Annotated in this window: 109 protein-coding genes and 2 pseudogenes (1 of these 111 running past the window's edge); 27 read left to right on the forward strand and 84 right to left on the reverse strand. The window is 59.7% G+C overall.

Annotated features, from left to right (window positions below; genetic code table 11):
• Positions 1-176: 176 nt before the first annotated feature.
• The 9 genes from HNQ81_RS08230 to HNQ81_RS08265 all read right to left on the reverse strand — a co-directional run bounded on the left by HNQ81_RS08230 (position 177) and on the right by HNQ81_RS08265 (position 10535).
• On the reverse strand, positions 177-872 hold the full coding sequence (locus HNQ81_RS08230) for a hypothetical protein (RefSeq protein WP_183350239.1): 696 nt from the start codon (positions 870-872) through the stop codon (positions 177-179).
• Between the two features lie 101 nt (positions 873-973).
• Positions 974-3058, reverse strand: a complete 2085-nt coding sequence (gene fusA / locus HNQ81_RS08235; protein ID WP_183350241.1) for an elongation factor G — start codon at positions 3056-3058, stop codon at positions 974-976.
• A gap of 578 nt (positions 3059-3636) precedes the next feature.
• The gene (locus tag HNQ81_RS08240; protein ID WP_183350242.1) at positions 3637-3894 is read right to left on the reverse strand and encodes a DUF8180 domain-containing protein; all 258 of its coding nucleotides are present in this window, start codon (positions 3892-3894) and stop codon (positions 3637-3639) included.
• Between the two features lie 53 nt (positions 3895-3947).
• Complete coding sequence (locus tag HNQ81_RS08245; RefSeq protein ID WP_183350244.1) at positions 3948-4139, reverse strand: CooT family nickel-binding protein; 192 nt, start codon at positions 4137-4139, stop codon at positions 3948-3950.
• 50 nt (positions 4140-4189) lie between these two features.
• Positions 4190-5122 (reverse strand): methylenetetrahydrofolate reductase, encoded by a 933-nt coding sequence (locus HNQ81_RS08250; protein ID WP_205240237.1) that lies wholly within the window; start codon positions 5120-5122, stop codon positions 4190-4192.
• A gap of 2 nt (positions 5123-5124) precedes the next feature.
• Positions 5125-5787, reverse strand: a complete 663-nt coding sequence (locus tag HNQ81_RS17310; protein WP_205240238.1) for a methylenetetrahydrofolate reductase C-terminal domain-containing protein — start codon at positions 5785-5787, stop codon at positions 5125-5127.
• A gap of 61 nt (positions 5788-5848) precedes the next feature.
• Positions 5849-6358, reverse strand: a complete 510-nt coding sequence (locus HNQ81_RS17560; protein ID WP_183350247.1) for a hydrogenase iron-sulfur subunit — start codon at positions 6356-6358, stop codon at positions 5849-5851.
• 23 nt (positions 6359-6381) lie between these two features.
• Complete coding sequence (locus HNQ81_RS08260) at positions 6382-9417, reverse strand: FAD-dependent oxidoreductase (protein WP_240191721.1); 3036 nt, start codon at positions 9415-9417, stop codon at positions 6382-6384.
• A gap of 308 nt (positions 9418-9725) precedes the next feature.
• The gene (locus HNQ81_RS08265; RefSeq protein WP_183350251.1) at positions 9726-10535 is read right to left on the reverse strand and encodes a DUF3786 domain-containing protein; all 810 of its coding nucleotides are present in this window, start codon (positions 10533-10535) and stop codon (positions 9726-9728) included.
• Positions 10536-10752: 217 nt separating this feature from the next.
• Here HNQ81_RS08265 and HNQ81_RS08270 point away from each other — a divergent pair, with 217 nt between their 5' ends.
• Positions 10753-10944 (forward strand): ferredoxin, encoded by a 192-nt coding sequence (locus HNQ81_RS08270; protein ID WP_183350253.1) that lies wholly within the window; start codon positions 10753-10755, stop codon positions 10942-10944.
• 21 nt (positions 10945-10965) lie between these two features.
• Positions 10966-11538 (forward strand): rubrerythrin, encoded by a 573-nt coding sequence (gene rbr, locus HNQ81_RS08275; RefSeq protein WP_183350255.1) that lies wholly within the window; start codon positions 10966-10968, stop codon positions 11536-11538.
• A gap of 30 nt (positions 11539-11568) precedes the next feature.
• Here rbr and dfsP read toward each other — a convergent pair whose 3' ends face one another.
• From dfsP to HNQ81_RS08300, 5 genes are all read right to left on the reverse strand, one after another.
• Positions 11569-12198: a DUF166 family (seleno)protein DfsP gene (gene dfsP, locus HNQ81_RS08280; RefSeq protein WP_267461795.1), complete on the reverse strand. Its 630-nt coding sequence runs from the start codon at positions 12196-12198 to the stop codon at positions 11569-11571.
• A 49-nt stretch (positions 12199-12247) separates the two neighbouring features.
• Positions 12248-12643 carry a hypothetical protein gene (locus tag HNQ81_RS08285; protein ID WP_183350257.1) on the reverse strand — a complete coding sequence of 132 codons (396 nt, stop codon included), beginning with the start codon at positions 12641-12643 and terminating at the stop codon, positions 12248-12250.
• Between the two features lie 165 nt (positions 12644-12808).
• A complete protein-coding gene (gene fdhF, locus HNQ81_RS08290) occupies positions 12809-15499 on the reverse strand; it encodes a formate dehydrogenase subunit alpha (protein WP_183350260.1) in 2691 nt (896 codons plus the stop codon).
• A gap of 3 nt (positions 15500-15502) precedes the next feature.
• A complete protein-coding gene (gene nuoF, locus HNQ81_RS08295; protein WP_337833434.1) occupies positions 15503-17284 on the reverse strand; it encodes an NADH-quinone oxidoreductase subunit NuoF in 1782 nt (593 codons plus the stop codon).
• 4 nt (positions 17285-17288) lie between these two features.
• Positions 17289-17756 carry an NADH-quinone oxidoreductase subunit NuoE family protein gene (locus HNQ81_RS08300; protein WP_205240240.1) on the reverse strand — a complete coding sequence of 156 codons (468 nt, stop codon included), beginning with the start codon at positions 17754-17756 and terminating at the stop codon, positions 17289-17291.
• A gap of 1175 nt (positions 17757-18931) precedes the next feature.
• Here HNQ81_RS08300 and HNQ81_RS08305 point away from each other — a divergent pair.
• The 4 genes from HNQ81_RS08305 (at position 18932) to HNQ81_RS08320 (ending at position 23448) form a co-directional block, all read left to right on the forward strand.
• Positions 18932-20656, forward strand: a complete 1725-nt coding sequence (locus HNQ81_RS08305; protein WP_183350262.1) for a 4Fe-4S dicluster domain-containing protein — start codon at positions 18932-18934, stop codon at positions 20654-20656.
• Positions 20653-21582, forward strand: a complete 930-nt coding sequence (locus HNQ81_RS08310; protein WP_183350263.1) for a CoB--CoM heterodisulfide reductase iron-sulfur subunit B family protein — start codon at positions 20653-20655, stop codon at positions 21580-21582. The genes HNQ81_RS08305 and HNQ81_RS08310 overlap by 4 nt, the downstream gene beginning before the upstream one ends.
• Positions 21583-21735: 153 nt before the next feature.
• Complete coding sequence (locus HNQ81_RS08315) at positions 21736-22494, forward strand: ATP-binding protein (protein WP_183350265.1); 759 nt, start codon at positions 21736-21738, stop codon at positions 22492-22494.
• 246 nt (positions 22495-22740) lie between these two features.
• Positions 22741-23448 carry an HD domain-containing protein gene (locus HNQ81_RS08320; protein WP_205240241.1) on the forward strand — a complete coding sequence of 236 codons (708 nt, stop codon included), beginning with the start codon at positions 22741-22743 and terminating at the stop codon, positions 23446-23448.
• Between the two features lie 102 nt (positions 23449-23550).
• Here HNQ81_RS08320 and HNQ81_RS08325 read toward each other — a convergent pair whose 3' ends face one another.
• The 40 genes and pseudogenes from HNQ81_RS08325 to HNQ81_RS08520 form a co-directional block, all read right to left on the reverse strand.
• Complete coding sequence (locus HNQ81_RS08325) at positions 23551-25635, reverse strand: molybdopterin-dependent oxidoreductase (protein ID WP_183350269.1); 2085 nt, start codon at positions 25633-25635, stop codon at positions 23551-23553.
• A 35-nt stretch (positions 25636-25670) separates the two neighbouring features.
• Complete coding sequence (locus tag HNQ81_RS08330; protein ID WP_183350271.1) at positions 25671-26456, reverse strand: 2Fe-2S iron-sulfur cluster-binding protein; 786 nt, start codon at positions 26454-26456, stop codon at positions 25671-25673.
• A gap of 9 nt (positions 26457-26465) precedes the next feature.
• Positions 26466-26912 (reverse strand): CBS domain-containing protein, encoded by a 447-nt coding sequence (locus tag HNQ81_RS08335; protein ID WP_183350273.1) that lies wholly within the window; start codon positions 26910-26912, stop codon positions 26466-26468.
• An 83-nt stretch (positions 26913-26995) separates the two neighbouring features.
• The gene (locus HNQ81_RS08340; protein WP_183350275.1) at positions 26996-27205 is read right to left on the reverse strand and encodes a hypothetical protein; all 210 of its coding nucleotides are present in this window, start codon (positions 27203-27205) and stop codon (positions 26996-26998) included.
• Between the two features lie 26 nt (positions 27206-27231).
• Entirely contained in the window at positions 27232-29397 is a 2166-nt protein-coding gene (locus tag HNQ81_RS08345; protein WP_183350277.1) for an FAD-dependent oxidoreductase, read from the reverse strand.
• A gap of 155 nt (positions 29398-29552) precedes the next feature.
• Complete coding sequence (locus HNQ81_RS08350; protein WP_183350279.1) at positions 29553-30068, reverse strand: 4Fe-4S dicluster domain-containing protein; 516 nt, start codon at positions 30066-30068, stop codon at positions 29553-29555.
• Between the two features lie 56 nt (positions 30069-30124).
• Positions 30125-30592, reverse strand: a complete 468-nt coding sequence (locus tag HNQ81_RS08355) for a ferritin-like domain-containing protein (protein ID WP_183350281.1) — start codon at positions 30590-30592, stop codon at positions 30125-30127.
• A 374-nt stretch (positions 30593-30966) separates the two neighbouring features.
• A complete protein-coding gene (locus HNQ81_RS17815; protein WP_183350283.1) occupies positions 30967-31356 on the reverse strand; it encodes a sulfite exporter TauE/SafE family protein in 390 nt (129 codons plus the stop codon).
• Between the two features lie 26 nt (positions 31357-31382).
• Positions 31383-32600 (reverse strand): sulfite exporter TauE/SafE family protein, encoded by a 1218-nt coding sequence (locus HNQ81_RS17820; RefSeq protein ID WP_275888831.1) that lies wholly within the window; start codon positions 32598-32600, stop codon positions 31383-31385.
• A 51-nt stretch (positions 32601-32651) separates the two neighbouring features.
• The gene (locus tag HNQ81_RS08370) at positions 32652-34304 is read right to left on the reverse strand and encodes a GAF domain-containing protein (protein WP_183350284.1); all 1653 of its coding nucleotides are present in this window, start codon (positions 34302-34304) and stop codon (positions 32652-32654) included.
• A gap of 128 nt (positions 34305-34432) precedes the next feature.
• Positions 34433-34798, reverse strand: coding sequence for a response regulator (locus HNQ81_RS08375; RefSeq protein WP_183350286.1), 366 nt, complete (start codon positions 34796-34798; stop codon positions 34433-34435).
• A 25-nt stretch (positions 34799-34823) separates the two neighbouring features.
• Positions 34824-36404: a two-component system sensor histidine kinase NtrB gene (locus HNQ81_RS08380; RefSeq protein WP_221270848.1), complete on the reverse strand. Its 1581-nt coding sequence runs from the start codon at positions 36402-36404 to the stop codon at positions 34824-34826.
• Positions 36401-36877: a hypothetical protein gene (locus HNQ81_RS08385; RefSeq protein WP_240191722.1), complete on the reverse strand. Its 477-nt coding sequence runs from the start codon at positions 36875-36877 to the stop codon at positions 36401-36403. Before HNQ81_RS08385 ends, HNQ81_RS08380 begins: the two co-directional genes overlap by 4 nt.
• A gap of 386 nt (positions 36878-37263) precedes the next feature.
• The gene (locus tag HNQ81_RS08390; RefSeq protein ID WP_183350288.1) at positions 37264-38697 is read right to left on the reverse strand and encodes a sigma-54-dependent transcriptional regulator; all 1434 of its coding nucleotides are present in this window, start codon (positions 38695-38697) and stop codon (positions 37264-37266) included.
• Between the two features lie 54 nt (positions 38698-38751).
• The gene (locus HNQ81_RS08395) at positions 38752-39357 is read right to left on the reverse strand and encodes a DUF3786 domain-containing protein (RefSeq protein ID WP_183350290.1); all 606 of its coding nucleotides are present in this window, start codon (positions 39355-39357) and stop codon (positions 38752-38754) included.
• Positions 39358-39359: 2 nt separating this feature from the next.
• Positions 39360-39539 carry a histidine kinase gene (locus HNQ81_RS08400; RefSeq protein WP_183350292.1) on the reverse strand — a complete coding sequence of 60 codons (180 nt, stop codon included), beginning with the start codon at positions 39537-39539 and terminating at the stop codon, positions 39360-39362.
• Between the two features lie 10 nt (positions 39540-39549).
• Complete coding sequence (locus HNQ81_RS08405) at positions 39550-39999, reverse strand: hypothetical protein (RefSeq protein WP_183350294.1); 450 nt, start codon at positions 39997-39999, stop codon at positions 39550-39552.
• 116 nt (positions 40000-40115) lie between these two features.
• Positions 40116-42077: an anaerobic carbon-monoxide dehydrogenase catalytic subunit gene (cooS, locus tag HNQ81_RS08410; RefSeq protein ID WP_183350296.1), complete on the reverse strand. Its 1962-nt coding sequence runs from the start codon at positions 42075-42077 to the stop codon at positions 40116-40118.
• A 285-nt stretch (positions 42078-42362) separates the two neighbouring features.
• Positions 42363-43142 carry an ATP-binding protein gene (locus tag HNQ81_RS08415; protein WP_183350298.1) on the reverse strand — a complete coding sequence of 260 codons (780 nt, stop codon included), beginning with the start codon at positions 43140-43142 and terminating at the stop codon, positions 42363-42365.
• A 60-nt stretch (positions 43143-43202) separates the two neighbouring features.
• The gene (locus HNQ81_RS08420) at positions 43203-43490 is read right to left on the reverse strand and encodes a DUF3110 domain-containing protein (RefSeq protein ID WP_183350300.1); all 288 of its coding nucleotides are present in this window, start codon (positions 43488-43490) and stop codon (positions 43203-43205) included.
• A 107-nt stretch (positions 43491-43597) separates the two neighbouring features.
• Entirely contained in the window at positions 43598-44488 is an 891-nt protein-coding gene (locus tag HNQ81_RS08425; RefSeq protein ID WP_183350301.1) for a dihydropteroate synthase, read from the reverse strand.
• Between the two features lie 145 nt (positions 44489-44633).
• A complete protein-coding gene (gene acsC / locus HNQ81_RS08430; RefSeq protein WP_183350303.1) occupies positions 44634-45977 on the reverse strand; it encodes an acetyl-CoA decarbonylase/synthase complex subunit gamma in 1344 nt (447 codons plus the stop codon).
• A gap of 84 nt (positions 45978-46061) precedes the next feature.
• Positions 46062-48275 carry an acetyl-CoA decarbonylase/synthase complex subunit alpha/beta gene (gene acsB, locus HNQ81_RS08435; RefSeq protein ID WP_183350305.1) on the reverse strand — a complete coding sequence of 738 codons (2214 nt, stop codon included), beginning with the start codon at positions 48273-48275 and terminating at the stop codon, positions 46062-46064.
• Positions 48276-48332: 57 nt separating this feature from the next.
• Positions 48333-50363 (reverse strand): anaerobic carbon-monoxide dehydrogenase catalytic subunit, encoded by a 2031-nt coding sequence (cooS, locus tag HNQ81_RS08440; RefSeq protein ID WP_183350307.1) that lies wholly within the window; start codon positions 50361-50363, stop codon positions 48333-48335.
• 68 nt (positions 50364-50431) lie between these two features.
• Positions 50432-51985, reverse strand: coding sequence for an acetyl-CoA decarbonylase/synthase complex subunit delta (locus tag HNQ81_RS08445; protein WP_183350309.1), 1554 nt, complete (start codon positions 51983-51985; stop codon positions 50432-50434).
• A 211-nt stretch (positions 51986-52196) separates the two neighbouring features.
• The gene (locus HNQ81_RS08450; RefSeq protein WP_183350311.1) at positions 52197-54140 is read right to left on the reverse strand and encodes an ASKHA domain-containing protein; all 1944 of its coding nucleotides are present in this window, start codon (positions 54138-54140) and stop codon (positions 52197-52199) included.
• 333 nt (positions 54141-54473) lie between these two features.
• Complete coding sequence (locus HNQ81_RS08455) at positions 54474-55268, reverse strand: cytidylate kinase-like family protein (protein WP_183350313.1); 795 nt, start codon at positions 55266-55268, stop codon at positions 54474-54476.
• Between the two features lie 46 nt (positions 55269-55314).
• The gene (locus HNQ81_RS08460) at positions 55315-55497 is read right to left on the reverse strand and encodes a hypothetical protein (RefSeq protein ID WP_183350315.1); all 183 of its coding nucleotides are present in this window, start codon (positions 55495-55497) and stop codon (positions 55315-55317) included.
• 308 nt (positions 55498-55805) lie between these two features.
• On the reverse strand, positions 55806-56696 hold the full coding sequence (folD, locus tag HNQ81_RS08465; protein ID WP_183350317.1) for a bifunctional methylenetetrahydrofolate dehydrogenase/methenyltetrahydrofolate cyclohydrolase FolD: 891 nt from the start codon (positions 56694-56696) through the stop codon (positions 55806-55808).
• 91 nt (positions 56697-56787) lie between these two features.
• A complete protein-coding gene (locus tag HNQ81_RS08470; RefSeq protein WP_183350319.1) occupies positions 56788-58560 on the reverse strand; it encodes a formate--tetrahydrofolate ligase in 1773 nt (590 codons plus the stop codon).
• A 797-nt stretch (positions 58561-59357) separates the two neighbouring features.
• Positions 59358-60863: an ATP-binding response regulator gene (locus HNQ81_RS08475; RefSeq protein WP_183350321.1), complete on the reverse strand. Its 1506-nt coding sequence runs from the start codon at positions 60861-60863 to the stop codon at positions 59358-59360.
• Positions 60864-60945: 82 nt separating this feature from the next.
• Entirely contained in the window at positions 60946-61332 is a 387-nt protein-coding gene (locus HNQ81_RS08480) for a response regulator (protein ID WP_183350323.1), read from the reverse strand.
• Positions 61333-61380: 48 nt separating this feature from the next.
• Positions 61381-62307, reverse strand: a complete 927-nt coding sequence (locus HNQ81_RS08485; protein ID WP_183350325.1) for a methylenetetrahydrofolate reductase — start codon at positions 62305-62307, stop codon at positions 61381-61383.
• A complete protein-coding gene (locus HNQ81_RS08490) occupies positions 62307-62972 on the reverse strand; it encodes a methylenetetrahydrofolate reductase C-terminal domain-containing protein (protein WP_183350327.1) in 666 nt (221 codons plus the stop codon). The genes HNQ81_RS08485 and HNQ81_RS08490 overlap by 1 nt, the downstream gene beginning before the upstream one ends.
• Positions 62973-62992: 20 nt before the next feature.
• Positions 62993-63361, reverse strand: a pseudogene (locus HNQ81_RS08495) (hydrogenase iron-sulfur subunit); the annotation flags it as partial.
• 157 nt (positions 63362-63518) lie between these two features.
• Positions 63519-67148 (reverse strand): annotated as a pseudogene (locus HNQ81_RS08500) (FAD-dependent oxidoreductase); the annotation flags it as partial.
• On the reverse strand, positions 67145-68011 hold the full coding sequence (locus HNQ81_RS08505) for a CoB--CoM heterodisulfide reductase iron-sulfur subunit B family protein (protein ID WP_183350331.1): 867 nt from the start codon (positions 68009-68011) through the stop codon (positions 67145-67147). The gene HNQ81_RS08505 and the pseudogene HNQ81_RS08500, both read right to left, overlap by 4 nt.
• A complete protein-coding gene (locus tag HNQ81_RS08510) occupies positions 68008-68571 on the reverse strand; it encodes a 4Fe-4S dicluster domain-containing protein (RefSeq protein WP_183350333.1) in 564 nt (187 codons plus the stop codon). Before HNQ81_RS08510 ends, HNQ81_RS08505 begins: the two co-directional genes overlap by 4 nt.
• Positions 68561-70108, reverse strand: a complete 1548-nt coding sequence (locus HNQ81_RS08515) for a PAS domain-containing sensor histidine kinase (RefSeq protein WP_183350335.1) — start codon at positions 70106-70108, stop codon at positions 68561-68563. The genes HNQ81_RS08510 and HNQ81_RS08515 overlap by 11 nt, the downstream gene beginning before the upstream one ends.
• 12 nt (positions 70109-70120) lie before the next feature.
• Positions 70121-71008, reverse strand: coding sequence for a methylenetetrahydrofolate reductase (locus HNQ81_RS08520; protein WP_183350337.1), 888 nt, complete (start codon positions 71006-71008; stop codon positions 70121-70123).
• A 430-nt stretch (positions 71009-71438) separates the two neighbouring features.
• Between HNQ81_RS08520 and HNQ81_RS08525 the strand changes: the two genes are divergently transcribed.
• The gene (locus HNQ81_RS08525) at positions 71439-71666 is read left to right on the forward strand and encodes a hypothetical protein (RefSeq protein WP_183350339.1); all 228 of its coding nucleotides are present in this window, start codon (positions 71439-71441) and stop codon (positions 71664-71666) included.
• Between the two features lie 15 nt (positions 71667-71681).
• Here the strand turns inward: HNQ81_RS08525 and HNQ81_RS08530 are convergent, their stop codons facing one another.
• The 13 genes from HNQ81_RS08530 to HNQ81_RS08590 all read right to left on the reverse strand — a co-directional run bounded on the left by HNQ81_RS08530 (position 71682) and on the right by HNQ81_RS08590 (position 84873).
• Positions 71682-73475: an NAD-dependent malic enzyme gene (locus tag HNQ81_RS08530; protein ID WP_183350341.1), complete on the reverse strand. Its 1794-nt coding sequence runs from the start codon at positions 73473-73475 to the stop codon at positions 71682-71684.
• 361 nt (positions 73476-73836) lie between these two features.
• The gene (locus tag HNQ81_RS08535; protein WP_183350343.1) at positions 73837-74946 is read right to left on the reverse strand and encodes a heterodisulfide reductase-related iron-sulfur binding cluster; all 1110 of its coding nucleotides are present in this window, start codon (positions 74944-74946) and stop codon (positions 73837-73839) included.
• Complete coding sequence (locus HNQ81_RS08540) at positions 74943-75485, reverse strand: rhodanese-like domain-containing protein (RefSeq protein ID WP_183350345.1); 543 nt, start codon at positions 75483-75485, stop codon at positions 74943-74945. Before HNQ81_RS08540 ends, HNQ81_RS08535 begins: the two co-directional genes overlap by 4 nt.
• A 17-nt stretch (positions 75486-75502) precedes the next feature.
• Positions 75503-75994: a MauE/DoxX family redox-associated membrane protein gene (locus tag HNQ81_RS08545; RefSeq protein ID WP_183350347.1), complete on the reverse strand. Its 492-nt coding sequence runs from the start codon at positions 75992-75994 to the stop codon at positions 75503-75505.
• Positions 75995-76351: 357 nt separating this feature from the next.
• A complete protein-coding gene (locus tag HNQ81_RS08550; protein ID WP_183350349.1) occupies positions 76352-77041 on the reverse strand; it encodes a TIGR04282 family arsenosugar biosynthesis glycosyltransferase in 690 nt (229 codons plus the stop codon).
• Entirely contained in the window at positions 77038-78156 is a 1119-nt protein-coding gene (locus HNQ81_RS08555) for a TIGR04283 family arsenosugar biosynthesis glycosyltransferase (protein WP_183350351.1), read from the reverse strand. Before HNQ81_RS08555 ends, HNQ81_RS08550 begins: the two co-directional genes overlap by 4 nt.
• Positions 78141-78926 carry an ABC transporter ATP-binding protein gene (locus HNQ81_RS08560; RefSeq protein WP_183350353.1) on the reverse strand — a complete coding sequence of 262 codons (786 nt, stop codon included), beginning with the start codon at positions 78924-78926 and terminating at the stop codon, positions 78141-78143. Before HNQ81_RS08560 ends, HNQ81_RS08555 begins: the two co-directional genes overlap by 16 nt.
• The gene (locus HNQ81_RS08565) at positions 78923-79726 is read right to left on the reverse strand and encodes an ABC transporter permease (protein ID WP_337833436.1); all 804 of its coding nucleotides are present in this window, start codon (positions 79724-79726) and stop codon (positions 78923-78925) included. Before HNQ81_RS08565 ends, HNQ81_RS08560 begins: the two co-directional genes overlap by 4 nt.
• A gap of 19 nt (positions 79727-79745) precedes the next feature.
• Complete coding sequence (locus HNQ81_RS08570; protein ID WP_183350355.1) at positions 79746-80729, reverse strand: ABC transporter substrate-binding protein; 984 nt, start codon at positions 80727-80729, stop codon at positions 79746-79748.
• A 4-nt stretch (positions 80730-80733) separates the two neighbouring features.
• The gene (locus HNQ81_RS08575; RefSeq protein ID WP_183350357.1) at positions 80734-81780 is read right to left on the reverse strand and encodes a biotin synthase BioB; all 1047 of its coding nucleotides are present in this window, start codon (positions 81778-81780) and stop codon (positions 80734-80736) included.
• 198 nt (positions 81781-81978) lie between these two features.
• Positions 81979-82791, reverse strand: coding sequence for a sterol desaturase family protein (locus HNQ81_RS08580; RefSeq protein WP_183350359.1), 813 nt, complete (start codon positions 82789-82791; stop codon positions 81979-81981).
• Entirely contained in the window at positions 82792-84315 is a 1524-nt protein-coding gene (locus HNQ81_RS08585) for a mercuric reductase (RefSeq protein ID WP_183350361.1), read from the reverse strand.
• A gap of 129 nt (positions 84316-84444) precedes the next feature.
• Entirely contained in the window at positions 84445-84873 is a 429-nt protein-coding gene (locus HNQ81_RS08590) for a PaaI family thioesterase (protein ID WP_183350363.1), read from the reverse strand.
• A 301-nt stretch (positions 84874-85174) separates the two neighbouring features.
• Between HNQ81_RS08590 and HNQ81_RS08595 the strand changes: the two genes are divergently transcribed.
• Together HNQ81_RS08595 and HNQ81_RS08600 are read left to right on the forward strand one after the other, a co-directional pair.
• Positions 85175-85981: a sugar phosphate isomerase/epimerase family protein gene (locus tag HNQ81_RS08595; protein ID WP_183350365.1), complete on the forward strand. Its 807-nt coding sequence runs from the start codon at positions 85175-85177 to the stop codon at positions 85979-85981.
• A 29-nt stretch (positions 85982-86010) separates the two neighbouring features.
• Positions 86011-86244, forward strand: coding sequence for an acyl carrier protein (locus HNQ81_RS08600; RefSeq protein WP_183350367.1), 234 nt, complete (start codon positions 86011-86013; stop codon positions 86242-86244).
• Positions 86245-86259: 15 nt separating this feature from the next.
• On the opposite strand, the gene HNQ81_RS08605 is transcribed toward HNQ81_RS08600, so the two are convergent.
• Positions 86260-88953 carry a bifunctional acetate--CoA ligase family protein/GNAT family N-acetyltransferase gene (locus HNQ81_RS08605; protein ID WP_183350369.1) on the reverse strand — a complete coding sequence of 898 codons (2694 nt, stop codon included), beginning with the start codon at positions 88951-88953 and terminating at the stop codon, positions 86260-86262.
• A 197-nt stretch (positions 88954-89150) separates the two neighbouring features.
• Here HNQ81_RS08605 and HNQ81_RS08610 point away from each other — a divergent pair, with 197 nt between their 5' ends.
• The 5 genes from HNQ81_RS08610 to HNQ81_RS08630 all read left to right on the forward strand — a co-directional run bounded on the left by HNQ81_RS08610 (position 89151) and on the right by HNQ81_RS08630 (position 94254).
• Positions 89151-89639 (forward strand): MlaD family protein, encoded by a 489-nt coding sequence (locus HNQ81_RS08610; RefSeq protein WP_183350371.1) that lies wholly within the window; start codon positions 89151-89153, stop codon positions 89637-89639.
• Between the two features lie 108 nt (positions 89640-89747).
• Positions 89748-90173, forward strand: coding sequence for a CAP domain-containing protein (locus HNQ81_RS08615; protein WP_183350373.1), 426 nt, complete (start codon positions 89748-89750; stop codon positions 90171-90173).
• A 23-nt stretch (positions 90174-90196) separates the two neighbouring features.
• On the forward strand, positions 90197-90661 hold the full coding sequence (locus tag HNQ81_RS08620) for a flavodoxin family protein (RefSeq protein WP_205240327.1): 465 nt from the start codon (positions 90197-90199) through the stop codon (positions 90659-90661).
• A gap of 4 nt (positions 90662-90665) precedes the next feature.
• Positions 90666-91622 carry an amidohydrolase family protein gene (locus tag HNQ81_RS08625; RefSeq protein WP_240191805.1) on the forward strand — a complete coding sequence of 319 codons (957 nt, stop codon included), beginning with the start codon at positions 90666-90668 and terminating at the stop codon, positions 91620-91622.
• Positions 91609-94254, forward strand: a complete 2646-nt coding sequence (locus tag HNQ81_RS08630; protein WP_183350375.1) for a sigma 54-interacting transcriptional regulator — start codon at positions 91609-91611, stop codon at positions 94252-94254. Before HNQ81_RS08625 ends, HNQ81_RS08630 begins: the two co-directional genes overlap by 14 nt.
• A 28-nt stretch (positions 94255-94282) precedes the next feature.
• On the opposite strand, the gene HNQ81_RS08635 is transcribed toward HNQ81_RS08630, so the two are convergent.
• From HNQ81_RS08635 to HNQ81_RS08650, 4 genes are all read right to left on the reverse strand, one after another.
• Positions 94283-94738, reverse strand: coding sequence for a YaiI/YqxD family protein (locus HNQ81_RS08635; RefSeq protein WP_183350377.1), 456 nt, complete (start codon positions 94736-94738; stop codon positions 94283-94285).
• Between the two features lie 90 nt (positions 94739-94828).
• Entirely contained in the window at positions 94829-95257 is a 429-nt protein-coding gene (rbp, locus tag HNQ81_RS08640; protein ID WP_183350379.1) for an RNA-binding regulator, read from the reverse strand.
• 272 nt (positions 95258-95529) lie between these two features.
• Positions 95530-95955, reverse strand: a complete 426-nt coding sequence (locus tag HNQ81_RS08645) for a universal stress protein (protein ID WP_183350381.1) — start codon at positions 95953-95955, stop codon at positions 95530-95532.
• A gap of 11 nt (positions 95956-95966) precedes the next feature.
• Positions 95967-96707, reverse strand: coding sequence for a TerC family protein (locus HNQ81_RS08650; protein WP_183350384.1), 741 nt, complete (start codon positions 96705-96707; stop codon positions 95967-95969).
• A gap of 279 nt (positions 96708-96986) precedes the next feature.
• Here HNQ81_RS08650 and HNQ81_RS08655 point away from each other — a divergent pair, with 279 nt between their 5' ends.
• Complete coding sequence (locus HNQ81_RS08655; RefSeq protein ID WP_183350386.1) at positions 96987-98108, forward strand: S1C family serine protease; 1122 nt, start codon at positions 96987-96989, stop codon at positions 98106-98108.
• A gap of 12 nt (positions 98109-98120) precedes the next feature.
• Here HNQ81_RS08655 and HNQ81_RS08660 read toward each other — a convergent pair whose 3' ends face one another.
• The 3 genes from HNQ81_RS08660 to HNQ81_RS08670 all read right to left on the reverse strand — a co-directional run bounded on the left by HNQ81_RS08660 (position 98121) and on the right by HNQ81_RS08670 (position 101144).
• Positions 98121-98630, reverse strand: coding sequence for a hypothetical protein (locus HNQ81_RS08660; protein ID WP_183350388.1), 510 nt, complete (start codon positions 98628-98630; stop codon positions 98121-98123).
• A gap of 300 nt (positions 98631-98930) precedes the next feature.
• Positions 98931-99962, reverse strand: a complete 1032-nt coding sequence (locus HNQ81_RS08665) for an NAD-dependent epimerase/dehydratase family protein (RefSeq protein ID WP_183350390.1) — start codon at positions 99960-99962, stop codon at positions 98931-98933.
• 126 nt (positions 99963-100088) lie between these two features.
• On the reverse strand, positions 100089-101144 hold the full coding sequence (locus tag HNQ81_RS08670) for a radical SAM protein (RefSeq protein ID WP_183350392.1): 1056 nt from the start codon (positions 101142-101144) through the stop codon (positions 100089-100091).
• 314 nt (positions 101145-101458) lie between these two features.
• On the opposite strand from HNQ81_RS08670, the gene HNQ81_RS08675 reads away from it, so the two are divergent.
• Both HNQ81_RS08675 and HNQ81_RS08680 read left to right on the forward strand, forming a co-directional pair.
• Positions 101459-101695 (forward strand): type II toxin-antitoxin system ParD family antitoxin, encoded by a 237-nt coding sequence (locus HNQ81_RS08675; RefSeq protein ID WP_183350395.1) that lies wholly within the window; start codon positions 101459-101461, stop codon positions 101693-101695.
• Between the two features lie 102 nt (positions 101696-101797).
• Positions 101798-102112 carry a type II toxin-antitoxin system RelE/ParE family toxin gene (locus HNQ81_RS08680; RefSeq protein ID WP_183350397.1) on the forward strand — a complete coding sequence of 105 codons (315 nt, stop codon included), beginning with the start codon at positions 101798-101800 and terminating at the stop codon, positions 102110-102112.
• 248 nt (positions 102113-102360) lie between these two features.
• Here HNQ81_RS08680 and HNQ81_RS08685 read toward each other — a convergent pair whose 3' ends face one another.
• The 4 genes from HNQ81_RS08685 to HNQ81_RS08700 are packed head-to-tail and all read right to left on the reverse strand — an operon-like array spanning position 102361 to position 103885.
• On the reverse strand, positions 102361-102579 hold the full coding sequence (locus tag HNQ81_RS08685) for a WbuC family cupin fold metalloprotein (RefSeq protein ID WP_183350399.1): 219 nt from the start codon (positions 102577-102579) through the stop codon (positions 102361-102363).
• Positions 102580-102588: 9 nt separating this feature from the next.
• Positions 102589-103050 carry a protein-export chaperone SecB gene (locus tag HNQ81_RS08690; protein ID WP_183350401.1) on the reverse strand — a complete coding sequence of 154 codons (462 nt, stop codon included), beginning with the start codon at positions 103048-103050 and terminating at the stop codon, positions 102589-102591.
• Complete coding sequence (locus HNQ81_RS08695; RefSeq protein WP_183350403.1) at positions 103047-103457, reverse strand: helix-turn-helix domain-containing protein; 411 nt, start codon at positions 103455-103457, stop codon at positions 103047-103049. Before HNQ81_RS08695 ends, HNQ81_RS08690 begins: the two co-directional genes overlap by 4 nt.
• Positions 103454-103885, reverse strand: coding sequence for a hypothetical protein (locus HNQ81_RS08700; RefSeq protein ID WP_183350405.1), 432 nt, complete (start codon positions 103883-103885; stop codon positions 103454-103456). The genes HNQ81_RS08695 and HNQ81_RS08700 overlap by 4 nt, the downstream gene beginning before the upstream one ends.
• Before the next feature lie 419 nt (positions 103886-104304).
• On the opposite strand from HNQ81_RS08700, the gene HNQ81_RS18110 reads away from it, so the two are divergent.
• A complete protein-coding gene (locus HNQ81_RS18110; RefSeq protein WP_183350408.1) occupies positions 104305-104598 on the forward strand; it encodes a BrnT family toxin in 294 nt (97 codons plus the stop codon).
• Complete coding sequence (locus HNQ81_RS08710; RefSeq protein ID WP_183350410.1) at positions 104570-104797, forward strand: CopG family transcriptional regulator; 228 nt, start codon at positions 104570-104572, stop codon at positions 104795-104797. The genes HNQ81_RS18110 and HNQ81_RS08710 overlap by 29 nt, the downstream gene beginning before the upstream one ends.
• Positions 104798-105045: 248 nt before the next feature.
• Here HNQ81_RS08710 and HNQ81_RS08715 read toward each other — a convergent pair whose 3' ends face one another.
• Positions 105046-106209: a Fic family protein gene (locus tag HNQ81_RS08715; protein ID WP_183350412.1), complete on the reverse strand. Its 1164-nt coding sequence runs from the start codon at positions 106207-106209 to the stop codon at positions 105046-105048.
• Positions 106210-106802: 593 nt separating this feature from the next.
• Between HNQ81_RS08715 and HNQ81_RS08720 the strand changes: the two genes are divergently transcribed.
• Together HNQ81_RS08720 and HNQ81_RS08725 are read left to right on the forward strand one after the other, a co-directional pair.
• Positions 106803-107204 (forward strand): PIN domain-containing protein, encoded by a 402-nt coding sequence (locus HNQ81_RS08720; protein ID WP_205240326.1) that lies wholly within the window; start codon positions 106803-106805, stop codon positions 107202-107204.
• Positions 107201-107407: a hypothetical protein gene (locus tag HNQ81_RS08725; RefSeq protein ID WP_183350413.1), complete on the forward strand. Its 207-nt coding sequence runs from the start codon at positions 107201-107203 to the stop codon at positions 107405-107407. Before HNQ81_RS08720 ends, HNQ81_RS08725 begins: the two co-directional genes overlap by 4 nt.
• Before the next feature lie 489 nt (positions 107408-107896).
• On the opposite strand, the gene HNQ81_RS08730 is transcribed toward HNQ81_RS08725, so the two are convergent.
• The 3 genes from HNQ81_RS08730 to HNQ81_RS08740 are packed head-to-tail and all read right to left on the reverse strand — an operon-like array spanning position 107897 to position 108846.
• Positions 107897-108217, reverse strand: coding sequence for a helix-turn-helix domain-containing protein (locus HNQ81_RS08730; protein WP_183350416.1), 321 nt, complete (start codon positions 108215-108217; stop codon positions 107897-107899).
• Positions 108218-108230: 13 nt separating this feature from the next.
• Positions 108231-108536 (reverse strand): HigA family addiction module antitoxin, encoded by a 306-nt coding sequence (locus tag HNQ81_RS08735; protein WP_183350418.1) that lies wholly within the window; start codon positions 108534-108536, stop codon positions 108231-108233.
• 13 nt (positions 108537-108549) lie between these two features.
• Entirely contained in the window at positions 108550-108846 is a 297-nt protein-coding gene (locus HNQ81_RS08740) for a type II toxin-antitoxin system RelE/ParE family toxin (RefSeq protein ID WP_183350496.1), read from the reverse strand.
• A 387-nt stretch (positions 108847-109233) separates the two neighbouring features.
• On the opposite strand from HNQ81_RS08740, the gene HNQ81_RS08745 reads away from it, so the two are divergent.
• From HNQ81_RS08745 to HNQ81_RS08770, 6 genes are all read left to right on the forward strand, one after another.
• Positions 109234-110286, forward strand: coding sequence for a type IV toxin-antitoxin system AbiEi family antitoxin (locus HNQ81_RS08745; protein ID WP_183350420.1), 1053 nt, complete (start codon positions 109234-109236; stop codon positions 110284-110286).
• A complete protein-coding gene (locus tag HNQ81_RS08750; protein WP_183350422.1) occupies positions 110249-111217 on the forward strand; it encodes a nucleotidyl transferase AbiEii/AbiGii toxin family protein in 969 nt (322 codons plus the stop codon). The genes HNQ81_RS08745 and HNQ81_RS08750 overlap by 38 nt, the downstream gene beginning before the upstream one ends.
• Before the next feature lie 215 nt (positions 111218-111432).
• A complete protein-coding gene (locus tag HNQ81_RS18270) occupies positions 111433-112251 on the forward strand; it encodes a hypothetical protein (RefSeq protein WP_244960476.1) in 819 nt (272 codons plus the stop codon).
• Between the two features lie 71 nt (positions 112252-112322).
• A complete protein-coding gene (locus tag HNQ81_RS08760; protein WP_183350424.1) occupies positions 112323-112913 on the forward strand; it encodes a type IV toxin-antitoxin system AbiEi family antitoxin domain-containing protein in 591 nt (196 codons plus the stop codon).
• Positions 112914-113054: 141 nt separating this feature from the next.
• Positions 113055-113315 (forward strand): toxin HicA, encoded by a 261-nt coding sequence (locus tag HNQ81_RS08765; RefSeq protein WP_183350426.1) that lies wholly within the window; start codon positions 113055-113057, stop codon positions 113313-113315.
• Positions 113299-113628 carry a type II toxin-antitoxin system HicB family antitoxin gene (locus HNQ81_RS08770; RefSeq protein ID WP_035233482.1) on the forward strand — a complete coding sequence of 110 codons (330 nt, stop codon included), beginning with the start codon at positions 113299-113301 and terminating at the stop codon, positions 113626-113628. Before HNQ81_RS08765 ends, HNQ81_RS08770 begins: the two co-directional genes overlap by 17 nt.
• Positions 113629-114092: 464 nt before the next feature.
• Here HNQ81_RS08770 and HNQ81_RS08775 read toward each other — a convergent pair whose 3' ends face one another.
• A protein-coding gene (locus HNQ81_RS08775; RefSeq protein ID WP_183350428.1) for a DegT/DnrJ/EryC1/StrS family aminotransferase crosses the window boundary here: on the reverse strand, positions 114093-114608 show its 3' portion. Its footprint extends 660 nt past the window's final position; 516 of the gene's 1176 nt are visible here — the last part of the coding sequence; its start codon lies beyond the right edge, outside the window; its stop codon occupies positions 114093-114095.

Genomic DNA, 114608 nt, shown 5'->3' on the forward strand with positions numbered 1-114608 from the left:
TACAATGGTTGATCGGTTAACCTATATAGCCTTACAAACTCAGCCGGTCCCGCAGCGCCTGCTCAAGCTGGCTGAAGTTCGATGGTAATCAGAAAAAAAAAAGCGGCTCACCGTGAAGGGTGGCCGCTTTTTTTGTCTTCATCGCATTCCGTCTGCAACCCGTCGGAGGTTGGAGATCAGTTTTTCTGAATCAGCATCGTCGCCGGATCGAGACCGAGGCTGGTGCCGGGATGGACCGCACAGTCGTCGCATTTGAGGATATCGAGCTTCATCGCCTCACCCTCCGGCTTGATGATGAGCACGATGTCGAAGAGATCGTCGACCTCATGGCAGGGCGCCGGGACACCGTTGGCGCTGACGCGTTTATCCTCACGGTGGCTTACCGCCGAAAACCAGATCATCTTCAGGCCATGCTGCCCCATGAACCCGCGGAGTTCGACCATCGAGGCATAATCGTTATGCTCGAAGTCATAGCCGTCGATAATCAGGCATTCCGGCTTGTAGATATCCTGCTTGACCAGATCGTCCAGCCGCTCCTGGAGCTTGGCCTTCGTAAACGCGCTCTCCTTGAAGGTCATGATCATCCGGTTGCGCATGATCTCGGGAATCGATTCGATCTTCTCCCCATCGGTCAGCATCGACAGGATATCGTCGTACCATTTCCTGGTCTTATCGACGCTCTGGCCGATGGAGACATGGAGCACCTTGTTGCCGAGCAGCATGCAGTCCAGAGCGAACTGGACCAGTATCGCGGTCTTGCCGAGACCGGCACGGGAAATGACCAGGCCCATGCTCTGCAGCCCCTCGCCGGCCTTGTTGTCCAGGCCGAGGGCCCGGATCGGATTGTTGACTTTCACAGAATTGTCACCCATACACTCACCTCTTTCCTCTTCATTGTTCGACTGCCGCCGCCAACCAGGATTCCGCCACACCATCGTCGATGATTTCTATGTAGAATCTCCGGCAGCACAGATCAACCGTTCTTTTTCTCTTCCTGGTATTTCTTTACCAGTTCCTCGCTGACACCCTTCGGCACAGGTTTGAAGGTCGCGAATTCCATCGTGAATTCCGCCTTGCCCTGCGTCAGGGAGCGCAGCGTCGTGCTGTAGCCGAACATCTCGGAAAGCGGCACCTCGGCCTCGACCACCGTATAATTGCCCTCTTCCATCGAACCTATAATCATACCCCGGCGCTGGTTGATGCTGCCCATGACCGCACCCTGGAATTCGGACGGTCCTTCAACCGCGACCTTCATGATCGGCTCCAGTATAACCGGTTTGGCCTTCATGTATGCTTCCTTGAAGGCGCCGATGGCGGCCAGCTGGAAGGCGATATCGGACGAGTCGACGGCATGGAAGGCGCCGTCGTTGATGACGCAGCGGACGCTGGTAATCGCCGCGCCGCAGAGCGACCCTTTTTCGACGCTCTTCTGGAAACCTTTGTCGCAGGAGGGGATGAACTCACGGGGGATGACGCCGCCGACGATCTTGTCGACAAATTCATACTCACCCTCTTCCAGGGGCTCGATATAGCCGGCGACCCGACCGAACTGCCCGGAACCGCCGGTCTGCTTTTTGTGGGTGTAGTTGAAATCGGCCCTGCCGGTGATCGTCTCGCGGTAGGCAACCTGGGGCGCGCCGACCTCGACCTCGGCCTTGTATTCCCGCTTCATCCGCTCGATATAGACCTCGAGATGGAGTTCGCCCATACCGGAGATGATCGTCTCGCCGGTCTCATGATCGACGAAGGTCTTGAAGGTCGGATCCTCCTTCGTGAAACGGTTGAGGGCCTTGGACATGTTGATCTGAGCCTTGTTGTCGACCGGAATGACTGCCAGCGAGATGACCGGCTCTGGAATGTGCATCGAACTCATCGAGCAGGAAATCTGGTCGTTTGTAAAGGTGTCGCCGGAAGCACAGTCGATGCCGAACAGGGCGACGATATCGCCGGAACCGCACTCCTCGATCTCCTCCATCTCGTCGGCGTGCATGCGGACAAGGCGACCGATCTTGACCTTCTTGCCGGTACGGCTGTTGTAAATGGTGTCGCCCTTTCGAACCTGGCCCTGATAGGTCCGGACATAGGTCAACTGCCCATAGCGGCCATCCTCAAGCTTGAAGGCCAGCATGACGAGGGGATCGGCGGGGTTATTGGTGACCTTGAACTCGGCCTCGTTGTTTTTCAGATCGAGGGCGGTATTCTCGACATCGGTGGGGCAGGGCAGGTAGGCCTCGACCGCGTCGAGAAGCAGCTGGATACCCTTGTTCTTATAAGCCGAGCCGACAAAGACCGGGGTGAACTCGAGATTGATGGTCCCCTTGCGTACGGCATCGTAGATCAGGGCGGGATCGATGTCGCCGCCTTCGAGAACGGCCTCCATCAACTCTTCGGAGAACATCGAGACCTCCTCGAGCAGCGCCTGACGCTTTTCTTCGGCCTCCTCCGCCATGGTGGCCGGAATGGCCTCGTAACGCATCTTCTCGCCGTTGTCGCCATCGAAGTAGATGGCCTGCATCTTCACCAGATCAACCATCCCGACCAGGTCGCCTTCCAGGCCGATCGGCAACTGCAGCATATGGGCGTTGAGGTTGAGTTTCTCCCGCAGCTGCCGGGTCACCCTCTCCGGATTGGCGCCGGTCCGGTCGCACTTGTTGACGAAGGCGATACGCGGGACCCGGTAACGGGTCATCTGGCGGTTGACCGTGATCGATTGCGACTGGACCCCGCCGACGGAGCACAGAACCAGGATCGCCCCGTCGAGAACCCGCAGGGCCCGTTCGACCTCAACGGTAAAATCGACATGGCCGGGGGTATCGATGATATTGATATCGATATCCTTCCAGGAACAGAAGGTGGCCGCAGACTGGATGGTGATACCCCGCTCTTTCTCCAGTTCCATCGAATCCATCTTCGCCCCGACGCCGTCCTTGCCGCGAACCTCGTGGATGGCATGTATCCTGTTGGTATAATAAAGGATACGTTCGGTCAAGGTCGTCTTTCCCGAATCGATATGGGCACTGATACCGATATTCCGCACTTTTGTTAAATCTTTATTCATGATTATTGTCCTCTACCGCTTGTCGCAACCGGATCGGGTTTGCCCCGCTGCAAAAGGCGGCGGGGATTAAAACAGAAAAGAGTTACAGTTTACTGCAACCCCTTCGTCAACTGACAATGAGACACAACCAGACTCAGGAATGAGGATACTTTCTTTGGCCCCAGCAGGGCTTCAGGGAGATCTGCAACCGGGGTGGCCCCCGCTCAGGCATTCCGCCAGAATCTGACGAAATTCTTGGATATCTACAAAAATGCCAGACGAACCGCGCTTCCAATCGGTTCAACAACCAAGAATAAACCTGTTATTATACCCAGAGAAACCATCAATTGCCAATAATTTTTACACTGATGTTGATTTTCTCTCCCTTCCCGTCTGGTTGGAGGGTGACGACCGGCCCACCGGCAACGCGATCAAGGGAAGAGTGTAGACCTGGTCGAAGAAGAGCAATTAGACGATATTCTGATCGATTCGGAAGGATAACTGCCCTGCCGGTACAATGAAACAGGGCCCTGACCGCCGCAGCGTTTGACTGCGGCAGCCAGGACCCTGTCGTTCCTGAATGACGGCGACGCGTCCTATCAGTGATGATGATGGTGGTGGTCGCCATGGTGGTGGTGACCGGAATTCTCCTCTCCACCTCCGGCCTCCTCAAGCGCTTTATGAAGAAACTCGTTGACCTTCTGCATCTCGCCCACCGCGGCGCTGATATAGCCGGCAATCGGCGCCAACCCGTCATCCACCAAGGTTTCCTGCCATTTCTCATACTCGGCGGCATGTTCCTTGTTGTGATCAATCCAGTGCTGCAGCAGAATTCGTATCTTTTCAGTATTTCCCACGTGATATCTCCAAACAGAATAGAATTTTATCAGGTCGAGTATTCCCCTGCCCCTCAACTGAGCGACAGATAGACCTTTCCTCCAAGGAAATCAATACGTCGGAGGGCCGCCCCGACAATTTCCCGCGATCCTTCAAACAGGGTGGCGACGGCAATTCCTTGCTCGATCACATCCAATCGGGTCACGTTTTCGAACATGACTTCTTCCTTCCCTTCCTTCTCAACGACAACACGCATCTGACACATATCTTCCCTCACCTGTGATGCCACCCCTTGTCAACAGGGCGACGAAACGATCAATCGATGACCGGCCGCGGGAACAACCCGGCCCGCTCGACAATCTCCGGCACCTTCTCTTCCCATTCGATGGCCATGACGTGGAAACCAGCCACCCCCTTGACCTCTTTGAGACGCTGGATGGTCTCGACGGCGATGGTTATGCCTTCGGCCGCCTGCTTCTCTTTTTCGACCCCCGACAACCTCTTGATCAACTCCTCCGGGACATCCATGCCCGGCACCGATTTGCGGAGATACTTGGCCATACCGACGGAACGCATCGGGGTGATGCCGGCGAGGATGAAGACCTTGTCGTGAAGGCCGCGGTCACGCACGCCCTGCATCCACAGTTCAAACTTTTCGACATTGTAGATACACTGGGTCTGGATGAACTCGGCCCCGGCCGCAATTTTCTTCGCCAGGCGCGGCACCCTGATCTTGAACGGGTCGGCGAAGGGGTTGGCCGCCGCCCCGACGAACATGTTCGGCGGCACCTTGATCTCATCGCCGCTGAGGAACCTGCCCTCGTCGCGCATCCGTCGCACCGTCTGCACCAGCTGCATCGAGTCGAGATCGAAGACATTCTGGGCCTGCGGGTTGTCGCCGAAGCTCTGGTGGTCGCCGGACAGACAGAGGACGTTGTTGATGCCGAAGGAGGCGGCGCCAAGAATGTCGCTCTGCAGGGCGATGCGGTTGCGGTCGCGTACCACCATCTGCAGGACCGGATCGAGCCCCTGCAACTTCAGGTGGACGCAGGCGGCAAGGCTGCACAGCCGGGTCACCGAAGTCTGGTTGTCGGTGATGTTGATGGCGTCGACATGATTCTTGATCAGGTTGCCCTTCTTGATGATCCCTTCCGGGGCACTCGACCGGGGCGGACCGCACTCACTGGTGACGGCCAGCTGACCACTCTTCAAAACCTTTTCCAGTCTGCTGTTGGTTTTCAGGTCCACGGTTACATGTCCTCCAGCTTGAATGACCGGGGTCCGCCGGCTCTGTCCTTCGACCAGTCCTTGAGAGGGGGGATCTTTTCGTAGTCGTCGAGGCGCCCCAGGGCCTCGAGACGGTCGACGATCAGCTGCCAGGCGCAGTCGATCTCTTTGGAAATCTCGCACTTGCCGTTCGACGACCCGCCGCACGGACCATTCATCAGACGCTTGCAGCAGCGGCTGACCGGACAGACGCCGCCGGTGAGCCCGAGGACGCAATCGCCGCAGGCCTGGCATTTCTCGGTAAAATGACCGACGGCGATGACGTCGCCGAGGAAGGTGGTGTTCAGGGCCGGATAGACCGGCAGTGTCTGATATTTCGTCGCCACAAACTGGACCCCGATGCCGCAGGCCAGGCTGAGTACCGCCTCCGATCTGTTCATCAGGTCACGGACCGATTCGAAGAATTCGTGCTCGCACTGGCGCTCGATGCCGCTGTCGACAATTTCGATATCGACCTCCTCCTGGGTGGCCTTCATCCGCAGCAGCGAGGCGAGGATTCCGGCCTCCTTGTTGCCTCCCTGATGGCACACCGCAACACAGGTGTTGCAGCCGAACACCGTCAGCTGCTTATGTACTTTGACCATCTCCCAGATTTCTTCGAGCGGTTTCTGTTCTCCAACTATCATGGTCGTATGACTCCTTGTTCGTTAGGCACGCAGGATCGGTGGGCTGTCGACGACGGCTCCGCTACTCGCCATGCTTGAGCGACTCCTTCTTTTTCTGTCGGGCCAGCCAGATGGGTGAGGGCCCCAACGCAATGATCTTTTCGGTAAATTCATTGCAGATTTCGGCCCAGCGCGGTCCCATGGCGGCCGAGAGATTGTAAAATTGCAATCTCTCGGGATTGATCCCGATTGTGCGCAGCAGCCCCTTCAGACGTTTCACCCGTTTGGCCGCATTGGTATTTCCTTCCAGGAAATGGCATTGGCCCTCGAGTCAGCCGGCGACAAAAACCCCGTCAATGCCGCGCTCGAAGGCGCGTAATACGTAGATGTGATCAAGCTTGCCGGTACAGGGCAGGCGGATGACCTTGGAGTTGGGGAGGTACGAAAGGCGCATTACCCCGGCCAGATCGGCGGCGGCGAAGGCGCAGTAATGACAGGCGAAAGCAATGATGTTCGCCTTCCAGTCCGGGGGAATCTCGCAAGGTTTTTCCGGACTCTGCCGTTCCTCGATCTTTTCACCATCAGCTGTCATTGGTTGATTCCTTCCTCTGTATGTTAGTCGGCGCCGGTTACCGAATCGATCATCGCCAGAATCTGGTTGTCACGGAAGCAGTTGACCTGGAAGGCCTTGGCCGGACAGATGCCGGCGCAGATCCCGCATCCGGTGCATTTCACCTCGTTGTGGCTTACCCGGCCGTCCTCGTCGATAAACGGCGACCCGAAGGGACAGGCCCGGAAACAGGCCAGGCAGGACATGCAGATATCACGATCATGCTTGGCGATAATCCCTGAAACCGTCAGGTTGTCACGGGACAGCAGGGTCCCCGCCCGCCCGGCGGCGGCCAGCGACTGGCTGATGGTCTCCTCGAGGTTCTTCGGGGCATGGGCCAGACCGGCAAGGAACAGTCCTTCACTGGGAAAATCGACCGGCCGCAGCTTGACGTGGGCCTCCATGAAATAGCCGTCGCCGTTGCGGGTCAGTTTATAGGTCTGCGACAGCTGCTGGGCATCCTCCTGGGGCCGCAGGCCGGTGGAAAGAATCAGATAGTCGGCATCGATCTCCATCTCGCCGCCGAGGACCCTGCCGTCGATCCGCACCTTGAAGCCATTGCCGTCGACGATGATCTCCGGTTTGCGCTCCGGCACATACAGGAAGAACAGGACGCCGAGATCACGTGCCTGACGATAATAATCCTCTTTCAAGCCGTAGGCCCGCAGATCGCGATAGAGCACGACGACCTGGGCCTCAGGTTGCCGCTCCTTGATGGCGATACTGTTCTTCAGCGCGTCCTGGCAGCAGATCCGCGAACAGTAGTTGGCCGGCTCCTCACGCGACCCGACGCACTGGATCATCACGAACCGATCGCTCACCTTCGGTTCGCTGGCGGCCAGCCACGACTCGAGTTCACGCTGGGTCATGATCCCCGGCGAACTGCCGTAGCCGTACTCCGTCGGCGCATACTCGGTGCCGCCGCTGGCGAGGACGATGGCTCCGTGCGAAAAAACAGTCCCATCGGTCAGGCGGGTGTTGAAATTGCCGACAAAGCCCTCGGTGTTGTCCACCGACACCCCGAGATGGACGGCAATCCGCTCATTCTGCGCAATTTTATTCCTGACATCAACAAGATAGGCCTGAACATCGTCGCCCTCGAGATTTCGTCGGACCTGGCTCAGCAAGCCGCCAAGGGTATTCTGCCGCTCCACCAGATGCACATCATAGCCCTGTTCGGCCAGGGACAGCGAGGCGGTCATGCCGGCGATGCCGCCACCGATGACCAGGGCCGCGTGGGTCACGCCGACGGCGTTGGACGTAACCTGTTCAAGCAGACGGGTCTTGGCCACGTTCATATTGACGATCTCGATCGCCTTGGCCGTCGCCTTCTCCTTGTCGTTCATATGGCACCAGGAACACTGTTCCCGGATATCGGCCAGTTCGAAAAGAAACCTGTTCAGCCCCTCCTCGCGGATGGTGTCCTGGAACAGCGGCGCATGGGTGCGCGGGGTGCAGGAGGCGACAACCACCCGGTTCAAACCTTTTTCCCTGATCAGATCGCGGATCTTCTGCTGACCGTCCGGAGCGCAGGCATAGATGATGGTTTCGGCATGGGTCACGCCGGGCTGGTGACTGGCGACCTCGGCGACCTTCGCGACATCGACGGTGCCGGCGATATTGACGCCGCAGTGGCAGACGATGACCCCGACCCGCGGCTCTTCCCCGACGATATCCCGCTCGGCCGGCAGCACGGTCTCCTCGATCTCACTGCCCCGACTCCCGCCGAGCAGGGCCATGGCCTGGGCCGCCGAACCGCTACCCTGGATGACGGTTTCCGGAATATCCTTCGGTCCCTGGTAGGTGCCGGCAACATAGATGCCGGGGCGGCTGGTGGCGACCGGCGCCAGTTTCGAAGTTTGGGCAAAACCGTACTGGTCGGTGGCAATACCGAAGATCTGCGCCAATTCGAGGGCATCCGGCCGGGGTTCGAAGCCGATGGAGAGGATGACCATGTCGAATTCTTCGTTGACGAGCCGCCCCTCTTCATCGACCGAGTGGATCAGCAGATTCTTCGTCTCCGGGACCTCAATGATCTCGGAGATCATCGCCCGCCGGTATTTGACCCCGCTGTCGAACTTGGCCTTGTCGATATACTTGTCGAAGTCCTTGCCGAAGGCCCTGAGTTCCATGTAGAAGACGGTGGCGTCAACCTCCGGATCGTGCTCCTTGGCGATGATCGACTGCTTGGCCGCATACATGCAGCAGACCGATGAGCACCAGGGGTTGGCATTGTGGGCGTTGCGGGAGCCGACACACTGGATCCAGGCCAGCCGTTTGGGATGGCCGCCGTCGGAGGGTCTGGCCACCACCCCGCCGCAGGGACCGGAGGCCGACAGCAGCCGCTCGAACTGGAGGGAGGTGACGACATTCTGCAGCCGTCCATACCCTAGTTCCTGCCGGATTGCCGGATCATAGGTCTTCAGGCCGGGGGTAAGGATGATCGAACCGACCTTCAGCTCATACTCTTTGTCAGAATCATCGAAATTGATGGCGTTGGCATCGCAGACCTTTTCACACTTGCGACAGACCCCACGGGTGAGAAAGAGGCAGTGCTCGGCATCGATCGCCCGGGTGTTCGGCACCGCCTGCGGAAACAGGGCATAGATGGCCTTGCGCCGGTCAAGCCCCAGATTGAAGATGTTGGCGACCCTGGACGGACATTCAGCCTCGCAGGCGCCGCATCCGGTGCACCTCTCGGCATCGACGTACCTGGCCTTCTCGGTTATCGTTACCGTGAAATTGCCTTCCCGGCCCTCGACCTTCGTGGCCCGGGCCAGGGTGTGCATCCGGATGTTGGGATGGCGGCTGCTCTCGACCATCCGCGGCGAGATCATGCACATCGCGCAGTCGCCGGTGGGGAAGGTCTTGTCCAGTCTGGACATCGTCCCGCCGATGGATGGCTCATCGTTGATCAGATGAACCATGAAACCGCTTCCCGCCAGATCAAGGGCTGCCTGCATGCCGCCAATTCCGGCGCCGACAACCAGTACTGATCCGATTCTGTTCCCTGCGTCCTGTTTATGGCTCTGTTCGGTCAAAACAAGATCCTCCTTCAGACCGGCCCTGACAGTTTCGCCACTGCCGCCATTGTGTACTCGACCTGCGAGCGAATTGTAAGGGACGTAATCAGAGTAAAACATTGAGAAAAACCATCGGTGAACGCTCTTCAGCTAACATTCATTATCATTGATCTCCCACGCAATGACAATCTTTTTTATTTCCATCGGCCACAAAATGTACGGTTGTTCAGTACGCCGAACATTTCACCAGCTTACCAGCCGGATCAGCCGGTGGGAGGGAGGAAACTCACCCATCAACCTGAAGACAAGAGAGATTTCGAACGGAATCATTCAGCCGGAAGGACAAAGCCATGACGCTGGGCCAGCACCTCGAACATCCGCGCCAATCCCGCCCCCAGATTGAAGACCGCTCCGGCATCAAGAAACCTTTCCACGGTGGCATCGAAAAAGACATTGAGCTCCGATGCCAGCCCTTCCGCCGGCTTCCAGTAGCAGATCATGACCGGCACTTTCGGCAACGGCCTGAGGACCACGGAGATATCGGCATCGAACTGCGCAGCCACCCGTTCACCACCGAACAGATGGACAATGTCATCAAAAAGGTCGGGCCAGGTATCCGCCACCTGTTTCATCACGTCCTCGCACCGCTTCTGAAACAACGGATAACGCTCCCTTCCCCCGGCGATCTCGCGGTACGCGATCCATGTTCCTGACGGCTGTTCCCCAGAACACTGCAGAAGATAGGTGAGAAAGGGCACGACGACCCAGTTGTTGACATGGATATCGGTAACAAAGTTGCCGGCGGCATCGATACCGAAATCCTTTCCCAGTACTTTGAGAACGATACTTCCTCTGGACAGCTTTCCCCCCGTGCGCGCCGCCGTTTCGACCGGATCAAGCCTGCGAACCTTGTCAATCAGGACGGAGAGGGCCTGCTCTTCCTTCTCCTGATCCAGCGAGACCCTGTCGCCGTAACGGGCACAGGTCTCCGCGTCGAGCTTCGGGCAGGCGGAAAGCGCTTTCATCCCCAGGAAGACCGCACCGGCAAAGGCCATACAGGTCTTTTCTCCGCATCGGCGGCAATTGCTCCGGTCGAGCAGACTGAACACTTCCATCGCATTGGCAAAACCAGACATATATATCCTCTCAGAAATCCCGCTTTTCGTCGGGTAACCGACAGACGCATCAAACCATATGTGTACATCCGGCGAGAGAACAGATATCCACAACAGGAAAATTTGATTTGACGGATGCCACCCGGACCGATAAGACTATTACAACAAGTGGTATTGTACAGGCAATGTTACCGGATTAACCGGAGCTATCACGATCAACCCGAACTAGGAGACGAACATGAAGGCTACGATCACCAAAGAATGCATGGGAGACAGAAACTGCAACAAACTCTGCCCCGAGATTTTCGAGTATGACGAGAACCAACTTCTTTCCATCGTCAAACTCGACACTATCCCCCCTCACCTCGAGGACATCGTCCGGCGGGCCGCTCGCGAATGCGGGGCCGAAGCCATAATTATAGAAGAATAATCACGATACCGGAAAAAGCCAATGCCTTTTCGTGACAGCAGAACGGCGAAAAACCTGCTTATTTCCTTTTCCGCCGAGGCCCAGGCCCGAACCCGCTATAATTTTTTCGCAGGCCGGGCCAGGGAGGAAAATTATATCCAGATCGCTCGGATTTTCGATGAGACAGCGGAACAGGAATACGAGCACGCGCTGCGGTTCTTCAAGTTCTTCAACGGCGGCGAACTGGAGATTTCCTGGCCATTTCCCGCCGGCGTCATCGAAGACACCCGTTCGAACCTGCTCTCCTCGGCCGAACTCGAGCTTTACGTCCACGGCACAATGTACCGGCTCTTTGCCGAGATCGCCAGGGAAGAAGGAATGACGCGGGCCGCCGAGACCTTCGATGCCATCAGTGTCGCCGAACGGCACCATGAGCGGATATTCCGCGAACTGGCGGAAAACATCAGCGTCGGAAGGATATTCTCCCGCCCGGAGGGGACGGTATGGAAATGCCTCGGTTGCGGGTACCTCCACACGGGGGCGGAACCCCCCACCAAGTGTCCCGCATGCGTCCGGCCACGGGGATATTTCGAACTGCTCGGTAAAAACTGGTAACCAAACGCTCCGCCCCTCCAGGGGCGGAGATCATATCCCGGCCAGTCGCGCCAGCGCGTCCTTCATCGCCTTGCTGTGGATCTTACCGGCGAAATGAACCGGACTCTGGCCGTAAATAGGGTCCCACCCCGCCGGGTTGGCGGAACAGAAATACTGGACCTCAAGGCCGATGATTCGTTCCGCCTCGTCCACCGGGGAACCAACCAGTTTTTTCGCGGCATCCCAGGTGGCCCCACAGGGGGCCCCCCGCACCACCGTCACCTCCACGATCCTCCCGCTCTCGACTTCGACCTCGAGTTCGGGTGCGCCGAACCGCTCACCATAGGGACCGAGACAATCCTGCCTCGGAAGACCGCATCAGGTGGGCGGAATCATCACCTGCCGGCCCGTTCGCTTCTTGCCCGAGGAAACCACCGGAATCCCCTGTTCGACGCACATCGCCACAAGGTCATGCGAGAGGTCCTGATGGCGCAGATAATCAAGAACGAGATCGGCGTCGATTTTGTCCGGAAGATAACCTCGAGCATCATCGATCACAGGCGGCAGGGCGCCATCGATCGCCACGGTCTCGATTCTGACGATATCGGAGCCATGCTCCCTGACCCCGGCGACCTTCCGTTCACCACTGCCATTTTGCTGAAAAACAACGACCTTTTGCACTGAGCCTCCACGGCTATATAATTAATCCGCCGGTCTTTTCACTTCATTGTCAGATATCCAACCGGATCCATCGGGTACAGAAGCGATAGGCCGCTTCAATCAATTTTTTGCCGTCCTGTCCATCGTGCATCAGGGCGTAAAACCGCCCCTCCGTATCCCGGTAGAGCGCCAGTCCGGCAACCAGTTCCTCAGCATCCCCTCGCCCTGAAACACGTAGACTGCCATCCAGCGGTGTAATCTCCAGTTCGCCATCCTGAAACTGGAAATACGCCATCTGGGCCATCGTATGAAACTCATGTTTAACATGGGCGGATTCTTTGACGGTCATCGTCCTGATATAGCCAGGCTCGGCGATGGCGATCTTCGGCACCAGAATGATGCTGCTACAATCCGTGATTGTCCTTGCTCCACACTTCAAAACAATGCTTTCGATTCCCGTACTCACACTTCCTTCCCGCTTTCTCGTTCGCCTGAGTTGATCATGTAACCAGTCATCTTCTCAAGAAGATCATACAGATTGAGCCGATTGTCCAGCATGTCGCCGAAAAAAAGGGGACCGGTTCAGAGCAGAACCAGTCCCCGGATTGTCAGCCTGTTGTTGCCTACCGGATCAGGCTGCCTGTTTTTCCACCCGTACCGCGCAGACCTTGGCTTCCATGATCTTGCTGATCGGGTCGAGGGCGTCGCTCGTCAGCATATTCGCCGCCGCCTCTTTATAATGGAACGGGATGAAGACCACCTTAGCCGGAACGATATCCGAAACCCGCGCCTTCACCTTGATACTGCCGCGCCGGGAACTGACCGACAGCAGCTCCGCATCACTGATCCCGAGTACCGCGGCATCGGCGGGATTGATCTCGATAAACGGTTCGGATGCTGCGGCGTTGAGCCCCTTCGATTTCCTCGTCATCGTTCCGGTATGATAATGGAACAACTCCCTGCCTGTCGTCAGCAGGAAAGGATATTCGCTGTCGGGCAGCTCGTCCGACACAACGTACGGCACATTGGAGAACAGGGCCTTGCCGCCCTCCCTGGGAAAGGTTTCCTGAAACAGGTACGAGGTCCCGGGATGATCGACCGTCGGGCAGGGCCACTGCAAGCCATCGCCTTCGAGACGATCATACTGCATCCCGGCAATTCCGGGCCACAGGGAGGCCGCCTCGGCGAACAGCTCGGCCGCGGCAACGTCGAAGGCCGCCGCTGCCGGGTCGATCCGCTTGTAGACCTCATGGATGATGGCAAGGTCGTTCTTCGCCTCGCCCGGTGAGGCGATGGCCGGCCGGACCCTCTGCACCCGGCGCTCCGAACTGGTAAAGGTACCATCCTTCTCGGCAAACGAGGCGCCGGGCAGGACGACGTCGGCCAGTTCCGCCGTCTCGGTCAGGAAGATATCCTGAACCACCAGGAAATCGAGGGCCTTGAAGGCCTTGATCGAATGCGACATGTTCGGATCGGACAAAGCCGGATTCTCTCCGAAAATGTACATTGCCCTGAGATCGCCGGAAAGCATCGCCCCGGTCATCTCGCTGGCGGTCAGTCCCGGCTTCGGCGACAGCGACTTGCCCCAGGCCTTCTCGAACTTGGCCTGTACCGCAGGATTGCTGACCTTCTGGTAGCCGGGGTAGTCGCCCGGCAGGCAGCCCATGTCGCAGGCGCCCTGGACATTGTTCTGGCCGCGCAGCGGGTTGACGCCGGCGGCGTCTTTGCCGAGGTTGCCGGTCAGCATCGCCAGGTTGCCAACGGCCATGACGTTGTTGGTCCCCATGGTGTGCTGGGTGATGCCCATGGCGTAGTAGATACCGGCATTGCCGGCGCCGGCGTAGATCCGTGCCGCCTTGCGGATATCGTCGGCGGCGACCCCGGTCACGCCCTCGGCGAACTCGGGGGTGAACGTTGCCAGGGACTCGACAAACTCGGCATAGCCTTCGGTCCGGTCGGCGATGAATTTCTTGTCCTCGAGCCCTTCGGCCAGGATAACGTTCATGATTGCATTCAACAGGACCGAATCGGTCCCCGGCCTGTGGCGCAGCCACAGCGTCGCGAACTTGACCAGCGGGATGCGGCGGGGATCGGCGACGATCAGCTGGGCGCCGCCCGCCACAGCCTCCTTCATCCTGAGGCCGATGATCGGGTGATTCTCGGTGGTGTTGGAACCGATGACGAAGAGGACATCGTTGCGGGAGATCCCCTCGACCGAATTGGTCATTGCGCCGGAACCGAACTTGGTGGCCAGACCGGCCACCGTCGCACTGTGTCAGTATCTGGCGCAGTGATCGACATTGTTGGTGCCGATTCCCGCCCGCAGCAGTTTCTGGAAGAGGTAGTTTTCCTCATTGGTGCAGCGGGCCGAGGCCAGACCGCCAATGGCGTCGGGACCGTACTGTTCCTTCACCGACTGCAGCCGGGAGGTGATCAGATCGAGGGCCTCGTCCCAGCCGGCCGGCTCGAGCGCGCCACCCTTCTGGCGGCGGATCAGCGGAGTCGTCAATCGCTCGGGGCTGTTGATGAAATCGTAACCGAAGCGGCCTTTGACGCACAGCCAGCCGCGGTTATGATTGTCGGAGCGGGACGAGACCCGGGCGACCTTGTTGCCGTGGGTGTGCAGGGTGACGTTGCAACCGCAGCCACAGTAGGTGCAGGTCGTCTCGGTGGGCTGGAGACCATCCAGACGGGGCTGGCCGACCCACATCTTGGCCGTCAGGGCCCCGGTCGGGCAGACGGAGACGCACTGACCGCAGAACTCGCAGTTGAGGTCCTTCTTGAACGGCGGGCATATATCCGACTCGAAACCGCGGTTGGCATAGCCGATCGCCCCGACGCCCTGGACCTCATCGCAGACCCTGACACAGAGACCGCAGAGGACGCACTTGTCTTGGTCGCGGAGGATGAAAGGGTTGTTGTCGACCCGCTTGTGCTGGCGGACTGCGCCGCTGAAGCGGTTGTCGCGGATGCCGTAGCGGTAGGCCAGATCCTGGAGACTGCAATCCCCGGCCTGGATACAGACCATGCAGTCGTTCGGGTGATCGGAGAGCAGCAATTCCACCGTGGTCTTGCGCAGACGCTCCAACCGGGGACTCGATGTCGTCACCACCATCCCTTCGGTTGCCGGGGTTGTACAGGAGGTGACCGGCCGCGGCAACCCGGCAATATCCACAATGCAGAGCCGGCAGGCTCCGAAGGGCTTCATCCGCGGGTCATGGCAGAGGGTCGGGATATCAATCTTGGCCAGACGGGCTGCTTCCAGGACGGTCGCACCGTGCGGCGCCTCAATTTTCTTATCGTCAATCGTCAGGCTGATCATAGGTTAATCCTTTACAACTGCGTTGAATTTACAGACATCATAGCATGATCCGCATTTGATGCAGAGGGCGTTATCGATACGGTGCGGCTGCTTCAGATCGCCGGAGATGGCCTTCACCGAACATGCCTTGGCGCACATGCCGCAGCCGACGCACTGGTCGGGGCGGATGAAGAAGGTCAGCAGCTTGTTGCAGACCTTGGCCGGGCATTTCTTGCGGTTGATATGGGCCTCGTACTCATGGCGGAAATACTTGATGGTGCTGATGACGGGGTTCGGTGCCGACATTCCGAGACCGCAGAGGCTCGAATCGCGGACGTCTTCGGCAAGTTCCTGGAGCAACTCGATATCCCCCTTCTTGCCCTTGCCTTCGGTGATCCGGGTCAGGATCTCAAGCAGACGCTTGGTGCCGATCCGGCAGGGAACGCACTTGCCGCAACTCTCCTCCTGGGTGAAGGTCAGGAAGAACTTGGCGATGTTGACCATGCAGTCGGTTTCGTCGAGCACGACCATACCGCCGGAACCCATCATCGAACCGACCGATTTCAGGCCCTCGTAATCGACCGGCAGGTCGATGAACTGCTGCGGGATACAGCCGCCGGATGGTCCGCCGGTCTGCACCGCCTTGAACAGCTTGTCGCCCTCGATGCCGCCGCCTATCTTGAAGATGATGTCTTTCAGCGGCATACCCATCGGGATCTCGATGAGGCCGGTGTTCCTGATCTTGCCGGTCAGGGCGATGACCTTCGTACCCTTGCTCTTTTCCGAACCGATCGAAGCGAACCACTCGGCCCCCTTGTTGATGATCGGCGGCAGATTGGCCAGCGTCTCGACGTTGTTGATGATCGTCGGCTTACCCCATAACCCCTTGTTGGCGGGGAACGGCGGCTTGGCCCGCGGCATGCCGCGTTCGCCCTCGATCGAGGCGATCAGGGCGGTCTCCTCGCCGCAGACGAAGGCCCCGGCGCCGAGTTTGATCTTGATGTCGAATTCGAACGAAGTCCCGAACAGCTTCTCGCCGAGAAAGCCCCGCTCACGGGCCTGATCAAGGGCAATGCGCAGTCGCTGGACGGCCAGCGGATATTCGGCCCGGATATAGACGTAGCCGCGGGTGGCACCGATCGCATAGGCGGTGATGATCATGCCCTCGATCACCGCGTGGGGATTGCCCTCCACCATCGAACGATCCATGAAGGCGCCGGGATCGCCCTCGTCGGCGTTGCAGATGACATAGCGCTGGTCCGCCTCGTTGGCGGCGCAGAGACTCCACTTGAGCCCGGTCGGAAAACCACCGCCGCCGCGGCCGCGCAGGCCGGAGTTCTTGACTTCGTTGACGACCTCCTCGGCGGTCATCGTCATAAGGGCCTTCTTCGCCGCGGTGTAGCCCTCGACGCCGATGTAGTCGTCGATCGATTCCGGATTGATCTTGCCGAGATCGTGGAGGATGACCTTGGTCTGGTTGTCGTGGAAGACATGGTAGTCGTCGCCGGCCATCCACTCTCTGATCGGCTTGCCGCCGACGACATGTTCCCTGACCAACCGTTTAACCATATCCTCCTGGATGAACTGGTAGGTCGAGACCTCGCCGTCGACGCTGATGTCGACCAGGACGTCCTTGGCGCAGAAGCCGCGGCAACCGACCTTGTGCAGTTTGCAGCGGTTCTGGACGGTGGCGTTTTCGAGCCCGGCAGCGGCAAATTCATCCTGGAACGCCTTCATCACCATCTCGGCACCCGCCGCGATGCCGCCGGTGCCCATGCACACATTGACTATTATTTCGCCATTCACGGTGTTATTCCTTATAGGTTTTGAGGGTTTTGGAGATCTTCTCCGGATTCATCTTACCGAAAACCTTCTCGTTGACGACGACAACCGGGGCGATGCTGCAGGCCCCGACACAGTTGACGTTTTCCAACGTAAACAGCATGTCCTTGGTGGTCGGCTTGTCCTCTGCGAGTTTCAGGTCGTCACGGATCCGCGAGATGATCCTGGAGGCCCCCTTGACGTGGCATACCGTCCCGGAGCAGACGGTGATGATGTTCTTACCGCGTGGGGTCATGTGAAACTGGGAATAAAAGGTAATGACGCCGTAGAACTTCGAGGCCGGGATGTTGGTCCTCGCCGAGAACCAGTTCACCGTTTCCTCCTGGACATATCCGAACGCATTCTGGATCTCCTGCAGCACGGTGATTATGTTATCACCGTGCGCCACCGTTTTCTGATAGATGCCTTCCAGCACTTCTTCCATCTGATTTTCCATATCCACATGCTCCAGCTGAAGATTGTTCAAAACCTGCTTGACCTCATCGAGGAAATCAACACATCACTTGAAATTTCCCTCAGACAGTGCTGTACCCCGCACCAGACAGAACCAGCAGACCCGGATGAGAGGGAACACGACAAAAGGACACCACGGGCCCCTGTCTCACAGACCTGCGACCACACAAAGACGGTCATCGAGAGACGGAAATCGCCCGATCCTGTAAACTGCAGACACCTCCCGGAAACAGGTATCGCTGACCAGCAACCCGTTACGGCTAACAAGGGAAAGGATTCACCTGCACATGCCACATCATTCCCCCGTGCCATGCATCATCCTTGAAGATGTACTGCCAAACGGCGCAATAACCTGCAGTTGACTATGATCAACCGAGCACCGGATGAAACGATTTTCTCAACCCGTCCCGGCCGTTCCCAGACAAACTGTATCCCGTTCCGGGGCAAAGGTCGAGAAAGAAAACCAGCGGGAACTGAAAAACCTGCCCCAATTCAAAGGTCGCGCCCGCAAGAGGGCCTGCCAATCATTTTTCCCCGGAGAAACCAGTCCGAAACACCCTCAGAGTTTCATTTGCAAAAATATCCCCCGGGTGTGCCGAGCACGTCTTTTATATTGTACAACCGCCTTTCTCCCGTTAGACTGGATATGATACTTCATCCCTTCATTCCTCCTCTCTTTCACCACAGGATTATGTCATGGAAATCACAGTGGACAGGAATCCGGTCGGATTGTCGCCGGAGAATGAAAAGAAGCGAACGACTTGAGCGCCTTCTGGAGAACCGTTGGCGATTGCGTCACATTCAACCGGGACATCGTCCCGGTCGGACAATGTCTACCGGGGGAATCGAAGGTCACCTGTTTCGCTATCAAAGGCTGACCTCCCGGCAACCAACACCGGCATAAACGGGGATTGCCTCCCCGGCTTCCGGGCCTTACCTTTCGACCGCTGGCCCGGCGGCGAAGCAGCAATGAAAATTTCTCCCGTTATCAATCTGTCGCCCGCCGGCGCTTTAAAGTCATCGGTATCGCAACGGCCGGTGCAACCAGCAACGTTCATGCGTCTCCGCATACATACCCGGTATGGCTCAAACATGGATTGGTTCCCTCCAGCCATGTTCCGTTAACCATCAACACGATTGAGGATATCGAGATTTGTCATGAATTTCACTCTGCTTCTGACGGTCGCCGTCTCTATCTGTCTCATCGGTATTGTTCTGCGCTTTTATGTCTGGTTTTCGCAAGGAATCCACCCGCCCGCAACATCCTCCTCCCTGCCGCAGCGCCTGGCAGCGGCGGGAAGGGCCATGGGGGGAGCGCTTTTCGGTCCCAGACTGGTAACGATCCTCAAATCCATATTCCTTGATCTGCTGTTCCAGCAACGGGTCTTCAACAAGAACACCCTCCGCTGGCTTGCCCACGGCCTGATCTTCACCGGTTTTCTGCTGCTGTTCTTCCTCCATGCCCTCGATTCTCTGATTACCGAAAAGCTCTTCAGCGGCTACGTCTCGACCCTCAACCCCTATCTCTTCCTCCGCAACCTGTTCGGCCTGATGGTCCTGGCCGGAGTCACGATCGCCGTCTACCGCCGGATCACCCTGCGACCGCAGCGGCTCAAGACCTACGCCGGCGACTGGGCGGCCCTGATCTTCGTCGGCGGCATCATTCTCTCGGGGATGCTGCTCGAAGGGGCGAAGATATCGTCGTACTCGACCTTCCAGCGGATGGTCGAGGACTACGGCGATGTCGCGGGCGACCAGGAGCAACAGGCGCTGGAGGCCTTCTGGGTCAAGGAGAACGGCCTCGTGATCGCCCACCGCAAGGTCGAGATGACGACCGCCCTGGTCGATCAGGGACGGGAGATCAGCGGCAGGAGCTGCATCGAGTGCCACGCCCCCAACACCTCGGCCTTCGTCAGTTACGGCCTGGCCAGAATCACCGGGCCGATCGCCGCCGCCGCAGGCGATGCCGGAGCGGTGAATTTTCTCTGGTACCTCCACATCCTGTTCTGTCTTTCGTTTCTCGCCTGGCTGCCCTTCTCGAAGATGTTCCATATCATCGCCGCCCCGGTCAGTCTGATCATCACCAGGATCATGGGCAAGGAGAACGGCGAACCGGCCAATGTCCTGACCCGGCAGATGATCGGTCTGTCGGCCTGCACCCACTGCGGCGCCTGCAGCCTGGAATGCTCGTCGAACATGTTTTTCGAGTCGTTTCAGAACGACTTCATCCTGCCCTCGGAAAAGGTCCAGTTCCTCAAGAATCTCGCCGCCGGCAGGGAACTCGATCCCGACACCCTGAAAAAGCTGCAACAGGGGCTGTACATCTGCACCAGCTGTGACCGCTGCACCGATATCTGCCCTTCCGGTATCAATCTGAAAGAGCTGTTCGTCAGCTCGCGCTACGCCCTGCTCGCCCACGGCATCCCCGAGACCTCGATGCTCAGCCATTTTTCGTTCCCGCTGGCCCTCGCCCAGTATCGCGTCGACGATCATCTCAAGGCCCTGAAGATCCTGGAACAGCTGTTCAAAAAGAGCTTCAGGGTCCTGGCGGACATGGTTCAGCCCCTCACCCTGACGCGGCCCGGAAAATTCAGCAACCCCTCGTACCGGAGCTGCTATTCCTGCCAGCGCTGCACCAACATCTGTCCGGTCGTCCGCAGCTTCGACAACCCCGGGGAGGCCCTGGGCCTTCTGCCCCATCAGATCATTTACAGCCTCGGCATCGGCAATGTCGATCTGGCCATGGGCTCGAAGATGATCTGGAGTTGCTCCACCTGCTACCTGTGCCAGGAACACTGCCCCAACCAGGTTGAGTTGTGCGATATCTTCTACGGCCTGAAAAACGCGGCCATTGCCAAGATCGAAGAGGGAGACAGGTCATGAAATTCGCATTTTTCCAGGGATGCAACATCCCTGTCCGGATAGAACAGTATGCCGACTCGACCGAGGCAGTCCTCCGGATCTTCGACATCGAACTGGTAAAGATCCCGGAATTCAACTGCTGCGGCTACCCGGTGCGCAACGTCGACGAGAAGGCCTACATCCTGCCTTCCATACGGAATATGGCAATTGCCGAAAAGGCGGGACTCGACATTCTCGTCATCTGCAACTGCTGTTTTGCCAGTCTGCAGAAGGCGAAAAATGTCCTCGAAAAAGACAGTGCCCTGAAGGACGAATTCAATACCCTGCTGGCTAAGGAAGGCCTCACCTATCATGGCGCCACCCGGATACGGCACTACCTCACCGTTCTTCACGAGGATGTCGGCATCGAAGCCATCAGGAACAAGCTGGTCAACACCTGCAAGGGCCTCAAACTCTCCGTCATCCATGGCTGCCATATCCTGCGGCCGCGTGAAATCACGCAGTTTGACGATTCCTTCGTGCCGCGGATAACCGAGGATCTCGTCGGGGTTACCGGGGCGACAAGCATCGACTGGCGCGGCAGCCTGGAGTGCTGCGGCGCCGCTCTGGCCGGTCTCAACGACGAGCTGTCCCGCAGGCTGCTGCAGGAAAAGATCACCGGCGCCAGGGAAGCGGGGGCCGATTACGTCACCCCGATCTGCTCATACTGCCACCTCCAGTTCGACACCACCCAGGTCAACATAGCCGCCCAGGCGGGGCCTGAGACCGATCTCCTGTCGGTGCTCCTCTATCCCCAGCTTCTCGGCCTCTGTCTCGGCATAAACGAACAACGGCTGGGAATCGCCAGAAACCGGACCATCGGGGTCGGCGACATCGATCACATCAAATCCCTCCTCGCCCCCCCGGTCGAGGAAAAAAAGAAGAAGGTCCGGCAACAGGCGGCCTAGAAGCCCTCCCCTGATTTCCTCCTCCGCACCCATCTCGAACCGGCCCGGACTTCGTCCCGGGCCGGCAAATTGTGCTGGCGAACGGACAAACAGTGCATATATTCATAAATCGTATCATATTACCCCCACATCAATACTTCAGAAGGAGCGTTTATGAGCAAGATCATTGCATTCGCCGGTAAGGGCGGCGTCGGCAAGACCACCGTCGCGGCCCTGGTCATCCGTTATCTCTCATCCACCGGCAAAACACCAATCCTCGCGGTCGATGCCGACCCCAACAGCAATCTCGGCGAGACTCTGGGGCTGGAGGTGCCGTCGACCATCGGCGACATCCGCGAAAATTACATGCGCGACCCCCAGGGAGTGCCTTCGGGCATGGACAAGGTCAATTACATCGAGACCCTGGTGGAACAGGCCCTGATCGAGAAGCCGGCATTCGATCTCCTCGTCATGGGCCGGCAGGAAGGCCAGGGCTGCTACTGCATGGTCAACAATATCCTCAACAAGTTCACCGACAAGCTGGCCGCAAGTTACAAGTATATGGTCGTCGATAACGAGGCCGGGATGGAGCACCTCAGCCGCCGCACCAGCGGCAAGGTCGACACGCTCTTTCTTGTCACCGATTATTCGTTGCGGGGACTCAGGGCGGTCCGCCGCATCCACGACATGCTGCCGGGGCTGAATCTCGAGGTCAAGCAGATCGGCCTGGTCGTGACCCGGGGGCCGCAGCAGCTGAACGAGGTCTTCCTGCGCGAGGTCGAAGAGATCGGCATACCGCTGGTGGGGATCATTCCCGACGACCAGGCTCTTCTCAACTTCGACATGGAGAAGCGCTCCCTGCTCGAACTCCCCGACGATTCCCCATCGGTCGTGGCGGTCAACAAGCTGATCGCCGACAACTGCGCCTTCTGATCACGACGATTAAGGCCTTCTCCCAAGCCGGGAATACCCCACTGTTCCCGGCCGTTTTTTTCCATTTCCTTGACCCATGTCAAGGTCCGCCCGGCGGATCCGGTCTATGCTGGACAAAATGCCAGAGGGCGTCGCTCCCATCACGCCCCGGTACGGATTCTTTTTCTCGCTTCCGGAAACGACCTTTCCGGAAGGTCACTGGATATATCACCAAGGAGTGCTGCCATGAAATGCCCGGGACAAGATATGCAATTCTGGAACGAATCGGCGATCTATGAGGAAAACTGCCCCAAATGCGGCCGGACGGTCGAGTTCTACAAGGATGACACCAATCGTAAATGCAGCGGTTGCGGCCACCGGATGGTCAACCCCCGCCTGGATTTCGGCTGCGCCGCCTATTGCCAGTTCGCCGAGCAGTGTCTCGGCACCCTGCCGGAGGAATTTGTCGGCCAGCAGGACAACCTGCTGAAGGACCGGGTGGCGGTCGAAGTCAAACGCTTCCTCAAGTCCGATTTCCGCCGGATCGGCCACATCATGCGGGTGGCCCAGCAGGCGGAGAAGATTGCCAGGGACGAGGGGGCCAACCTCGGGGTGACCCTGTGCGCCGCATATCTGCTGGAACTCGGCGAGATCGAGGCAGCCGGCAGACACGCCGACCCCACGGCGGACCAGATCATCGATGAAGGACAGCGGCTCGCCGCAGACATCCTCGGCCGGCTGTCGGCCAAGGAACCGATAGTCCAGGGAGTGTGCGCCCTGATAGAGGCCCGTCACCGCGATCAGGGTGATGATTCCCTGGAGGTCAGGGTTCTCGCCGACGCGGCGGAGCTGGCCCGGTTAGAAGAGATGCGGCGGAACGAGCCGAAGCAGGCACGCGAACTCGGCCGACTCATGGCGGAGCAACTGCTGACTGCGAGCGGTCGCCAGCTGGCACAGAAAATGAGCGGTCTATAACGTAAAAAAGCAGCAAGGCGGAACCCGAGGAGGGTCAGCCTTGCTGCCTGCAAACAGTATCAAAAATTCGGTGTACTGTAACCGCCGACCAACGTTACCGGATCAGGCCTTGCGCACCGAGACGAAATGCTCCTGGTAGGCGATGGCGCCGCCGGCCCGATCCCATTTGTCGAGGCCGCCGCGCATGAAGTTCTGATCGGCGAGGCCCCTGCCGAAGGCCCGGCTCTCGATCGGAATCTTATGGCCGAAACCGTGGATGATGAACACCGCCTCGGGGTGGATCAGGTCGGTGACCTTGGCCACCGTCGTTTCCGAATAATCCCGCTGCGACACCACGACCGTATCGCCATCGCTGATCCCCAGTTTGGCCGCGGCCTTGGAGTTGATCCACAGGGGATTGATCGACATCTGCTCGAACAGCAGCGGGTTGTTGACCGTATGCCCCTGGGTGTGGAGGGCGCAGCGGCCGAACGTCAGGCGGAACATCCCCTCCGGCGGTGTTTCCGGGGCCTCGAAAGGTTTGAGTGATTGCAGGCCGGCCTTTTCGAGCTTGGCCGAGACGATCTCGAGCTTGCCGCTCGGCGTCTTGAACTTCAGCCTGTCCATATCGCGGTAGATCGGCTTGTCGGCGAGGTTGACCATGCCGGTGGCGTTGAAATCAGCGATCGCCACGCCGGTGCCCTGCAGCTGGAAGTTCCAGACGTCCTCGGCGGAATCGAACACCAGTTCGGGCAGACCCAGGCGCTTGGCCAGGCCGCCGACGATCTCCCAGTCGGCCTTGGAGTCGTAACGCGGCTCGATCGCCCGGTGGCGCACGAAGAACTGGGGCTTCAGGGCGTTCTTCGTGGCGATGACGCTCTCCCGTTCGAGATAGGGGGAGAGCGGCAGGACGACGTCGGAGTACCAGGCGGTGTCGGACCAGCTGAAGGTCACCGCAACCAGGAGGTCAAGGTTGTCGAACTTCTTCTTGAGGCTGTCCGGGTCGGGGAAGCCCATCAGCGGATCATGACGGTAGGCGATATAGGCCTTGACCGGGTACGGGTCGCCGCTGCCGATCGCCTCGTACATCAGGTGGGCGAGCCCGGGTCCTTCCTCGAAGTGGGTGTAACGCCAGCCGAGGCCGTCGGCCCGCTTGTCCGCCGGTTTGGGGTAGAGATCGACAAAGGCCTTGAGATCGGCCCGGCCGACATCGCCCGGCTTGCTGACCAGCGGCATCCCGCCCTTGGCGCCGATGGAGCCGAGCAGAGCGTTGACGATGTAGGCGGTGCGGCAGACGTAGAACGAATCCTGATAGCGTGCCGCCATCCAGCCGGGATGCCAGATGACCGCCCCCTTGGCGGCGACCAGCTCGCGAACGAAGGCGCGCAGCTCCGCCGGGGCGATGCCGGTCTCCCCTTGCGCCCATTCCGGGGAGTAGGGCTCGATGAAGTCCTCGAGGTCCCGCAATCCTTCGATATAGCGGCTGGCGTACTTCTCGTCGTAGAGCCGTTTTTTCATCAGCTCATGGATCACCGCCAGGTTGAAGGCGTAATCAGAACCGGGCCGCACCTGGAAGTACCGGGTTGCCTTGGAGGCGGTGACCGTGGCGCGGATGTCGATGACCGTCAGCTTGCAGCCGTTTTCCATGGCATCCATGAGGTTGTTGACCTCCTGAACGTTGATCGCCTCGAAGATGTTGCGCAGCTGCAGCACGACATGCTTGGCATTCTTGAAATCATAGGCGACGCTCTTGCGCCCCATGCCGGTGATCGACAGACTGGCGTGCTGAACATTGCGGGCGCAGGAGGAGTCGTGGTTGCAGTAGTTGGGACTGCCGAGGCCGCGCAGAAAGGCGCGGTGCATATCGCGGAACGGGCCGCCGCGGTCGGTCAGGGCGATGCCTTTGGCTCCGTATTTGTCCTTGATTTCCTGCAACTTGTCGGCGACGTAGTCGAAGGCCTCGTCCCAGCTGACCTTGCGCCATTTGCCCTCGCCCCGGGCGCCGACCCGGATCATCGGGGTCTGGGGCCGTTCCGGGTCGGTAATGAGGGCATTGCCGGCGGCGCCGCGCGGGCAGACCGCCCCCTTCATCGCCGGGACATGGGGGTTTCCCTGAAGAAACGTGACCTGGCCGTCCTCGACCGTCACCTGGATCGGACACCGAACGGTACACATCCCGCATACACTGAATACTGATTTGGCAACCATGGGTATTTCTCCTCGCTCGAAGCTGTGCTTGCAGCCTACCGCTGCCGCTTGTTGGTGGTTTGTTGTCGTGGCGGTTGTTTTTCTAAGACCTGAAGCCGGTTGGACAGGAGCTTGGCGCAATTGGCGCAGTAGCTGTGATGCTCCTTGACCTGGGGATGGGGAGCGGTGCGCTTCTCCATCAGCCCTATCTGCTTTTCGGTGGCGTAATATTTGCCGCAGCCCTGGCAGCGCAGAAGCGGCTGGCGGCCGAAGACCTCGCCGCGGATGGAGATCGTACGCATCCCGCCGTCCTCCCGCACCGTAATCGCCTGGGTCGGGCAGATATTGGCGCAGGTGCCGCAGCCGATGCAGCGGTCGGGATCGGGGGTCACCAGCTGCCTGTCGTCCACCACCTCCATGCGCAGGGCCTCCTGGCCGACAATCTCCTTGCACACCCGGATACAGAGGCGGCAGCGGATACAACCGTCCGGTGCCGGCGGCAGCTCGATTCCTTCCTGGGCGGCGAGATGCCGGATCCGCTCCGACATCGGGGCCATGGCGTTCAATTTCAGCAGGGCCTTGGTCCGCGCCTGGCGCACTTCAGCCCCTTGCGTCCACAGCCTCATTCCCGGCTTGACCTTGAGCAGGCAGCTCAGCATGATCGTCTTCTCACCTGTGACCTTTTCGACCGCCACCGCGCAGATCCTGCACGAGCCGGAGGCCTTCAGGGCCGGATGGTGGCAGAGGGTCGGGACCACTATGCCGAGGCTCCGCGCCGCCTGGAGGACCGTCGTTTCCGGTTCGACACTGACCGGCTGGTCATTGATATGGATGGTGATCATCGTCCTTCCTCAATCGTTTGGCGCGTCATGCAACGCGTCGATATAGTTTTGCAGGTATTGCACCTCGCCGTGCAGGAGGGCATTTTCCGCCAGCACCAGGCGGCAGAGGGAAACGACAACAATTCCCTGCGCCGCCGCGACCGGCAGGTGATCGATGCCGGCCGCCGTCATCCTTTCTATCGCCCGGCCGACCGGTTCTTCATCGGCCACGGTTGTCACCTTGGCGCCCAAGGCCGCCGCCACCGGAGCCAACCAGGGATCGGCCGGGAAGGTTGGCTGGGCGAGGAAGCCCAGAATATCGGCGGCGGTCAAGACACCCAGGCATGAGCCGCCTTCCACAACAATCGCCGCCGCCCCGTCCCGGCGCATCGCCCGCGTCGCCTCGGCAAGAGTGACGTCCGGGGCGACGGTCACGATCTTCACCCGGCAGTCGTCGAGAACTTCCGCCAGTCGCATTCAGCCGCCGTTACGATATTGCTTGTTCATTGTCGGTCTATCGTGACGATTCCCGGTACCGTTTTCAAACTGTTTGTCCGAGCCTACTCCAGAACCTCGAGGCAATCCTGCGGCAACCGATAGGTTCCCTTGTCTTCGAGGCTGACCTCGATGAGAGAGTCCGGGTCGTTGATCTGGGAATCCGGATCGGTGACGATGCCCCGGCTGCCGACCAGCCCGTCCATATACTCTTCCCAGCTTTCGTCGTTGCTGCGGCGCAGAACCCGCACCATCTGGCCTTTATGGAATACCATCGTTGTTCTCCTCTATTCTCTGTTTTTCAAGGCGTAGGGATGACTGTGGAGCCGCCGTGATGTCCCTTTTTCCGGGCGCAGACATCGCATTGCAGGGCGTCGCCATTCTGGGGCGCCGGCGCCAACGCCCCCAGACGGCCACGGATGAAGGCCAGGTAGCGTTCGGTGCCGATGACCGCACCGCAGCTGGAGCAGAACAGCAGAGGTTGGCGGCTGAGTACGGTGCCGCACAGGGTGAGGATCCGCTCGGAGCCGCGATCCTCGATCCGCATCGCCCCGGTCGGACAGTTGGCAGCACAGGCACCACAGCTGATGCAGCGCTGCTCGGTGCGGCGGAAATCACTTTCATCGGGATGATCGAAGGAGAGGTAGCCGAGGGCCAGGGCGTCGACCCCCATCTTCTCCTTGCAGACCGTGACGCACTTGCCGCAGCGCCGGCAGATGTCGCACCGCAGACAGCGGCGGGCCTCTTCGCGGGCCTGGTTTTCGGTGTAACCCAGTTCCACCTGCTGGAAGGTCGTGCGGCGGCGGTCGAGGCCGAGCAGCGCCATCTCCGGCCGTTTCAACGCCATCTTGGTGTGGGCCGGGACATCGATGTAATCAATGCGCTGCTGCCGCACCGGCACCGGCGGCAGTTTTGGTTGCGGGATGCCGTCCAGATAGCGGTCGATGGCGATGGCCGCCCGTTTGCCGCCGCCGATGGCTTCGATGACCGTCGCCGGCCCGGTCACCGCGTCGCCGGCGGCAAAAATCCCAGGCAGGCTGGTTTCCATGGTGATGGTGTTGACGCGGATGGTATCGCGGTGGGTCCAGGAAAGCCCCGGCATACCCTCAAACCATTGCTGTTCGACCCGCTGGCCGATGGCGCTGATGATCGCATCAACGGGCATATCGAAGTCGCTGCCCTCGATCGGTTTGGGCGACTGGCGGTTGGAACCGGTCACTGTCACCAGTTTGGCCTTGAGGCAGCGCAGCGCCTGGACCCTGCCGCCTTCGCCGACTACCGCCATGGGCACGGTCAGCATTTCGAAACGCACCCCTTCCTCTTCCGCCTGCTCCACCTCTTCATGGTCGGCGGGCATTTCCTTGCGGGTACGGCGGTAGGCGATGGTGACCTGCTCGCAGCCGAGGCGCAGGCAGGTGCGGGCAGCATCGATGGCGACGTTGCCGCCGCCGATGACCACGACGTTTCTGCCGGGACGGCGGCGCTCACCGAGAGCCACCCGGCGAAGGAAATCGACCGCCCCATGGACCTGGGGAAAATCGTTTTCGCCGGTGATGCCGAGGTTGAACGAAGCATGAGCCCCGACGGCAAAGAAGAAGGCCTCGAACCCATCGGCGCGCAGCGACTCCAGGTCTACGTCTTTGCCGAATCGGGTGTTGAAGGAGAACTCGACCCCCAGTTCTTCGATCTTTGCGACCTCACGGTCGATGATGTCGTCCGGCAGGCGATAGCGCGGGATTCCGACCATGATCATGCCGCCGGCCCGGGGCAGGGCCTCGACGACCCGCACCGCATGACCGTGCAGGGCCAGGTAGTAGGCGGCGCTCAGGCCGCCCGGTCCGGCGCCGACAACGCAGACCTTGCGACCGGTGGCGGCGGCCTTCTGCGGATTGTGGTAGCGTCCCCAGGACATCGCCCGCTCGGCGGCGAAGGCCTTGAGAAACTTGATCGACACCGGAGTGTCGATCCGCGCCCGGACGCACATCATCTCGCAGGGCCGGGTGCAGACCAGGCCGCACACCCAGGGCAGAGGATTGTCGCGGCGAATGACCTCGATAGCCTCGTCGTCATGGCCGAGGGCAATGAGCGACACATAGGTCGGGACGTCGATGCCGGCCGGGCAGGCCATCTGGCATGGGGCCGGGGTGAGATGGTCGCAGACCGAGGCGGTACAGTTACGATCCAGGGCATGGCTGCGAAAGACCTCCTGGTACTCGGAGAGCCGTTCCTTGAGCCAGAGACCGGTCTCAACACCGGCCGGGTCGTCGGCAAAGGCACAGACTTCGGCTACCAGGGCATCGATGCTCGGGAGATGATCGGCGCCGGCCCGGGCGGCGACGATATCCTGGATCAGGGTGGCGATTTCCTCGAAGAGGCGGCGGCTGCGCGGATGGAGTATCCGACGGTTGACCGGGATCTTTTGCAATTCCAGCAAGGTCTCATGGACTGGGCACTGACTTGGGGTCATGGCAGGCTCTCACGGCAAACAAGGTGCAAGGTGGGCAAGGCGGCTGCAAACGGCAGACCTCGTCCAGCGGACAGATGTCCTGGCTCCCCACAGGGGGAGATACGTATCTTCACGAGCTTCTTTCTTCACCAACCGAATATGAATCTACCGGGGCACTAAAACGAGCTGTTTTCAAACGATGCTACCGATTCGGCATGGCGTTGTCGTTTCTTCTCGGTCATCGTCTGCCTTTCGCCGAACTCGAGACATTGGGTGGTGCAGGCGGTGACACAGGCCGGTTTCAGGCCCTGATCGATTCGATCCTTGCAGTAGTCGCATTTGACGACCTTGCCGAGTTCCGGATGCCACTGCGGTGCGCCCCAGGGACAGGCGGAAATGCAGGTTTTGCAGCCGACACAGAGATCATGGTCGACAAAGACAATGCCGTCGCTCGCCCGCTGCTGCATGGCGCCGGTGGGACAGGCGGCAACGCACCAGGGGTTCTCGCAGTGAAAGCAGAGCATGAAGACATAGGCGGTTCGCGGCAGACCGCCGATCAGTTTCGGCCCGACCTCGACGATCTGGCACAGACGCGGACCCGGCGGCAGACTTTTATTGGACTTGCACTGGATTTCACAGGCATGGCAGCCAATGCATTTGCGGGTATCCTGGGCGAGATGGTACCGGCTCATCAAAATTCTCCTTTAATCAATAGTTCAACGCAACATGGCACATGTTGCCGCAGTCCTCAGTCACCCATTTCAGCCATGTAGACGTCAAGGGTGCCCTCAAGGGCGAGTTTGTGCTTCGCCTCTTCCTGGCAAAGCATCTTGAAAACATTCCGCGCTCCCTCGTCTTCGGCCTTGGCGAGCAGGAGATTATAGAGCTCCAGCGCCTTTTCCTCCCGCTGGGCGGCGAGCATGAGGATGTCGCGGTACGACATGCCCGGCGTGTACACAAGGTCCGTCATGTAGTTGCTGCGCTTGATGTCGACGATCCAGGTGAACCGGTAATCGTCGAGAGCGCCGCCTCCACCGCCGCCTTTGAGATCTTCGAGAAGACGGCGGTGCTTGTCCTCTTCAGCGGCGAACTGAAAAAAGAGGTCCTTTGTCCCTCCCCGGGCTTCTTTTTCGCCGACCCGACGATAAAAGTCGGCGGACTCCTGCTCCTGGGTGATGGCGAAATCGATGATGGCGGTCAAGTCATTAAAGTCCATAGTTCGTCTTCAAAGTTCGTAAGCAATAATAGTGGGGGTGACCAGGCAGTTGCCTGCTGCGGATCTTCGTAACAGCCCAACCCAGCGCAAGATCATCCGTATTCAATGGGTTAAAAGTACTTTGTCAACGCTCGCTTGACAATCATTTCTACCCCGACCGGCAAACGCCCGGTTCCCCGGCATCGGCGGACGAGCCGACGATGCCGGGTTCGTTCGGATACAGGAACACGGCAGGCGGGAAGATGATCCCCATGGGTCGACACATGCGCCTGCCGTGTTTTTTCCGCCGCAACCTGCACACGGCACAGTACCAGAGACCGATGGCATGAAACCTGATTTCATGCCATCGGCGGAGTTTGTCCTCCAGGGATGTATCAATAGATCCCCAGCAGGTTGAGGGCCAGCAGCAGCAGACCGACACAGGCCACCCGCTTGACCACCAGCGGGCTGACCCGTTTGGCGATCTGCGGCCCGATATAGCCGCCGAGCAGGGCCGCCGGGAACATGGCGAGGAAGAAGATCAGGTCGAAGTTGCCGAACTGATAGTGGCGCATCGTGCTGATCGAGGTGTTGAAGAAGATCGCCAGCAGCGAGCTGCCGACGACCAGATACATCGGCAGCCGCAGGGCTACCGTCATCAGCGGCACCATGAAGGGGCCGCCGCCGAAACCGAACATCGACGACATGATGGCGATGAGGAAACCGCCGATGCAGCCGACTACCATGTTGACCTTAAATTCCTGGCCCCAGAATTCTACTTTCATATTTTATATCTCCTTGTATTGAAAGATTATTTTCCCTTGGTTGCTTCTTCGGCGCGTTTCTTGAACTCCTTGAGAATGGCCTGTTCCTTCTTGTTCTTGGCGAGATAGCCGGGCGTCGTCTGCCAGAACATCAGGGCGGCAAGAACGATCAGGATCCAGCCGAAGGCGAATTTGAACTGAGCCAGGGTGATCATCTCGGTCAGCTTGGGGCCGATAAAACCGCCGAGCAGCATGGCGCAGCCGATGCTGGCGCCGAGCTTCCAGTTGATAAATTTGATCTTCGAATAGTTCAAGATACCGCTGCCCTGGGAGAAGAGGACGGTCGGGGTGACGGTGCCGGCAACGATGGTGTGCGGCAGGGCCGGAAACAGGGTGACCAGCAGCGGGTTCAAGATAAAGCCGCCGCCGGCGCCCATCAGTACGCCGAAGATGGCGACAACCAGGGTCAGCACGAAGGGGTAGATCAGGTTCATGCTGGTGCCGGCGTTACCCATGTAGACGGTGGGGAAGGAAATCTTGTTGTCGAACACTGCCGGCTCGCTCTTGGCCTGGTTGTCGACCACGGCGACAATGTTATACTTGCCGGGCGCCAGACCGCTGCGGATATTGACGTCGGCAGTGTAGGAGCCATCCGGCTGGACGTCGATGACCGCGCCGAACACCTTGTCAATGCTGCGGAAGCGGGCCTTGACCAGTTGCATCGACCGCTTCTTGGTCTCCTTCTCGTCCATGGCCGGCAGCTGTTTGCCACGGCTGCCGACGATGCTGGCCATCAGGGTCGACTGGAAATGGTCGATCTTGATCCTGGGCGGCACCGAGTAGGCAACATCGGCGCCGAGATCCTTCAGCAGGGCCGAATAGCTCCACTTGTTGCCGGCTTTCTTGGCCTCGTCGATCGTCGGCTGCAGGTCTTTCTGCACAAAGATCTTGTAGTAGGCCGGCATCTCGCCGGACAGGTAGAAGATATACGGCCTCTTTCCGGTCTCCTTGTCCTTCTCGCTATCGAAGCGGCTGGCCCGCACATCATGATCCTCGGACCAGACCTCGAGATAGACCGCTTTGCCGGGCTCGGCCTGGCCGCTGACCTTGATCGTGCCGCCGTTTTTCAGCTCCGTCTTGTCGATCGCGATCGTCGGCGCCGCTGTTGCGTCGCCGCTCTCGACCGCATGTCCCGCCTGGGCGCCAAGCAACATCACCATCGCCAGGCCGAGCCATGGCAAGATTCTGAATCTGCTTTTCATCATTCCTTTCTCCTTGTTGAAAAATCGTTTGATTTGTCATGCGCTCATCGTCTCCTAGAGATCGACGATGCGCGTTTCCCCTACATAATCACGGCTCGAATAACCGGTCATGACCGTCATCTTGGCCGTCAGTTCGCTGATCGTTTTCAGGTTCCGCACCACGGTCCTGATATCCTCTTCCAGCTCGCTGCCGGCGAGATCGCCCTCCATCATCTGGGCGGTGCCGAGAGCGGCAAAGAGTGGCGAGTTGATCTCGTGGGCGACGGCGCCGGCCATCTCGATCACCCCCGCCAGCTTGCTCCGTTCGGCCTGCTCCGCCTCGAGACGGCGCTGGGCGGTGATATCGCGGATGATCTCGATGACGAACTCGATCGCCCCCGATTCACCGGTCATCGGCGTCGCCGTCCGTTCGTACCACCGGGTTCCGTCCTCCGCCTGCACCTGCTGGACGGAAATGGCCATCCGACCGGTGGTCATAACCTGTTGCATCGGACAGGGCGGATTTCCTTCGACCGCCTGGCACAGGCGACCGTACTCCATCCCCAGAAACTCGGACTCCTGCAGGCCGTTGATCTCGAGAAAGGCGCGATTGGCCATGACCGCCCGGCCCTGCCGGTCGACCACCAGCAACTGCGGCCGGATACAGTCGAGGATATTGGCCAGGAAGCGCTCATGCTCCTCGATCTGGTTGAACAGCAGGGTGATCTTGCGATAGGTCCGGGCGTTGGTGATCGCCGACCCTCCGGCCTCGGCCACGGCCAGGGAGAAATCGATCTCCGTCTGGCTGAAGGTCCTTCTTTCCCGGGCCAGGACCCTGATGATGCCGATGACCTCGTCCATGACCTTGATCGGCACCGCCAGCAGCGAGCGAATCCCCTCTTTCTCCATGTGCTCGTGGTACTGCACCCGATCGTCCCGAGCGACATCCTGGATCGCCACCGCCTCGCCCCGCAGGGCCTGAATGGTGTTCTTCTCGTCGACGACCTCGCCCCTGTCCAGATATTCCGGCGACAAGCCGGCGCTGGCGGCCAGGACCAGATCATTCGACTGCGGGGTCAGCAGACGGATGGTGCAGCCCTGGGCCCGCAGGCTCCTGGGCAGCAATTCAACGATGGTCTGCAGGACCCTGTCGAGATCAAGGGTCGAATTGACCAGCTGCGAGATCGACTGCAGCTCGTGCAGAAAATCGACCTGCTGTTCCAATTGTCTGAACATCCGGCCATTGGAGATGGCGATACCAATCTGCTCGGCCAGGGCCACCGAAAACAGAATCTCATCCTCGGCAAACTCACGCGGTGTCCGGGTGAGCAGGCGCATGATGCCGATCACCCGTTCCTGAAAGGCGATCGGCAGGGTCAGGACCGACTCGATGCCCTCCCGCAGCGCCGCCTCGCGGAACGAGCGATGGGGGCTGTCCGCCACCGCTCTCATCGCCACCGGGTGACCCGAAGCCGCGGTGGCGATGGTCTCCCGCGAATCGACGTCCGGCCGGGCCAGGTATTCCGGCGACAGGCCGGCGGCAGCACCGAGGACGAAGGCGCCGCTGGCCTGATCGAGCAACCTGATCGTGCAGGCGTCGATGGCGAGGAGTTCGGGCAGGCTGTGGACGATATTGGCCATGACCTGGTGGGAATCACGGACCATCGAGATCATCCGCGTCACCTGGTGGAAGACCTGCAGATATCGATATTCCCTGCTATTGTCCATCTCCGCCCATCCCCTTTCCGTCATCCGTCGCCGCATCGTTCATTGCCATCTCGAAACCGGCTGCCCATCATCCGATTGAAGCTGTGGCCAATCGCCGCCGGACGATGTGTGCCGCCACTGGAATTCTGTCATTTTTTACCTTTGAGGACCTTCTCGACCTTGTCTTCCAGCTCATCCTTGTCGATCGGCTTGACGCAGTATTCATCGGCGCCGAGCTGCATCGCCTCCCGCGCCGTCTCGACCGTCGGGTACCCGGTCAGCATGATTGCATGCATGGTCGGACAGGCCTGTTTCATCAGCCCCAGAACCTCTATGCCGCTCATCTTCTGCAGCTTGATATCGAGAATGGCGAGATCGACCGGGTGCGCCTTCACAAACTCCAGAGCCGCATCCTCCTCGGTAAAGGTATGAACCGTATGCCCCTTCCTCGTCAGGATCTTGCCGACCAGCACCGTTGCGTCGAAAACATCGTCAAGTACCAGTATTTCCGCCATTTGTTCCTCCATTGTCGTGACCATTTCAGGTCGTGGCGCCGTACATATCGGCGATCTGCCGGTGACCGCTGCCGCTGGCCGGCAACCGGACGCGGAAGAGGGTTCCGGGCAACATCCCCTGCTGCTGATCGTTCACCGGGCTTTCGACGCCAATCGTGCCGCCGTGTTCATGGATGATGCCATAGGAAACGGAAAGACCGAGTCCTGTCCCCTGGCCGACCGGTTTGGTGGTGAAAAAGGGTTCGAAGATCTTGGCCAGGTGCTTCTCCGGTATGCCCTGCCCGCTGTCGCGGATTTCCACCACCACATCGTCGTTTTCAATCCGGGTTCGCAGCAGCAACTCGCCACCCCCCTGCTCCAGCATCGCATGGTGGGCGTTGTTGACCAGATTGACGAAAACCTGCCGGAGTTTTTCCGGATCGCCGTCAATCCTCGGCAGGCTGTCCGCAAATTGACGATGGACAGCGATATGACTGAGCCCGAGGGTATGCTCGGTCACCGCCACGACGTCGGCCAGTATTTCGTTGAGATCGATCTCTTCCCGAGTGCTGCCGGACTGCCGCGAAAACTTCAGCAGGTCGGCGACAATCTTGCGGCTGGCCTTGGTCTGCCGTTCTATGACCTGCAGACTCTGGTAGGCATCGCTGCCCTCCTGGACATCGTCCATCAGCAGCTGGGAATAGCCGAGGATGATGCCGAGCGGGGTGTTGATTTCGTGAGCGACCCCGGCCGCCATCTGTCCGACCGAGGCCATTTTCTCGCTGGCCGCCAACTGCTCCATCATGATCTTGACCCTGGTCAGATCCTTGGCGATGACCTCGGAGCCCAGGATTTCCCCGCCTTCACCGATGATCGCCGTCGCCGACAGCAGCACGGAAACGACCTTCCCGTCCCGACGAGCCAGGTCGACATTGAGATCCTTGATATAGCCGTCCTGGAACAACCGTTTGGTAAAGGCATCCCTATCATCAGGATCTGATAATATATCGGCAAGTTGCAGGACGGATTCCTCCTCCCGGCAATACCCAAGCATCTCGAAGCCGGAATCGTTCATATCGACGATCCGGTTGTCGGCGTCGCTGAAAAAGACCATGTCCTTCGACGCCGAAAAGAGATGCCGGAACTTCTTTTCCGACTGCGACAGTTCCTCGGTCCGCTCCTCGACCTTCTGTTCCAGGGTCTGGTTGAGGTCGCGAAGCTGGGCCGCAACGGCGGCAAGATCACGGTTGGCATTTTTCAACTTGCCGGCCTCGTGTTCGAGGGCCTGGTAGGCCTGAACCCCTTTGTGATAGAAGATCATCACCGCCGCCACCGAGATCATGAACAACGTATTGAAACCGCCGGAGTACGGCGAGATCTCCGCCCAGATTTCGCCCTGGCCGGCGATCAGCAGGAACTGTTTGACCAGGTGGCCGACCGCCCGGGAAATGGTGAAGGCGGCGATGGCGAAGGTGACATAAAAAAGATAGCCCCAGACAAAGTTGCCGGGTTGCCGCCTGGACAACGACCGGGCGTAGCGCCAGGCCAGGAAGGCAAAGACGATATTGGCGGCGGAACCGATGATATCGAGGAGAATCACCGGCACCAGGGGAATGCCTGCAATCATCGACCTTCCTCCATCTTTTCGGAGACGGCGGCACGGGAAAATGAACGCATGGCGAGAAAAAGAACGAAAAGGGCCGGTGTGATAACCAGATGATCGAGGGCCGTGACATAGTAGACCCACCGGTCGAACGACACCGGTGGCAGCAGCAGGGCCGAGAGATAGCCGTCTTCGGTGGAGACGGCCTCTTCAGGCAGGTTCATCTGGGCGAGATGACCGATAAAGGCGAGGCCGTTCCAGATCATCATCAGCCAGCAGAACCGTTGGAGATAGAGCCAGCCGACCCCGGCAAAGCCGCTGCGGCGAATGTCCCACAGGAGATAGCCGAGGGCGCCGAGGTACTGGATATGGGCAACCTGATGAACGACTACGCCTTCTATGCCGCCATGGGTCTGCAGGGCCCAGGCATCCTGACAGAACAGCATGACGGTGACAAGCGGCGTCAAGGCGAGTATGCGCAGGCAGGCTGATATCATTCGTCCAGTTTCCAAGTGCAACATTCATGTTGCAGGCCGGAATACACAGGGCCGACCTGCGGAGATCATGGAGAACGGCTGTTCAGGCCGAGGAAGGCAGGGTCATGCCTCCAGCCAATGATGTACCCAGCCGGGCTCCATTGCCCCTCTCTTGCAGAATTGATACCAGAGAAACGACGAGGGCAAGAAAAACCAAAATTAACTATAAGCTATTGATATTCAATTATTATTTATGGCCGTGCCGCAATCCTCTCCGCCTCTGACGATGGCCGCTGGCCGCAACCGGATTATAGCAGTGCAACATTTTTGCTGCACCATGAACAACGGGCCGATAATCCCGGGAACCATATCTTGAAACAGTGGATTTTCAGCAGGGAGGGGAAAGGCTATGACCGGAAATCGCTGATCGCGATCTGGTAGCGCCGCAGCAGACGCTGCAGGGCCTGACGTTCCATGCCGCAGTTTCTGGCGGCAAGGGAAATATTGCCCTTGGTGCGGCCCAGGGCGGCTTGCAGGTAGCTGGCGGTAAATTCCTTCAGCACCTTCTCCTTGGCCCCGGCATAGTCGAGATGCTGGACCTGATCGAAACACAGACCGGAGTGCGCTTCGGGCGAACACTGGACCTCGACATCCAGCCTCAGATCCTTGCTGTCGATCGTCGCCCCGGAGCCGAGCAGCACCGCCCGGTTGATGGTATTCTGAAGTTCACGGACGTTGCCCCGCCAGGAACGGCGCAGCAGCATCTGGATCGCCTCTTCGGAAAACTCGAGTTCGGGCCGCTCATATTCAATCCGGTATTTTCGGAGAAAATGATGGATAAGCAGGGGAATGTCGGAACGGATCTCCTCGAGGCTCGGCATCCTCACGGTCACGACGTTGAGGCGGTAAAACAGGTCCTCACGGAATTCCCCCCGGGCGATCTTGGCCTCGATATCCTGGTTGGTCGATGCCACCACCCGCACGTCGACCGGGATAGTCCTGGTCTGGCCCAGGGGCTGGATCTCCTTTTCCTGGAGGACCCGCAGCAACTTGGTCTGGATCGATACCGGGATGTCGGCGATCTCATCGAGGAGGATGGTCGAACGGTGGGCCTCGACGAACAGGCCGACCTTGTCTCGATCGGCGCCGGTAAAGGCCCCCCGGCAATAACCGAACAGCTCGCTCTCGAGGATGTTTTCCGGCAGGGCCGGACAGTTGACGGTCACCATCCTCCGACCGGCCCGGCCCGACATCGCGTGCAGGGCCCTCGCCGCCACCTCCTTGCCGGTCCCCGACTCCCCGCGAATCAGCACGGTCATATCGCTGGGGGCGAGACGCTGAAGCAGATCCTCGACCTCCCTCAGCCGCGGCGCATTGCCGATAAATCCGAAAAAATCGCCGCGTTCGGGATTTTTCTGGAGTTCGTGAAAGCGCCTGTTTTCACGCAGCAGCCAGGTCCTCTCCATCGCCCTCGCCACTGCATGCAGAATCCGGTCATTGTCGAAGGGTTTCTGAAAGAAATCGTAGACCCCCGTCTTCAGCGCCTCCACCGCCATCTCCACCGTGCCGTAGCCGGTCATGATGATGGTGCTCATCGTCGGATCGATGTCCTGCAGGCGCCGAAAAAATTCGACTCCATCCATTCCCGGCATCTTGACGTCGGTGAGGACCACATCGGGCAGCCAATCCCTGGCGATCACCAGGCCGACGCCGCCCGAGTCGGCCTCCAGAACGTCGTATCCCCCTTTCTTGACCAGGAGTCTTGCCAGGAGTCTTCGCATATCGGGCTCATCGTCAACGACGAGAACCCGCCGGGACCCGTCGCCAGTCCATTCGTTCATGGCATATCAACCGGTTTGTCGTTCATCTGCCCCTCGACGGCAACCATCCCAGGATCATGGCCGGATCAATCTTCCGGCGAGCAACGTGCCGGTGATGGCCAGGCTTTCCATGTCGAGGAATACCTCGGCCGAGGCCCTGTAGAGGACGGAGGCGGAGGCGGCAAAGAGATCGTCCCGATCGTTGAAATTGAGCAGCACCGGTATCCGCGGCAGCGCCACGAAGCGCAGCGACAGGTCATGGGTGTCCGAAACGAGCCTCTTCCCCCCCAGTACCCCGGCCCGTTGCAGCAGCAGTGGTATCTGACCGGTGAAGGTCGTCTCGATGATCTTGTTGGTGTTGGTGGTGAAATAGGACACCAGCGGACCGGCATCCTTGAACTCGCGATAGGTCACCAGCCGCTCGGAGAGCGGCGGCAACTCGTCGGGACAGGTCAGCAGATAGCGGCACAGCACCACCCGTACCGCCGGCGTGGCCTCAGCCCCGGTCGGGTCGGTGATGCCGTCATACGAGACATGGTATTCACGGCCATAGAGCGGGACCCGCAGCAACCCCTCTTCTCTGCCGATGCCGAGGAGTTCGGCCCTGGCGAATATGTCGATTTCGCGGAGTTTGACAAGGTACCGCTGGTACGTTTCCTCAAAAACGGGGGCCTGTTGCATGCTCATGCTCCTCGCAGCCGTTCGAGCTGGTCAAGCACGAAATCGCGTTCATCCTCGAGGGCCAGCAGATCCATCATCACCGGCGGTTTGACGGAGTGGGCCGGGAGGCGCCGCTTCGTTTCCGTGATCTGTTCCTCGAGTTCCTGAAGCCGTTCCCGCAGCTGCCGTCTCTTCTCCGTCATCGAATCCACCTCATTCATCCCGTTTCACAACTGGCGGTTCCTTCCATCGCGCCAGAGCCGCCAGTTCCTTTTCGATCAACTGCACCTCACCGGCGGTGGCCTGCCGCTTTTCGACGCTGTAGAGAGGGGAATCGGCGAGGTGGCCACTCTTTTTGTAGACCACGATTTCATAGCGGTCCGGTTCTTGGAGCAGGTCCTCGACCCACAACACCTTGTCGATATCGAGGGAAAACCGGCGGCAGATTTCCCGGGCGAACTTTTCCGGGTGAGCCGAGATCGACAGCCCGTCACCCGTCCGCGCATAGACGCAGAGGAAGGGCTTGAGGTGGCGCACCCGTCCCCTGTCCCCATCAGGAAAGGCCACGATCTTCAGATCATAGGTCCCGGGAAACCAGGCGATGGGGTCATACTCGTCATGTTTTTTCCCATCCCAACTGTACTTGCCGTCAAAGATCTTCATGTTTTCAATATATTGCAGCCGTTCCGAGAAATCCAGAAGAAAAAAGGCCGTTCTCCGGCGTCTGGACGGGTGTCAACCCCAACGCGCCGGAGAACAGCCTCAAGCCACCCGATCGATCAGGCTGTGGCGTCGAGGATCCGCCTGTCGGCCATATCCATCAGGACCCGCTCCCTCGCCTTGTCGATCCCGAGGGCCTGACGTTTCTTATCGATGTGAGCGATCATCAGCCGGGCCATCTCCAGCGGGTCGTCGGCGAAGCCCCACTTGCCGAAGCCCTTGGTCTCAAGCTCCTCGAACAGGTGCTTCTCGAACTTGGTGCCTTTGGTCATCGGGAAGGTGTGGCCGAAGATGGTATATACCCCCGAGGCCACGAAATACTGGCCGATCGCGATGGCCTTTTCACTCATCCATTCCGGGGCGCATCCGGCCGCCGGCAGATCGGCGATCGTTTCGCCCAGACCGCCGGTCCGCACCATTTTCGAGGCGGCGATGAGAATCCGGCTATTGTCGACACAGGAGCCAAGCCCCAGAACAGGCGGCATTCCGACCGTTTCGCAGACCTCGGCCAGACCAGGACCGGCCATTGCCGCGGCCCCCGGCCCGGTGAGTCCGGCCTTGGCCAGGGCGAGCTGCGAACAACCGGTCTGCAATACCAGGACATCGTTTCGGATCAGTTCCTTGACCAGTTCAACGTGGGAGAAATCCTGCTTCGACCGGGGATTTGTGCAACCAACCACCCCGGCAACCCCGCGGATCCGGCCGTTGATAATATTTTCGTTGAGCGGTTTGTAGCTGCCCCTGAACGAACCGCCAAGCATATAGTTGATATACTCATAGCTGAAGCCGTGCACCCCGAGTCCGGTTTTGCGCGGGATCTCGATCGTTTTGCCGCGAGTCTTGAAACGGGTTATCGCCTTGATGACGATCTCTTCCGTGCACTTGAGCGGATCATGCTCGTCAAGCTGGATATGCAGGGCGCCTTCGATTTTCGCCCGATAATTCGTGGTGATGAAAGGCGTGTCGTAACATTCGGCAACCCGCTTGAGATCCTGTTTGATACACTGGACATCGACGCACATCGCATCGACGGCCCCTGTGACCAGGACGGCCTCGGTGGAGGAAAAGTTGCCGGCATGGGGCAAACCGTGACGGGAGAGGGCGTCAAGACCGGAGCAGCACATGCCGATCAGGTTGATCCCCTTGGCCCCGGCCTCGATCGCCATCTTTTTGAGTTCCGGATCAGCGGCGGAGATAATCATCGCCTCGAGAAGGATGGGCTCGTGCCCGTGGACGATGATATTGACCTTGTCCTCCTTGAGTACACCCATCCCCACCTCAACCTCCACCGGTGACGGTGTCCCGAACAGGATGTCGGTGATGTCGGTTGAAACCATCGAGCCTCCCCAGCCATCGGCCAGGGCCGTCCGCGAGATCTGTTTGGTCAGGTTTTCGTAATCCTGGTCGACGCCGATCGCGGTCCGGTGCATCATCTCCATGATCTCCCGCATCGCCCCGCGCGGCACGATCCCTTCCTTACGCCAGGACTCAAGGGTCTTCGGCGGCACCCTTTTCATCATCGGGATCTCGCCGTCGACCTGGGTATAGGTCTTCTCCAGTTCAGCATAGAGATCGAGGGCGATCTCCTTCAACTCCCGTCCCTCCGTGACGATGTCGAGCGCCTTGGCAACCTCCAGCAGTTTCATCGGATCCTGAATTTTGAAATCCGTGTTTTTACCGTTGATGACGTCGCGGAAAAGCTCCAGCATTCCCATGCCGTGATCGGTGTGGGCGGCGGTTCCGGCCGCTACCATCCTCCCGAAATTCCTGGCGACGATGGTATCGATGGTGGCGCCGCAGATACCGACCCGGTCATACGGAGAATTGACATTCATCCGGCACGGCCCCATGGAGCAATGCTTGCAGCAGGCCGACTCGGCACCGATCGGACAGGCCTTCATGTTGCTGGCCCGGTCAAAAAACAACTCCACCCCATCCTTCCGGGCCTTGGTGATCATCTGCGCTGTCGCCTCGCAGGTCGTAAGATCGGATACGTTTATGAGTTCCTGTAATTTGGCCATAGCACTTCTCCTGGTCTGATAAGAAAAGAGACACACGTGCGGACTCCCCTTCCGGCAGCGGGGTTATCACGACGGCGCGTTTCCGCCTTCTGCCCTTTTTACGCTGACTATCGGCGGTGACATTGAGAATGATTCCCAGGATAATGATACACCACATCGTGGTATTGTCAAGCCGACAGGAGAACAACACGCCCTGCCGGCACTGCAGGACAACGTGATAGGAGATATACGAGAAAAACGAGGGAAAAAGAGGCCGATAGTGACGGGAGGCGAGCTCCCGCCACGTTATCTTTTCAAGGCGATAAGTTTGTCGACGATGGTGGAAAGTTCGCTCGGCGCGGTTTTGAGGTCTTCATGCGGTCGCCGCCCTTCGCGATCGGCGGTGACGATCTCCTGATCCTCGGGAAGAAACCCCAGAATCTCGAACCCCGGCAGTGACTGACGGATGAGTTCCTCGTCCTCCGGCCCATTGACCCGATTGCCCAGGACGATGATCTTCTTGATGCCGATATCCCGACCAAGCTTGCGGATTTTCTCGGCGGCCGCTCGGCTCCTCGCCCCGGGATTGACGACGATGACCAGGGCATCGACGGAAGAGGAGGTGGCACGGCCGAGATGTTCGATTCCGGCCTCCATATCCATGATGACGATATCGTCGCGATAGAGGACCAGATGGGTCATCAGCGCCTTGAGGATCGTGCTCTCAGGGCAGATGCAGCCGGAACCGCCGGTCTGGACCGTGCCCATGACCAGCAGTTTGACGCCGTCGCGCTCCAGCGAGAACCGGTCGGGGATATCGTCGACTTTCGGGTTCAGGGTGAAAAAGCCGCCCATTGTCCCGGGTTTGGCCCCGGTTCTTTCGGCGATCAGCTCGGATAGTTCGGAGACAGGGCGGATCGGCTGGTCCTCGGGGATGCCGAGACCGGCCGCAAGATTGGCTACGGGGTCGGCATCGATGGCGATGACCGTGTTGCGGGTATCGGCGGCCAGCGAACGGGCGAGCAAGGCAGTGACGGTAGTCTTGCCGACTCCGCCCTTTCCACCGATGGCGATTTTCAGACTCATGGTTGAATTCCTCCTAATCCTGTATGGCAAACGAGGGTATACGGCAGGGCAGTCTGCACTTCATCTGATAATATGTCCATCCTTGTCGACCATCGCTACCATAAATCCGTTTTTTTCAGCAATTTCTTTCAATTCATCGACATGCACCGCCTGGACCTCGTACTTCCTACCCTTTTCCCGGGGCAGGGTCAGCAGACAATCAGCCGCATCATCTCTGGATGTGAAGGCTGGGATAAAATCCACGTCTCGTTCCTTGTCATGCAGGCCGAAGAAATGCTCGTTCGGTCCCGGATCGCAGACCACGGCATAGATCCAATCAGCCCGTTGCACCTTTTCTTCCATCTTCATTAATCCTCTCAGAGCTAGGCCATGACAGTCTGGTGTCTTGGCCGGTTGACGCAAAAAAGCCCCATTCGCACAGGAATGGGGCTTTCATTTTGCAACATGGAAATCGATCAGATTTCCAGATACGAATCGGAGAACAGGGTTTCACCCATGATGACCTTGACGGTCTTGACATAGTCTCCCAGTTCCTTCGACAAGGCGCTCGGATCTGGTGCAGCACCATCCATCGCCTGGTGGACGACCTCGACGATATCGGGCCGCTGGCCCTTGGCCACCGCAGTCAGATTGGTGTCGAGCGGATCGGAAATAACAGCTTTCATGCCATAGCGCTCGAGCATGATCATGTAGGTGGTATTGAGGATCGGCCGCAGATGCACCGGCGGACCGTTGGAGATGTTCGACAGACCGCAGGTGCTCAATGCCCCGGGAGCGATGTCCTCGAGCATCATCTGGAAATTGAGAAGACTCACGCTTTGGGCCTGCTGGATATTGACCGGCGTGACAATACCGTCAACCCAGATCTTCTCGTTCGGGATGCCGGCCTCGTTGGCGGCATAGAGCAGTTCAACACAGAGGGCGGCACGCTCGTTCTCGTCCCGCGGCAGACCGTCCGGTCCCCACATCAGGGCAACGATATCGGCCTCGTACTTGGCTGCGATCGGCAGCATGACCGTATACCGCTCGGGACGGGCCATGATCGAGTTGACGATATGCGGCTTGCTGGCCGGTTTGAGCACCTTCAAACCTTCCTCGATAGCGGCGATATTGGAGGTGTCGAGGAGCAGAGGGATTTCCGGCACCACCTCCTGGACCACCTGGCAGACCCACGGCATCAGTTCGTGGCCGTCTTTTTTCGACGGTCCGAGGTTGATGTCGATGTAGTCCATGCCCTTTTCCTTCTGCTCGAGAGCTTCGGCCTGAATGGGCTTGGGATCGCGTTCTTTATAGGCCTTGCCGATCACCTTGGAGATTACATTCAGGCTTTCGCCGAATAGGATCATAGTTTTCCTCCTTTACCAAATTAAATAAAAAAAATCGTTTTTCTGGAGCCAGAAACATTGCAGAGACCACCGGGATCGCAGATTACCAGTGGTCTCTGTATTATACTGAAAATACAACAAACCCCATTAAACAAGACTTGTCCGTCTACTGTCTCGCCTTGAGGAATCCGGCGATATGGGCTGCCTCACGCGGCCCAACGGTGACCGTCCAGCCGCTCAGTTCCTCCTCGACATCTCCGGCAATGGCTGCCGCATATCCGGGAATGATGATCTCGCGGGTCTTGACCTTGTCGGCGATGCCGCTCTTCTTGACAAAGGCGCCGACATCATCGCCGCCGAATTTTCCGGCAGCCCAGGCGGTCAGTACCGAAAGGCCTTCCGAATCCTTGACCAGCAGCCATGCCGGAACACGGCTGGCCTCGATCTCACCGGAAACGATGAAGTAGGTCAGGGCGAAATTAGTCGTCACCAGTACCGGCGAATTCTCACCCGGGTTGCCGATTTCAAAGATGCCCTCGGTAACCGTCATCGGCCGCTGCGGGTCGGTGAAAATATTGAGCCGCTCCAGGAGCAGTGGGAAGACAACCTCGGTGGCCAGATCGGACAGAACGACGATGCTGCCGTATTTGGCGACGAACATGCTTGCGATAAGGCCTTCCATATCAAGGTTCGAGGCCATCTCGCAGGGGAAGACGATGGTCGGGAAACCGACCGCTCGATTACCGTCTTTCAGAGCCGAACGTCGCATCCCGACCAGATCGGTCAGGGCCGGCTTCAGTTCCCTGGCGCCGCTGTCGATGACAAGATCCTTCAGTCCCATCGCCGTCAGTTTGTCGGTGAGGGCAATAACGCCGTCAATCGAATCAGCTTTGACCGCCAGGGGCAGGCCGTTATCCTTGGCAAGTTTACCCATGGCATCGGCATTGGCAGCAGTGGCGGCATAAAGCAGCGGCCGCTTGAATCCGCAGGCTTCGACCGCGGCAGCCATGACATCGGCATCCTCGGTCATCAGCACCAGGTTGAACTCCGAGGTCTCGGCAACCTGTTTGGCAAGAGTCGCAAAGGCGGCCTTATCGCCGTTGACATCCTTCAAGGCGACCAGTTCCGGCCGCAGGTTGAGGCCGACGCGCTCATACTGGATTGCATTCCAGACCTTCAGCTTGGCTTCGGTATCGGCGGCGGAAGTGTCCGAGGCCAAGAGGCCGGCGAAGGCGGTCGGGTTGAAAAAGGTCTTCTCGTGACGATACAGTACCGTCTCACCGCCGACCGTAACCTTACGCACGCCCTTGCCGATCACTACCGGTCGAATCGGCGGCGCCGAGGCCTCCGCCAGTTGCGCCCTGGCTTCATCCGATACGTACGGACAGGAGTCGAGTTCCGCCTTGCTCGAAGCAAGGTTCATCGCAAAGGCCAGACAGGTTGGGACACCGCATTCCTTGCAGTTGGTCTTGGGCAGAAGTTTAAATATCTGTATACCTGTTAACGCCATTTCTATAGTCTCCTTATATGTGTTCGGAGCAATCGCTATCGTGCCCGGCCGGATGCAGCACCCGGCCGGATCTTCTCTGCCTGTCTAGCCGATGAGAGGTTCCATGGTCAGTGCCGGATGTCCCTTCTCCTGGAGGAATGGCAGGATATCTTCCTCGGTGATGCCGACAGTCTCATCGGCAATCATATCGGCAAAATTCTCAACGCCCATCTCCTTGCCGCGGATATTGATCTTGTCATACAGTTCGTCCTTCAACATCTTCGGCATCCATACCATGCGCAGGAGACCGCCGTCACCAAGGATGAACTTCTTCTGGGTGACGTTGAACTTCGAATGGCCGACAAAGCCAGGTGAAGATGCGCCACCGCCCATGACGCCGGCGAGGGTGGTGAACTTCATGCCGGAAGGCGTATCACCGCTGTAATCGCGGCCGACGGTCATGATACCGTTGCACGAGGGCAACATGGCGGCGATACATTCGCAGCAGCCGCAGGTCGTCATCGGCGCATGGACCATCGAGTAGAAATTATAGGTTTCGACCGCGCCCTTCGACGCTTTCTTGATGAATTCATCGACACCTTCGAAACGACCGCGTTTCGGATCAAGGACCTTGCCCTTCAGTACCGGCTGGTTCGGCCCGGTGGGGTTGATCTCGAAGGAGGCCTTGCAGTCCATCCAGTTATAGGCGCCGCAGAGTCCGGTCCGCTCGGGACTGACCGTACAGACATGGCTCGGGGCAAACGACTGGCAGAGCGTACAGGAGTAGAAGGTATCGACATCCTCGTCGGTCATCTTGTCGACGCGCTCGTCACGGACCTTGTACTCGGACCGGGCCCAGGCGGTCAGTTTGTCGACATCTTCCTTGTTGGTGTACAGTGTTACCTGAACTTTATCTACGATCTTCTTGAAATCCTGATGGAATTTAGCATGCAGCACTACACCGATATCCTTCAAGGTGAACCCTTTCTCGATTGCCGCTTTGCTCACCCGGACCCAGGATATATCCCGCTGCCCGATGTGCATGATACCCTGGATATAGTTGATCAGATGGTGGATCTGCCGCTCCATGATCGGCTCGAAATCGGTCTGGAACTCACGGCCGGCGATCTGGATAAAGATGCCGAGCGGCAGGGTCTCCCCCTCCTTCATGTCACCGATATCCTTGCCGACAATGATGACCTTGCCGTCTTCGATCTCACTCATCTCCGCCATTTTGACAAGCTCGGTGCACTGCGTCTTGCCGCCGCCCATCTGGCAGTAGAGGTCACCGCCGCGAACACGCTCACCCTCGAAGGCCGGACCGAAGGCGCAGGGGATGTCGATCTCGGTGATATTGATCTTAAGGCCGCGCACCTCGACCGATTTCTGGCAGATCTCGGTGTGGGGAACGTTGGCGACGACGTGCTCGTAGGTGCAGATACCGGTCGGCAGGATCTCGGGGATATCGGTGTCGGCCAGGGTCGGGAAACCCCAGTTGACGGCGCCGGCGGCAGCAACGGCCCATTCGGTGCCGACATCGCCGAGGGCGTTGACGAAGGCGAAGATACGGTTCTTGTTGTACATCAGTATCTTGCGATAATCGCCCGGCTCGACGCCACCGAAGGCCATCGCGGCCCGGTTGGCAAAACCGAGGGCAAAAACGGCCGAGGAAATATCCGGACCGAACGGGACGATACGGGTGCTCCAACCGACCTGCATGCCCGCCTCGAGACACTGCTCGATAACGGTCTTGCCGTTGTGGTTGGCAGCACAGAAGATATAAAGGCTCTTTTTCTGATAATCCTCGACGATCATCTTGGCGGTGGCGGCATCCGGAGCGGCACCGACGATCGCGGCGAAACCAGGGGCCGAACCGTCGACGAACTCGACACCACGTTTACGCAGAATGGTGTCATCGGCCGGACCAACCCAGATCTTACCGGCCTCGATGTCCGGATCCTCGCCGACGACATAGAAATCGGGCTCACGCAGAATGCGCAGGGCCTCTTTGACTTCATAGGCGAAGATGCCGGCCATGCCGGCATCGAGCAGCGGACCGAGATACGGGAGATGGTTGGCCCCTTTGACATGCGGCGGCAACAGACCGCGGGCGAAGGCCATCGGTTTCTTGAGGTCCTCGAGGGTCTCGCACTTCATACCGGTCAGTGAATAGATGACCGGTAGATAATAGGCCGTGTTCGGAAAACCAATTTTGGTACTGGCATCGTAGGTCTGAAGGGCTTTTTCGAGTTCGCCTTCCACCTGGGAAACAACTTTATAGCCACCCTGTATCGCGGCGAATGCAACTAATTTTGACATGCTTTCCTCCTTCTTTGAGGATCGATCGAACAGTTACGGTAAGATTGCCTACCAGAATTATTCCATTCCAAGTTTCTGTCTGTCGGCCATATCCATCAGGACGCGGTCGCGGGCCTTGTCGATGCCCAGTGCCTTCCGCTTCTTGTCGATGTGGGCAATCATTTTGTGGGCGTGCTTGACCGGGTCGGCCTCACAGTCCCACATACCGCCATACATATCTTCCATCGTCTTATAGAGGTAGTCTTTGACGACAGGCGCACCCTCAAGCGGCAGCGAGTAGCCGAAGACGGTGTAGACACCGGAGGAGACGAAGTACTGGCCGATGGAGATTGCCTTTTCACTCATCCATTCCGGGGCGGAACCGGCCGCCGGCAGGTCGCAGATGTCGTTGCCTAGCCCACCGGCCTTGACGACCTCGGTCGCGGCCAGCAGAATGCGGCTGTTGTCGACGCAGGAACCGAGATGGAGGACCGGCGGGATGCCGACCGTCTCACAGACCTCGGCCAGACCAGGCCCGCAGTGAACCGCGGCGGCGCCAGGGGTCAGCAGACCGTGGATACCGGCGGCGATAGCGCTGCAACCGGTGGTAAGGACGATGACATCGTTCTTGATCAGTTCCTTGATGATCGTGATATGCTCTTCGTTATGCTTGGTGCGAGCGTTGTTGCAACCAACCACGCCGGCGATACCGCGGATCCGGCCATTGATGATATTGTCATTCAACGTGTAATAACTACCGCGGAAAGAACCACCAAGATGGTACTGGATCGATTCGACACCGAAGCCGGCAATCTGGGTGGTCTTATGCTGCGGAATCATTACCTCGGCGCCACGGTTCTGGAAGTTCTCGACAGCCATTTTGACGATACGCATCGCATCCTGCATCGCATAGTGCTCGTCGAACTCGATGTGGATGACATTTTCCTGCTCCATCCTGGCGATGGGGTGTGTCGTGATGAGTTTGGTGTGGAAGCATTTGGCGACATTGGCCAGATTCTGGAAGATGCACTGGACATCGACGACCATTGCATCGCAGGCCCCGGTGATGATCGCCAGTTCCTGCTGCAGGAAGGTTCCTGCCGGCGGAATGCCGTGCCGTTGAAGCAGTTCGTTGGCGGTGCAGCAGATACCGCTGAGCTGAATGCCCTTGGCCCCGTTCTGCTTGGCCAGATCAATCATCTCCTGGGACTGGGCGGCAGCGACGATCATCTCGGAGAGCAACGGCTCATGACCATGGACGATGATGTTGACATGATCGGCCTTCATGACGCCAAGATTGGCCTCAGCCTGCAGCGGCGCAGGAGTCCCGAACATGACATCCTGAAGGTCGGTACCGATCATCGAACCGCCCCAGCCGTCAGCGATGGACGCCCTCGCTCCTTGTTTCAACAGGTTCTTGTAATCCTGATCGACACCCATGTGGGTCCGGTGCATGATTTCAACAATTTCCCGATCAATATTACGAGGCTTTACTCCCTGTTTTTCCCATTTATCCTGCAATGGTTGCGGCGCTCTTTTCAGATAGCTGAGGAATCCGTCAGTTTTTCCCCATTCGGCCACCGCAGCCTCAGCGACCCCCAAGGCGATCTCGTCGATATCCCGATCCAGCTTCTTGCCATCGACCTCGACCGTCGTCGCGACACCAAAATACGGAGCGATCGAAATCAGCTTGGCCGGATCCTTGATGGTATAGTCCTTGGTCTCCTTGCGAGCGACGGAGAGAAAAGTCAAAGCGACGCCACGGCCGTGATCGGAGTGGGCGGCGGCACCGCCAGCTATCATCCTGATCCAGTTTCGAGCGGCGATGGTGTTCGGGGTGGCCCCGCACAATCCTTTCCTGGTGTCGTCGCCTTGCACTCCGCCCTTCGGCAGCGGCAGACGGCAGGGACCCATTGCGCAGTTCTTGCAGCAGATACCCTGCATGCCTATGGCGCAGGGTTTCATGGTTACGGCACGATCAAAAACGGTTTCTATCTGGAGCTTTTGGGCACGTCGTATCATCTCCTGGGTCGACACCTCGATGGAAGCCTCCATCGGGTCTGCCTGTTGCGGGGCTTTTACGGCACTCACTTTTGTTTCTTCTGCCATGAGAAGTTCCTCCTCGAATAATAATCAAATAACCAATGTATCTTTTGCCATAACGAACCGCAGTCGGATCACTGCACTCGTTTGTGGAACCTGTTGAGCATTGCCAGGATCTTCTCCTGCTCGGTCAACTGCAGCGTTGCCGCCGTCATGGTAACCGGGCCCGAAACGGCAACATGCGCAGCCGCGCTCTTGCGCTCTTTTGCCCTCTTCTCCTGCAGGGCCTTTTCTTCCGCATCCCGGGCCTGTCGTGCTGCGGCTACCGCATCCGCTTCCGCCTTGGCCTTGGCTTCCGCTTCAGCCTTGACTGCCGCCTCGGCATCAGCTTTCGCCTTGGCTGCTGCTGCCGCCTTGGCCGCTGCATCGGCCTCCGCCTTCGCCTTGGCATCGGCCTCAGCCTTGGCCTTGGCTTCCGCGTCGGCCTTGGCAGCGGCGGCTGCATCTACAGCCGGAGCGGCCGGGGCCGCCGCCTTGGCTTCAGCCTTCGGGGCCGGGGCAGCCGCTGCCGCCGGGGCGGCCTTTGGTGCTGCGGCCTTGGCGGCCGGGGCAGCCGGGGCAGCCGGCGCCGCTTTTTTCTTTTCTTCTTCGATGGTCAGATCAAGTTTCGGGGCCAGGGCCGCAAAATCGACTTTCACATCGCCCAGTTTCTTGGTGATGGGGGCCGTCTCCTTGGCTGAGCCGCCATCGGCGAGGATCTTGATGAAATCTTTGGCCAGCCGGATCGATTCCGGATGGCGCATGATGAGCATGCTCGAACCGGCCATCAGATAGGAAACGGCGCCGATAGCCTCCATCATGATACCGCGCTTCTCGGGATCACCGAGGAGAGGGGCATCGTCGACGCCCTGTTTCGCTTCCTTGCACTTCCATACCTCGTTGCCGAGATTGTTGATCATCGGAAACTGCAGTTTCTCATCGCCTTGGGCCATCGCTGCCAGTGTCAACCGCTCCATGACCGAATACGAGTACTCAAGTCCATAACCGAGTCCGCCGGTAGTGGGATCGACCAGCACTCTGTCCATCGGCATGCCGAAGTTCTCGAGCAGGATGTTGATCTGCTTGGCCAGGTTGACATCGATCGGCGAAGAGGCGATGACACTGTGGCCATATCCCATCGCTGCGGCGGCGATGCCTTTGTAGTTCTTCTCCTCAACCGGCCCAAGCATGAGGTTTCCATTCTGACAGACCTCGCAGACAACCTTGAAGACCTCTTCGTCCTTGGTCGGGTTGGCGCATCCCCACACGATCAACGGGACATTGATCGCATCCATGACCTTCTTGACCGTTGCCGCCGCCGCATCGGCCTTGGCATCTTTGTCGTTCGGATCGATACTTTTCAACTGCAGAACGATGGCTTCAGCGCCAAATTGTTCGACACATTTTTTAGCCCATGCTACCGGATCAGCCGTCACGTCCTTGAAATAGGCAAGAGCCGGTTCCGCCCAATCTTCCGGTTCCATGTCCCAAATTTCCATGGCAATAAGCGGCTTGTTAGGCATCTCGCCTTCGAACGTATAAAAGGGATAGCAACTCTGGCCGCCAACTTTCCTGGCTGCGTCGCCCTTGCCGATGGATATCTCCTTTATGCCTCCGGTATAGGATTCCTTCTTCATTTCAAATCCCACGACTACCTCCTTGCATCTGAGTGTTATACTCCTCAAGGTTCCTGTGCCATAGGTCAGCCTTGTCTGCTGTTATTCGGCTGCCTATAACGCCAACCTCCCCTTTTACTTCCAAATCAGCTACTCCAACTGCCAAACATCACTTCCAATATGTCGAAACGGTCTTCTGGGCGAAGTCCCCGGTACAGCGGGCAATCCCTCTCCAGATCGACAGTTATTGTCTTCCGCGCCCCTCGATACGTTGCTTTGTCCGCGGGAATTTCTCGATCTCCGTATGCGGCAGAAACATCGCCGCCACATAGTTGCTCATATAGGAAGGTGTTTCGGACAATTCAAAATTTGTCATTTTCTTCGTCACTTCCACCACATCCTTACGAATCCTTTTGGTCAGCGAACTCATTCGAGCACCCAAAAGCGACCCGTTGCCAATAAATGTCACCCGGTCTGCCTCGATCTCCGGCAGAAGACCTATGGTCATAGCCCGGTCGAGATCGATATAGCTGCCGAAGCCGCCGGCCAGGATGATGTGTTCTATCTTGTCCATCGTCAAACCGACCTCTTCCAGTAGCGTCATGCAGCCACTGTAAATCGCCCCCTTCGCCCTGATCAGATTATCGATATCCGGTTCGGACAGGGAGATATCACGGTCAATCAGCGTCTCCTCGCGCCAGGCAAGGACATATTCCCAAATACCATTGTTGCAGCGGATGCGAGGAGTGTTGAGATCGCGGTTGAAATGTCCCCGGTTGTTGATAACCCCCATCTCCAGCATCTCAGCGGTCATGTTGATCAGCCCTGAGCCGCAGATCCCTTTCGGCCGGATATTGCCGATGGTCAGAAGCATCGGTTCAAACGTCACCGGATCGAGCGAAAAGTCTTCGATCGCACCCTTTGAGGCCCGCATCCCGAATTCGATGCCGCCACCCTCGAATGCCGGGCCGGCTGAACAGGCGGTGCATGCCAGCCAGTCCCTGTTGCCGATAACTATTTCGGCATTGGTCCCTATGTCGAGATACAGAGTCAGCTTCTCGCTCCGGTACAACCCTGATCCCATGACCCCGGCGACAATATCGCCACCGACATAGCTCGACACCACCGGGTAGAGGAGAGCGATAACCTTGGGATTGATATCGATGCCGATAGTCACGGCGCTGAATGGGGGATAGAGCGATGAGGCCGGAACATAGGGGGCTCTTCTGAGGTAACGGGGTTCGATATCCACCAATAATTGGGTCATGGTGGTATTACCGGCCAGGGTGATGGTCGCAATGTTGTCACCATCGACCTTGGCCTGGCGGAGTATCTCCCCGATAACCTTGTTGATCGTGGCGACGACAACTTCCTGCAGCTTTTTACGCCCCTCAGGTTTTTCAGCATAGATGATACGGCTGATGACATCCTCGCCGTAACTGATCTGACCGTTAAATTCACCGTATTCACCAAGGCACTCACCACTGCTCAGATCGATCAGCTGACCGTAAACGGTCGTCGTACCGATATCCATCGCGACGGCGTAATTCGCTGCCGTGGTGTCACCAGGCTGGACATCGATAATCAGGGTTTTGCCATTGTCACGAACGGGTCGCACCAGGGTAATGGTGATCTTGAAGTCGTTTTGGCGGAGGACATCCGGTAATTTTCTGATGACCGCCAGAGTCAGTTCCAGCTTGTGCTCATCACTCTGCAACTTGAGATATTCAATCAATCTCGTGACATCCGGCATATTGTTCTGAACGTCCGGCGGCGACAACTGAAGGAATTTTTTTTCTACCGGTGGGATAAACAGCCCCTGCTCTTTCAGGCTGTTGAAATCAATATGCTTGATTGTGGCCTTACGTCGCGTTGACGCCTGCTTGTTGAGGACACTGACATCGATTGACGATTCGACCGGAATACGGACCACCACATCGGCAGTAACCTCGGAAAGACAGGCAAGGCGATAGCCTTTCGCGACATCTTCGGCACTGAGTCTCTCAGAGACCCCTTCGGCTACTTCGCCCTGTTCAATCAGGACCCGGCATTTACCGCAGACACCTTCACCCCCGCAGGAGGCATTGATATGAACCCCGGCATTGAGGGCGGCCCGGATCAGACTTTCCCCGGCAGGCACTTCTATCTCCCTTTGATGAGGAAGAAATGTCACCTTGTTCATTTGCATGTGTCGCTCCAACACGGGTCACCGGGCCGCTCGAAATTGAACAGAAAATCATCAAAGACAGGAGACCAAGAACATTCAGAGAGAAATATCATAGTAGAAATTTTTGGCATCATAGCAGGGAGGGAAAGCATTTGCTTAAATATACACGAGTTCCCAGATAAACAATCATTCTTTTTGTTCGGGTGTATCATCATTTGTCTTGATAAGAACCTTTCCTATTTCTTGATGACCAAAAATAAAACTCATGCTCGTTTTTTTCGACAAAAAGCGGCAATTAGCGGCCAAAATTTATCTAAATATCTGTCATTTCATTTAATTCAATTGAATAACCACTCAATAGTAGGGAGCTATCCTGATCTCCAGCGATCCCATGCCGTCCATGCCGGCAAGGACCTTTTCAATTCTGGTGACAATCGCCGGCGACTGTTCTTCGGGGGCCTTGACATGGACATGAACCCGACCTTCATCAACAAAGACCCCAGCTGTCGGATAATCGAACAGTGCCGCCCTGACCTCGGCGGTAAGCGCCAGATCTCGTATCCTCCGGACAGAGGCATCGGTCGGAAGGTAACACGGAAAGTCGACCGCTTTACTAATCAGCTCGACGGTGTTATCGACGCTCATTGCACTGATGTTGATCACCATATCATACAGTCCTGGATCGACGATATCGATACCGTAAAGCAACAATGCCCACTTACGGCGTTCTTCATCGTCGATCCCCAACTGCCTCCGCGCCTCATCACGGGATATCTTCGTTCGTTCAGCCTCAGCCGCGACCCGCTCCTCCATGTCGGCAATGATGCGCACCTTCAGGACGTGAGCGACATCCCGGAGAAAAAACTGGCCTGCAACCCCATGATAGACATGCTTGTCATTCTTGAGATGCTTCAAAATCGACGAGGAAATGAAATTGACAAAGCGCTCCCGCCCGAAGGATTGTCGCTCAAGGATCTGGACTGCATACTGGAAATTATGCATGATCTTCAGTTCAGGGATATCATACTCCATGCTCGACTCCAGAATCGTATCCCTCGAAATGCAAGCATATCCCAGGATTGCGGCCACTTTGAGCGCAACTTCCTTGCCCCGGTAATAGCTGCCCCGGGATATGCTGATGATCGGCATAGTCCTCCCCTTGTCTCAGGCGATTACGCACCCCGAGAAAAAACCGTTATTTCCCCTCTACCTTGCAGGTTTTTGGATCAAAGGACACCTTGCACTTGGGGCAGGTGACCTGTTTATCGATCTCATCGGAAAACAATTCCATCTCCGCCTTGCAGGCAGGACAGGCGACCTTGATCGCACTCAATGACTTGTTGCTTTCAAAACCTGGACAATGTTGCTGATCCGTCATGACGAGCCTCCTTCTTCTGACTGTTCATTCTCTGCATGACCCCTTTCCGATCCCCTTCCCCCCTCCTGGTGATAAGCGACAACGGTATCGTCAGGAACTCGTGCCGTTTTTTTTTCCTGCCGCCGCCTCTCCTTTTCTAAAAAATGAATAGCACAGGACGGGCGGTACTTGCAGTACAGTTCAGGATCACTGCAGGAAAGGCAGGCATCACAGAGATAATATTTATGCTTCAAACACATGTACGAAGCTTCTTTCTCCGGGTGATTCCTGCACTTTCCCATTTCAATTTTTTTCAGACTCGGCTCTGCCTACTCGAGACGCAGCCAGGCAGATTTTACCGTATTCTTCATCAGCATCGCTATCGTCATCGGGCCAACACCGCCGGGAACCGGGGTGATCTTGCCGGCAATCTTCTTCGCCTCTTCAAAATCGACGTCACCCTTAAGAATGGCCTTGCCGGTGGTTTCGTTGACGCCAACCCTGTTGACGCCGACATCGATAACCGTGGCACCGGGTTTGATCCACTCCGGCTTGACCAGATCGGGAACGCCGGCGGCAACGATGAGGATGTCGGCGCGCTTACAATGGGCGGCGAGGTCCTTGGTCCGGGTATGGACGATGGTCACCGTACTGTTGGCACCCGGTCCTTTCTGGGCCATCATCATCGCAATCGGCTTGCCAACGATGTTTGAGCGGCCGACCACCACAACCTCAGCCCCCGAAGTTTCGGTGCCGGAGCGGACAATCAGCTCCTGGATGCCGGCAGGGGTACAGGGCGGATACTTGACTTCGCTGCCGCCGATCATCAGACGACCGACGTTGACCGGGTGGAAGCCATCGACATCCTTGTCGGGATCGATGGCGTTGAGGACCTTCTTCTCGTCGATATGCTTGGGGATGGGTAGCTGAACAAGAATGCCGTCGATGGTCGGGTCGTTGTTGTATTTGTCGATCAGGGCAAGGAGGTCGGCCTCGGAGATATCCACTGGTTGACTGTCCTGCACCTCATGGAAACCGAGTTCCTCGGCTGTCTTGATCTTCAGGGTCACGTAACTGATCGATGCCGGATTTTCGCCGACGAGGATCGTAACGAGGCCGGGGCCCCGGCCATGTTTGGCCTTCATTTTCCTGACCTCTTCGGCCAACTCCGCAAGGATCTCCTTACGAATCTGGGTTCCACTGATAAGCTCTGCAGTCATGCTTGTTCTCCTTCAGGTTAAAAATACTGAAAACCTGCTATTGCCGACGGGCGGAAATACAACGGTCCTCCCGCCGGCTGGACCTGATAAATTAGAACACACCCTTGACCTTGCCGGTCTCAACATCGACATCGACCCGTTTGAAGGCCGGATTGGAGCTGGTTCCAGGCATCAGGCTGATGGCACCGGCCACCGGCACGATGAAACCGGCGCCGCCGTAAGTGAGGACCTCGCGAATGGTCAGGCGCCAATTCTGCGGCACACCCTTGAGCGACGGGTTGTCGGAAAGCGACAGGTGGGTCTTGACCATGCAGATACCCATCTTGGCCAGTTCCGGATCGGCCTGGAGTCGCTCGATGGACTTGTTTGCAGCCGGCGAATAGTCGACGCCGTCGGCACCGTAGACTTCCTTGGCAATCAGTTCGATACGCTCCTTGATCGGCATGTCGAGGTCATAGAGGAATTTGAAATCGCTCTTGTCCTCGCAGGCCTCGACAACGGTCTTGGCGAATTCGATGGCCCCATCGCCGCCTTTTTCCCAATGGCGGGAAAGGGCAACCCTGGCGCCTTCGGCCTCGCACAGCTCGCGGACCTTGGCGATCTCGGCGTCGGTATCGGTGTAGAAGGCGTTGATGCAGACGACCGGGGCAATGCCGGCCTTGCGGACGTTACGGATGTGGTGGAGAAGGTTGGCGCAGCCCTTGGCCACCCACTCGACGTTCTCCTCCTTGTACTCGACCGGCATCGCCTTGCCGGGGACCGGCACCGGAGCGCCGCCATGGCACTTGAGGGCGCGAATGGTGGCGACAACGACGGCGCAGTCAGGCTTGAGCCCGGAATAGCGGCACTTCAGGTTCCAGAATTTTTCGAAGCCGATATCGGCGCCGAAACCAGATTCGGTGACATGGTAATCGGCCAGCTTGAGGCCTATGCGGTCGGCGATGATGGAGCTCTGGCCGATGGCGATATTGGCAAAGGGGCCGGCGTGGACGATGACCGGTTGCCCTTCCAGAGTCTGCATCAGAGAGGGATTGAGGGCCTCGACCATCCAGGCGGTCATCGCACCGGCGACCCCCAGGTCTTCGGTGGTGACCGGTTTGCCGGTCTTGGAATAGGCGACAACGATTTTGCCCATCCTCTCCCGCATATCCTTCAGGTCGGTGGCCAACGACAGAATGGCCATGACCTCGGAGGAGACGGCGATGCCGAACTTCGATTTCATCATGAAGCCGTCGGACTTGCCGTTGACGCCGTCGATACCGATGATGATATTGCGCAGGGCCTGGCAGCAGAAATCCATGATAAAGCCCATCTCAACATTGGTCGGATCGATGTCGAGCCGCTTCATGCCGGACAGTCGTTCCAGCTGCTCGTCATTGTAGTTTCTTTCATGCTGGAGTCTGGAGGTCAGGGCGACCATGGCCAGGTTATGGGCGTTCATGATGGCGTTGATGTCACCGGTGAAGCCGAGGGAGAACGGAGTCAAGGGGATGCACTGAGCGAGGCCGCCGCCAGCTGCCGAACCCTTGATATTCATGGTCGGACCACCGGAAGGCTGACGGATGGCGGCGCAGACTTTCTTGCCGATCTTACCCAGACCCTGGACGAGGCCCATGGAGGAGGTGGACTTGCCCTCGCCGAGCGGCGTCGGGGTGATGGCGGTAACGTCTATGTACTTGCCGTTCGGTTTGTCTTTCAGCCGCTCGAGGACCTTGCGGAAATCGATCTTGGCAATGTAATGTCCATGAGGAAGCAACTCATCCTTGGTAAGACCCAGCTGTTCGCCGATCTCGTAGATCGTCTTCATTGTTTTTTCAGCGTCTTCAGCAATTTCCCAGTCCTGGTGTTTTGTTGGATCTAGCATATGGAATCCTTTTCACGTTGTTTCGACCCACGGGATGGTCAAAATTGATTGATGACGTTCTGCATCTGCAAGTTGGGCACAACTCGCCCAAGTTGCAACTTTCCCACACTGCTTTCCCCCGGAAAATCGCCATTCACGCCGCCAGAGGCCCCCGACCACCTCATAACAGCACTCATTCCGGAGACATACCCTTCCCTTATTGCCAGAATACAGCAAAAAAATGGGCAATCGCGTAATCCATCGAGTTGTAAAGTTTAATTGGATGAAGTTGTAGCTTAACGACAAGGTCAAAGCAACTCATTTCTTCACGCAATTTGCCATTCTTACTGATAAATAATTATGATATGTATATTAAGACGCATTAATTGACCGCACCCATTCTCCTTGGTATTTTTGACATATGCAAGTATTTTTTCGAGTAGGTTGAAAATGATTCACAGCATCCGGTTTCTTCCCGACAATGTCTCAATCGATGTGGAGACTGGTGAGAGTATCCTGACGGCGGCAGCCGACGGGATTTAGAAGTACACGCGGACTGCGGCGGCGAGGGCGTCAGGCTGGCCTGCACTTCCAGGGTCATTTCGGACCTTGTCGTCCGCATTCCGGCCACCGTCGGCGCGGATGGCAGGCCCCTCGCCTGTCGGCCGAAGACGACGCAGCCCCTCCGCACGATCGCTCGAGACACTCGTCGACACCCGGGAAACAGCGCCTCCGGTCCGCAAGATCGCCCTGCATCTGCCGCCGCCGGAAGCCGGACCTGACCCCGTCCACCGTCACCGGAATACATCGCGGGATTGTCACTCGACGGCGGCCAGCTTCTCCATTGCGGCGGCATCGACTTCGGCCAGCGGGAAATGGAGAGAGAAGGCGGTGCCGACTCCCGGTTCGGACTGGACGTCGATATAGCCGTTGTGGGCCTCGACCACGCTCTTGACGAGCGCCAGTCCCAGGCCGGAGCCGGTGATGTGGCGCGTCGCCTTGCCTTTGACCCGGAAGAAGCGGTCGAAGATGTGCGGCAGGTCGTCCTTGCCGATCCCGATCCCGGAATCCCGGACGACGAGACAGGCCTGCCCCCCGGCCAGGGAGGTGGCGATCTCTATCCGCCCCCCCTCCGGCGTGTATTTGACCGCATTGGAGATGATATTGAGAAAGGCGGTGCGCAGGTGGTCGTAATCGACATTGATCCACCAGTCATGCGGGCAGGGTTTGTAGTCCAGCTGCAGTCCCTTGCTCTGCGCCTGCGGGGTGACGATATCGATGATGTCGGCGAGAATTTCGTGTCCTCGCACCGGCTCCAATCTGAAGATCACGGTGCCGCTCTCGAGCTTGGACAGATTGAGGAGGTTTTCGATCAACTGCAGCAGATCGCGGGTCCGGACGATCATCCGTTTGTGGAGGGCATTGCAGGAGTGCAGCGCCTCATATGGGCAGTCGACCTGGAGGGCGTAGATCATCTGCTCGATCGAGGCGAGCGGCGCTTTCAGTTCGTGCGCCACCATCGCCACGAAATCCGATTTCATCCGATCGATTTCCTTATGGGTGCTGATATCTTCAAACACCGTCACCGACCCAAGGATGCCGCCGCCGCTTGACCGCACCGGCGAACAATGGGCCCGGAGGTAGCGACGGGAAATCGATCCGGGAGCGAATTCCCGGGTCACGACCTGCGTGCCGTCGATGGCCTCGAAGACCATCTCCACCGCCGCCCCGTCCTTGATCGAGGCCGCCAGCGGCTTGCCGACGACCGGATCGGTCTGGATCTCGAGTATATTGATGGCCGCCGGGTTGTGATGGACCACCACCCCTTCCCGGTCGGTGATGATGACCGCCTCGACCATGCAGCCGAAAACCGTCTTCAGCCGACTCTGCTCCTGGTTGATCGCCGCCAGGCTGAGGGTGCGCTCCTCGCGCAGCTGTTCCGCCTCGGCCTGCAGCCGCAGTTTGTCGACCGCCTTGCCGACGACGATTCGGATATAGTCGGGAGTAAAGGGTTTGCCGACGAAATCGAAGGCCCCCTGCTTCATTGCCGAGACTGCCTTCGAGACCGTGGCGAAGCCGGTGATGACGATGACCTCGATTGCCGGCCGGTTTTCCTTGACCCAGCTGAGGACGGCGAAGCCGTCGATCCCCGGCATCATCAGATCGAGCAGGAGGATGTCGCACCCCTCGGCGCTGATGATCTCGATGCCCCGTTCACCGCTTTCAGCCTTGGTGATGACATAGTCCCTTTCCGCCAGGGCCCGTTCGACCCCGTCGCGAATGACCTTCTCATCGTCTACGATCAGGATGCGGATTGCGTCCATAGTTGACTCCGGCCGGCGAATTACGTTCACCGAAGCGGCCCCGGCTCCCTCCCGGACCAGCGGAGGGAACCGGAAGTCCGGCTCACTTCAGCCAGTGTTTGATAAGATTGAGCAGTTCCATCGGTTCGACCGGTTTCGGCATATAATCCTCGGCCTGACTCTCCAGCATGTCCCGATGGGTATAGGTGCTGGTCGTGACCCGGTCGGCCACCGCCGTCAGCAGGATGATCGGAATCTTCGCCGTCTGCGGATCGGCCTTGAGCTTGGCGCAGGCCTCGTGTCCGTTCATCACCGGCATCATGACATCGAGGACAATCAGATCGGGTTTCTCCTCGGCGACGGCCTCGAGCCCTTCGGCGCCGTCATAGGCCACCCGGACAGCGTAGCCTCCGTTCTCGACTATGACCTTGATCGCCTCGACGAAATCGGGATCATCATCCACCAGCAGAACCTTCTTCTTGTCAGCCATATTTCTCCTCCATTGGTCGTACAACGTTATCTTCCAGCTTCTTGTCTCTCAGTCTACAACCGGCCGGGGCAGCAATCCAGCCCCACCGATGATTTCCTGCAATTTTTCCTCCCACTCGATCGCCATCACGTGGACCCCGGCGATTCCCTCCATCTCCTTCAGTTCCTGAATCTGCTCGATGCACATCTCGATGCCCTTGGCGGCCTGCTTCTCCTTCGGTTCATCGGCGATGCGCTTGATCACCGCGTCGGGGATGTCCATGCCGGCGACCATCTTCTTCATGAACTTGGCCATCCCCGCCGACTTGAGCGGGGTCACCCCGGCCAGGATCTTGACCTTCTCATGCAGCCCCTGGCGCTTGGCATCCTCCAGATAGGTCTTGAATTTGTCCATATTATAAATGCACTGGGTCTGGACGAAATCGGCGCCGGCCATCATCTTCATCTTCAACCGGGGCACCCTGATCTCGAACGGATCGGCGAAGGGATTGACGGCGCAGCCGATGAAGAACTTCGGCGCCCCCTCGAGCTTCTGCCCGGAGGGAAAGACCCCCTCGTCGCGCATCGTCCTGACCAGGTGGATCAGCTGCATCGAATCGATATCGAAGACGTTCTTGGCCTGGGGATCATCGCCGAATTTCTGGTGATCCCCGGACAGGCAGAGCATGTTCCGCACCCCCAGCGCCGAGGCCCCGAGCAGGTCGGACTGCAGGGCGATGCGGTTGCGGTCGCGCACCACCATCTGCAGCAGGGGCTCGATCCCCATCTCCTTGAGCAGTACGCAGCCGGCGACCGAGCTCATCCGCACCACCGAGGTCTGGTTGTCGGTGACGTTGCAGGCGTCGACGTTGCCCTTGACATAGGCCGCCTTCTTCCGCACGATCTCCGGATCGGCGCCGCGGGGCGGACCGCATTCGGCCGTCACGGCGAAATGGCCGGCGGCGAGGACCTTTTCCAGATTGCTTCCCGCTTTCATCAGATCATATCCTCCCTGACAATGCGGCGAGGGCCGCCATCTCTTGAGGTGTTCCATCCCTTGTAGGGTTTCAGCTTGGTGTAGTTATCCATCTGGTCGAGGGCCTTGAGCCGGTCGATGATCAGCTGCCAGCCGCAGGGGGTATCCTTGCCGACCTCGCAGTGCCCCTGTACCGAACCACCGCAGGGGCCGTGGAACAGCGATTTGGCACAGCGGGTGACCGGACAGATGCCGCCGGTCAGGTGCAGCACGCAGTCGCCGCAGCCCTGGCAACGCTCGGCCCATTCGCCCTGGCGCTCGGTGACGCCGAGAAAGCCGGTGTTGATCCCCGGCAGCAATGGGGTGGTGGTGTACTTCTCGGCCAGGAACTGGATGCCGGCGCCGCAGGCAATCGACAGCACGGCCTGGTAGTCATGGACGTAGGAGCGCATCTGCTCGATATACTCGGGATCGCACTGCCGTTCGAGACAGACCTCCTTGATCGTTATCTTCTTCCCCGCGGTCTCCCGCGCCAGGCGCAGGGTCGAGGACAGCACCTGAACCTCCTTCTCCCCTCCCACCCGGCACACCGTCACACAGCCATAGCAGCCGGCAACGACAATCCGGTCATAGGGATCGACCATCTCCAGAATCTCCTCGATGGGTTTCGGCGTTCCTGTGATCATTGTACTCCTCCTGAGGCCGGTCAGGCCGCGTTCTTCCGGGCGACATTGATGGAACTGGGGCCCAGTTCCCTGATCTGCCCGACGAATTCATTGACATAAGCGGCGAATTTCGCCCCCTCGCCGGCACTGAGATTGAACATCCGGATCCGGTCGCCGCCGATGCGGATGCTCTCGAGAATCCCGGCCACCCGGGCCACCCGGGCCCGGGCCCGGATATTGCCGGAGAGATAGTGGCAATCCCCCTCCAGGCAGCCGATGACCATCACCCCGTCGGCGCCGTTCTCGAAGGCCTCGAGCAGCAACGTCTCCTCGATCCTCCCGGTGCACGGCAGCATCACGATGCTGGTCGACGCCGGGTACCGCCTTCTTTCCGAACCTGCCAGGTCCGCGGCGGTGTACGCTCAATGACGACAGGCAAAGATGATGACGTTGGCGGTGAACTCATCCATCATGCGACTCCTCCACGGTTATGGCTTCCGGCATTGCCTGGGCATAGGACCGGATCTTGGCCTTGAGATTGACATCCTGGTAGCGGCCGAGCGTGATCGCCTTGGCCGGGCATTCGGCGACACAGATGCCGCAGCCCTGACACAGGGCCGGGTTGATCTCGGCGGTATGCTCGGCGTTGATGAACGGTACGCCGTAGGGGCAGGCCCGGACGCAGGTCAGGCAGACGGCACAGTGGGTCGGATCGACCCGCGAGACGACGCCGGACAGCCGCAGGTTCTTCTTCGACAGCAGGATCGCGGCCCGGGCCACCGCCGCCTGGGCCTGGGCGATGGTCTCCGACACGTCCTTCGGGGCGTGCACCGTTCCGGCCATGAACAGCCCTTCGCTCGGCAGATCGACCGGCCGCAGCTTGGCATGGGCCTCGATGAAGAATCCGTTGCCGTTGCGCGGCACCCGCAGCATCGAGGCCAATTCCTCGGTATCGCGCGGCTTCATGCCGGTGGAGAGCACCAGTAGATCCGGGGCCAGCGAGACCTTGCGACCGATCGACGGATCGCGGATTTCGATCCGAATCCCCCGCTCCGCCACCTCGATCTCCGGCGGGTTGTCGTGCGGGTCGAAGCGAATGAAATTGATCCCCAGCCGCCGCGCCTTCTGATACTGGAGTTCACCGAGACCATAGGTGCGCATGTCGCGGTAGAGGATGTCGATGCGCGCCGCCGGGTTGATCTCCTTCAGGTGCAGGGCGTTCTTGACCGCCTGGTTGCAGCAGACCCGCGAGCAGTACGGCAGGTGATCGGCAGCGCCGCCACCCGTTGCCGACGTATCGCAGGGCGTGCCGGTATCGGGCTCGCTGTAGGTGGCCGGCACCACGGTGGCCCGGGAACCGGCGCACTGCAGCATCACCACATGGCCGGGGACCGAGCGCCGTTCCCCGAGCAGGCGGGCCTCGAAATCGGTCTGGGTCATGACATGGTCGGCGGTGCCGAGACCATGGAGATCCGGCCGCGCCTCCTCGGCCCCGGTGGCGACGATGATCGCCCCGTGGGCGACCGTGCGCAACGCCCCGGTGGGGGTCATGATATCGGTCGAAAAGGCACCGACGAAACCGGAGTGTTCGACGACCTCGGAATTGAGAAAGACCCGGATCCGATCGTTGTTCTCGACCTGTTCCTGCAGTTCGAGGAGATAGCGCGAGAAATCCTGTCCGTCCCAGGACCGGCCGAGATGGACGACCTGGCCGCCGAGGGCCGGCTGCCGCTCGACCAGGTAAACACTGAAACCCTGTCGGGCAGCCTCGACCGCCGCGGTCATCCCCGCCACTCCGCCGCCGATGACCAGCAGGCTGGGATTGACATCGAACTCCAATTCGGCCAGAGGCTCGGCCTGGGTGGCGTTGGCAACTGCCATCCGCACCAGCCGCCGGGACTTCTCGGTGGCCAGCTGCGGGTCGTGCGGGTGCACCCAGCTGCACTGGTCGCGGATATTGGCCATGTCAAAGAAATACTTGTTGATCCCGGCCTGGCGCAGGGTCGACATGAACAGCGGTTCATGGGTGCTCGGCGAGCAGGCGGCAACGACCAGCCGGTTGAGCCGATGCTCGCTGATGATGGCGCGGATCGATTCCTGCGAATCCTGGGAACAGGTATAGAGCGGATGGCCGGCATAGACGACGCCGGGCAGGGTCCTGGCATATTCGGCCACGGCGGCGACATCGACGACCGAGGCGATGTTGGTGCCGCAGTGGCAGACGAAGACCCCGATCCGCAGTTCCTCGCCCGCCTCCGGCACCCGTTCTGCCGGCAGGGCCTCGACCGTCACCTCGGTCCCGCGCGCGAGCGCCAGGCCGGCCGAGGCCGCCTGGGCCGCACCCGAAGCCTCGATGACCGTTTCGGGAATATCCTTCGGCCCGTTGATCACGCCGCCGACGTAGATCCCGGGGCGCGACGAGGCCAGCGGAGTAAAGGCCTGCGAGACTGCAAAACCGTAGCGGTCGAGCTCGATGCCGAGCATCGTCGCCAGATCCCTGGTCCTGGCGGCGATCTGCACCCCGACCGACAGCACCACCATGTCGAAGTTCTCTGTCACTCGCCATCCGGAGTCGTCGACGTAGCGCAATTCGAGATCGCCGGTCTGGGGGTCTTCGAAGACCCGGCTGACCATGGCCCGGACGAAGCGGATGTTCCGCTCCTTGGCCCGTTCGACATAGGCGTCGAAGTTCTTGCCGAAGGAGCGCATGTCGATATAGAAGATCGTCGGTTCGATGGCGCTGTCGTGCTCGCGGGCGATGTAGGCCTCCTTGGTGGCGTACATGCAGCAGACCGAGGAACAGTAGTCGCGGTCGCAGCTGTGGTCGCGGGAACCGACGCACTGGATCCAGGCGATCTTTTTCGGGTGTTTGCCGTCCCCGGGGCGCTGCACCGTCCCCGAGGTCGGCCCGGAGGCCGACAGCAGGCGTTCGAACTCGATGCTGGTGACGACGTTTTTATAGAGGCCGTAACCGAATTCGCCGCGCCGCTTGGCATCGAAGACCTCGAAGCCGGGGGCGAAGACGATCGAGCCGACCCGGACCTCGCGCTCACTGCCCTTGAGGCCGTAATCGATGGCCCCCGGGCCGCAGACCGACTGGCAGATGCCGCAGGACCCGGTATTGAGGTGGACGCAACTGACCTCGTCGATCACCGGCACCCGCGGTACCGCCTGGGGATAAAGGATATTGACGGGATGGCGCAGGTTCAGCCCCTCGTTGAAGGTGTTGTAGAGCGGCTGCGGCGTCTTGTTGGTGACCTGATCGATCGCCAGAAAGGAGACCGGACAGACCGAGACGCAGGCGCCGCAGACCTGGCAGGTATCGAGGCTGGCCTCTATACCCTCCGTCACCATCTTCAGGGCCCCGATCCGCATGACCTTCTTGCAGGTCATGGCGCAGAGGCCGCAGCGGATGCAGTTGCGCTCGTCGCGTCCGGCCATTTCCTTCTTCAGCGCCGCGGAACGGGCGACGATGGCGGCGCCGAGGCTCTTGTCGATCTCCGGCGCCTCCGCGATCGTGACCGCCGAGAACTTCTCCGGGCAGGCGGTAAAGCAGGCGCCGCAACCGGTGCATTTGTCGGCGATAACGCTGGCGACACCGCCCTTCTCCCAGCTGATTGCCCCGTGCAGGCAGGCCCGGAAACAGTTGCCGCATTTGCTGCATTTGTCGGCGGCGACCTCAAAGGTCCAGGGGTGGAGGCGCTGCGGCAGCGGCGCTCCCGGCCCGCGGATAATCCGTTTTTCCCGCCCCCCCTTTTTCTTCTCCCCTTCCACCGGCTCCTGGGGAAAATACGAGATCTGGGTCACCGGGCAGGCCAGCTCACAGGCGCCGCAGCCGGTGCATTTGCTGATATCGACATAGCGGGCATGACTGCTGACGGTGGCGGTGAAATTACCGGCCTCGCCGGTCAGTCCGGTGACTTCACTCCAGGTCAGCAGCTCGATGTTGAGATGGCGGCCGACCTCGACCAGTTTCGGCGAGACGATGCACATCGAACAGTCGTTGGTCGGAAAGGTCTTGTCCAGCTGGGCCATCTTGCCGCCGATCGCCGGCGAGTTCTCCACGAGGTAGACCTTGAAGCCGGCATTGGCGAGATCGAGGGCCGACTGCATGCCGCTGATACCGCCGCCGATAACCATCACGGACCCCGACAGGGGCGACGTGGTCTGGGGTTGCTGCGAATGTTCGCTGTTCATCGTGGGCCCTCCCCGGCGGGTGCGGCCTGGCTGAAGAAACGGTTGAGGAGCGCCGGATCGATCAGATGGGCTTTCTGCTGGGCAGCCGGATAGCTGCCGGATATGGCCGCCACCACGAGCTCGGTGGCGAAAAAGACCGGCAGCCCAGGTTCCGTCTGGCCCAGATCGAGCTGCCGGCTCTCGACGTTGGCCTGGCACATCGGGCAGTCGGTGACGATTGCCTTCGCCCCCGCCCGGCGTGCCGCCCGGACGATATCGCCGACCAGCCGGACGGCGATGTCCGGCCGGGTCAGGGTCAGGCTGCCGGAGCAGCACTCGGTGCGGTGCGACCAGGAGACCGGTTCGGCGCCGACCGCCCCGACGATCCGCTCGAGGGTGGTGGGCGTTTCCCAATCCGCCGCTCCGGTGACCCGGGGATTGCGGAGCGAGAGGCAGCCGTAATAGCAGGCCAGCGTCAGGTCCTGCAGCGGCGCGGACACCTTCTCCCGGATGCGGGCCAGGATATCGTCTCGAGCCAGCAGGGAGCTGATGTGAACAATCGCCGGCGGCGAGGAATAGTCCTTGACGTCCCAGTATCCGGGATCGGCCCGCAGCGCCTGATCGGCGGCCTTGAGCCGCTGGAAGCAGGCGGCGCAGGGCACCAGGATATCGAGCCCGACCTGCTGCGCCAGCATGAGGTTGCGGATCGGCAGGCGCATGCCGATCTCGTGATCGGTCATATGGGCCGACGAGGCGCCGCAGCAGTTCCAGTCCGGGATCTCGACCAGCCAGATCCCCATATCCCGGCAGAGTTGCCGCACCGAGTGGTCGTAATCCCGCGCCGATCCTTCAAGAGAACATCCGGGGTAGTATGCAAGTTTCATCGGTCATACTCCTTTCCCTTGCCGGAGAAGATCTGCCGCACCTCGGCCTTACCCTTGATCCCCTGCGGCACCAGTTTGAGTTTGCCCTTGGTAAACATCTGCAGGCCGAGTTTCATGTCGCCGACGAGATCGCCCGAGCGCAGCTTGTAACCGGCGAGCATGCCGATCTCGTAGGTCCGCCCCCAATGTTTGACCGAGTCGAGAAAGGAGCGGTGCAGCATCGGCACCCGCGGCTCGGCCGGAGTGATCCTCTTCTTCAGGGCCAGCGACCGGAGCACATCCATCAGGCCGGCGATCTCGATCTCGTTGGGGCAGCGGGTGGCGCAGGTCTCGCAGGCGGCGCAGAGCCAGATGGTCTTGCTCTGCAGCAGGATATCCTCGGCGCCGTAGGAGGCCAGACGCACGACCTCCATGACCTGAAGGTCGAAAAAATCACCGATCGGGCATCCGGACGAGCAGCGTCCGCACTGGAAACAGGCATGGACATCGATTCCCATCACCTGAAGCTTCTGAAGAAATTTCTGGTTGCCTGTTTCCGTTGGGATCAATTCACTGTTCATGATTTCCTCCAGAGAGGTTTTCCATTACCGCCGGGAACCTGAGAGAGAAGACGGCGCCACCTCCAGGTTGCGAGGTGACCCTGATAATCCCCTTGTGTTCCTTGACGATCGCATACGACACCGACAGGCCGAGGCCCGTACCCTCGCCCGGTTCCTTGGTGGTGTAGAAGGGATCGAAGATCTTCTCGAACTGGTCCTCCTGTATCCCCGGCCCGGTATCACTGACGACGATCTCGACGATGTCCCGGCTGGCCCGGGTCCGGCTGAAGATCCTGATGGTCCCCTGACCGGCCATGGCCTGGGCGGCATTGACGACGATATTCATCACGACCTGGTTGAGTCGGATCGAATTGCCGAAGATCGGCAGCAGCTCGTCCTCGAGATCGAGCTGCATTTCTATGTTCTGGAACAGCGGCTGATTCTTCAGGACCCCGATGGTCTTGCGGACGATGTCGTTGAGATCGACGAGGGCCATGTCATAGGTGGTCTGGTGCGAGAACTCCAGCAGGTCGGCGACGATGACCTTGCAGCGCTCGGCCTCGTGGATGATGACGTCGAGATCCTCACCGCTGGGATGCCCATCGCCCAGCGCCTCCTTGACCAGGTTGGCGTAGAGCATGATCCCCGACATCGGGTTGTTGATCTCGTGGGCGACGCCGGCGGCCAGGCGGCCAAGGCCGGCCATCTTTTCCGACTGCATCAGCATGTTGTGGGTCTGCTCGAGGTCCTCCTCGATCTTCTGCATCGCCCGCAGGTCGGTGAAGATGCCGAAGGTGGCGATCTCCTGTCCCCGGTCGTAGATGATGCCGCCGGAGAACCGGACCGGGATCATCTGCTCGTCCCGGTTCTTGACCATCAGCTCGTGGTGCAGCAGTCTGCCCTTGCCGCCGTAATCGTCGCTGCGCATCCGCTTGATGAGCTCGTAGGCGACCCCCTCGTTGTAAAGGCCGGTGACATGGAGACTGCCGAACGCCTCTTCTTCGGAATAGCCGAGCAACGCCTGCGCCCCCTGGTTGAACAGGATCAGCCGGCCCTTCATATCGGCGGCAATGATGCCGTCGACCGAAGAATCGATCAGGTTATGGAAGAAGGTGTTGCGCCGCCGCAGTTCCGCCTCCAGTTTTTTCCGCGCCGTGATATCGATCAGGTAGAGGAGGTAGTAATCCGGCCGGGACGGGGGATAGACGAGGACGACATCGATGTCGGTATGCTGTCCGTCCTCCCCTTTGATTTCGATCTCGTGCCGGAACCGCGACATCTTCTGGCCGGCCGGAGAGTTGAGGAAATCGGCGATCAGCCGGAACAGGCCGGCATTTTCGGCATCGAGGACCTCGGCGATGGAGGCGGCGACAATTTCGTTGCAGGAAATGGAAAGAAAATGACAGGCCGCCGGATTGGCATAGATGATCTGGTGCTGCAGGTTGACCACCATCACGCCGTTCGGGGTCTCCTCCAGGATCTGATAGAGGTAGAGGTTCGACCCGAGGTCCCTGGTTATCTCCGCCAGGGCCTTTTCCGCCTGAGATTGACCGCCCATACCCTGTCCCCTTCAGCGGCCGAGGAGGTCGAGAAAGTCAGGCAACCGATCTTTCCAGCCAATGGCGAGGATGACGATGCCATTGGCGATCGGCGCGATTTCCCTGATGAAATCGGCGCCGATGGTCAACCCGGCATCCTGCTTCACCGGGGCATCCATCATTTTCTTCAGATACTCCTGGGGGATCGACGGCACCCCCTTGAGGTTATTGAGGTAGCGGATCATCGTCACCGACTTGAGCAGCATCACCGAGAGGTAGAGATTGATCCCCGTCTCCTCGGCAACCGGCAGAAACTGTTCGATGATATTGATGTCGTAGGTCGGCCCGAGACAGACCGACGACACCCCGAACTCCTGCATTCGACGGATAAGGTCGATCTGGTCGCGATTGCGGCTGGCATCGTCGGAAAGCTCGAGCGAGACCCCGATGCGGAGCGAAGCCGCCCCGTCGAGCTTCTCGCCGCCGAGATCATGGCCGGCGTTCAACGACGAGGCGCACTTGAGCATCGTCCGCAGATCGAGGTCGCCGCTGGTTCTGGCGACCGGCTGGTCGCCCTCCGCCGGATCGTGCCCCTCCCGGATCACGATGTCGGTGATGCCGAGCGCCGAGGCCCCGAGCAGATCGCCCTGGAAGGAGATCCGGTTGCGGTCCCGCCCATTGACCACCATGACCGGCTCGATGCCTTTCTCCTTCAAGGCCAGACAGGGGGCGAGCGGCGACATCCGCATGATCGCGTGTTCGCTGTCCGTCACCCGGATCGAATCGACCCGGCCCCTGAGGCTCAGCGCCGATTCGACAAAACCTTGGAGATTGGTCCCTTTTGGTGGATCAATTTCGGCAGCAAGGTAATACGGTTTATCGCTCTTGCGGCCTGTGTCCGATCGATGTGCAGCTTCCATTGAACCTCCTGTACAGTGAGCAATGCCCGACGGGCCTTCTGCCGGATGTCATGATGCGGCCGTGCTTTTCCGATCGATCTGGAAGGTCATGGCACGGCGCTCCTCGCCGACCATTCAATCATTTTTTCTTAATATATATTTCAACAACAATCATTGTAAACATGATCGCGCCGATCGACTCTATCGCCCGCAGGCTTTGTCGGGACGGTCAGATCCCGGCAATACCAGGATGACGTGGATGCCCATCCCGCGCCCGCACGCTTGCGGGCAGAAATCAACGAAAAAAAAGAATTCAGCCTGAACAGGTTCTACCACCCTCCTCGTCCGGAAACGCCGGTACGCAGGAGGTTCCTACCGGTCTATCAAAAAACCATGCAGTATGTTTGATCCGCTGCCCCGGTGTTCCGGGCAGTACCTACGGATAGAGCCTATGGTGAAAAATCAAATGAAAAAGGGAAAATACACGATCAACTCAAAAATCTTAATCTTCCATGCAGCTGAATTGTACCCGCAAAAAAAGGAAAATACCACTACAATGGTATTTTTTTCTACACGTCGAAAAAAGACCTTTGCCGGCAGTCCGATCGAAGACCGGAAAGAAGAATGGGCCCTCGTTGAAGGAGGGCCCATGGTCGGAAAATTGTTTGAAAATGAGTGACTTATCGAATCTCAGCTAGACATAGGGCTGATATTCTGGTTCATACACCAGGCTGGTGATATAGTCTTCGAGGTCCTCTGGACGCTGCCGGGAGGCAAGGCCTTTGCTGTAGGCGAGTTCGGCGATCGCCATCGCGATTGCCTGGGACACCTCCCGGATCCGCGGCAGCGGCGGATAGACCCGCCCGACCCGGAGGTCGGTCTCCGAGACCTCGGCGGCCAGGGTCCGGGCGGCGACCAGGAACATCTCGTCGGTGACGCTGGTGGCCCAGCTGGCCATGACCCCCATCCCCACCCCGGGGAAGATGTAGACGTTGTTTCCCTGGCCCGGTTTGAATTTTTTGCCGTTGATCACAACGTCATCGAACGGGCTGCCGCTGGCGAAGATGGCCCGGCCCTCCGTCCAGGTATAGGCCTCCTCGGCGGTGCATTCGGTTTTCGAGGTCGGGTTGGAGAGGGAAAACACGATCGGGCGCTCGTTGATCCTGGCCATGGCCTCGACGACCTGCCGGTCGAACCTTTTCGCCTGCCCGGAAACCCCGATGATCGCCGTCGGCCGCAGGGACTCGACCGCCGCGAGGAAATCGGCACAGTATTCGTGGTCATGGGCATAGGTGAGCTTGTGGCCGGTAAGATCGGTGCGGCTCTTGACGATCAGCCCTTTGGAATCGACAAACCAGCAGCGGCGGCGGGCATCCTCCTGTGACAGACCGGCATCGACCATCGCCGAGACCAGCAGATCGCCGGTGCCGATACCGGCCTCGCCGGCTCCGAGGAACAGGACTTTCTGGTCCTTGAGGTCGCCGCCGGTGATGCGCAGGGCCGAGAAGAGGCCGGCGACGGTAACCGAAGCGGTGCCCTGGATATCGTCGTTGAAGCAGCACACCTGATCGCGGTATTGCTGGAGGAGGCGGAAGGCGTTGCGGTTGGCGAAGTCTTCGAACTGGATCATGGCCCCGGGGAACATCTGCTGAACGGCCAGGACGAATTCCTCGATCAGGTCATCGTACTCCTCGCCCCTGACCCGCGGATGGCGGCAGCCGATATACAGCGGATCCTTCAGCAGCACCTCGTTGTTGGTGCCGACATCGATGGTGACCGGCAGGGTCAACGACGGCTGGATACCGCCGCAGGCGGTGTAGAGGGCGAGCTTGCCGACCGGGATGCCCATGCCGTCGGCCCCGAGATCACCAAGCCCGAGGATACGCTCGCCGTCGGTGACGACGATGATGCGGATATCCTTGCGGTGCCAGTTGCCGAGGATTTCAGCAACCCGGCCCCGGTCTTCGAGGGTCAGGTAGATACCGCGCGGCCGGCGGAAGATATTGCCGTACTGCAGGCAGGCAAGGCCGACCGTGGGGGTGTAGACGATGGGCATCAGGTCCTCGATGTTGTCGAGCAGGACCCGGTAAAACAGCGTCTTGTTCCTGTCCTGCAGACTGGTGAGGAAGATATAGCGTTCGAGGTCGGTCGGTTTCTTGCGGAGATTCCACAGGACCCGTTCCACCTGTTCGTCGATGGAGTGGATCCGCGGCGGCAGCAGCCCCCTCAGCCCCAGCGCCTCACGCTCCTCAGCGGTGAAGGCCGTCCCCTTGTTCAGGGCCGGATCGCGGATCAGATCGAAGCCGGTCGGGAAAGTGCTCAACCGGTTTTTCATCCTCATTCTCGCCGCCGCGCCGGAGGCATTCCCCTTCTTCAACATCGACTGAAGGCTGATGCGTCCGAGAAATCTGGACATGGTTTCCTGGTCGATCAGATCCTTCTCGAAACGAATGACCACATCGTTCTCTTCATAAACTATCTTGTACATTTCCGATCCTCATCTTCTCGAAACGGTCGCACATTCCCTGCAGATCGCAGGCCACCCTCAAGGTTCCTGTCCTGGAAGAATAGAGATCCCACCCTTGGACAGGATTCAGAAGACCCTACTCTTCCCTACCGGCCAATGCAATGTTCATTTTCGGCGCCGCCGGCCGGCCATGTGCCGGTGAACCAGCATGATGAAATATGCTCAACGATTTTCGCTTGTTAAAAACCGCGAGGACAGGATCGGCCGTTTATCAGAAATTCTAATGTCGGAACGGAGAATTATTGTAATTGCCGGTATACATAAGACAAAGAAGCGGGACGCTTGAACGCTTGAACGCTTGAACGTTTAAACGATTAAACGTTCAAGCGTTGTTCAAACGTTCGCCCTTTATCCGCCGCTTCAAGAGCAGACGGTTGACATAGGTAAACGGCGCCCGGGCAACCGGGAGATTGCGGTGAAAGGCGACCAGCGGCCGAAACAGCAGATCGAGGACGTGGACGGTCGGAGTAACGCGGTTCAGCCTGCCGGCACAACCGGCGCAACAGGTGACGAGCACGCGTGCATCCGCCTCGCGGCGACGGCGGTCGGCCCACTGGTCGGAAAGTTCAGGGGCCGCACAGCCGACCGTCCCACCTTCGCCGCAACACATCGTCAATCGCCGACTATGTCGCAGCTCGACGAGGGTATGGCCCAGACCGGTGACGATCCCCCGGACCGCCGCCTGGGTCCGGACATCATCCCGCCCCGGGCAGGGATCGTGGATGCTCACCGCCCGGCTCGCCCCGGCAGCGACCCCCTTCGCCAGCCCGTGCAGGTGAAGGGGTTGGTAGACCGTCTGCACGGTCAGCCCTTGGCCGTACTGAGAGAAAATCGTGGTGCAATTCGGGCAGGCGGTCAGGACGGTCCTGACCCCATGTTCGACGAGCCGGTCGCGGATCGTTCCGAAAGCGGCCTGGAAATGTGCGGTCCGCCCCAGGTCGTGGGAAGGTTTGCCACAGCAGGCAAGGACTATGCCGAGCGACGGCACGATCCGACGGAGCTGACGATACAACTCCAGGGTGACGGCCGGCCGGGTGCCGGGGAGGGTACAGCCCGGAAACAGCACGGTATCGCACCCTGGCGGAACGACGTATTGGGTAAAGAGGGCAGACCCGCCCAGGGACTCGTAGCGAAGGATGGAACGATACGGTTTCGACTCAAAGTCCCCGTCCTCGACGTGACGACGACGGATATCGAGAAACAGCGCGCCGGGATCAAGTTTTTCCGGACACACCGCCGCACATAGCCCGCACAGGCTGCATTGGTAGGCGATCTGCCGCCCCTGCGGCGAGGTGAAGTCGAAACGGGCCGCGATCGTGCCCGGTGTGCCGTGCTGCGACAGAAAGGCGCAATTCGTCAGACAGGCGCCGCAATCGGTGCAGTCCTCCCGCATCCGTTCCAGCGCCGAGGCCAGGGGCGGTCTGCTCATCATCGCACGGAATCGACCGGATGGCCGGCACCCTTCCAGGCAAAGATGCCGCCCGGATGACGGAATACGTTGGTGTATCCGAGTTTTTTCGCCCAGACGGCGCCGTTATGACTGCGGGTGCATTTGACGAAACCGCAATAGACCACGATCGTCCTGTTCAGATCGGGGCCGAGCAGGGCCTTGAAATCGTCGACGCTCTTGCCGTCGGTCTCCCTGGCGTCCCATTCCTTCATGTCCGGGATCGGGAACAGAAACTGCTTCGCCCCGGGGATGTGATTCTTGTTATAGGAATCGGCAAGGGGCATGGTGTCGATGATCAGCACATCCTTGCCGGCATCGATCATCCCCTTCAACTCGTCGGTGGTGACAAGGCCGTACCCGCCCTGCTGGACCTCCCGGGTCAGCTTCACCGCCTCCTGTTCCCTGGAAACCTCTTCCTTGAATTTGCCCGTGCCAAAGGCAAAGGCCGAAACACTCACGCCAAGAAGAAGAAAACCAACCAGCAATCCCTGCAACATCCCTGTTTTCCGTACCACGTGCATCTCCTTGATATAAACGGTTATCGTTCCAGACGACCGGCCCGCAACCGGCCCCGATCGCGACTCCAATAGACAAACGCCACCGCCGCCATCATCACCGCATCCCTGGCCAGGGCGGTCCTGAGGCTCTTGTAGGCCTGCTCCGGGTCTTCGGGCCCGAAACAGCCGCAGTCGATATCCAGGCCCAGGTGGATCCCGTAGCCGAGAACGGCGATGAACAACACCAGCATGACGGTGATGGCCGAAAGGCTGCCACGAATGGCGAACAGAAGGCCGACCCCGGCGGCCAGTTCGGCAAGCGGCAGGATTACCGCCGCCGGCAGCACCAGCGCGTCGGGTAGCAGACCAAAACCGCCGATGATCTCGGCAAAAGCCGCCGGACCCATGAGTTTGATTACTCCGGAGTAGATGAAGATGCCGCCAAGGACCAGCCGGACGCCGAACTCCAGCACCGGGAGTCGAAAGCCGGCCGTCCCCGGGCACCACCCAACACTTTCATCCGTCTTCACCATTAACCCCCTTGCCGAACGTTTCCCGCGGATGTTGCCGATATCGATCCAGGGCCTGTCCCGACCCGGGATGCGCCCATTTGACCCATGTTTTTCCACATTGTCAAATAGTTAATTCCGATCAGTAAGCCGGTAACATATAGATTTTACTTTTATTCACAGACAAGGAAAAGCGCTGCCAAGGCGACGCCCCTGCCGGGAGCGATGCGGGACCGGGTGAACCGGCTGCAGCTCCCGGCTGCGGTCGGGAAGAAGAATAAACAGTGTGACGAAGATGAAGCGGGGGAGCAACTCGCCGGCAGGGAAGGTCGCACCGGGTTAAATCGTGACGGTAAAGATGGGTCGCGATACGACCTTGTCTCACCCCCTGTTCCATTCCTTGACGATCTCCCGCAGCGCCCGATTGGTCGTGGCCGCATGCGACACCGGATGGTCGGCGTATTTCCTGAGGTCATCGACCGTATCGATATCGCTCAGGGTCGGCAGCAATTGGACATCCAGTCCATAGCGGCCGCAGAGCTGCAGCGTTGCCGCCAGCACCCGGCCGCTGCTCCACGGCACCTCCTCGAAGAGCTCCGGGCGGAACCGGTCGCGCCGCAGAGCGATCAGGCAGTAGCCGCCGTCGGAGGCCGGAGCCAGGACGACATCATGGGCGGTCTGGGCCCGGGCCGCCTCGGTCAGCATGGCGCCGTGAAGGGCGGGGATATCGCTGCCGACGAGCATCACCCGGTTCATCCCCTCGGCAAAACAGTGGGCAAAGCCTGCCGCCATCCTCTCGCCGATATCGCCGCCGCTCTGGGGAACGACCTTGACGGCGGCATCGACCCAGGCCGCCGGCAGGGCGCCATCCCCCCGATCGTCATGGAACAGGTACAGCGGCAGACCGCTGGCGCGGACGGCGGCGAGAACATCGGTGACCATCGCCTGGTACAGGGTACAGGCCTGGCGCTCGCCGATGGCGGCGGCAAGCCGGGTCTTGACCCGGCCGGGAATCGGCACCCTGACGAACAGGGCGACTACGGATTGTGCGTCTTGATCTACGGTCGTCATTTTCGGTCTTTCCTTAACAGAGAGAAGATTGGTGATTCCGTCAAGCGGAACCACAAGGTCAGCACCCCCATGTACCAGACGAAGCACCCCAGGCCGACGACGGCGTCGACCGGCCGGCAGGCAAGGACAGGGGCAACGAAACGGTCATGCAGCTCGAGCAGGGGGGTCCGATGCGCCCTCCGGCCCGACTGCAGACAGACATCGACGAAAAAAAACGGCTGCCAGGCGTTCTGCCGGGCGTAGCGCCCGAGACGGTAAAATACCCGCACCGTCCCGGCCCAGCCCCAGTCGCATCGGATCATCGACCACAGCAGCGCGAAGAACGGCGACAGCCGCAGGCGGCCGGTCGCCCGTTGCTCCCGGTAGACGCCGGGGGCACGGGCAAAAAAAGAATCCATGCCGATACTGTACATCGCCATCATGATCCCCATCAACAGATAGCGGCGATGAAAACCCTCCGTCTCGAACCGCCGGGCCGAGGTCCCGATCTCTCCCGGCAGGGTCGTCCATACCCCGCTGCGGCGGATCTCCTCGGCGAGACGCTGGTCTTCGAGGTAGGGCAGACTTTCGTCGAAACCGCCAAGCTCGCGGAAAAACTCCCGGGACAACAACATCCCCTGGTCGCCGTTGGTGGTGTTGACCCGATTGAGGGCGGTCTTGGCCTCGAGGTAGCGGTAGGCCAGGCCCCGCCCCGCCGTCGTCCGCTGGAAACGCAGCGAAAAATGGCCGGCGACGCGAGGGGTGGCCGCGACCGCCCGTTGCAGGGCGGCGACGGCGCCGGCCAGCAGATCGGCCTCCGGCAGGCGCGAATCGGCGTGGAGAAAGAGCAACCATGCGCCGCGGGCCGCAGTCGCGGCCGCGTTCATCTGCGCCCCCCGCCCCCGTCGGGCGGCGACGAAGCGTCCCCCCGCCGCCTCCACGATCTCCCGGGTGCCGTCGGTCGAGCCGCCGTCACCGACGACGATCTCAAAGGCCAGCCCCTGCTGCCGCCGCAGATCGGCCAACAGCGACGGCAGGATCCCGGCCTCGTCGAGGGCGGGAATGATGATCGACAGCAGCGGCGACGCCACCGCTGCCGGCCCATCGGCCGTCGGCCCGGTCATGTCCGCAGCCATTGGCGCAACCGCGAGCAGCACGCCTGGAAGCGGCCGTCGCCGCGGTCGCGGGGGCGAGCCAGATCGATCGTCAGCTCCTCCCGGATCCGCCCGCCGTTCCGCTCCAGCACCACGACCCGGTCGGCGATGACCACCGCCTCCTGGACGTCATGGGTGACGAAGAGGATGGTCTGCCGCCGCCGGCGCACCAGATCCAGCAGCAGCTCCTGCATCTCCTCCCGGGCCTGGGCGTCGAGCGCCCCGAAGGGTTCGTCCATCAGCAGCAGGCGGGGGAAGCGGATCAGCACCCGGGCCAGGGCCACCCGCTGTTTCATCCCGCCGGACAGGGCCTGGGGCAGGTAGTCGCCGCAATCCTGGAGGCCGACCAGATCGAGAATGCGGTCGACCTCCCGCTGCCGCTGTTGCCGCGGCCAGTGCTGACCGGTCAGGCCGAAGCCGATATTCTCGCGCACCGTCAGCCAGGGGAAGAGGGCGTCCTCCTGAAAGACGACGCCCCGATCCGGCCCCGGCCGCTGTATCGGTCGACCGTCGAGGCGGCACCGGCCGGCGGTGGGGGCGAGAAACCCGGCGACGATCTTCAGCAGGGTCGACTTGCCGCAGCCGCTGCGGCCGATCAGGCACACCAGTTCGCCTTCCCGCACCGTCAGCGTCAGCTCGCGCAGCACCGGGACGACCGCGCCGTCATGGACGAAATGGTGGCTCAGGCCGGTGATTTCGAGGATGACGGGGCGACCGGCCGTCTCCAGCTCGCCATGCGTCGCCGGGATCATCGCTGCCGCCTCGCGCTCTTGAACAACAGGCGCAGCCCCGCCACCAGCAGGCGATCGCAGACCCGGCCGATGACGGCGATGAGGATGATGCCGACGAGGATGATATCGGTCTGGCCGAGCATCCGCGCATCGATGATCACCGCCCCCAGGCCGTCCGGCACCCCGGTCAGCTCGCCCAGCACCAGGTAGGCCCAGGCGATGCCCATCCCCAGGCGCAGGCCGGTGATGATATTGGGCATGGCCATCGGCAGGAGGATGGCGAAGACCCCGCGCAGCCGCGACACGCCGAGCATGGCCCCGGCCTGGTAGTAGATCGGGGCCACCAGCCGGGCCCCGGTCAGGGCATTCTGATAGATCGGAAAAAAGGCGGCCAGGGCGACGAGGAACACCGTGGTCTTGATGCCGATCCCGAACCAGATCAGGGCCAGCGGCAGCCAGCAGATGCCGGGCACCGCCCGCAGACCGGCGACGGAACTGGCGACCAGACGATTGACCAGGGCCAGGCGGCCGGAACAGATGCCCAGCGGGATGCCGAGGCCGGCGGCGATGGCGAATCCGAGCAGCACCCGGACCAGCGAGGCGGCGAGATCGCCGGCGAAACGCCCGGCATAGGGGCCGTCACCGGGGCTACCAAAGATGTAGTTCAGGCCGGAATCGAACACCGTCGCCGGCGACGGCAGCAGATAGCCCGGCGCCAGGCCGGAGGCACTCAGCCCGAACCACAGGCTCAGGGCCGCCAGCGGCAGCAGCAGCGACTGCAGCACCTCCTTGCCCGCCATCGTTCCCCTGGCCCCGTTCACCCCGCTTCTCCCAGCCGCATCACCGCCCTTCGCCTCCGCCCCGCACCTGCTCCGATCGCGGCCGCAGGTCGACACTGCCGACAAAGCGCAGGTCGAAGAGCTTGTCATAGTCGGGCTGGCGATCGATGATTCCCAACGCCTGCATCCGCTTGCCCAGGGCCCTGGCCCGACCGATGAATTCGGCATCGATCGCCCAGGCCAGCTCGATATTACCTGCCGCTTGATCGAGCACGGCGCGCGGCGTACCGAAGGACTCGGCCCTGGCCAGCCAGCGATCCCGATCCTGACGCAGCGCCTCGGTGGCCCCGGCATGGGCGTTCACCAGCCGCTGCACCGCCGCGGGCTGCCGCTCGATCATCGCCCGGGTGACAAGCAGGGCGGCATTGATCGTCCCCACCGCCCCATCGTAATAGGGATAGGAAAGGATCCGGCCGTAGCCCTGGGCCACCGCCACCGAGGGAAACGGCTCACCGGAGAGGAAGGCGTCGATCGCCCCCTGGGCCAGGGCCGTCGCCATATCGAAAAAATCGATCCGCACCAGCGTGACGTCCTGGGTCGGCGACAGGCCGGCCGCCTCCAGGGTCTCGCGCAGCAGGATCTCGTGCATCGTCCCGGGGACATAGCCGATCCTCTTTCCCCGAAGATCGGCGATGATCCGCACCGGACCGTCGCTGCGGACCACCAGGGCCGAGGCCTTGTGGCACAGGGCGGCGACCACCACCACCGGCTGACCCATGACCGCCGACTGGATCGCGTGGGCCACGGTCGTGCCGGTCATGTCGAGGCTGCCGGCGAGCAGAGCGGTCTTCTGATCGGCCGGGTTGGTGAAGGCGAAGACCTCAACCGTATCGCCGGCGGCGAGATGGTCCCGGTAGAAGAACGGCTGGATGGTCTGGGCGGTCTTCCAGGTACCGACCCGGAAATGCCCGCCATGAGCGACCTGACTCTGGCCGAACACGATACAGGCGGCCAGCACCGCGATCACCAACCGCAGCACGGTCATAACCTCACCTCGCCGCCACGGCAGGCGCGGCGGCGCCGGCGGGCGCAGCCGCCTGGAAACAGTTGGACGGCAGTTCCGGTCGCCACTCCATCTCCCACAGCATCGCGGCACAGCGGCGCAGCGACCAGCCCCGGCCCTGGCCGGTGTCGGCCTTGCCGTCACGGGGGCTGGAGCCGACCTCGGGAAAGAACAGGTTGGCCCCGGCGGTCAGCGACAGGCTGTGCGGCTCGTGGGTGCAATGGGCCCGGACCGTGTCCCCCATCACCAGCCGACTGACCGCCACCATCTGGGCCATCCGCCGCTCGCTGATCATCCCCAGCGGCTCCTTGGGCGAGCCGGGAAAATTGATCCGCCGCATGATGCCGCTGTACGTCGCCTTCTCCCGCCGGGCCAGCAGCATCAGGTCGACGATTTCGGCCGGCGAATGTTCCGGTCCCACCGGTTCGACGCAGTTCATCCACTGCAGGCCGACGTCGTGCAGCACCCGGATGGTCTCGATCCGCCGTTGCGGATTGAAGGGTGTATCCCGCCCCTCGCCGAGGCGGACGGCGTGATAAAAGCCGACAAAGCCGGCATCGAGCAGCTGCTCCCCCTCGGCGTGATTGATGTCGCGGGCGTTGGCGACGAGCGGCACCGTCACCTCCTGCTTGAGTCGGCGGCCTATCTCGAGCAGCCGGGCAAAGGGAAAGGTGCCGGTGGTCATCAGGTTGAGGGCGTCAGCCCCTTCCGCCTCCCCCTGCCGGGCCCAGGCCAGGATCGCCGCCAGCGAAAACTCGACCTTGTCGGTGAAGATCCCGGCCTGCCGGGTCAGCGAGCAGAAACTGCAGTCCATCGGACAGGGCTCGACGTTGAGGCCGATATGGAAATGCAGTTCCCCCTTGTCGCCGAAGGCGGTGCGGGACAGGTGATTGGCGCTTTCCAGCAGGGCATAGCCCTCGCGGCTGTCGGCATCAAGGTGCAGCAGCACCAGGGCCTCCTCGCCGGAGATGCCGGCCCCGTCCCTCCCCTTGCCGAGGATTTCCTCCACCCCCGGGTCAATACGCCAGCTCATAGATTCATTCCTTGCCTTCGGATTGGTGCACAGGCCCAATCACAGTCATTGTTCATTGATCACCGCCCGTCCCCCGGCCCTGCCACCTGAAGGAAAAGACGGACCTCGGACTGAACCGGCCAGGCAGGACAAAAGAAAGGAGCAGCGGCGGCGAGGCGGCGGCCAGCCCCGGAAAGAGGACCTGTGGCGGTTGCCCTGTCATTGCCCCGGCACCTTGCGGAGAAAGGGAATCTGCAGCAGCGCCCGCAGCCCGAGGTCGGCCTGGTTGCGCCACTCCCGCAGGCCGATGGTCATCCCGAGGTGGCCGTCGCGGGGCTGGGCCCGGTAGGAGCCGAACAGCCGGTCCCACCACGGCAGGTTGAAGCCGTAGTTGCTGTTGGTCTCCCGCACGATGACCGAGTGGTGCACCCGGTGCATGTCCGGGGTGACCAGCACCAGGCGCAGCCACCGATCGACTGCCGGCGGCAGGCGGAGGTTGGCGTGGCTGAACATCGAGGTGGCGTTGAGGACGATCTCGAACAGGACCACCGCCAGCGGCGAGGGGCCGAGCAGAAGAATAACCGTCAGCTTGATCGCCAGCGACAGCACGATCTCCAGCGGATGGAAGCGGGTGCCGCTGGTGACGTCGAGGTCGAGATCGGTATGGTGCATGCGGTGAATGCGCCACAGCAGCGGCCGACGGTGGAACAGGCGGTGCTGGGTGTAGATCGTCAGATCGAGCAGCAGGATGGAGGCGATGATTTCCGCCAGGCCGGAAAGCGGCAGCACGTTGAAAAGACCCCAGCCCCGCTCCTGCAGCACTGCCGCCAGGGCGAAGGGGGCCAGCGGCAGGACGAGACGGACGAGCAGGGAGTCGAGGGCGACGACCGTCAGGTTGATCCGCCAGCGCACGGCCCGGGCCACGGTCAGCGGCCGGCGCGGCCACAGCCGCTCGCCCAGCGCCAGCAGGGCCAGAAGACCGACGAAGGCCGCCAGCCGGGCGGTATCGGGATGGAAGGACAGGATCGTCACTTAGCGTCTTCTCCACTGCAGCCACCCGCCCAGCAATCGCTTCACCGTTGGGGTCAGCCGGGTGCGGTTCCAGGCGTCGGCCAGCTTCCTGATCGCCTCGGCCTGGGTCGGGTAGGGATGGATGGTGCGGCCGATCGCCGCCAGTCCGAGACCGCCGGTGATGGCCAGGGACAGCTCGCTGATCATCTCCCCGGCATGACGGCCGACAATCGTGGCGCCGAGGATCTGGTCGCTGCCGCGACGGAGGTGGACCCGGGCGAAGCCCTCGGTGTCACCGTCGATGACGGCGCGATCGACAGTCGCCAGCGGCACCGTCAGGGTGGTGATCCGAATCCCCTGCCGCTCCGCATCCCGCTCGTAGAGGCCGACATGGGCGATCTCCGGGTCGGTGTAGGTGCACCAGGGGACCACCAGCGCCGAGGCCTTCTGCCGCCCCATGAACAGGGCGTTGGCGATCAGGATGCGGGCCTGGGCGTCGGCGGTGTGGGTGAACTTGTACGGCGAGCAGATGTCGCCGGCGGCGTAGACCCGGGGGTTGCTGGTCTGGAGCCGGTCGTTGACCTGGATCCCGGAGCGGTCGTAGATGATGCCGCCCCGTTCCAGATCCAGCCCGTGAAGGTTCGGCGTCCGCCCGGCCCCGACAAGGATGGCGTCGACCCGGATCTCACCGCCCCCATCATCGCGCTGCAGGCGGAGGACCTTCTCCTCCCCCTCCGTCACCACCTCGAGAATCTTCGCCCCCGGGTACAGCTCGATGCCTTCCCGGCCAAAGACCGTCTCGATGATCGCGGCGGCATCGGCGTCCTCCCGCCCGAGTAGATGGGGCTCGCTCTCGATCAGGCTGACCCGGCTGCCGAAACGGGCGAAGGCCTGGGCCAGCTCGCAGCCGATAGGACCGCCGCCGATGACCGCCAGCCACGGCGGCAGCTCGGTGAGGGAAAACACGGTTTCATTGGTGAGATACCCGGCCGCCGCCAGGCCGGGAAGCGACGGCACCGCGGCCCTAGCGCCGGTACAGATCGCGGCCCGGTCGAAGGCCAGTTCCCGGCCGTCGACAGCGATGGTCTGCGGGCCGGTGAAGCGACCCTCGCCGATAAAGACATCGACCCCCAGTTCGTCGCGAAAGCGGCGGGCCGAATCGTGGCGGCTGAGCTCGGCGCGCAGGCGGCGCATCCGGGCCATGACCTGGGGGAAATCGCAGCGCAGGCCTTCACCGCCGACAACGCCGAATTCGCCGCTGTGACGGGATGCATGGCAGGCGCGGGAGGCACGGATGAGGGCCTTGGAGGGGACGCAGCCGACGTTGAGGCAATCACCGCCCATCAGCTGGCGCTCGATCAGCGCCACCCGGGCCCCGAGCCCGGCCGCCCCGGCGGCGCAGACCAGGCCGGCGGCGCCGGCGCCGATGACTACCAGGTTGTAACGACCGGCCGGCCGGGGGTTGACCCAGTCATGCGGATGGACGTTGGCCGCCAGGGTGTCGTTGTGGGTGTCGGACGGAGTCAGCTGCGGATGGAATGCCATGTCTTGTCTCGCTGCAGGGAGGATAGAAAGAGGCCGTTCCGCCCACCCGGAGAAGCGGGGGGTCCCATGCGCCGGCCATAACTGTACCACCTCGAGAGCGATTTGAACAGGCCTGCGTCGCCGCCACGGTCATCCCGCGGCAGGCGCCATGTCCCCCGTATCGATTCGGGTTTTCTTGCGGTATACCACGCCGGTGAAGTGGGCGACGACCTCTCCCCCTTCGGCGGTGACCAGGACATCGTAGGCGCCGATCCGTTTCGGTTCACCGACCTCCGTCGCCACGGCGTAAAGGGTCCCGGTCGATTCGCCGCGCAAAAACGAGATACTGGCATTGATCGCCAGGGCCAGCTGGCCGTGGCTGTTGGAGGCGACGGCGAAGGCCAGGTCGGCGAGGGTGAAGATCGCCCCGCCCTGGACGACATTGGCGGCATTGAGGTGCCGGTCGGCGATGACCAGGCGGGCCTTGCAATACCCCTTGCCGGCCTCGACGATCTCGACTCCGGCAAGGGCGGCGAACCGATCGCCGGCGAAAATCCTTCTTGCTTTTTCCGTATCCATATCCATATTGTCTTGAAGTTTTTTGAGATTGCTGAGGAATCAACGGGATGTGACAGGCGGGGACCGCCACCTCTCGTTGCCGGTCGACGGCGGGTCATGCCTGGGCAATGCATTCCGATCCTGCCCCGCCCTGCCGCCTGCAACCTGACCCGCCGGGAAAAACAGACGCCGTTTGGGGCGAAGGCACTCACCCGACACATCAATACCAGTATCCGGCGGCCGGCACCAGACAAACCCGACTGCACCGGCGGCGAGGTGAGGACGAATCAACCCGGAACGACATCATTTTTTGAGGACACTTATGCACTACGGCGCCATGAATTTTCCGGTTCTGCCGGTACTTGCAGAGATCGATGCCATCGCCGGGATGGGGTTCGACTATCTGGAACTGGCCATGGACGCGCCCATGGCCCACTACAGCATCATCGCCGCCAACAGGACGGCGATCGTCGACGCCCTGAAGGCCAACGGCCTCGGGCTGATCTGCCACATGCCGACCTTCGTCTCCACCGCCGACCTGACGGAGAGCATCCGCCGGGCGTCGGTGACCGAGATGCGCCGCTCCCTGGAGGTGGCGTTCGAGCTGGGAGCGACCAAGGTCGTCCTGCACCCGAGCATGGCCGCCGGCCTCGGCGCCTTCGTCGGCGCCAGGATCAAAGCGTACGCCACCGATTTCCTGGCCGAAATGGTTGAGGCCGCCCAGCAGATGCAGCTCACCCTCTGCCTGGAAAACATGTTCCCCCGCTATATGCTGGGCGTCCAGCCTGCCGATTTTGAGGAGATTTTCACCTCTTTCCCCTCGCTCAAGCTGGTTCTGGACACCGGTCACGCCCATATCGACGACCGGGGGGAGGGCCGGCTGCTGCAGCTGGTGGAGCAGTTCGGCAGCCGGATCGCTCACCTGCACTTCAGCGACAATCACGGTCGGCGGGACGAGCACCTGGCGGTGGGCAAGGGAACGGTCGATTTCGCCGGCCTGGTGCAAAAGCTGCAGGCCATCGGTTACGACGACACCCTCACCCTTGAGGTGTTCGGCGAGGATCGGCAGCTGCTGGTCGCCAGCCGGGACAAGCTGAAGGCGATGTTTGCGGGCAACGACCAGCCGTAAACCAGACTGCACTGCCAAGGAGATACAGCATGACCACATCAGAGATCAAGGCGATTGTCCTGCAGGCCATCCACCACATCGCCCCGGAGGCGGACCCCGACCGCCTCGACCCGGACGTCCCCTTCCGCGATCAGATCGATTTCGACTCGGTGGACTTTGTCAACCTCATGGAGCAGCTCCAGAAAGCTCTGGACCGCAGGATTCCGGAAATCGACTACCCCCTGCTGACGACCCTGAACGGCTGTCTCACCTATCTGCGATAAGCGGCGGCGGTGCAATCACAGCGCGAGCGAGACATACATGACCCCAGGGTCTTCCCGCTCGGCCTTGATCGAAAAACCGAAGACCCGGCAGAGCTTGAGCATGGCCTGGTTGTCGGCCAGCACCTCGCCGTAGATCTCCCCGATCCCCCGCCCGCGGGCATAGTCGATGATCCGGCGCAGCAGCATCGGCCCCAGCCCCAGGCCGGTCTTGTCATGACGCAGCAGGATGGCGAACTCGGCCTGTTCCCGGTCCGGGTCGGCGCTGATCCGCACCCCGCCGTAGAGCTCGGCGCCGCCGCCCTGATCCCGGCCCTCGACCACCAGGGCCATCTCGCGGTCATAATCGATCTGCGTCAACCGTGCCGCCAGGTCGTGGGGCAGGACATTCATCATGTGGAGAAAGCGCAGTCGGATCTCCTCCGGCGACAGGCTGGCGAAGATCTGCTGGAAACCGGGCTCGTCCTCGGGGCGGACCGGCCGGATCAGGAGTTCCCTTCCGTCCGGCAGGACCAGACGCTCCTCCAGCTCCCGGGGATAGGGCAGAATCGCCAGGCGCTCGTAGGCCGGACCTTCGGCCCTGGTCACCCGGATGCGGGCGTCGAGGGCCAGCACCCCGTGCTCGTCGGCGATGAGGGGGTTGATGTCGAGCTCGGCGATCCCGGCCAGATCGCAGACCAGCTGCGACACCTTCACCAGGGTCAGGGCGATGGCGTCCAGATCGGCCGCCGGGACCGCCCGGTAGCCCTGGAGCAGGCCGTGGACCCGGGTCCGGCTCATCATCTCGCGGGCCAGGTGCATGTTGAGCGGCGGCAGGGCCAGGGCCTTGTCGCCGATGACCTCGACGGCGACGCCGCCATGACCGAAGAGGAGCACCGGCCCGAAGTGGCTGTCGTCGACCATGCCGACGATCAGCTCATGGGCATGGGGGCGATGGATCATCGGCTGCACCGTAAAGCCGTCGACACGGGCCTCGGGCCGCAGGCCGTGGACGCGTTGAAGCATCGCCGCGGCATTGGCGCGGACGACCTCCGGGGTTTCGAGATTGAGGCTGACCCCGCTGACCTCGGACTTGTGGACGATGTCCGGCGACAGGATCTTCAGGGCCACGGCGCCGCCGATACGCGTTGCCGCCGCCGCGGCCTCCTCCGGCGAGGCGCAGACATGACTGGGGACGACGGGGACGGCGTAAGCGGCCAGCACGGCCTTGGCCTCGACCTCGGTCAGCCAGTTCCGGTCCGCCGCCAGGGCCCCGGCGACGATCTGCCGGGCGGCGTCGAGGTCCGGGGTGAAGGCCTCGGGGATCGTCGGCGGGGTCTCCATCAGCAGCGTCTGGCTGGCGCGGTACCGCACCATCTGCATGAAGCCGCGCACCGCCTGGGTCGGGGTCTCATAGGTCGGCAACCGGCTCTCGGTCAGCAGCCGCCGGGCCTCGAGGGCCGAGCCGTCCCCCATCCAGCAGGTCAGGACCGCCTTGCGGTTGTAGAGCGCCATCCTGTCCTTCAGCGTGGCGATCACCGCCTTGGCGGCGGCGGCGGCCGAGGCCACCGCCGTCGGGCAGTTGATGACGAGAACGGCATCGTTGTTGCTATCGTTCACCAGCGCCTCGAGGGCGGCGGCATAGCGGCTGCCGGGGGCGTCGCCGATGATGTCGACCGGATTGCCGTGCGACCAGGTCGGCGGCAGGACCGCGTCGAGGCGATCGATGGTGGCCGGGGCCAGATCCGCCAGGCGGCCGCCCCTTTCGATCAGGGTGTCGGTGGCCATCACCCCCAGGCCGCCGCCGTTGGTCAAAATCGCCAGGCGGTCGCCGGGGACCTGGCGGACCATGGCCAGGGTCTGGACCGCATCGAACAGGGCCTGCATGTCCTTGACCCGCAGCATCCCGGCCCGGGCGAAAGCGGCGTCGTAGACCGCGTCGGAGCCGGCCAGGGCCCCGGTATGGGAGGCGGCGGCCCGGGCCCCCTCGGCGTAGCGGCCGGCCTTGACGACGATCACCGGCTTGATGCGGGCCGCGGCCCGGGCGGCGGACATGAACTTGCGCGGGTGGGTGATCGCCTCGATATAGAGCAGGATCGCCCGGGTGGAGACGTCGGCCGCCAGGTAGTCGAGCATGTCGCCGAAATCGACGTCGACCATGTCGCCCAGCGACACGCAGTGCGAAAAACCGATCCGCCGCGAGGTCGCCCAGTCAAGCACCGCCGCCAGCACCGCCCCGGACTGGGCGACGAAGGCCAGGTTGCCGGCCAGCGGCGGGACATGGGCGAAACTGGCGTTGAGGCCGACCCCCGGGACCATGACCCCCAGGCAGTTGGGGCCGACGATGCGCAGCAGGTGGGGCCGGGCCGCGACCAGCATCGCCTGCGTGCGGGCCCGGCCGACGGCCGAGCCGCCTTCGCCGAAGCCGGCGGTGATGACGACTGCCGCGGTGCAGCCCCGGCGCCCCAGATCGTCGACCAGACCGGGGACGGTGTCGGGCGGGGTGGCGATGACCGCCAGGTCCGGAGTCCGCGGCAGGGCGGCGATATCGGGATAGGTGGCGAGGCCGGCCACGGTATCGTACTTGGGGTTGACCGGGTAGATCTCTCCGGCGAAACCGGCGCCGAACAGGTTGCCGGCCAGCACCCCGCCCACCGTCCCCGGTTTGTCGTTGGCGCCGATCAGGGCCACCGAGCCCGGGGCGAAGATATGGTTGAGATTTCTCACCGACATGACTGCCTCTCCGTGGATGGTTGGCAAGGGTACCGTGGCGGCATCGACGGCCCGCTCCACGGTGCCAGGAACAGATTCATGGTATTGAAGCGTTCCCGGCTTGTCAAGGCCTGGACACATCGACGCTGCCGTCAATCCCGCTATTGACGGCAGGCCTCCTCCTTGGGTACCTTGAAGTAAAATACTGGAGAATCGATATGAAAAAGATCTGGATCGTCCTCCTGGCGCTGGTCGTCCTCGGTGCCGCCGGCTTTGGCGGGTGGCAGCTCTACCAGCGCAGCAACAGCGTCACCGTTGTCTTTGCCGACGCCGGCGGGGTGGTTCCGGGAACCGGGGTATGGATGACCGGGATACAGGTCGGGCGGGTGCTGGGGCTGGAGATTGCCGGCGACGGCGTCGAGATGCAGGTCTTCCTCGGCAAGGAGGTGCGGCGGCAGCTGACGGAGACCGCTCTGTTCGTCATCGACCCCGGCACCGCCCAGGGTGACGGGCCGGTGCTGCGGGTCAAGGCCGGAGTCGGGGGCACGGCGCCGCTGGCGGCCAACGCCCGGGTGCGGGGGGTCAACTCCTACACCTTGTGGCAACTGGACGATTACTCGCAGAAGGTGCTGGAGTTCATCAACGAACCGCAGCTGCAGGAGGGGATCAAACGCCTGGAGCAGTTCGGCAACGAGATGAAGAAATGACGCTGAAAACGTTCAAGCGATCAAGCGTTCAAACGATCAAACGATCAAACGATTAAACGCTTGAACGCTTGATCGCTTAAACGCTTAAACGTTCCTAAAGGTTCGGGAATGAAATCGGCCACCATCCTGCTCATCCTGCTGGCGCTGAGCGCCTGCGCGGCGAAGCCCGTCCCGGTCCCGGCCGAGAACAGCGACTACAGCCAGGCCCTGCTTCAGCGGATCAACCGCTATCGCCTCGAGCACGGTCTGAACCCGCTGCGGCCCGACCCCGGCCTGGCCCGCCTGGCGAGAAGCCACTGTATCGACATGTTCCAGCGGCAAAAGATCAATCACCGCCATTTCAAGGATCGTCGGGAACAGGCCGGCAGCCGCGTCTGCGTCGAAAACGTCGGCTGGAACTACGTCTCGCCGCTGCAGCTGGTCGACGGCTGGCGGGGTTCGCGCGGCCACAACCGCAATCTGCTCGAGGACAGGATCAACCGGGTCGGTATCGCCGAGATCGGCCGCTACGTGACCTATTTCGCCTGCGACTAGCAGCCAACATCAAGGGAAGGCAAGTGGAGAGTAAAAAATCGATCCTGGTAGTATACCACTCCCAGGGCGGCACCATGGAACGGATGGCGCACCGCTTCGCCCGGGGCGCCGCCAGAGAAGAAAACATCGCAGTGATCCTTAAAAAAGCGGCCGATGCCGACCTCGACGACCTGCTGCACTGCAACGCCATCGCCATCGGCACGCCGGAATATTTCGGGACGATGGCGGGGATGGTCAAGGATTTCTTCGACCGCACCTACGAGGCCGCCCAGGAGCGGACCATCGGCCTGCCGTTCGTGATCTTCGTCTGTGCCGGCAACGACGGCCGGGGGGCGATCACTCAGATCGAGCGGCTCGCCGCCGGCTACAAATGGCACAAGGTCCAGGAGCACTTCCGGGTGGTCGGGGCCCCGACCGAAGAACAGCTGGCCGACCTGGAGGAGCTGGGACAGACCCTGGCCGCCGGGGTCGATTTCGGCATCTTCTGACGCCATGATGCTGCATCCGAACATGCCGTCACCCGATGACCGGGAAGGAGAGGCGGTTCCCGCCGGCCTTCCCGCCGTCGTCGACGCCCATGTCCACATCTTCCCCGACGCCATTTTTACCGCCGTCCGCACCTGGTTCGACCAGCATGGCTGGCGCATCCGCTACCGGCTGTCCTCGACCGAAGTGGTCGAGTACCTGCTGGCGCGCGGCGTCGGTCATGTCGTCGCCCTCCAGTACGCCCACAAGCCCGGCATCGCCCCGCAGCTGAACGACTACATGGCCGGGATCTGCCGCCGCTTCGCCGGCCGGGTCACCGGCCTGGCCACCGTCTTCCCCGGCGAGGCAGGGGCCGGGAAATTGCTGCAGCAGGCCTTCGACGCCGGTCTGGGCGGGCTCAAACTGCACGCCCACGTCCAGTGCTTCGACATGAACGGCGCCGCAATGGCCCCGCTCTACGACTGCTGCCGCCGCAACGGCCGGCCGGTGGTGATGCATGTCGGCCGGGAACCGAAGAGCGAGGCCTACCGCTGCGACCCGTACGTGTTGTGCAGTGCCGACAAACTGGAGCAGGTGCTGCGGGATTTCCCGGGCCTCAAGGTCTGCGTCCCCCACCTCGGTCTCGACGAGATCGCCGCCTACCGGCAACTGCTCGAGAAATACGACAACCTCTGGCTCGACACGACGATGGCCCTGGCCGGCTACTTCCCGCTCCAGGAGGACATCGACCTTCGCCGCTACCGCCCCGACCGGATCATGTACGGCTCCGATTTCCCCAACATCCCCTACGCCTGGGACCGGGAACTGAAGAAGCTGGCGGCCGCCGCTCTCCCGCCCCACCGCCTTCAGGCCCTGCTGCATGGCAACGCGAGCGAGTTCTTCGGCCTGGCAGGGATATCGAAGGCCGCCGGAACCGGCGAGAACACGCAACTGCAACGGAATGCGGCCCATGCCCGAACATGACGCCCTGATACCGAACCTGTACAGGTCGGCTCTCTTCGAGGATGTCAGCCGCGAAGAGGTGGAGCGGATCATCGCCGCCGGGCGCTGGCGGACCGTCGAACAGGGCCGCTACGTCTACCGCCAGGGTGAAAGCGACTGCCATTTCTATATCATCGCCGCCGGCGAAGCCGAACTGACGATGAACGCCGACGGCAGCGACCAGCTCCTCGTCAGCCATATCGGCGCCGGCGGTCATTTCGGCGAAACCGCCCTGCTGACCAGCAGCGCCCACAGCATCAATGTCCGGGCCCTGACCGATCTCTCCCTGCTGTGTTTCGACGCCGAGGCCTTCAACCTTCTGCTGCTGGCCAACCAGGTCATCCAGCGTCAGCTCTGCATCGGCCTGGCCCGCCGGCTGCGGATCTCCTACCATGACCACGCCGGCGCCCTGACAAAGGTCAAATACACCCGCCGCAGCTCCGAGCACAACCTCGACCCGACCTTCATCTCGGAACCGGCAGCGACGGCGGAACCGGCAGGACCCAGGTCGGGGCGGCAGCGCCAGGAACAGCTGCCGGAGTCGACGATCGCCCGGCAGGTCATGGCCGCGGCAAAACGCTTCAGCCCCTCCCTCGCCCCGGTGCTGATCACCGGTGAGAGCGGGACCGGCCGCCGCATGGCCGCCTACGAGATCCATCGGGCCAGCGCCCACGGGGCCGGGCCGTATTTCGAGGTCGATGTCCGCAATTTCGATTCCGGCCAGCTGGAGGTCGAACTGTTCGGCAACGACCGGGAAGCATTCGCCTTCTCGCTGATCGACCGGCTCGGCGTCTTCGGCCGATCGCCGGAAGGCACGGTCGTCCTCTACAACGCCGAACTGATGGAGCCTGACTTCCAGCGCCAGCTGGCGGCCATCATCAAGAGGGGCCTCTTCATCAAGGTCGCCGGCGACGTCAAAATCCCTCTCCGCTCCCGGATCATCCTGATCTGCAACGATACGCCGAGGATGGAGGACGGTCACAACCGGCTGCTGCCGACGCTCTACGCCCTGGTCGCCGACCGCCATTTCCGGATGGCCCCGCTGCGCGCCCACCGCCGCGACATACCGCGGCTGATTCAGTACTACCTCCAGCGCTTCAGCCGCCAGTACGGCAAGTCCATCACCCGGGTCGACGACCAGACCCTCGGCAGGTTCATGAACTACGACTGGCCGGGGAACCTGACCGAAATGGCCGGCGTGCTGCAGCGGGCGGTCATCCTCGGCCGCAACCACGAGCCCCTCAGCAGCCAGATCCTGCTCGGCATGCCGAAGACCGAGGGCAAGTGGGAGTTCAACCTGCTGCGGCTGCGCCTCGTCCGCTCCTTCATCACCAGCCGGTTCTACCCGCTGCTGCCGAAGGCCCTGGTCGGAATCTGCTTCGGCCTGGTGCTGGTCGCCCTGATCTTCGGGCCGGCGGAACCGGAAAAAAACATCGGCCTCACCCTCAGCTGGGTCGTGGGCTGGCCGTTGATGATCTTCTCCTTCTTTTTCCTGGCCCGCACCTGGTGCAGCGTCTGCGGCCTGTCGGTGCCCGGCTGGCTGGCGCAGTCGGTGTTCAAGCCGGAGAGACCGACCCCGGCGTTCATCCGCAAGTACTCCGGGTGGATCATGACCGGGCTCTGCACCCTGCTGTTCTGGATCGAGATCACCTGGAACGCCTCCCGGTCGCCACTGCTCACCGCCGGGATCATCACCGCCATCACCGTGGGGGCGCTGGGGTTCAGCATCTTCTTCAAACGCCGGGTATGGTGCCGCTACATCTGCCCGCTCGGGGCGATCAACGCGATCTTTTCCATGCCGTCGACCCTGGAACTGCGCTCCAACACCCACATGTGCATGAACCGCTGCACCGACCATGTCTGTTATACCGGTGACGACACGTCCCCCGGCTGCCCGATGTTCCGCCACCCGTTCCTGGTCGACAACAACCGCGATTGCATCCTCTGCGGCCAGTGCATCAAGAACTGCCGGCTCGACTCGATCCATCTCAATCTCCGCCTCGCCCCCCAGGAGCTGTGGAACATGCAGTCGCCGCGTCTGGAGGACAGCATCCTGGTGATCGTTCTGGCCGCGATCTTTTTCCCCTTTGCCGTCAGCCTCAAGCATCCCGAGACGATCGCCGGCTGGGCCGCCACCGCGCACGGCCTGGGCCTTCCCCACAGCCCGGCGCTGGTGTCGAGCATCTTCTTCTACGCCTCCATTCTTCTCTACATCGGCGGGGCGGCGCTGCTGTCGCAGTTCATGGCCCGGCTCACCGGCAACAGCTGGAAGGCGACCGCCTCGATCTTCGGCTACGGCATGATCCCGCTGGTGCTCAGCGCCTTCATGGCGGCGCATCTGGAGATCTTTGCCGGCGGCCTTCGCCTGCTGCCGGCCAACATCCTCGATCTCCTCGGCAGCAGTGGCGATTACAGCGACCCCCGGATCATCAGCCCCGACGCCACCTTCGTCCTCCAGGCCATCACCGTGGCCGGCGGGTTGATCGCCGCCCTCTACGCCTCGCAGCGCATCATCAAACGGCTGCTGGTCGCCCGCCGCTACTCCCTGAAGATGTTCGCCCTGCCGGCCTTCTGCCTCTGCCTCTACGCTGTCGCCAGTCTCTGGCTGGTCTGATCAAGGGGGCCCAGCATCGCCGCCGCCGTCACCGGCGCCTGGCCTGCGCCGTCAACCAGGCATCGAGGCGGTTGGCAAAGGCCTGACGGTCGCTGTGCAGAAAGGCCGCCGGGCCGCCGGTCTCGACGCCGGTGGCCCGCAGGTCCTCGAGAAAATTACGGACGCTGAGCCGAGAGCCGATGCTCTCGGATGAATAGATCTCGCCACGCGGATCAAGGGCGTGACCGCCCCGCTCCAGGACCGCCGCGGCGAGCGGGATATCGGCGGTGATCACCAGATCGCCGGGGGCGAGCCGCTTGACGATCTCCTGGTCCGCCACATCCCGGCCACTGGCGACGCGAAGGGAGGAGAGATAGGGCGAGCGGGGGAGCTGGAGCAGCCGGTTGGCGACAAACACGGTCTCCACCATCGCCCGCTCCGCCGCCCGCACCAGGATCTCCCGGATCGGCCGGGGACAGGCGTCGGCATCGACCCAGATCCGCATGCTCAGGCCGTGCCTGGGGCCGGAGAAAGGCTTCGTCGCACCACCTGCCCACGCACGAGCCGGGAAGCCCCCACCAGAACGAGGCCGGGGTCAGCGATCGCCGCCGCGACCGCCACGTCCGCCGCTGTAGCCGCCTTTGCCGCCACCGCTGCCATAGCCGCCCTTGCCCCCTTTGCCGCCAGTGCCGCGACCGCCATAGCCGCCCTCACCACCGCGGCCGAAGCCGCCGCCCCCGCCCTTGCCGCCGCCGTAACCGCCGCGATCGTCGCTCCTCTTTTCCGGTGGCCGGGCCTCGTTGACGACGAGCGCCCGACCTTTGATGTCCTTGCCGTTGAGGCCGTCGATCGCGGCCTGGCCCTGTTCCTTGGTGGCCATCTCGACAAAGCCGAAACCCTTGGAGCGGCCGCTGAACTTGTCGGTGATGATGGCGACCGATTCCACCTGGCCGAATTGACCGAAGGCCTGCCGCAGGTCATCCTCCTGCACTTCATACGACATATTCCCTACATAGATCTTCATTGCATACTCCTTTTGATTGGCGTGGTGGTCGAGCGTTCAACTCCAGGATACGTATCACCATGAAGTTATAAAGGAATCCTGTCTTCATGTGTTTTTTCGTCTGCCAGCGTGGCCGGGGCCCTCGCCACGGCTGGTTTAAGATCTCTCCCTGCGGTCGAGATGACAGCGGGAGAAGGTCGAGATGACAGCGGGGGAAGGTCGCAATGACAGCCTCCACACTGTCATGTATTTGGTCGCGATGACAAGAGGGGACCGCCTTGCCCTTCCCCCTGTCACTTCACCAGCAGCACCGGGACGGGGGAGTCCCTGAGCACCTCACGGGCCACCGACCCCATCAGGACCTCGGCCAGGCCGCCGCGGCCATGGGTCCCCATGACGATCTTGTCGACGCCGCGTTCCCGGGCGAAGCGCACGATGGTCTCGGCCACCCGACCGACGGCGATGTGATGGCTGCAGGGCAGCCCGGCGCCCTCGAACCGCGCCCGGGCGTCGGCCAGGGCGGCCAGGCCTTCCTCGCGGTGATAGGCATCGACATCGTCCTTGGACACGAACATCCGCGCATGGCCGGAGGCAATGGGGATCTGGACGTTGAGGAGGAAAATCTCCAGCACCGCCCCGCTGGCGGCCAGGTCCAGCACCTGGTTCACCGCCCGCTGGGCGTGGGCCGAACCATCGATCGGGATCAGGATCTTCAGCATAGTCGCCTCTCTTATTGGTTATCGGCAGGTTTCGCGGGCGAGCCCTCCGCCGCCAGATCGGCCAGCGGCGCCGCCACGACAACCCGGCGCCGGGCCAGCAGCGTGCCGACGGCGACCACCAGCAGCGCCCCGACCGCCGAGACCGGATAATGCAGCCACTCCGGGGTCCCGACCAGCCAGGGTGCGACCTTGACGTCGGTGACGATCATACCGCCGGCAATCCACCCCAGCAGCGCCCCGCCCAGGGTGATGACCGCCGGAAAGCGATCCATCAGCTTCAATACCAGCCTGCTGCCCCAGACGATGATGGGGATGCTGATCGCGATGCCGGCGATCACCAGCCCCAGGTGACCCTTGGCGGCGCCGGCGACGGCGATGACGTTGTCGAGGCTCATGACCGCGTCGGCGACAATGATGGTCCTGATCGCTCCCAGCAGGCTGGCGCTGCCCTCGATCCCGGCATGGCCGCCCTCCTCTTCCGGCTGCAGCAGCTTGACGCCGATCCACAGCAGCAGCAATGCCCCGACGACCTTGAGATACGGCAGCATCAGCAGCTGCAGGGCGAAGAAGATCAGGACGATGCGCAGACCGATGGCGCCGACCACGCCCCAGGCGATGCCTTTTCTGCGCTGGTGGGGGGGGAGTTTGCGGCAGGCGAGGGCGATGACCACGGCGTTGTCGCCGCCGAGCAGGATGTCGATGGCGATGATCTGCGGCACCGCAAGCCAGAAATGGGAATCCATCAAATCCATCAATTGTCCTCGGGAAGACGCTGCCGCCGCAACCGGGCCGAACGCTCAGATTTCCTCAACAGCTTCCAGCTTGTTTTCCGGTGTTTTCAGAGATGCCTTCCCCGCCGCGAAAAGGCGGAGAACATGCGGCATCGGGTTCAAACCGACATAGTAACCACTCAGGAAAAAAAGAAAGGAATTTATTTTTCCGGCGAAAAAAATAAATCCCTCCCCTCTCTTCTGTGGTACTGTCGCGAACAGCCGGCCACCGCCCGGCAACGGACCACAATCGATACCTCCATGAACATGCAAACACTCCTCAGACCGCTTCTGCTCACCGTTCTCTGCCTCCTGTTTGCCCTCCGGCCGGCGCCGGCCTTCAGCGGCGAGACCGGCGGCAACACGATCGCCGCCCTCGCCGCGACCGCCGAGGCCTTCAACGCCGTGGCCGAACGGGTCAGGCCGGCGGTGGTCTACATCCATGTCAAGAAGATCACCGAGGCGACGGATCGGGATGGCGCCGCCGGGAACTTTCTCGACGACCCGGCGCTGCAGCGCTTTTTCGGCGAGTCGGCGGACGCCAACGACCGGGACCGCGAGGCCCGGAACACGAGCTACGGTCACGGCTCGGGCTTCATCATCAACGATCGCGGCGCCATCCTCACCAACGCCCACGTCATAAACCACGCCGCCGAGATCACGGTCCGCCTCGGCGACCGGCGCGAGTTCACGGCCACGGTCATCGGCCTCGACAAAAAATCGGATGTCGCCCTGATCAGGATCGAAGCCGACAACCTGCCGGTTTTGCCCCTCGGCGACTCTTCGACGCTCAAGGTCGGGGAATGGGCCCTGGCCATCGGTTCCCCCTTCGAGATGGTCCAGACCGTCACCGCCGGCATCATCAGCGCCACCGGCCGCAGCAGCGTCGGGATCAGCGAGTACGAGGACTTCATCCAGACCGACGCCGCCATCAACCCCGGCAACTCGGGCGGCCCGCTGGTCGACATCCACGGCCGGGCGATCGGCATCAACACCGCCTATCTCACCCAGACCGGCGGCTACATGGGGGTCGGCTTCGCCATTCCGATCAACATGGCCAGGACGATCGCCGAACGGCTGCAGCAGGACGGCCGCATGACCCGGGCCTGGCTCGGGGTGGGACTGCGGGACCTGCCCCCCGACCGGCAACCGACCGCCGGGGACGGCGCCGCCGTCATCAGCCGGATCGACGCCGGTTCGCCGGCCGCCCGCTCCGGCCTGCAACAGGGCGACGTGATCGTCACGATCAACGGCATCACGATCGCCGGGGCCGCCGATCTCCGCAACCGGATCGCCCTCAGCCCCCCGGGGTCGACGGCGACTGTGGGCTACCGCCGCGATGGCCGGCAGCGCCTCGTCACCGTCGTGCTGGGCGAGAAGTAGCCCTGCCGCCGGCTATCTGCGGCCGCAGTCACCGCGACAATCGCGATTGATGGTCCCTGGGGGACAGGGGCGGTTATGCTGGTAGTCCCAGCGGGTGCAGTCGGGGGTCCGGTCGTAGCGATACCGGCTGTTGTCGCCCCAGCCCGGCTGGTTACGATAGCGGTCATCACGGTACCATCGCTCCTCACGGTACCGCCGATCGTCGTTGTACCGGTAGCGCCCATCGCCGTCGTTCCTGTTCCGATAATCGCGATCGTACCCTCGCCCCCCGCAGGGGATATTGCTCTGACAGGTGCGGTAGCGCCCGCCCGAAGCGTCGTCGCAGTAGGTCGCAAACCGCTGCCCCGGCCGGCACACCGCCCGGTTGGTATCCAGCCCGATCGCGGCGCAGGGCCCGCCGGCGCCGGGGCTGTAGTTTGGCAGGACCCGCCAGGCGCCCGAACACTCGGCCGCCGATGCCGCCGACGCCATCAGCGTCAGGGCGATCGCCAGGGTGAAACCGAAAAACACCGTCCTGTTCATAAGATTCCTCCTTCCGTATCGCTACGGTTGTTGATCACGGGCGGAAACCGCCGGATCTTTGCTGGTTCCATCGACAATCCCGTTGTTTCGCGAATGGCGCTGTTGACGAGATAATCTTACGCCTTCGCGCTACCCAATGCAAAGAGACACCAGCCTCTTTCGTTCTCTTTATAGCCGCTCGGATGACAACAACCTAGAGGACATCAGGAGAAACGGGGTCCGGAACCGCCTGATATCGCTGCCATGTCGGGTTCATGTCGGGTCCATGTCGGGTCCTGAAAAAAGGGGTGGATTGTTGTCTCACCCCAATTTGTTCCAGTACCAGCCGGCGATCCGGTCCAGCCCGGCCTGCACCGAGAACTGCGGCTCGTAGCCGAGAAGATCCTGCGCCCTGGTGATCGCCGCCAGCGAATGGCGCACGTCCCCCCGCCGGAAATCCCGGTACTGCGGCTGGACCTCCCCCGCCTTCGCGTCGAAGCCGGCCACCCGGTCGCGGATCAGGGCAAACAGCTCGTTGAGCGACGTCCGGGCCCCGAAGGCGACGTTGTACACCTGGTTCAGCGTCGCCTCGTCCTTCGCCACCGCCGCCAGCAGATTGGCCTGGACGCAGTTGTCGACAAAGCAGAAATCCCGGCTCGTCTCACCATCGCCGTTGATATAGACGGTTTCGCCCTGGATCAGGGCGGCGAACCATTTGGGGATGACGGCGGCATAGGCGCCGTCGGGGTCCTGCCGCTGGCCGAAGATGTTGAAATAGCGCAGGCCGATCGCCTTGAAATCGTAGGTCCGGGCGAAGACGTCGGCATAGAGCTCGTTCACCAGCTTGGTCACCGCATACGGCGACAACGGCCGGCCGATCCGGTCTTCCCGCTTCGGCAGATCGGGGTGATCGCCGTAGGTGGAACTCGAGGCGGCGTAGACCAGCCGCCGCACCCCGGCGTCCCGCGCCGCCACCAGCATATTGAGAAAACCGCTGATATTGTTGGCGTTGGTCAGGCACGGGTCCTCGATCGAACGCGGCACCGAGCCCAGGGCCGCCTCGTGCAGGACATAGTCGACATCACGGCAGGCGCGGCGGCAATCGTCGAGGTCGCGGATATCGCCCTCGATGAAGGTGAACCGGCGCCACTGATCGGCCGTCACCAGCGACTGCACCTCGTCGAGGTTGTGGCGGTAGCCGGTGGAGAAATTGTCGAGGCCGACGACCCGCTGATCAAGTCGCAGCAGGTTTTCCAGCAGATGGGAACCGATGAATCCGGCAACCCCGGTCACCAGCCAGGTGTGTTTTTCCGTCAACAGCCGCCGGCGGAGGGCGTCGTAGCGCGTTGTCATGATGTTTTCCAGTCTGTGGTTTGTGTATTCTTTCCTGTCGTTGCGACCTTGTCGCCCCTGTCATCTCGACCTCCCCCCTCTGCCTTCACCAGGGCGAGGCGCAACGGCGCCGGTCGTCCGGCGGCTTCACCACCGAACGGGGAATCGCCCGGTCTGCCGACCGAAGCTCAGGCCGAGGCGAATCCGTTCCAGCACCTTGTCCTTTTCCTCCGGGAACTGATAGCCTTCATAGTCGTGGCTGAAGACCAGGTCGCCGTCGGGGGCCCGCCAGGAGTTGCCGACATGGTCGAAGCAGACCTTGGAGGTGACGTCCAGGGCCGATACCATCAGCTCGATTTCCCGCAGCTGGTCCTCCGGGGTCTGCAGCGTCAATGTCCCGGCCCGATACTGATCGTACATCGGCGTGCCGGGAAGCGGCCGGAAGGGTCGGGAGCGGATATAGTGGGGATTGATCGCATTGAGCGCCCGGGCGGTGTTGCGGGCATGCTGCTCCGACAGATCCCGGCCGCCCAGGCCCGGCATCCAGTATTCCGACACCTGGAAGCCTGCCGCTATCGCCTTCCGGCCCCCGAGGATGAGCCCCTCGGCATCCACCCCCTTCTTGACCTGCTTGAGCAGCTCGTCGTCGCCGCTCTCCATGCCCAGATGCAGCCGGTCCAGTCCCGCCGCCCGAATGGCCTGCAGATCTTCCGGCGACCGCTGGGCCAGGGTCCGGGCCCGGGCATAGGTGGTGATCCTGGTGATCGAAGGCAGGGTCGATTTCAGATAGGTCAGGGCCTGGATGAGATCGCCGGGGGGCATGATCAGCGAGTTGCCGTCCTGGAGAAAGGCGGTTCTGCCGCCGGAAAGCAGCCATTCGATCAGCATGTGCGCCCCCTGATGGTCGATGAGTCCAGGGACACGGCCGAACAAGGCCCGGATGGCCTCGCCGGTGATCCGGCCGTTGTGGCCAAGGCGGATCGATTCGGCCACCAGATCACCTGCCAGGGCGGCCATGGCATCGATGTCGGCTTTGATCTCCTCGAGGCTGCGCAGCTGGAACTTTTCCGTCTTGTACATGGAGCAGAACGTACACTGGTTCCAGGGGCAGTTGCGGGTAAAACGGACGAGGAGGGAAGAACTGCCGCCTTCACTGGGGGGGCGGTAGATACCGGTTTCAAAATGATAATCGTTTGTCGTCATGGGTTCTCTCTTGGAATTACGGGAACGGATTGTTGCCGTCTTTCACTATACGAAGAAATCTAGATAAATAAAGGCCCGGCTGGCCTCCGGCGCCGGCAGGGGATCCAGCAGCGCCGCGGTTGATATTGAAAACTTCCAGGAAGTCGAGCACATAGTCAATCTCGCAACGGAACAACCTTCGCAAAACGAGATTTCTCACTGCGCTTCGAAATGACAGAGGGGATGTCCCTTTCTCCATACCTTTCCCAAAACATTGGCAAAGATTGCCATAGATGCTATATTTTCAGTAAAGACAATCAACGAGGAGGAACAGCATGGCGACCCTGAACATTTCTATGCCCGATGAAATGCGAGCATTTATCGAAGCTCGTGTCCGCATGGGAGAATATCAAAGTGCAAGTGATTATCTGCGTGACCTGATCAGACACGACCGGGAAGAAACGGAGCGGCTTTTGGTCGAAGGAATAGAAAGCGGGGCAACACGGCCACTTGATCTGGCCGACTTGAGGAAGAAGGCGCAATCCATCCTCAAACAAGAACAAGCGCGGTAAGCAGTCGTCAAACAATAACCGTTACCCAGAAATACCTATCCGACATACGTGGCCGCGCCAAGATGGTGAAAAATATAACAGCTAGTTCGTAACAGCCCCTGAATGGCAGAAATTCATATAACGCCAGCGGCCGAGAATGATCTCATCACCATCTGGCTCTATATCGCACGGGATAATCCGGAGGCCGCCGACCGTGTTTATCAAGCGGTAGAGGACACTTTCGAATCACTCGCCTCCCTGCCGCACATAGGCCCGTCATATCAATCCAAACGGGCACAACTGAAAGGTGTACGCTTCTTTTCCGTCAGCAAGTTTCAAAGCTATGTGATCTATTATCGAGAATACCCCAAAGGCATAGAAATCATTCGCGTTCTGCATGCCCATATGAATAAGCAAAGACGATTGAAGCCGAAGTGAAACAGGCATGAGATCTCGACCTTCCCCGCTGTCATCGCGACCTACCCCGCTGTCATCTCGACCGCAGGGAGAGATCTTTGCAGGATCAGATCTCAGCGAAAAGACAAGATTTCTCGCTTCGCTTCGAAATGACAGCGGGGGGAGCATCCCGGCCTACGCCCTACCGGGAACAACGAGATTTCTCGCTTCGCTTCGAAATGACAGCTCCAACCCTCCCCACCAACCTCCGCAGATACTCCCCCGCCCCTTCACTCCCCTCCGCCGGGGTCGAAGACGATCACCTCGTCCACTTTCCCCATCCCATCGAAAATAAATGCCGCCATCCGCCCGCGCACCCTGACAAACCTTTCCTGCTTCGGCGGCGTCAGCTGCCGATGCGGCCGGATGTACGATCCCGGCTCCATGGCGTTCAGCAACCGCTGGCAGGGATCGTCGAGACTGGCATGGAGGTTGTAATCCTGACGCAACCCTACCCCCTACTTTTCTTTAGCAATCTTCTTTTTCTCCTTGCGTTCCTTGGTTGGTTTTACCAATTCGTCGCCTTCGGCTGGAGACGGCAGGAAAGAAATTGTTGGCAGGAAAAATGGAGCCCAGGGACCACGAGAAGTAATTGTTATGAGAAATTCCCTGGCAGCGCTATACAGAATCGATGCCCCGGTAACTTTGAGCAATTGAACAGGATCATCAATTTTATCGCTTACAGTGAATAAACCTACCACGATAAGGTGTATCGCGTATGGAGTCCTTTTCTTTTCATTCTCCGGCAGTGCTGTAATTTCCAGGTTGACCTGGTAGAGGCCATTTTCAGGATTATGATCTACGCCAACCTTCGTTTCGAAATCGATCTGTTCGGCTGGATCCCCTGGGGTGAATTCCGGATCAGCAGAAACCTGAACAAAAGGGAAAAAATATTCTTTTACTGTTAACGGCGGTTTCATGATGCCAGTTGCTCCATCAATATCCCTTGGGAATTTTGAGAATAGCTCTTTTCGTAATCATCAGGCCGCCACCACTGAGGAACTACTTTCTTCTTTCCCTCTATTGCTCGATACCATCGAGGATTCTTCTCTTCTTCACTGGTAACGTGAATTTTCACACGACCGCCGATCGCCTTGGACAGCTTTGTCATTGTGGCGATGGTAAAGTTGGCCTTTCCTTTGAAAACTTTTGTTATATAGGCTTGTGATGTACCGATTGCCTCGGCAAGATCCTTTTTCGAAATGCCCTTTCGCTTCATGAGCTGTTGGAGTTGAAGCGTAAATTCAAGAATGTTCTTTTCGACAAGGAATAATTCATCATTTTCCAGGTCACACCAAAGTTCGGAAAAAGAAGTATATTCAGTCATATTTTTTCACCCTCCTCGTCAAAATATGCAATTTGCCCCGCTTCGTATGCTTTCGCGAAGTCCTTCTTTATTTTGATGATACGAGAAACTTCTTGTTTATTTGCCTTCTTGCCTTTCTTTATATGCTGGCAACTGCAAATTATGATTTTGTTGTGAAATTGGGAATAAAACCAAAAAAGTCGGAGGTCGCCGGCGATGAACTCGTAAATGCTGTTGTTCTTGTTGACCTCGTGGGAAATCTCATCAGAAAGTTGTGTCGGCCCATGAGGGGATTCGGCAACCTGACGAATGATTGCAAAAAGTCTTCTGATTGAGCCGCTATATTTCTTGTTCAGCTCATTGTGCCATGCAAGCAGCGGGGATTTTCCGTCATCGTTGCAGACCTCATAAACGGTCCACACTCCCTTTCTGACAGATCGTAAGTTCATTCCTGATTAACCTAGAGGTTAAGTGAGAACTGAGGCAATGTCAAGATAGATATTTTACAACAGTCGGCTTACATATTGGCCATTTCTCATGCAGCCATCATCCGCCCCCAAAAATGGCACCCTTGGAATCACGAGATTTCTCGCTTCATCACGAGATTTCTCGCTTCGCTTCGAAATGACAGAGGGGAAGGCATCTCAACCTTCCCCCCCACCTTTTCGCCTTTTCTTCCGCTGTCATCGCGACCTACCCCCGCTGTCACCGCGACCTGCCCCCGCTGTCATCTCGACCGCAGGGAGAGATCTCCTGCAGTCACCTTAAAGTTCAAAAAATTAGCATCCGAATAAACAAGGGGCTTTAGCCATATATTTTACCATACAAAAATATTGACAAACGTATCTTTCAAACTCACAATGTACGTATGAAAAAACGATCCGACTTTGAATGGGACCAAGATAAGAATTTGATTAATCAAGAAAAGCATGGGGTCTCGTTCGCATTGGCTCAACTTGCATTTCTTGATCACAACCGTGTTATCCTGGAGGACCTCGAGCATAGTGAGAATGAAAAACGATTCTATTGCCTTGGTAAAGTCTCAGATGGTGTAATGACAGTAAGGTTCACATACAGGGATAACAAAATCAGAATTATCGGTGCCGGTTATTGGCGAAAGGGCAAGAAAATATATGAAAGAGAAAATAAAATGTTCGGATGAACCAATGGGAAAGGTGCGGGTAATTCGTGATTTCTTACCTTCACCCGAAGAACTTGCGCTCAAGGACGAAACCGTTAAGGTCACTTTGTCCCTCAGCAAAACAAGTGTCGATTTTTTTAAAAAGGAAGCGAAAAAATATAACACGCAATACCAGAAAATGATTCGCAGATTGCTTGACGAATATGCTGCTCAACAATAATCAGGCGACCTGCCATCTCGGTCAGGCTCTCCGTTTTCATCTCGACCTGCCCCCGCTGTCATTTCGAAGCGAAGCGAGAAATCTTGTCTTTCCGCTGAGATCCGGCCCTGCGAAGATCTCTCCCTCTGGTCGAGATGACAGCGAGGGTGGTTCGAGATGACAGCGGAAGCGGTTCGAGATGACAGTGCTCATCTTTCCCGCCAGGGCCAACACCATACCCCTGAACAAAGCATCGAGGTACAATTCAATCAGGTGCCATGATAAGCAACATCGAAAATTTCCTTTGCGTAGAAAATCTTCGGCCTTTGCTCCGACCTGGCAAGTGGTTGAAGGATTTGAAGAGAAATCAATCGTTCAATGTCGTTCTTCGCTGTTGGATAGGTGGTGTTCAATAATTCACGGACATCCGGAATCGTGATAAAAGGGACATTGAAGAGTGATTCGACAATCGTGCCGAGCCGTGCGCTTCCACCGCTTGAGGCGATTATCTTTTGATATTTCCGTTGAATATCGACCAAAGAATCAAACCGGACAAGAGCTTCTCGTGCCTGCTGAACGGTCGCTCTCAGGCAAAATTCCAGATAACTTTTCCAATCTGCGTTAACGCTGACATTGAACAAATTGTTCACATATTCATCTTTGTACCGGTCGAAATACTCACTCAGGTACAACCAGGGCATGACAAGGTTACAGCGCCTAAAAATCATCAGCGAGAGAAGCAACCTGCCAACCCTGCCATTGCCATCCGAAAAAGGATGGATTGTTTCAAATTGGTAATGCACCATGAACGAATATAACAGGGGATCTATGGTGACGTCGGAATTCATTTGTATTTCCAACTGTTGCAAGCACTCAACCGCGATACCGGCAGGGGGAGGAATAAATCTTCGATCAGAGCCGATATGAACCTGGTTTATCCTGAAATTTCCCGGGTTCCTGTTCGCCCCTCGAACACCAGTCAACAACTCCTTGTGCATCTCCCGAATCAGACGAATGGACAGCGGCAGCCGTAACAGCAGATCCTGGCCAACTTGCAAAGCTCTGCTGTAGTTTCGAACCTCCATCCAGGAATTGACCTTGTCATGCTCGGAAGTCGGCTCCTTTGGTGATTTCTCAAAAAGTAACAGCTCTTCAGCCGTCGCATACGCCCCTTCGAGACTGGATGACTTCAGGGCCTCACGTTTCTGGAGAGGCGTGAGCAAGAGGTTGCTGGAATCACCGGGCATATGCCTGCCAACTCCATCCAGTCGGGCCAATTCTTCTTTGGCCAGAGAGAGCAGCGGCCACAATTGAACAGGCATATCCCACTTGTCCGGCAAAGGGTCCGGAATAAATGCCCAGTCGTGCCCATCATCGATCCTTATCCTTTGCAGGGTACCTAAGGATTTGGAAGAAAAGAGAGATTTGTCCATAAAGCCTCGTCTGAAGAATTAAAGCCTGCTTTAATCCACAGGATGTCAATTAAAATATATGCCATAAAATTTTAATTGGCCATCATCGAGTTAAAATTTTGCACTATCGGTTTGCCCACCCATTTAGCAGCTTCACAGTCACTGGCACCATGATTCGCCCGCCGCTGTCACCGCGACCTTCCCCCGCTGTCATCTCGACCTGCCCCCGCTGTCATCTCGACCTTCCCCCGCTGTCATCTCGACCGCAGGGAGAGATCTCTACAGGATCAGATCACAGCGAAAACACAAGATTTCTCGCTTCGCTTCGAAATGACAGCGGGGGAAGCATCCAGTCCATCGCCCTATCGGGAACTTCAAGATTTCTCGCTTCGCTTCGAAATGACAGGATACGTCTTGAAACTCCCAGTATCTCGTATAGGTTTGCAATTTTAGGATAATTGATTATACATTTGCATAGAGCAACTCAAAATACAGACCCTGTGCCATGGTCGTAACCAATCGAAATTGTCATCAACGCCGCTCACGCTGAATAAGGGCAAAAGGTGTCCGGTTGAAACATATTTATTTGGATGTTTGCGCATTGTGTCGGCCATATGGATGATCAATCCTATTCAAGAATTCACCTTGAGACGATAGCCGTGCGATTGATATTAAAAACGGTAGAGGCAGGACGTTATAGGCTGATAACCTCACCCGTACATGAGATTGAAATTTCCAACATAGCAAATGATTCCGAAAGAATCGATTTGTTGTTGATGCTTGAGAAACTGGGTGTACGGATCGCAATCGACAATGAAGCCGCCAGGGCCTGCGCTGAAAAACTGTTCCGGCAAGGCCTGGGGCCTGCCGATGCCGCGCATATAGCCTTTGCAGAAGCCGCACAAGCCGATTTTATAAGTTGTGATGATAAACTCATCAAAAAGTGCTCCAGAATGACGGTTGATGTCTGGACTGGCAACCCCGTTGCATTTTGTGACAAGGAGAATTTGCGATGACTACGTTAAAAGATATCAAGGATAAAGAATTAATAGAAAAAGGCACAAAAATTTTATTCAAGGAACTTGGGTATGCAGATACCATCCGTTTTCTGACCATACCGCGAGACATCAGGGAAGAAAGTGTGAAAAGACACAGAAAATGGCAGAAGGGTTTGGATAAAGAAACTTTTTTTAATGAAGTGTTCAGAAATCAGAATTGACCCAAAGCCTTTTCTCGCTTACGGCCATTATCCTCCAGATCTTCTCGTCCCTTATTCTGTCATATCGACCTTCCCCGCTGTCATCGCGACCTTCCCCCGCTGTCATCGCGAACTACCCCCGCTGTCATCGCGACTTTCCCCGCTGTCATCGCGACCTTCCCCGCTGTCATCGCGACCTTCCCCGCTGTCATCTCGACCGCAGGGAGAGATCTCAAACAGGGCGATGCCACGGCAGGCCTGCCAGGGTTTTTCCGACGCTTTCCCGACGCTTTCCCGACACGCCAGGTCTCGCCTGCATCGGTATTCCGACTGGTCCACCCGCCAATTCCAGCTCTTCCACCGGTTTTCGGTGAACAGGCACCCGTCCCGGTCGTCGACGAAGTCGATCCGTGGCCACTCTGTTAAGGCGCGTTTGATTCCGGAGCCCAACCTTGACCACCCCATTCGTCCTGGCGATCGCGATCAGGTCATCGACGCGCCCGAGACGCTTTACAAATCGAGTTGCTCAACAGTCAATCCCATGGCCTTGGCTATCTTTTTCAGGCTGGCGCGGCGTGGTTTGGCGCTGTTTTCCATCTGGGCGCAGGCTCCCTGGGTCATGTTCGCCCTCGCCGCAACCTCGGCCTGGGTGAGTCCGAGGCGTTCACGCCAGGCGCGCATCGGTGACCAGTCGTGATCGAAGGTAAGATTGACGACTTCGTTGGGGACAAGGTTTTCCTGGCGGTCGCGACTGGCCAGCCAGTCGGCATAAGGCAGCACCACGAAGGCGGGGGCGCCGTTGCTGTCGTGGATGATCTGGATCATACTCATGGTTTGTCTTTTGCTACGTTCTTTGGATCGGCTGTACACGATCGATCCTTGCTCTACGTTTCGGGGAGTGCATTGCATTCCATATATCGTTTCTTTTCTGCAGGTTGAGCCAGAAATCTGCGGTATTCCCGAAAACCTTTGCCAGAATCAACGCCGTATCAACCGTGATCGTCCGTTTGTTGTTGCACAATTCGTTCACCGTCTTGCGACTTACCATCATGGCTTTCGCCAGACCATCCTGGCTAAGCCCCAAGGGCTCCAGAAATTCTGTTACAATCATTTCTCCAACCGACACCGGTTGCTGTTTTGTCGTAATCATCCCTGACTCCTCATCATCTGTAACTATGGTTATCGAGATACACGCCTTCAGCTTCCCCCCTGTCGTTGTCCCATTGGAAAATCAGCCGCCATTGGTCATTGATTCTGATTGAATGACTATTGTCGAGATTTCCGATCAATTTTTCAAAATGATTGCCCGGCGGAGATCGTAGATCCGCTTCACAGGTGGAGTCGTCAAGAATTTGCAATTTTCTGAAAAGCCTTTCGTTGATTGCTGCAGGGATCTTCTTGCTTTTTCTGCCCTCAACAAAAAAATTTTCCAGCCATTTATCCCGAAAGTTTTTTATCATGGCCACAATGTAACGCTCATCGTTACATCCTGCAAGCCCCCGCTGTCATTTCGACCTACCCCCGCTGTCATCACGACCTGCCCCCGCTGTCATCTCGACCTCCCCCCGCTGTCATCGCAACCTACCCCCGCTGTCATCTCGACCTTCCCCCGCTGTCATCTCGACCGCAGGGAGAGATCTCAAACAGGGCTTGCAATGGGCTCCAGCAAAGGAACAAGAGATTTCTCGCTTCGCCTCGAAATGACAGAGGAAAAAAGTCGAAATGACAGCGGGGGTGTCATCCAGTCCTTTGCCCTACCGGAAACAAGAGATTTCTCGCCGGCGCTCAAAATCGACTTGTCCCCTTTTGCTTGACCAGTGTTCATTTTTTTTATATGTTCAAAACAAATGAACAAGAATAATTTTGAACACAATCCGGCAGCGGAAAATGAAACCATCCTCCGCCAGGCACTCAATACGCTGAAAGGACTGGTTCCACTCGAGTACGAGTTGGGGCCGGATCCCAGCCTTCGCGAGCAGGGATACGATTGCACCGTTCGGGCACAGGTTTTCGGACTGCAGATCGTGTGGCGTGTCCAGGTCAGGAACCGGTGTACCAGAGCGACGGAGACGCTGGCGCAGATCGACAACGACAAGGCGCAATCCCCCGTCCTGATAGCGACACGATACGTCTCTCCCGAAGCCGCGGCAAGACTGCACGCCAGAGGCATCCAGTTTATCGATACAGCCGGAAACGCCTTCATCAATCAGCCGCCGCTGTTCATCTTCGTCACAGGAAACCGACCGAAAAAGGCCGAAACCACTGTTCCCGCCGTACGCCTCTTCAAAGGGGTGGGATTGAAGATCGCGTATCTCCTGTTATGTCGGCCGGACCTCATCGGCAGGCCGTATCGCGAACTTGCCGAGATGGCACATGTCGCCCTGGGAACCGTGAACGGCACCATGATGGATATGATCCGGAAAGGTTTCGTCCTCGATATGGGAACAAGAGGGAAGATGTTGCGGGAGACAAAAGCCCTTCTCGATCGATGGGTCACGGCCTATCCCGACGCTCTCAAGCCGAAGATTTTGCTGGGCCGCTTCCAGGGAGACGGCAACTGGTGGGACGACATCCGGCTCGATCAAGCGGTCGCCCAATGGGGCGGCGAGGTTGCTGCCGCGAAACTGACCGGATACCTGAAACCGGGCACAGTCACGTTGTATGCCGATAAAAACCGTTTCGCCGACCTCGTGATCGCCTGCAAGTTGAAAAAGGACCCCCGGGGCAACGTTGAAATACTGGAACGGTTCTGGCCTCCGATTGAAGGCTTGGGCGAAGGTGATACCGTCCACCCCATCCTCATCTACGCCGACCTGGTCGCGATCGGTGATCAACGAACCATGGAAACCGCACGGATGATCCATGCAGACTTTATCGATCGACATTTCGGGCAGGATTGACCCCGAAAAAATAGCCATTCTCAGCAAGATTCAGGAAGCTGCAACAGAACTCGACGTCCATTTTTTCGTGGTTGGCGCTTTTGCTCGAGACCTGATCTTCGAGCACAGGCACCGGATTCCAGCTCCCCGCATAACGGGAGACATCGATATTGGCGTCGAGGTCGCAAACTGGGCGGAATTCCAACTGCTGACAAGAACCTTGATCGACCGTGGCATCCTGAGGGCGACGAAATTGCCGCACCGTTTCATTGGAAAGTCCTCTGTCGCCATCGTCGATATCATACCGTTTGGCGAGATAAGCGGTGAAGAGAAACGGATCAGTTGGCCGCCTGATCACGACACGATAATGAACATGCTCGGATTTGAAGAAGCGTACCAGTCGGCACTGAAGGTCCATCTCAACAGTGAACCGCCCCTGAATATTCTGGTGCCTTCCATACCGGCGCTGGCCCTGATGAAGATCATTTCATGGGCCGACGCGTATCCGAGGCGTGAGCGTGATGCTCAAGATCTTCTTTTCATACTGGAAAATTATGACGCAACTGGAATTGAGGCTAAACTTTACAAGTCGCATTCAGCCCTGCTGATAGACGAAGAGTTCGATTCCCGCCTCGCCGCAATTCGGCTGCTTGGGCAAGACATCGCAGTCATGAGCAGTCCGGAGACGGTAAAGACGGTCGAGGATATTTTGATCCGCGAAACTGATGCAGACCACGGCTTCAGGATGCTGGCCGACATGACCAGGATAGACATGCCCCGAGGAACCAGGTTTGAAACCGTTTTGCAGCTCCTGGATAAACTCCGACAAGGAATTCAAGAAATACGCTCCGGCAGTAACGAAAAAAAGGCCGGTTTTACCACGGTCAATGCCATGAGGATGGAAAAAGGGCATCCGAACACACACGAGATTTCTCGCTTCGCTTCGAAATGACAGGGGTGGCGTCACCTCGACCTCCGCTTGCCATCTCGACCTACCCCCACTGCTCTCTCGCCCTGCCCCCGCTACCCTCTCGCCCTGCCCCCGCTGTCATAGCGACCTACCCCGCTGTCATAGCGATCAACCCCGCTGTGTCATCTCGACCTACCCCCGCTGTCATCTCGACCGCAGGGAGAGATCTCAAACAGGGCTTGGAATGGACTCCGGCAATGGAACAACAAGATTTCTCGCTTCGCTTCGAAATGACAGCCGGGGTGGCGTCTCGACCTTCGCCCTATCGGGAACAACGAGCACTGCCGCCGCGACCTACCCCCGCTGTTATCGCGACCTACCTCTTTGCCATCGCGACCTCCCCCCGCTGTCATCTCGACCGCAGGGAGAGATCTCAGACAAGGCTTGGAATGGGCTCCGGCAAAGAAACAACGAGATTTCTCGCTTCGCTTCGAAATGACAGCGGGGAGGCTGTCATCTCGACCTACCCCCGCTGTCATCTCGACCAGAGGGAGAGATATCAAACAAGGCTTGGATTGGGCTCCCGCAAAGGAACAACAAGATTCCTCGCTTCGCTTCGAAATGACAGCGGGGGTATCATCCGGTCCTTCACCCTATCGGGAACCTCAAGATTTCTCGCTGGCGCTCGTAATGACAGTGGGGAGCCTGTCATCGCGACCTACCCCCGCTGTCATCTCGACCTACCCCCGCTGTCATCTCGACCAGAGGGAGAGATCTCAAACAGGACTTGGAATGGGCTCCGGCAAATGAACAGCGAGAAGAACAACCGCGTCATACGCACCAGCCTCAGGAACCTCTACAGGCTCAATGCCATACACCTGGCGGGACTCATCCTTGTCGACCCAGGAATCTTAAACATCGACATCCGCACCGTATGTCTTAAATTCACTCACGACTTCGACAACTTTCGTATTCCGCACATCCGGGCAATTTTCCTTGAAGGTAAGGCCAAGGATAAGCACCTTTGCATACATGATTTGAATCTACTTATCATGGATGCCCATTTTTTCTGTTGAGATCCTGACACCAATCAGACATAAGTGTTACCACTTACAAACAAGTGGAGTCGTTATGTCTGGAGCCAGAGATGAAAGAGAAGCCTGAAGACATTTTCCGCTCATGCGGCGGCCAGCTACGGATGAGCGAGGCCATTAAGTTCGGGATTACCCGCTACATGCTTTATTCCCTCAGAGACAGAGGGGTGATTGAACAGGTGAGCAGAGGGGTGTATCGTCTGGTGGATCTTCCGCCCATCAGCAACCCCGACCTTGTGACGGTCGGCCTGCGTTTTCCGAACGCCGTTATCTGTCTTGTCTCAGCATTGGCTTACCACGATATCACGACGCAGATTCCCCATAACATATCTTTGGCGGTTCCCAGGAGATCACGATTGCCATCGCTTGATCATCCGCCACTCCTCGTTCACCGATTTTCCGATCAGGCATACGGCGCCGGAATTGAAGAGCATCAAATCGACGGCGTATCCGTCAAAATCTACAGCCCGGAAAAAACACTCGCCGACTGTTTCAAATTCCGTAATAAAATCGGAATGGACGTGGTACTGGAGGCTCTGAAGCTCTACAAGGCCCGCAAAACGTTCAACCTTATGGCTCTGCTCAACTACGCGAAAATCTGTCGGATCGACAAGGTCATGCGGCCCTATCTGGAGCAGTGGTAATGATGTTTGACATTAAACGCCAGATAACCATCATATGTTTGCGGAGTCGCGATAAAACATCGCGTGCCTCATTGACCCGGATCTGGGCTTAAAAACAACCCCGATCTTGACAGCAGTATCAATAATGATATTATACTTGATATGGAACAAATAAGAGACCTCCTCAAGCAAATTCAGAAAAATCCTGCAAATGTCCGTTTTTCTGAGTTATGCAAGGTATGCGAACACTATTTTGGTCAACCAAGGCAGTCGGGAGGGAGTCACAGAATATTCAAAACACCGTGGCAAGGCGATCCACGGGTAAACATTCAAAACTGCAAAAGAAAAGCCAAAGCCTACCAAGTCAAACAAGTTTTGAAAGCAATTGAGAGAATTGAGGAAGAAAATGCCACTAAAAAATGATCATTACACTTATCGAGTTACCTGGTCGGCCGAAGACGATGAATATGTCGGATTATGTGCTGAATTTCCGAGCTTGAGCTGGCTTGCAAAGACACCGGAATCTGCATTGAAAGGCATAAGAGAACTCGTTGCCGATGTAATAAAGGATATGAAAGAAAATGGAGAAGAAGTCCCCCAAGCCATAGCTGGCAAAAAATACAGCGGCAAATTTATAATCAGGGTTCCACCTGAAGTCCACAGGAATTTAGCAATCCAAGCTGCCGAGGCAGGGGTCAGCATAAACCGCCTTGTCAGTTCTCGTCTCAGCCAATAACGGCCTTAAAATGCCTCACGGAAGGTTCCTCCGGACTCGCTGAATCCCGCCTCTGAACATTCCTGCCTATTCCATTGTCATCTCGACCATCCCACTAATTTCCCATCCCAACCTTCCCCCATTTTGCCACCCACCTCCCGCTTTTGTCATCTCGACCTTCCTCCGCTCCTGTCATCTCGACCTTCCTCCGCTCCTGTCATCTCGACCGCAGGGAGAGATCTCATGCAGGGCTTGGAATGGGCTCAGGCAAAGGAACAACGAGATTTCTCGCTCCGCTTCGAAATGACAGCGGGGTATCATCAAGTCCTTCTCCCTATCGGGAACACTTTGCGCCCTAACAACCTCTGTCGCCTCGCCCTACCCCCGTTGTCACCGCGACCTACCCCCGCTGTCATCTCGACCTACCCCCGCTGTCATCTCGACCGCAGGGAGAGATCTCCTGCAGGCCCCCCCTGTCCCGCCGCTTACCCGGCAGCCAGCCCCATAACCTCCCCAACCACCTCAACCGTCCGCCCGATCTCCCCCTCACCAATCCCCGGATGCACCAGAAACATCAAACTCGTCTCCCCCAATTCCCGGGCCACCGGCAGCCGTTCTTCCGGCCGCCAGCCGGTGCCGTCAAAGGCCTTCTCCAGGTACACCTCGGAACACGAGCCGGAATAGCAGGGCACACCCCGGGCAACGATCTCACTCATAACCCGGTCCCGGTCCCAACCAGGCTTAAGCGCCGCTGGTTCGACAAAAACATAGCACTTGTAAGCGGCATGCTCCACCTCCGGCGGGATCACCGGCACCCGCAGGCCCGGCAGCCCCCGACAGGCCCGCCAGATCGCCTCGGCATTCCCGAGCCGCCGCGCATGCCACTCTTCCATCCGCCGCAGCTGGATGCGGCCGATCGCCGCCTGCATCTCGGTCAGCCGCCAGTTGGTGCCGAATCCCTCATGCAGCCAGCGGAACCCCGACGGGTGCTGCCGCTCATA

The organism is Desulfoprunum benzoelyticum, from assembly GCF_014201505.1.
Taxonomy (GTDB): domain Bacteria; phylum Desulfobacterota; class Desulfobulbia; order Desulfobulbales; family Desulfocapsaceae; genus Desulfoprunum; species Desulfoprunum benzoelyticum.

What these genes read in the sequence shown, in the direction of transcription:
- HNQ81_RS08230 (WP_183350239.1), bottom strand. Translation starts at nt 872, where the DNA reads ATGGGTGACAATTCTGTGAAAGTCAACAATCCGATCCGGGCCCTCGGC.
- fusA (WP_183350241.1), bottom strand. Translation starts at nt 3,058, where the DNA reads ATGAATAAAGATTTAACAAAAGTGCGGAATATCGGTATCAGTGCCCAT.
- HNQ81_RS08245 (WP_183350244.1), bottom strand. Translation starts at nt 4,139, where the DNA reads ATGTGTCAGATGCGTGTTGTCGTTGAGAAGGAAGGGAAGGAAGAAGTC.
- HNQ81_RS17310 (WP_205240238.1), bottom strand. Translation starts at nt 5,787, where the DNA reads ATGATAGTTGGAGAACAGAAACCGCTCGAAGAAATCTGGGAGATGGTC.
- HNQ81_RS08265 (WP_183350251.1), bottom strand. Translation starts at nt 10,535, where the DNA reads ATGTCTGGTTTTGCCAATGCGATGGAAGTGTTCAGTCTGCTCGACCGG.
- HNQ81_RS08270 (WP_183350253.1), top strand. Translation starts at nt 10,753, where the DNA reads ATGAAGGCTACGATCACCAAAGAATGCATGGGAGACAGAAACTGCAAC.
- rbr (WP_183350255.1), top strand. Translation starts at nt 10,966, where the DNA reads ATGCCTTTTCGTGACAGCAGAACGGCGAAAAACCTGCTTATTTCCTTT.
- HNQ81_RS08300 (WP_205240240.1), bottom strand. Translation starts at nt 17,756, where the DNA reads ATGGAAAATCAGATGGAAGAAGTGCTGGAAGGCATCTATCAGAAAACG.
- HNQ81_RS08305 (WP_183350262.1), top strand. Translation starts at nt 18,932, where the DNA reads ATGAATTTCACTCTGCTTCTGACGGTCGCCGTCTCTATCTGTCTCATC.
- HNQ81_RS08310 (WP_183350263.1), top strand. Translation starts at nt 20,653, where the DNA reads ATGAAATTCGCATTTTTCCAGGGATGCAACATCCCTGTCCGGATAGAA.
- HNQ81_RS08315 (WP_183350265.1), top strand. Translation starts at nt 21,736, where the DNA reads ATGAGCAAGATCATTGCATTCGCCGGTAAGGGCGGCGTCGGCAAGACC.
- HNQ81_RS08320 (WP_205240241.1), top strand. Translation starts at nt 22,741, where the DNA reads ATGCAATTCTGGAACGAATCGGCGATCTATGAGGAAAACTGCCCCAAA.
- HNQ81_RS08325 (WP_183350269.1), bottom strand. Translation starts at nt 25,635, where the DNA reads ATGGTTGCCAAATCAGTATTCAGTGTATGCGGGATGTGTACCGTTCGG.
- HNQ81_RS08330 (WP_183350271.1), bottom strand. Translation starts at nt 26,456, where the DNA reads ATGATCACCATCCATATCAATGACCAGCCGGTCAGTGTCGAACCGGAA.
- HNQ81_RS08335 (WP_183350273.1), bottom strand. Translation starts at nt 26,912, where the DNA reads ATGCGACTGGCGGAAGTTCTCGACGACTGCCGGGTGAAGATCGTGACC.
- HNQ81_RS08340 (WP_183350275.1), bottom strand. Translation starts at nt 27,205, where the DNA reads ATGGTATTCCATAAAGGCCAGATGGTGCGGGTTCTGCGCCGCAGCAAC.
- HNQ81_RS08345 (WP_183350277.1), bottom strand. Translation starts at nt 29,397, where the DNA reads ATGACCCCAAGTCAGTGCCCAGTCCATGAGACCTTGCTGGAATTGCAA.
- HNQ81_RS08350 (WP_183350279.1), bottom strand. Translation starts at nt 30,068, where the DNA reads ATGAGCCGGTACCATCTCGCCCAGGATACCCGCAAATGCATTGGCTGC.
- HNQ81_RS08355 (WP_183350281.1), bottom strand. Translation starts at nt 30,592, where the DNA reads ATGGACTTTAATGACTTGACCGCCATCATCGATTTCGCCATCACCCAG.
- HNQ81_RS17815 (WP_183350283.1), bottom strand. Translation starts at nt 31,356, where the DNA reads ATGAAAGTAGAATTCTGGGGCCAGGAATTTAAGGTCAACATGGTAGTC.
- HNQ81_RS17820 (WP_275888831.1), bottom strand. Translation starts at nt 32,600, where the DNA reads ATGATGAAAAGCAGATTCAGAATCTTGCCATGGCTCGGCCTGGCGATG.
- HNQ81_RS08370 (WP_183350284.1), bottom strand. Translation starts at nt 34,304, where the DNA reads ATGGACAATAGCAGGGAATATCGATATCTGCAGGTCTTCCACCAGGTG.
- HNQ81_RS08375 (WP_183350286.1), bottom strand. Translation starts at nt 34,798, where the DNA reads ATGGCGGAAATACTGGTACTTGACGATGTTTTCGACGCAACGGTGCTG.
- HNQ81_RS08380 (WP_221270848.1), bottom strand. Translation starts at nt 36,404, where the DNA reads ATGATTGCAGGCATTCCCCTGGTGCCGGTGATTCTCCTCGATATCATC.
- HNQ81_RS08385 (WP_240191722.1), bottom strand. Translation starts at nt 36,877, where the DNA reads ATGATATCAGCCTGCCTGCGCATACTCGCCTTGACGCCGCTTGTCACC.
- HNQ81_RS08390 (WP_183350288.1), bottom strand. Translation starts at nt 38,697, where the DNA reads ATGAACGAATGGACTGGCGACGGGTCCCGGCGGGTTCTCGTCGTTGAC.
- HNQ81_RS08395 (WP_183350290.1), bottom strand. Translation starts at nt 39,357, where the DNA reads ATGCAACAGGCCCCCGTTTTTGAGGAAACGTACCAGCGGTACCTTGTC.
- HNQ81_RS08400 (WP_183350292.1), bottom strand. Translation starts at nt 39,539, where the DNA reads ATGACGGAGAAGAGACGGCAGCTGCGGGAACGGCTTCAGGAACTCGAG.
- HNQ81_RS08405 (WP_183350294.1), bottom strand. Translation starts at nt 39,999, where the DNA reads ATGAAGATCTTTGACGGCAAGTACAGTTGGGATGGGAAAAAACATGAC.
- cooS (WP_183350296.1), bottom strand. Translation starts at nt 42,077, where the DNA reads ATGGCCAAATTACAGGAACTCATAAACGTATCCGATCTTACGACCTGC.
- HNQ81_RS08415 (WP_183350298.1), bottom strand. Translation starts at nt 43,142, where the DNA reads ATGAGTCTGAAAATCGCCATCGGTGGAAAGGGCGGAGTCGGCAAGACT.
- HNQ81_RS08420 (WP_183350300.1), bottom strand. Translation starts at nt 43,490, where the DNA reads ATGAAGATGGAAGAAAAGGTGCAACGGGCTGATTGGATCTATGCCGTG.
- HNQ81_RS08425 (WP_183350301.1), bottom strand. Translation starts at nt 44,488, where the DNA reads ATGATCCTATTCGGCGAAAGCCTGAATGTAATCTCCAAGGTGATCGGC.
- acsC (WP_183350303.1), bottom strand. Translation starts at nt 45,977, where the DNA reads ATGGCGTTAACAGGTATACAGATATTTAAACTTCTGCCCAAGACCAAC.
- acsB (WP_183350305.1), bottom strand. Translation starts at nt 48,275, where the DNA reads ATGTCAAAATTAGTTGCATTCGCCGCGATACAGGGTGGCTATAAAGTT.
- cooS (WP_183350307.1), bottom strand. Translation starts at nt 50,363, where the DNA reads ATGGCAGAAGAAACAAAAGTGAGTGCCGTAAAAGCCCCGCAACAGGCA.
- HNQ81_RS08450 (WP_183350311.1), bottom strand. Translation starts at nt 54,140, where the DNA reads ATGCAAATGAACAAGGTGACATTTCTTCCTCATCAAAGGGAGATAGAA.
- HNQ81_RS08455 (WP_183350313.1), bottom strand. Translation starts at nt 55,268, where the DNA reads ATGCCGATCATCAGCATATCCCGGGGCAGCTATTACCGGGGCAAGGAA.
- HNQ81_RS08460 (WP_183350315.1), bottom strand. Translation starts at nt 55,497, where the DNA reads ATGACGGATCAGCAACATTGTCCAGGTTTTGAAAGCAACAAGTCATTG.
- folD (WP_183350317.1), bottom strand. Translation starts at nt 56,696, where the DNA reads ATGACTGCAGAGCTTATCAGTGGAACCCAGATTCGTAAGGAGATCCTT.
- HNQ81_RS08470 (WP_183350319.1), bottom strand. Translation starts at nt 58,560, where the DNA reads ATGCTAGATCCAACAAAACACCAGGACTGGGAAATTGCTGAAGACGCT.
- HNQ81_RS08475 (WP_183350321.1), bottom strand. Translation starts at nt 60,863, where the DNA reads ATGGACGCAATCCGCATCCTGATCGTAGACGATGAGAAGGTCATTCGC.
- HNQ81_RS08480 (WP_183350323.1), bottom strand. Translation starts at nt 61,332, where the DNA reads ATGGCTGACAAGAAGAAGGTTCTGCTGGTGGATGATGATCCCGATTTC.
- HNQ81_RS08485 (WP_183350325.1), bottom strand. Translation starts at nt 62,307, where the DNA reads ATGAAAGCGGGAAGCAATCTGGAAAAGGTCCTCGCCGCCGGCCATTTC.
- HNQ81_RS08490 (WP_183350327.1), bottom strand. Translation starts at nt 62,972, where the DNA reads ATGATCACAGGAACGCCGAAACCCATCGAGGAGATTCTGGAGATGGTC.
- HNQ81_RS08505 (WP_183350331.1), bottom strand. Translation starts at nt 68,011, where the DNA reads ATGAAACTTGCATACTACCCCGGATGTTCTCTTGAAGGATCGGCGCGG.
- HNQ81_RS08510 (WP_183350333.1), bottom strand. Translation starts at nt 68,571, where the DNA reads ATGAACAGTGAATTGATCCCAACGGAAACAGGCAACCAGAAATTTCTT.
- HNQ81_RS08515 (WP_183350335.1), bottom strand. Translation starts at nt 70,108, where the DNA reads ATGGGCGGTCAATCTCAGGCGGAAAAGGCCCTGGCGGAGATAACCAGG.
- HNQ81_RS08520 (WP_183350337.1), bottom strand. Translation starts at nt 71,008, where the DNA reads ATGGAAGCTGCACATCGATCGGACACAGGCCGCAAGAGCGATAAACCG.
- HNQ81_RS08525 (WP_183350339.1), top strand. Translation starts at nt 71,439, where the DNA reads ATGGTGAAAAATCAAATGAAAAAGGGAAAATACACGATCAACTCAAAA.
- HNQ81_RS08530 (WP_183350341.1), bottom strand. Translation starts at nt 73,475, where the DNA reads ATGTACAAGATAGTTTATGAAGAGAACGATGTGGTCATTCGTTTCGAG.
- HNQ81_RS08535 (WP_183350343.1), bottom strand. Translation starts at nt 74,946, where the DNA reads ATGATGAGCAGACCGCCCCTGGCCTCGGCGCTGGAACGGATGCGGGAG.
- HNQ81_RS08540 (WP_183350345.1), bottom strand. Translation starts at nt 75,485, where the DNA reads ATGCACGTGGTACGGAAAACAGGGATGTTGCAGGGATTGCTGGTTGGT.
- HNQ81_RS08545 (WP_183350347.1), bottom strand. Translation starts at nt 75,994, where the DNA reads ATGGTGAAGACGGATGAAAGTGTTGGGTGGTGCCCGGGGACGGCCGGC.
- HNQ81_RS08550 (WP_183350349.1), bottom strand. Translation starts at nt 77,041, where the DNA reads ATGACGACCGTAGATCAAGACGCACAATCCGTAGTCGCCCTGTTCGTC.
- HNQ81_RS08555 (WP_183350351.1), bottom strand. Translation starts at nt 78,156, where the DNA reads ATGGCTGCGGACATGACCGGGCCGACGGCCGATGGGCCGGCAGCGGTG.
- HNQ81_RS08560 (WP_183350353.1), bottom strand. Translation starts at nt 78,926, where the DNA reads ATGATCCCGGCGACGCATGGCGAGCTGGAGACGGCCGGTCGCCCCGTC.
- HNQ81_RS08570 (WP_183350355.1), bottom strand. Translation starts at nt 80,729, where the DNA reads ATGACCGTGCTGCGGTTGGTGATCGCGGTGCTGGCCGCCTGTATCGTG.
- HNQ81_RS08575 (WP_183350357.1), bottom strand. Translation starts at nt 81,780, where the DNA reads ATGAGCTGGCGTATTGACCCGGGGGTGGAGGAAATCCTCGGCAAGGGG.
- HNQ81_RS08585 (WP_183350361.1), bottom strand. Translation starts at nt 84,315, where the DNA reads ATGGCATTCCATCCGCAGCTGACTCCGTCCGACACCCACAACGACACC.
- HNQ81_RS08590 (WP_183350363.1), bottom strand. Translation starts at nt 84,873, where the DNA reads ATGGATACGGAAAAAGCAAGAAGGATTTTCGCCGGCGATCGGTTCGCC.
- HNQ81_RS08595 (WP_183350365.1), top strand. Translation starts at nt 85,175, where the DNA reads ATGCACTACGGCGCCATGAATTTTCCGGTTCTGCCGGTACTTGCAGAG.
- HNQ81_RS08600 (WP_183350367.1), top strand. Translation starts at nt 86,011, where the DNA reads ATGACCACATCAGAGATCAAGGCGATTGTCCTGCAGGCCATCCACCAC.
- HNQ81_RS08605 (WP_183350369.1), bottom strand. Translation starts at nt 88,953, where the DNA reads ATGTCGGTGAGAAATCTCAACCATATCTTCGCCCCGGGCTCGGTGGCC.
- HNQ81_RS08610 (WP_183350371.1), top strand. Translation starts at nt 89,151, where the DNA reads ATGAAAAAGATCTGGATCGTCCTCCTGGCGCTGGTCGTCCTCGGTGCC.
- HNQ81_RS08615 (WP_183350373.1), top strand. Translation starts at nt 89,748, where the DNA reads ATGAAATCGGCCACCATCCTGCTCATCCTGCTGGCGCTGAGCGCCTGC.
- HNQ81_RS08625 (WP_240191805.1), top strand. Translation starts at nt 90,666, where the DNA reads ATGATGCTGCATCCGAACATGCCGTCACCCGATGACCGGGAAGGAGAG.
- HNQ81_RS08630 (WP_183350375.1), top strand. Translation starts at nt 91,609, where the DNA reads ATGCCCGAACATGACGCCCTGATACCGAACCTGTACAGGTCGGCTCTC.
- HNQ81_RS08635 (WP_183350377.1), bottom strand. Translation starts at nt 94,738, where the DNA reads ATGCGGATCTGGGTCGATGCCGACGCCTGTCCCCGGCCGATCCGGGAG.
- rbp (WP_183350379.1), bottom strand. Translation starts at nt 95,257, where the DNA reads ATGAAGATCTATGTAGGGAATATGTCGTATGAAGTGCAGGAGGATGAC.
- HNQ81_RS08645 (WP_183350381.1), bottom strand. Translation starts at nt 95,955, where the DNA reads ATGCTGAAGATCCTGATCCCGATCGATGGTTCGGCCCACGCCCAGCGG.
- HNQ81_RS08650 (WP_183350384.1), bottom strand. Translation starts at nt 96,707, where the DNA reads ATGGATTTGATGGATTCCCATTTCTGGCTTGCGGTGCCGCAGATCATC.
- HNQ81_RS08655 (WP_183350386.1), top strand. Translation starts at nt 96,987, where the DNA reads ATGAACATGCAAACACTCCTCAGACCGCTTCTGCTCACCGTTCTCTGC.
- HNQ81_RS08660 (WP_183350388.1), bottom strand. Translation starts at nt 98,630, where the DNA reads ATGAACAGGACGGTGTTTTTCGGTTTCACCCTGGCGATCGCCCTGACG.
- HNQ81_RS08665 (WP_183350390.1), bottom strand. Translation starts at nt 99,962, where the DNA reads ATGACAACGCGCTACGACGCCCTCCGCCGGCGGCTGTTGACGGAAAAA.
- HNQ81_RS08670 (WP_183350392.1), bottom strand. Translation starts at nt 101,144, where the DNA reads ATGACGACAAACGATTATCATTTTGAAACCGGTATCTACCGCCCCCCC.
- HNQ81_RS08675 (WP_183350395.1), top strand. Translation starts at nt 101,459, where the DNA reads ATGGCGACCCTGAACATTTCTATGCCCGATGAAATGCGAGCATTTATC.
- HNQ81_RS08680 (WP_183350397.1), top strand. Translation starts at nt 101,798, where the DNA reads ATGGCAGAAATTCATATAACGCCAGCGGCCGAGAATGATCTCATCACC.
- HNQ81_RS08690 (WP_183350401.1), bottom strand. Translation starts at nt 103,050, where the DNA reads ATGAAACCGCCGTTAACAGTAAAAGAATATTTTTTCCCTTTTGTTCAG.
- HNQ81_RS08695 (WP_183350403.1), bottom strand. Translation starts at nt 103,457, where the DNA reads ATGACTGAATATACTTCTTTTTCCGAACTTTGGTGTGACCTGGAAAAT.
- HNQ81_RS08700 (WP_183350405.1), bottom strand. Translation starts at nt 103,885, where the DNA reads ATGAACTTACGATCTGTCAGAAAGGGAGTGTGGACCGTTTATGAGGTC.
- HNQ81_RS18110 (WP_183350408.1), top strand. Translation starts at nt 104,305, where the DNA reads ATGAAAAAACGATCCGACTTTGAATGGGACCAAGATAAGAATTTGATT.
- HNQ81_RS08710 (WP_183350410.1), top strand. Translation starts at nt 104,570, where the DNA reads ATGAAAGAGAAAATAAAATGTTCGGATGAACCAATGGGAAAGGTGCGG.
- HNQ81_RS08715 (WP_183350412.1), bottom strand. Translation starts at nt 106,209, where the DNA reads ATGGACAAATCTCTCTTTTCTTCCAAATCCTTAGGTACCCTGCAAAGG.
- HNQ81_RS08720 (WP_205240326.1), top strand. Translation starts at nt 106,803, where the DNA reads ATGGATGATCAATCCTATTCAAGAATTCACCTTGAGACGATAGCCGTG.
- HNQ81_RS08725 (WP_183350413.1), top strand. Translation starts at nt 107,201, where the DNA reads ATGACTACGTTAAAAGATATCAAGGATAAAGAATTAATAGAAAAAGGC.
- HNQ81_RS08730 (WP_183350416.1), bottom strand. Translation starts at nt 108,217, where the DNA reads ATGAGTATGATCCAGATCATCCACGACAGCAACGGCGCCCCCGCCTTC.
- HNQ81_RS08735 (WP_183350418.1), bottom strand. Translation starts at nt 108,536, where the DNA reads ATGATTACGACAAAACAGCAACCGGTGTCGGTTGGAGAAATGATTGTA.
- HNQ81_RS08740 (WP_183350496.1), bottom strand. Translation starts at nt 108,846, where the DNA reads ATGATAAAAAACTTTCGGGATAAATGGCTGGAAAATTTTTTTGTTGAG.
- HNQ81_RS08745 (WP_183350420.1), top strand. Translation starts at nt 109,234, where the DNA reads ATGAACAAGAATAATTTTGAACACAATCCGGCAGCGGAAAATGAAACC.
- HNQ81_RS08750 (WP_183350422.1), top strand. Translation starts at nt 110,249, where the DNA reads ATGCAGACTTTATCGATCGACATTTCGGGCAGGATTGACCCCGAAAAA.
- HNQ81_RS18270 (WP_244960476.1), top strand. Translation starts at nt 111,433, where the DNA reads ATGGAACAACAAGATTTCTCGCTTCGCTTCGAAATGACAGCCGGGGTG.
- HNQ81_RS08760 (WP_183350424.1), top strand. Translation starts at nt 112,323, where the DNA reads ATGAAAGAGAAGCCTGAAGACATTTTCCGCTCATGCGGCGGCCAGCTA.
- HNQ81_RS08765 (WP_183350426.1), top strand. Translation starts at nt 113,055, where the DNA reads ATGGAACAAATAAGAGACCTCCTCAAGCAAATTCAGAAAAATCCTGCA.
- HNQ81_RS08770 (WP_035233482.1), top strand. Translation starts at nt 113,299, where the DNA reads ATGCCACTAAAAAATGATCATTACACTTATCGAGTTACCTGGTCGGCC.